Source organism: Vallitalea pronyensis, assembly GCF_018141445.1.
Lineage (GTDB): Bacteria > Bacillota > Clostridia > Lachnospirales > Vallitaleaceae > Vallitalea > Vallitalea pronyensis.
In genome coordinates this window covers 954,730-1,070,072 of the sequence record NZ_CP058649.1, presented here as the reverse complement: position 1 = coordinate 1,070,072, position 115,343 = coordinate 954,730, and the positions used below count along the sequence as shown (strand labels likewise).

The 115,343-nt window shown below is 35.9% G+C and carries 96 protein-coding genes and 2 pseudogenes (2 of these 98 only partly in view); 15 read left to right on the top strand and 83 right to left on the bottom strand.

What is annotated here, in order from left to right; all coding sequences use genetic code 11:
• The 3 genes from HZI73_RS04475 to HZI73_RS04465 all read right to left on the bottom strand — a co-directional run.
• Positions 1-1,250, bottom strand: the 5' portion of a protein-coding gene (locus HZI73_RS04475) for a DUF4179 domain-containing protein (RefSeq protein ID WP_212697063.1). Its footprint begins 67 nt before the window's first position; only the first 1,250 of its 1,317 coding nucleotides appear in the window; it begins with the start codon at positions 1,248-1,250; the stop codon falls past the left edge of the window.
• 189 nt (positions 1,251-1,439) lie between these two features.
• Entirely contained in the window at positions 1,440-2,297 is an 858-nt protein-coding gene (locus HZI73_RS04470; protein WP_212697062.1) for a hypothetical protein, read from the bottom strand.
• Between the two features lie 180 nt (positions 2,298-2,477).
• Entirely contained in the window at positions 2,478-3,599 is a 1,122-nt protein-coding gene (locus tag HZI73_RS04465) for a hypothetical protein (protein ID WP_212697061.1), read from the bottom strand.
• Between the two features lie 243 nt (positions 3,600-3,842).
• Between HZI73_RS04465 and HZI73_RS04460 the strand changes: the two genes are divergently transcribed.
• The 3 genes from HZI73_RS04460 (at position 3,843) to HZI73_RS04450 (ending at position 5,843) form a co-directional block, all read left to right on the top strand.
• Positions 3,843-4,460, top strand: coding sequence for a TetR/AcrR family transcriptional regulator (locus HZI73_RS04460; protein ID WP_212697060.1), 618 nt, complete (start codon positions 3,843-3,845; stop codon positions 4,458-4,460).
• A gap of 14 nt (positions 4,461-4,474) precedes the next feature.
• Entirely contained in the window at positions 4,475-5,230 is a 756-nt protein-coding gene (locus HZI73_RS04455; protein WP_212697059.1) for an alpha/beta fold hydrolase, read from the top strand.
• Positions 5,231-5,441: 211 nt separating this feature from the next.
• Positions 5,442-5,843: a hypothetical protein gene (locus tag HZI73_RS04450; RefSeq protein ID WP_212697058.1), complete on the top strand. Its 402-nt coding sequence runs from the start codon at positions 5,442-5,444 to the stop codon at positions 5,841-5,843.
• A 144-nt stretch (positions 5,844-5,987) separates the two neighbouring features.
• On the opposite strand, the gene HZI73_RS04445 is transcribed toward HZI73_RS04450, so the two are convergent.
• The 4 genes from HZI73_RS04445 to HZI73_RS04430 form a co-directional block, all read right to left on the bottom strand.
• Positions 5,988-7,205 carry a hypothetical protein gene (locus HZI73_RS04445; protein WP_212697057.1) on the bottom strand — a complete coding sequence of 406 codons (1,218 nt, stop codon included), beginning with the start codon at positions 7,203-7,205 and terminating at the stop codon, positions 5,988-5,990.
• A 242-nt stretch (positions 7,206-7,447) separates the two neighbouring features.
• Positions 7,448-10,864 carry a glycoside hydrolase family 38 N-terminal domain-containing protein gene (locus HZI73_RS04440; RefSeq protein ID WP_212697056.1) on the bottom strand — a complete coding sequence of 1,139 codons (3,417 nt, stop codon included), beginning with the start codon at positions 10,862-10,864 and terminating at the stop codon, positions 7,448-7,450.
• 96 nt (positions 10,865-10,960) lie between these two features.
• Complete coding sequence (locus HZI73_RS04435; protein ID WP_212697055.1) at positions 10,961-14,395, bottom strand: glycoside hydrolase family 38 N-terminal domain-containing protein; 3,435 nt, start codon at positions 14,393-14,395, stop codon at positions 10,961-10,963.
• Positions 14,396-14,612: 217 nt separating this feature from the next.
• Positions 14,613-15,452, bottom strand: coding sequence for a helix-turn-helix domain-containing protein (locus HZI73_RS04430; RefSeq protein WP_212697054.1), 840 nt, complete (start codon positions 15,450-15,452; stop codon positions 14,613-14,615).
• A 328-nt stretch (positions 15,453-15,780) separates the two neighbouring features.
• Here HZI73_RS04430 and HZI73_RS04425 point away from each other — a divergent pair, with 328 nt between their 5' ends.
• Entirely contained in the window at positions 15,781-16,287 is a 507-nt protein-coding gene (locus HZI73_RS04425; protein ID WP_212697053.1) for a ferritin family protein, read from the top strand.
• Positions 16,288-16,414: 127 nt separating this feature from the next.
• Here HZI73_RS04425 and HZI73_RS04420 read toward each other — a convergent pair whose 3' ends face one another.
• The 19 genes and pseudogenes from HZI73_RS04420 to HZI73_RS26635 form a co-directional block, all read right to left on the bottom strand.
• On the bottom strand, positions 16,415-17,296 hold the full coding sequence (locus tag HZI73_RS04420) for a PA5033 family protein (protein WP_212697052.1): 882 nt from the start codon (positions 17,294-17,296) through the stop codon (positions 16,415-16,417).
• A gap of 467 nt (positions 17,297-17,763) precedes the next feature.
• Positions 17,764-19,119, bottom strand: a complete 1,356-nt coding sequence (locus HZI73_RS04415) for an MATE family efflux transporter (protein WP_212697051.1) — start codon at positions 19,117-19,119, stop codon at positions 17,764-17,766.
• Positions 19,112-19,965 (bottom strand): annotated as a pseudogene (locus HZI73_RS04410) (helix-turn-helix transcriptional regulator). The gene HZI73_RS04415 and the pseudogene HZI73_RS04410 overlap by 8 nt, the downstream one beginning before the upstream one ends.
• Positions 19,966-20,282: 317 nt before the next feature.
• Complete coding sequence (locus HZI73_RS04405) at positions 20,283-21,128, bottom strand: hypothetical protein (protein WP_212697050.1); 846 nt, start codon at positions 21,126-21,128, stop codon at positions 20,283-20,285.
• 355 nt (positions 21,129-21,483) lie between these two features.
• Positions 21,484-21,798, bottom strand: a complete 315-nt coding sequence (locus tag HZI73_RS04400) for a hypothetical protein (protein ID WP_212697049.1) — start codon at positions 21,796-21,798, stop codon at positions 21,484-21,486.
• A 576-nt stretch (positions 21,799-22,374) separates the two neighbouring features.
• Positions 22,375-24,207, bottom strand: a complete 1,833-nt coding sequence (gene glmS / locus HZI73_RS04395; protein WP_212697048.1) for a glutamine--fructose-6-phosphate transaminase (isomerizing) — start codon at positions 24,205-24,207, stop codon at positions 22,375-22,377.
• A gap of 2 nt (positions 24,208-24,209) precedes the next feature.
• Positions 24,210-25,568 (bottom strand): phosphoglucosamine mutase, encoded by a 1,359-nt coding sequence (glmM, locus tag HZI73_RS04390; protein WP_212698693.1) that lies wholly within the window; start codon positions 25,566-25,568, stop codon positions 24,210-24,212.
• A 349-nt stretch (positions 25,569-25,917) separates the two neighbouring features.
• Positions 25,918-27,249, bottom strand: coding sequence for a CdaR family protein (locus HZI73_RS04385; RefSeq protein WP_212697047.1), 1,332 nt, complete (start codon positions 27,247-27,249; stop codon positions 25,918-25,920).
• Positions 27,242-28,102, bottom strand: coding sequence for a diadenylate cyclase CdaA (cdaA, locus tag HZI73_RS04380; protein WP_212697046.1), 861 nt, complete (start codon positions 28,100-28,102; stop codon positions 27,242-27,244). Before cdaA ends, HZI73_RS04385 begins: the two co-directional genes overlap by 8 nt.
• 392 nt (positions 28,103-28,494) lie before the next feature.
• On the bottom strand, positions 28,495-29,436 hold the full coding sequence (locus HZI73_RS04375) for a hypothetical protein (protein WP_212697045.1): 942 nt from the start codon (positions 29,434-29,436) through the stop codon (positions 28,495-28,497).
• A 62-nt stretch (positions 29,437-29,498) separates the two neighbouring features.
• On the bottom strand, positions 29,499-29,876 hold the full coding sequence (locus HZI73_RS04370; protein ID WP_212697044.1) for a hypothetical protein: 378 nt from the start codon (positions 29,874-29,876) through the stop codon (positions 29,499-29,501).
• A gap of 30 nt (positions 29,877-29,906) precedes the next feature.
• Positions 29,907-31,169, bottom strand: a complete 1,263-nt coding sequence (locus tag HZI73_RS04365; protein WP_212697043.1) for a putative glycoside hydrolase — start codon at positions 31,167-31,169, stop codon at positions 29,907-29,909.
• Positions 31,170-31,746: 577 nt separating this feature from the next.
• Positions 31,747-32,748, bottom strand: a complete 1,002-nt coding sequence (locus HZI73_RS04360; protein ID WP_246552357.1) for a radical SAM protein — start codon at positions 32,746-32,748, stop codon at positions 31,747-31,749.
• A gap of 105 nt (positions 32,749-32,853) precedes the next feature.
• Positions 32,854-33,711 carry a UbiA prenyltransferase family protein gene (locus HZI73_RS04355; protein ID WP_212697042.1) on the bottom strand — a complete coding sequence of 286 codons (858 nt, stop codon included), beginning with the start codon at positions 33,709-33,711 and terminating at the stop codon, positions 32,854-32,856.
• Positions 33,708-35,264 carry a glycosyltransferase family 39 protein gene (locus HZI73_RS04350; RefSeq protein ID WP_212697041.1) on the bottom strand — a complete coding sequence of 519 codons (1,557 nt, stop codon included), beginning with the start codon at positions 35,262-35,264 and terminating at the stop codon, positions 33,708-33,710. The genes HZI73_RS04355 and HZI73_RS04350 overlap by 4 nt, the downstream gene beginning before the upstream one ends.
• A gap of 709 nt (positions 35,265-35,973) precedes the next feature.
• A complete protein-coding gene (locus HZI73_RS04345) occupies positions 35,974-36,372 on the bottom strand; it encodes a hypothetical protein (RefSeq protein ID WP_212697040.1) in 399 nt (132 codons plus the stop codon).
• Between the two features lie 8 nt (positions 36,373-36,380).
• Positions 36,381-36,680: a hypothetical protein gene (locus tag HZI73_RS04340; RefSeq protein ID WP_212697039.1), complete on the bottom strand. Its 300-nt coding sequence runs from the start codon at positions 36,678-36,680 to the stop codon at positions 36,381-36,383.
• 7 nt (positions 36,681-36,687) lie between these two features.
• Entirely contained in the window at positions 36,688-37,137 is a 450-nt protein-coding gene (locus tag HZI73_RS04335; protein ID WP_212697038.1) for a hypothetical protein, read from the bottom strand.
• 186 nt (positions 37,138-37,323) lie between these two features.
• The gene (locus tag HZI73_RS26635) at positions 37,324-37,458 is read right to left on the bottom strand and encodes a hypothetical protein (protein ID WP_281418861.1); all 135 of its coding nucleotides are present in this window, start codon (positions 37,456-37,458) and stop codon (positions 37,324-37,326) included.
• 349 nt (positions 37,459-37,807) lie between these two features.
• On the opposite strand from HZI73_RS26635, the gene HZI73_RS04330 reads away from it, so the two are divergent.
• Entirely contained in the window at positions 37,808-38,425 is a 618-nt protein-coding gene (locus tag HZI73_RS04330; RefSeq protein WP_212697037.1) for a hypothetical protein, read from the top strand.
• A 430-nt stretch (positions 38,426-38,855) separates the two neighbouring features.
• Here HZI73_RS04330 and tnpA read toward each other — a convergent pair.
• The 14 genes and pseudogenes from tnpA to HZI73_RS04260 all read right to left on the bottom strand — a co-directional run bounded on the left by tnpA (position 38,856) and on the right by HZI73_RS04260 (position 53,907).
• A pseudogene (gene tnpA, locus HZI73_RS04325) lies at positions 38,856-39,312 on the bottom strand (IS200/IS605 family transposase).
• Between the two features lie 910 nt (positions 39,313-40,222).
• Positions 40,223-40,363: a hypothetical protein gene (locus tag HZI73_RS04320; protein ID WP_212697036.1), complete on the bottom strand. Its 141-nt coding sequence runs from the start codon at positions 40,361-40,363 to the stop codon at positions 40,223-40,225.
• Positions 40,360-43,116 (bottom strand): DEAD/DEAH box helicase, encoded by a 2,757-nt coding sequence (locus HZI73_RS04315; RefSeq protein WP_212697035.1) that lies wholly within the window; start codon positions 43,114-43,116, stop codon positions 40,360-40,362. Before HZI73_RS04315 ends, HZI73_RS04320 begins: the two co-directional genes overlap by 4 nt.
• A complete protein-coding gene (locus HZI73_RS04310) occupies positions 43,116-45,227 on the bottom strand; it encodes a DNA methyltransferase (protein ID WP_212697034.1) in 2,112 nt (703 codons plus the stop codon). The genes HZI73_RS04315 and HZI73_RS04310 overlap by 1 nt, the downstream gene beginning before the upstream one ends.
• A 101-nt stretch (positions 45,228-45,328) precedes the next feature.
• The gene (locus HZI73_RS26505; RefSeq protein WP_246552355.1) at positions 45,329-45,538 is read right to left on the bottom strand and encodes a hypothetical protein; all 210 of its coding nucleotides are present in this window, start codon (positions 45,536-45,538) and stop codon (positions 45,329-45,331) included.
• A 55-nt stretch (positions 45,539-45,593) separates the two neighbouring features.
• On the bottom strand, positions 45,594-47,090 hold the full coding sequence (gene lysS / locus HZI73_RS04300; protein ID WP_212697033.1) for a lysine--tRNA ligase: 1,497 nt from the start codon (positions 47,088-47,090) through the stop codon (positions 45,594-45,596).
• Between the two features lie 327 nt (positions 47,091-47,417).
• A complete protein-coding gene (gene greA, locus HZI73_RS04295) occupies positions 47,418-47,894 on the bottom strand; it encodes a transcription elongation factor GreA (RefSeq protein ID WP_212697032.1) in 477 nt (158 codons plus the stop codon).
• Between the two features lie 296 nt (positions 47,895-48,190).
• Positions 48,191-49,132 (bottom strand): hypothetical protein, encoded by a 942-nt coding sequence (locus tag HZI73_RS04290; RefSeq protein WP_212697031.1) that lies wholly within the window; start codon positions 49,130-49,132, stop codon positions 48,191-48,193.
• Positions 49,133-49,184: 52 nt separating this feature from the next.
• Positions 49,185-50,153 (bottom strand): tRNA dihydrouridine synthase DusB, encoded by a 969-nt coding sequence (gene dusB, locus HZI73_RS04285; protein ID WP_212697030.1) that lies wholly within the window; start codon positions 50,151-50,153, stop codon positions 49,185-49,187.
• Between the two features lie 8 nt (positions 50,154-50,161).
• Positions 50,162-50,932 carry a type III pantothenate kinase gene (locus HZI73_RS04280; protein ID WP_212697029.1) on the bottom strand — a complete coding sequence of 257 codons (771 nt, stop codon included), beginning with the start codon at positions 50,930-50,932 and terminating at the stop codon, positions 50,162-50,164.
• 256 nt (positions 50,933-51,188) lie between these two features.
• The gene (locus HZI73_RS04275) at positions 51,189-51,779 is read right to left on the bottom strand and encodes an ECF transporter S component (protein ID WP_212697028.1); all 591 of its coding nucleotides are present in this window, start codon (positions 51,777-51,779) and stop codon (positions 51,189-51,191) included.
• Positions 51,780-51,951: 172 nt separating this feature from the next.
• Positions 51,952-52,257: a Dabb family protein gene (locus tag HZI73_RS04270; RefSeq protein ID WP_212697027.1), complete on the bottom strand. Its 306-nt coding sequence runs from the start codon at positions 52,255-52,257 to the stop codon at positions 51,952-51,954.
• A 321-nt stretch (positions 52,258-52,578) separates the two neighbouring features.
• Positions 52,579-52,905 (bottom strand): DUF6145 family protein, encoded by a 327-nt coding sequence (locus tag HZI73_RS04265; protein ID WP_212697026.1) that lies wholly within the window; start codon positions 52,903-52,905, stop codon positions 52,579-52,581.
• A 21-nt stretch (positions 52,906-52,926) separates the two neighbouring features.
• A complete protein-coding gene (locus HZI73_RS04260; protein WP_212697025.1) occupies positions 52,927-53,907 on the bottom strand; it encodes a biotin--[acetyl-CoA-carboxylase] ligase in 981 nt (326 codons plus the stop codon).
• Positions 53,908-54,174: 267 nt separating this feature from the next.
• Here HZI73_RS04260 and HZI73_RS04255 point away from each other — a divergent pair, with 267 nt between their 5' ends.
• The 3 genes from HZI73_RS04255 (at position 54,175) to HZI73_RS04245 (ending at position 57,020) form a co-directional block, all read left to right on the top strand.
• Positions 54,175-54,876 carry an ABC transporter ATP-binding protein gene (locus HZI73_RS04255; RefSeq protein WP_212697024.1) on the top strand — a complete coding sequence of 234 codons (702 nt, stop codon included), beginning with the start codon at positions 54,175-54,177 and terminating at the stop codon, positions 54,874-54,876.
• Positions 54,873-56,435 (top strand): putative ABC exporter domain-containing protein, encoded by a 1,563-nt coding sequence (locus HZI73_RS04250; RefSeq protein ID WP_212697023.1) that lies wholly within the window; start codon positions 54,873-54,875, stop codon positions 56,433-56,435. The genes HZI73_RS04255 and HZI73_RS04250 overlap by 4 nt, the downstream gene beginning before the upstream one ends.
• A 138-nt stretch (positions 56,436-56,573) precedes the next feature.
• A complete protein-coding gene (locus tag HZI73_RS04245; RefSeq protein WP_212697022.1) occupies positions 56,574-57,020 on the top strand; it encodes a hypothetical protein in 447 nt (148 codons plus the stop codon).
• A gap of 250 nt (positions 57,021-57,270) precedes the next feature.
• Here HZI73_RS04245 and HZI73_RS04240 read toward each other — a convergent pair whose 3' ends face one another.
• Positions 57,271-57,675: a hypothetical protein gene (locus HZI73_RS04240; RefSeq protein WP_212697021.1), complete on the bottom strand. Its 405-nt coding sequence runs from the start codon at positions 57,673-57,675 to the stop codon at positions 57,271-57,273.
• A gap of 212 nt (positions 57,676-57,887) precedes the next feature.
• Here HZI73_RS04240 and HZI73_RS04235 point away from each other — a divergent pair, with 212 nt between their 5' ends.
• Positions 57,888-58,187 (top strand): hypothetical protein, encoded by a 300-nt coding sequence (locus tag HZI73_RS04235; RefSeq protein WP_212697020.1) that lies wholly within the window; start codon positions 57,888-57,890, stop codon positions 58,185-58,187.
• 379 nt (positions 58,188-58,566) lie between these two features.
• Here the strand turns inward: HZI73_RS04235 and HZI73_RS04230 are convergent, their stop codons facing one another.
• Positions 58,567-60,672 carry an RNA degradosome polyphosphate kinase gene (locus HZI73_RS04230; protein WP_212697019.1) on the bottom strand — a complete coding sequence of 702 codons (2,106 nt, stop codon included), beginning with the start codon at positions 60,670-60,672 and terminating at the stop codon, positions 58,567-58,569.
• 350 nt (positions 60,673-61,022) lie between these two features.
• On the opposite strand from HZI73_RS04230, the gene HZI73_RS04225 reads away from it, so the two are divergent.
• The gene (locus HZI73_RS04225; RefSeq protein ID WP_212697018.1) at positions 61,023-62,879 is read left to right on the top strand and encodes a sensor domain-containing diguanylate cyclase/phosphohydrolase; all 1,857 of its coding nucleotides are present in this window, start codon (positions 61,023-61,025) and stop codon (positions 62,877-62,879) included.
• Positions 62,880-62,889: 10 nt separating this feature from the next.
• Here the strand turns inward: HZI73_RS04225 and HZI73_RS04220 are convergent, their stop codons facing one another.
• From HZI73_RS04220 to HZI73_RS04180, 9 genes are all read right to left on the bottom strand, one after another.
• Positions 62,890-64,065, bottom strand: coding sequence for a patatin-like phospholipase family protein (locus tag HZI73_RS04220; RefSeq protein WP_212697017.1), 1,176 nt, complete (start codon positions 64,063-64,065; stop codon positions 62,890-62,892).
• 103 nt (positions 64,066-64,168) lie between these two features.
• Positions 64,169-65,197, bottom strand: coding sequence for a lysylphosphatidylglycerol synthase transmembrane domain-containing protein (locus tag HZI73_RS04215; protein ID WP_212697016.1), 1,029 nt, complete (start codon positions 65,195-65,197; stop codon positions 64,169-64,171).
• A 91-nt stretch (positions 65,198-65,288) separates the two neighbouring features.
• Entirely contained in the window at positions 65,289-65,816 is a 528-nt protein-coding gene (locus HZI73_RS04210; protein ID WP_212697015.1) for a YkoP family protein, read from the bottom strand.
• On the bottom strand, positions 65,809-66,540 hold the full coding sequence (locus HZI73_RS04205) for a polysaccharide deacetylase family protein (RefSeq protein ID WP_212697014.1): 732 nt from the start codon (positions 66,538-66,540) through the stop codon (positions 65,809-65,811). Before HZI73_RS04205 ends, HZI73_RS04210 begins: the two co-directional genes overlap by 8 nt.
• Entirely contained in the window at positions 66,515-67,669 is a 1,155-nt protein-coding gene (locus HZI73_RS04200; protein ID WP_212697013.1) for an MGDG synthase family glycosyltransferase, read from the bottom strand. The genes HZI73_RS04205 and HZI73_RS04200 overlap by 26 nt, the downstream gene beginning before the upstream one ends.
• A complete protein-coding gene (locus HZI73_RS04195) occupies positions 67,662-68,789 on the bottom strand; it encodes an MGDG synthase family glycosyltransferase (RefSeq protein ID WP_212697012.1) in 1,128 nt (375 codons plus the stop codon). Before HZI73_RS04195 ends, HZI73_RS04200 begins: the two co-directional genes overlap by 8 nt.
• A 92-nt stretch (positions 68,790-68,881) precedes the next feature.
• Positions 68,882-70,720, bottom strand: coding sequence for an LTA synthase family protein (locus tag HZI73_RS04190; protein ID WP_212697011.1), 1,839 nt, complete (start codon positions 70,718-70,720; stop codon positions 68,882-68,884).
• A gap of 160 nt (positions 70,721-70,880) precedes the next feature.
• Positions 70,881-71,810, bottom strand: a complete 930-nt coding sequence (locus tag HZI73_RS04185; RefSeq protein WP_330619686.1) for an SPFH domain-containing protein — start codon at positions 71,808-71,810, stop codon at positions 70,881-70,883.
• 28 nt (positions 71,811-71,838) lie between these two features.
• The gene (locus HZI73_RS04180; RefSeq protein ID WP_212697009.1) at positions 71,839-72,291 is read right to left on the bottom strand and encodes an NfeD family protein; all 453 of its coding nucleotides are present in this window, start codon (positions 72,289-72,291) and stop codon (positions 71,839-71,841) included.
• Between the two features lie 556 nt (positions 72,292-72,847).
• On the opposite strand from HZI73_RS04180, the gene HZI73_RS04175 reads away from it, so the two are divergent.
• Positions 72,848-73,789 carry a tetratricopeptide repeat protein gene (locus HZI73_RS04175; RefSeq protein WP_212697008.1) on the top strand — a complete coding sequence of 314 codons (942 nt, stop codon included), beginning with the start codon at positions 72,848-72,850 and terminating at the stop codon, positions 73,787-73,789.
• Between the two features lie 444 nt (positions 73,790-74,233).
• On the opposite strand, the gene HZI73_RS04170 is transcribed toward HZI73_RS04175, so the two are convergent.
• The 3 genes from HZI73_RS04170 to HZI73_RS04160 are packed head-to-tail and all read right to left on the bottom strand — an operon-like array spanning position 74,234 to position 77,109.
• Positions 74,234-75,022 carry a TrmH family RNA methyltransferase gene (locus tag HZI73_RS04170; protein WP_212697007.1) on the bottom strand — a complete coding sequence of 263 codons (789 nt, stop codon included), beginning with the start codon at positions 75,020-75,022 and terminating at the stop codon, positions 74,234-74,236.
• A 9-nt stretch (positions 75,023-75,031) separates the two neighbouring features.
• Positions 75,032-75,694: a potassium channel family protein gene (locus HZI73_RS04165; RefSeq protein WP_246552352.1), complete on the bottom strand. Its 663-nt coding sequence runs from the start codon at positions 75,692-75,694 to the stop codon at positions 75,032-75,034.
• 29 nt (positions 75,695-75,723) lie between these two features.
• Complete coding sequence (locus tag HZI73_RS04160) at positions 75,724-77,109, bottom strand: TrkH family potassium uptake protein (protein ID WP_212697005.1); 1,386 nt, start codon at positions 77,107-77,109, stop codon at positions 75,724-75,726.
• Positions 77,110-78,436: 1,327 nt separating this feature from the next.
• Between HZI73_RS04160 and HZI73_RS04155 the strand changes: the two genes are divergently transcribed.
• The gene (locus tag HZI73_RS04155; protein WP_212697004.1) at positions 78,437-79,630 is read left to right on the top strand and encodes an FprA family A-type flavoprotein; all 1,194 of its coding nucleotides are present in this window, start codon (positions 78,437-78,439) and stop codon (positions 79,628-79,630) included.
• A 180-nt stretch (positions 79,631-79,810) separates the two neighbouring features.
• Here the strand turns inward: HZI73_RS04155 and HZI73_RS04150 are convergent, their stop codons facing one another.
• Complete coding sequence (locus HZI73_RS04150; RefSeq protein WP_212697003.1) at positions 79,811-80,443, bottom strand: CBS domain-containing protein; 633 nt, start codon at positions 80,441-80,443, stop codon at positions 79,811-79,813.
• Positions 80,444-80,667: 224 nt separating this feature from the next.
• Here HZI73_RS04150 and HZI73_RS04145 point away from each other — a divergent pair, with 224 nt between their 5' ends.
• The 3 genes from HZI73_RS04145 to HZI73_RS04135 are packed head-to-tail and all read left to right on the top strand — an operon-like array spanning position 80,668 to position 82,484.
• Positions 80,668-81,027, top strand: coding sequence for a GntR family transcriptional regulator (locus HZI73_RS04145; RefSeq protein ID WP_212697002.1), 360 nt, complete (start codon positions 80,668-80,670; stop codon positions 81,025-81,027).
• Entirely contained in the window at positions 81,028-81,717 is a 690-nt protein-coding gene (locus HZI73_RS04140; RefSeq protein WP_212697001.1) for an ABC transporter ATP-binding protein, read from the top strand.
• Positions 81,717-82,484: a hypothetical protein gene (locus HZI73_RS04135; RefSeq protein ID WP_212697000.1), complete on the top strand. Its 768-nt coding sequence runs from the start codon at positions 81,717-81,719 to the stop codon at positions 82,482-82,484. The genes HZI73_RS04140 and HZI73_RS04135 overlap by 1 nt, the downstream gene beginning before the upstream one ends.
• Positions 82,485-82,660: 176 nt before the next feature.
• Here HZI73_RS04135 and HZI73_RS04130 read toward each other — a convergent pair whose 3' ends face one another.
• The 28 genes from HZI73_RS04130 to rpmJ all read right to left on the bottom strand — a co-directional run.
• Positions 82,661-84,763 carry a methyl-accepting chemotaxis protein gene (locus HZI73_RS04130; RefSeq protein ID WP_212696999.1) on the bottom strand — a complete coding sequence of 701 codons (2,103 nt, stop codon included), beginning with the start codon at positions 84,761-84,763 and terminating at the stop codon, positions 82,661-82,663.
• A 77-nt stretch (positions 84,764-84,840) separates the two neighbouring features.
• On the bottom strand, positions 84,841-85,734 hold the full coding sequence (locus tag HZI73_RS04125) for a helix-turn-helix domain-containing protein (RefSeq protein WP_212696998.1): 894 nt from the start codon (positions 85,732-85,734) through the stop codon (positions 84,841-84,843).
• Between the two features lie 171 nt (positions 85,735-85,905).
• Positions 85,906-86,925, bottom strand: a complete 1,020-nt coding sequence (locus HZI73_RS04120) for a Gfo/Idh/MocA family protein (RefSeq protein WP_212696997.1) — start codon at positions 86,923-86,925, stop codon at positions 85,906-85,908.
• 42 nt (positions 86,926-86,967) lie between these two features.
• Positions 86,968-87,933: a sugar phosphate isomerase/epimerase family protein gene (locus tag HZI73_RS04115; protein WP_212696996.1), complete on the bottom strand. Its 966-nt coding sequence runs from the start codon at positions 87,931-87,933 to the stop codon at positions 86,968-86,970.
• Between the two features lie 39 nt (positions 87,934-87,972).
• Positions 87,973-89,052, bottom strand: coding sequence for a Gfo/Idh/MocA family protein (locus tag HZI73_RS04110; RefSeq protein WP_212696995.1), 1,080 nt, complete (start codon positions 89,050-89,052; stop codon positions 87,973-87,975).
• Between the two features lie 41 nt (positions 89,053-89,093).
• Entirely contained in the window at positions 89,094-90,089 is a 996-nt protein-coding gene (locus tag HZI73_RS04105; RefSeq protein ID WP_212696994.1) for a LacI family DNA-binding transcriptional regulator, read from the bottom strand.
• 337 nt (positions 90,090-90,426) lie between these two features.
• Positions 90,427-90,585, bottom strand: coding sequence for a rubredoxin (gene rd / locus HZI73_RS04100; protein ID WP_212696993.1), 159 nt, complete (start codon positions 90,583-90,585; stop codon positions 90,427-90,429).
• Between the two features lie 218 nt (positions 90,586-90,803).
• Entirely contained in the window at positions 90,804-91,781 is a 978-nt protein-coding gene (gene pfkA / locus HZI73_RS04095; RefSeq protein WP_212696992.1) for a 6-phosphofructokinase, read from the bottom strand.
• Between the two features lie 86 nt (positions 91,782-91,867).
• Complete coding sequence (locus HZI73_RS04090) at positions 91,868-95,359, bottom strand: DNA polymerase III subunit alpha (protein ID WP_212696991.1); 3,492 nt, start codon at positions 95,357-95,359, stop codon at positions 91,868-91,870.
• 575 nt (positions 95,360-95,934) lie between these two features.
• A complete protein-coding gene (locus HZI73_RS04085) occupies positions 95,935-98,112 on the bottom strand; it encodes a methyl-accepting chemotaxis protein (RefSeq protein ID WP_212696990.1) in 2,178 nt (725 codons plus the stop codon).
• Positions 98,113-98,363: 251 nt separating this feature from the next.
• Entirely contained in the window at positions 98,364-99,527 is a 1,164-nt protein-coding gene (locus tag HZI73_RS04080) for a DHHW family protein (RefSeq protein WP_212696989.1), read from the bottom strand.
• Positions 99,528-99,542: 15 nt separating this feature from the next.
• Positions 99,543-100,961 (bottom strand): MBOAT family O-acyltransferase, encoded by a 1,419-nt coding sequence (locus HZI73_RS04075; RefSeq protein WP_212696988.1) that lies wholly within the window; start codon positions 100,959-100,961, stop codon positions 99,543-99,545.
• Positions 100,951-102,048, bottom strand: coding sequence for a GDSL-type esterase/lipase family protein (locus HZI73_RS04070; RefSeq protein WP_212696987.1), 1,098 nt, complete (start codon positions 102,046-102,048; stop codon positions 100,951-100,953). Before HZI73_RS04070 ends, HZI73_RS04075 begins: the two co-directional genes overlap by 11 nt.
• A gap of 19 nt (positions 102,049-102,067) precedes the next feature.
• Positions 102,068-102,553, bottom strand: a complete 486-nt coding sequence (locus tag HZI73_RS04065) for a DUF4358 domain-containing protein (RefSeq protein WP_212696986.1) — start codon at positions 102,551-102,553, stop codon at positions 102,068-102,070.
• Positions 102,554-102,887: 334 nt separating this feature from the next.
• Complete coding sequence (locus tag HZI73_RS04060; RefSeq protein WP_212696985.1) at positions 102,888-104,897, bottom strand: hypothetical protein; 2,010 nt, start codon at positions 104,895-104,897, stop codon at positions 102,888-102,890.
• Positions 104,898-105,151: 254 nt separating this feature from the next.
• On the bottom strand, positions 105,152-105,544 hold the full coding sequence (gene rpsI, locus HZI73_RS04055) for a 30S ribosomal protein S9 (RefSeq protein ID WP_212696984.1): 393 nt from the start codon (positions 105,542-105,544) through the stop codon (positions 105,152-105,154).
• 27 nt (positions 105,545-105,571) lie between these two features.
• Positions 105,572-106,006, bottom strand: a complete 435-nt coding sequence (gene rplM, locus HZI73_RS04050; protein WP_212696983.1) for a 50S ribosomal protein L13 — start codon at positions 106,004-106,006, stop codon at positions 105,572-105,574.
• A gap of 258 nt (positions 106,007-106,264) precedes the next feature.
• The gene (locus HZI73_RS04045) at positions 106,265-107,401 is read right to left on the bottom strand and encodes a YibE/F family protein (RefSeq protein ID WP_212696982.1); all 1,137 of its coding nucleotides are present in this window, start codon (positions 107,399-107,401) and stop codon (positions 106,265-106,267) included.
• A gap of 129 nt (positions 107,402-107,530) precedes the next feature.
• The gene (gene truA / locus HZI73_RS04040; protein WP_212696981.1) at positions 107,531-108,268 is read right to left on the bottom strand and encodes a tRNA pseudouridine(38-40) synthase TruA; all 738 of its coding nucleotides are present in this window, start codon (positions 108,266-108,268) and stop codon (positions 107,531-107,533) included.
• 128 nt (positions 108,269-108,396) lie between these two features.
• Positions 108,397-109,188, bottom strand: coding sequence for an energy-coupling factor transporter transmembrane component T family protein (locus tag HZI73_RS04035; RefSeq protein WP_212696980.1), 792 nt, complete (start codon positions 109,186-109,188; stop codon positions 108,397-108,399).
• Positions 109,185-110,045: an energy-coupling factor transporter ATPase gene (locus HZI73_RS04030; protein ID WP_212696979.1), complete on the bottom strand. Its 861-nt coding sequence runs from the start codon at positions 110,043-110,045 to the stop codon at positions 109,185-109,187. Before HZI73_RS04030 ends, HZI73_RS04035 begins: the two co-directional genes overlap by 4 nt.
• Positions 110,030-110,881 carry an energy-coupling factor transporter ATPase gene (locus HZI73_RS04025; protein WP_212696978.1) on the bottom strand — a complete coding sequence of 284 codons (852 nt, stop codon included), beginning with the start codon at positions 110,879-110,881 and terminating at the stop codon, positions 110,030-110,032. The genes HZI73_RS04030 and HZI73_RS04025 overlap by 16 nt, the downstream gene beginning before the upstream one ends.
• Before the next feature lie 707 nt (positions 110,882-111,588).
• Complete coding sequence (locus HZI73_RS04020; protein ID WP_212696977.1) at positions 111,589-112,125, bottom strand: bL17 family ribosomal protein; 537 nt, start codon at positions 112,123-112,125, stop codon at positions 111,589-111,591.
• A gap of 116 nt (positions 112,126-112,241) precedes the next feature.
• Positions 112,242-113,201 carry a DNA-directed RNA polymerase subunit alpha gene (locus tag HZI73_RS04015; protein ID WP_212696976.1) on the bottom strand — a complete coding sequence of 320 codons (960 nt, stop codon included), beginning with the start codon at positions 113,199-113,201 and terminating at the stop codon, positions 112,242-112,244.
• A 196-nt stretch (positions 113,202-113,397) separates the two neighbouring features.
• Positions 113,398-114,024: a 30S ribosomal protein S4 gene (gene rpsD, locus HZI73_RS04010; RefSeq protein WP_212696975.1), complete on the bottom strand. Its 627-nt coding sequence runs from the start codon at positions 114,022-114,024 to the stop codon at positions 113,398-113,400.
• 23 nt (positions 114,025-114,047) lie between these two features.
• On the bottom strand, positions 114,048-114,443 hold the full coding sequence (rpsK, locus tag HZI73_RS04005; RefSeq protein WP_212696974.1) for a 30S ribosomal protein S11: 396 nt from the start codon (positions 114,441-114,443) through the stop codon (positions 114,048-114,050).
• 21 nt (positions 114,444-114,464) lie between these two features.
• The gene (rpsM, locus tag HZI73_RS04000; RefSeq protein WP_212696973.1) at positions 114,465-114,833 is read right to left on the bottom strand and encodes a 30S ribosomal protein S13; all 369 of its coding nucleotides are present in this window, start codon (positions 114,831-114,833) and stop codon (positions 114,465-114,467) included.
• Between the two features lie 477 nt (positions 114,834-115,310).
• Positions 115,311-115,343: the 3' end of a 50S ribosomal protein L36 gene (rpmJ, locus tag HZI73_RS03995; RefSeq protein WP_212696972.1), read on the bottom strand. Its footprint extends 81 nt past the window's final position; 33 of the gene's 114 nt are visible here — the last part of the coding sequence; the start codon falls outside the window, past its right edge; its stop codon occupies positions 115,311-115,313.

Sequence of the window (115,343 nt, the reverse complement as noted above, 5' to 3'; positions counted from 1 at the left end):
AGTGGACTCATGAGTTTTTTATTTTTTGGAAGATAAAAAAGGTTAGAATAGCCTTCACTATCCGTGCTATAACCTTGTGAATTTGTTTGATGCATATTACCTTCGCCATCCATAAACTTCATATCAAATTGCAGCCCATCAATCTTATGTCTTAATGTTATATAGTTGCTATTGATATCATCTAGTGTAAGCTGATTATTAGGAGATTGTATAACTTTTTTATTGTCTATATCTACAATGACTTTTAACTTATCTTTATCAAGAGCTCGAATACCTGTTCCAGTTAAAGATAACTTCTTATTATCCGTCTCAAAATAATTACTCTCAAAATACATGTTCAGATTATGATCACTTCCTGCACTTAATAACCCATCTACACCTCTAGTAAAGGCTTTGCTTCCATCCATTATTTTAAAATCAACTAATTCAAAAATTTTTTTAGTATTCTGGGGATCGTAACGCATACTAACAACTGCAATTGTGGGATAAATGGTTAAACCATCAATATGTATTTTTTGATTGTTTATCATGCAGCTTTTCTGTAAATCGTAGACAATTTTTTTATCTTGAAAAGGTTTGTGATCAACAGGAATGGATACATGCCATTCGTAAGAGTTATCGGTTTTATCCTCTTTCATACTATCTTCAGGCTCTGTAACTGTATCAGACTCTGAAGTTTGTAAATTTAAATCTAACTGTATGCGTTCTGGTATTTTTGATTCATTGAACACAAAACTTAAATGATCTTGATATGTTTTATGCTTGCTTAAGTCCATGTTTAGCAAAGGATATGATTGACTCAACGGCAACCGTTTTCCTTCTCCATCACTTATTTCATAGTATATATTATTTAAAAACCCTTTTTTTCGATTGCTTTTAATGGTATAGAGTATCATTAATCTTTTTTCATCCACAATAATATGATCTACAGTAAAAGTTAATCCTTTATATTCATGGGATACACCTATCTCTTGTATAAAATCTGATCTAATGGCTTGTATTGCTCCAGAATCATTAATCTGATAACGTTCGTGCAGACTTTTAGGCGTTAATAATCCTTGATTAGCAAGATAACCTAATACCCCTACACATGTTATGAACAAAATGCTACTGATGGTTACTATCTTTTTATACGATTTCTTAGGTATATTGGGTTCTATTTTTTCTATGTTATCCCCTATACTATCAACAATTTGCTCTTCTAGCTTAACTTCTTCCACACTTAATTCTTGATTACTTTCCTTACGCATCTTATACACCCTTTACTTTCGATCTTTTATATTCCCCAGATTATTATATACTAAAAATAGCTTAGGTGTAAATATATATGGCATAATTTATCTATAACCAATATATCAACCTAAGCTTTCATATTTTTATATCATGATTTTTATGTAACAAAGATGTACAACATAACTTAGAGAACATTCTTTTTTTAATCAGTTTGCTTGTGCGTTTTTTACATTGTTAGGTATTTCTTCGATGTACAAGGCGTAGTTCTTGTTCTTATTTTCCAATACTTTCTTTCTCTTTTCACATTCAGCTTTTGAACTGTAAATACCTTCTTCTACGAGATAATTCTTATTGTTTTGGTAGATAATCCTAACATTTTTACTATTTTCAGCATTCAAGTCTTGTTCAACAAATGATACAATTTCCACATCATCATAAGGTCCCGAACGAAGTGCATACACCATCTCTGGTAAGCCATCTTTCGCCATGTTAATATCTTCTTTAATATCCATGACAATTCGAGCTGGATTCTGCATTTCGAACACGTTCATGGTTACAGGTTTTTTGAACACAACACCTAATCGGTGGGTACTTTCATCAAATGTTGCCACTGGATAAACACTTTCAATTAAATTGGATTTATCGATTTCTGGTGTGTTCGCTACAAACTGGCCTGTGCCCTCCATATGAAGGATAGCAGAATCTGGACATCTGTAATAACTCGCTTTGTACTTAGGTATTGTTTCATGGTTAAACTCAATAACGATACGTTCAAATCCATTGTGTTTACCCATGCGTACACTTTGAACACTACCGCCTTCTGTTAAGATACCACCTTCTAATATGGGACCATAGACAAAAGAATCTACAAGAGATGCTAATTCCAGATTAGCGGTCTCAGCTGTTGGACTTATATCAATAGGTTCCTGTACATTTTCAGGTATTTCTTCAGGCACTTCTTCTACTTCTTCGTTTGCTTTTCTGAAACTGCAACTAGCAAGTAATAAGCATGTCAGAGTGATTGAAAGTAATATGGGTAGATGGTACTTTCTTAGTTTTGACATTTTGCTCCTCCCGCTTTATTTTTCTCCTACAAGCTACCTCTTATTATAGTCTATTGCCAAAATGTCATTTCAATCACTTTTATTCTATATTTATTACATTTTTAATGAATATGCTGGGGTGCTGATACTTTTTTTCCAAGTTTCAATTACCCTAGCCAATCTGCTTCATGGTATCATTATTTAAAAACTATCGTTGATTGGTTCCCTTGAGCCCTCTAAATTTATCGCATCAATTCGCCATCTTCCCTCTTCTTTCACGAGATGACATATATAGGTTATTGTTTCCTTTAGTTCACTAACGCAGGTTGCCGTCGCATCACCTGTCTCCTCATTAATCGTAAACTGTATAGCTTCGTCTAGCCCTAAAATAGTATTAAGCAGGGCTGAATGAAGATAATTATACGGTATTTCAATGGTATTTGCCTGTTTGTCTGTACATAATTCATTCAAACGACTACTGAGTTCTGGTGATTGACCGATGTCTAGTAAGCGTAAGGATAAGTATTGTACAAGAACATCTTTTATTGTATCTGGGTATGGGGGTAAGTTAATGGACATACCACTTAACACAAATTCCTCATTTTCTAATGTGTATGCATAAGTTATTTCATAATAAAGCACATCATAGCTTGACCGAATTTTCTCATAGCCATCATATAGACCATCCTTATCACTATCCACTAGTTTATCGACACCTGACCCTACAGCTGATGAACAATGAAGAACGATTTCAACATCTTCTTTATCTAATCCATATAGATTGAAGCCTCCTAAATTAGCACCATTGGACAATCTGCAATACAAGTAGGTTTTATTCGGCGTATGCTGCAACTTAACCGTTCGAATATTATAGACAGCATACCCACCACTGGCGAGATTATCACTTAATTGCTGAATGTTATCATCCTTTAATCTTACAATATAAATATGAGAAATATCCGATTCATAAGGGTCTTTATCTAAGTGACCTGTGGCTACAATGGACTCTAATTGCCCATCCCCGTCCATGTCAACTTCTTCATAATAGGCAATATGATGTTGGTCATCGATTACATGCATATGGTCAATAATTTCTTGTGGAACGATGGTTTCATTTAGATGGGTTGATTCATCGGTATTCTTTAGTTCCTCCCATGTCTGTTGGTAATCTTTAGCTCTACTTTGGTCTGATGCATCTTCAGCTGTATTTGTACCTTCTTCTTCTACATCATTGCTTGATACAGCCATTTCTTTAGAACTGCATGCTGTTAACATGGTCATAATTATAATCGTTGCACATAACATAATATGTCGTTTTTTCATGGATTTCCTCCCTCTTTATCGATACTGACCCCTCTTCATCCTATTATAACTTAATAGAAATACATGTACAATGAATTTAATGAGTTTATGTTTTCTTTTCAAAACGAATAACGCAATTAAATCTTGTGTTGCAATTGATCATAAATAGGGGTACTCCTACTATGAAAATGTATTTAAAAGGGGTTGTTTTTTTTAGTCATCGTGTAATAATTAGAATTAACCTATTTAGTAAAGGAGTGCGTTATGGAACATCGTTTTAAACAATTAGATTTGCATAAGCAAAATAAAATCATTAATGCGGCTCTTCACGTTTTTTCTGTAAAAGATTATAAACATGCTTTGACAGATGATATCGCAGGTAAAGCCCAAATATCCAAAGGTTCCTTGTTTCAATATTTTAAAAACAAGCAATCCTTATACATCTATTTATATAAATTCTCTTTGAAGCAACTTAGCCAGCACGTTAACAAGACGTTTAACTTTGAAGAAAGGGATTTTTTTGAGTCGTATTATCAACGTCTGCAACTAAAAGTCAACCTTTATAAAACCTATCCATACCTGAACCAATTTGTCATTCGAGCAAATGACGAAATGAATCCTGATATAAAAAGCGCTATTGCAGACATAAATAAGCATGCCAAGAGACATTATGTGAATAAGCTTCATGAACATATGGATTATAGCAAATTTAAAGAAGAGATTGATACCCAACAGCTGGTCAAAATGATTAACTGGTGCAGTGAAGGTATCTGGAAGGAAGGTATAACCCTGCATCAATCTGTGGATGAAATGTATGAGGAAACTATAAAAATGCTCAATTTTTACAAGAAAGTTGTCTATAAATGTGATGATTTAGAATAGCAAGGGGAGATATAATGCGATTCTTAGAATTTGGCAATAAGCAGAACAGGGCAATAATCCTTATCCATGGATTTCTATCCTCATGGAAAATGTGGCTGCCCCAAATCGATTTTTTTAGTAAAGACTATTATGTTATCGTTCCTGTTTTAGATGGGCATGACCCGGAGGATAGTCCTTCTACATTTACAACCATTGAAAAGGCTTCTCATGATATTATAGACCATGTGATACACTTATATGGTACCCATATCTTTGCATTATGTGGCGCTTCTCTTGGGGCTACCATTGGGGTCAATCTACTCGCTCAGAACAAGCTAAAAGTTGATAAAGCCATTATTGATTGTGGGCCTGTGGTGCCCATGAATAAGTTTCTATTAAACTTCTTTATTCGAATAAGGCTTCATCAAATACAGCAAATGAAAAAAGGAAGTCATCGGTTTTATAAAACTTTAAGTGCTAGTTATTTACCTGCTGAACTTGTAGATGAAACCTTCAAGATTGGAGCTCATATGACCAATGCGACCTGTCGTAATGTGCATGAATCGGTTTATAACTATTCACTGCCCACCTCTATAGCCACCTGTCAAACCGATATCACCTACTGGTATGGTTCCAAGGAGTCCATGTTTGGTAAAAAGTATGCAAAAGCACTTTTAGATAGACTGCCTCATGCTAAAATAAAGGTTTTTGAAGGATGTCAGCATGGAGAACTGTGTATTGGTAAGCCTCAGCAATATATAAAAGAAGCTGTTAAATTTTTGGGTACATAGCACAGTACTTGTACACAAAATCAAACTTAAACGTTAACCCATATGTATAAAACCATTTCTGGCAATAAAGCTAGGGTGGTTTTTATTTACGTTTGATACAAGCTCAGTTCATTATATAAAAAATATAAATATACGATATTGACATTAATGAACATTTATCGTATAATATTTTTGTAATCGTTTATTAGATTAAATATCGAGGAGGTACGTTATGAAAATGAATATTACAACCCGCATAGGTAGAATCGTATCCATGTATTACCTGGTAACAGGCCTTGGTTTTTTAATTTCAAGTGACTTTTTTTCAAAAATGATAACCCATACGGGTTCTGACCCTGTATTGATTAATTTATCAGGCATGGTACACTTCTTCATTGGGATGACCATTCTTGTCCACCATTTTAAGTGGAGAAAGCCCATTCAAGTAGCTGTATCTTTATCAGGAATATTTTTCCTATTAAAAGGTGCATTCCTGATTGCTTTACCTGAGCTAACCTTACAAACAGGTAATAATCCAGCCCAAACACCTTGGGCTATGGCTATTGGGTTTATTGGTGTAGGCTTGTTAATTGGTTATTCCGCATACTTTAAGAAGCATCAAGAAGAAAAGTAGAAAATGTAGGGTAAGACATTAAAAGTGTAACGTTTTTTTGTTTAGATAATTATTGTAGATGCAAAAAAGAGTTGGGTTTATGGTACATCCCAACTCTTGTTTTGCTCCTCTTTTTATGCATTCTTATAACCAAGTGTTATAGGTTTACTCTAGGCTAACGCCTTCTTCATTAAGATTATACTTAATTGCTCCTATATCATCCCCTGAGGTGTACTTAATATAACCATCATCCCAAGATATGAGTTCAATGGGCTGTTCTTTCATATCAATGTTTGTATTCTCTTGCCTATGGCAATCATAGATACCCATTATATAGCGTCTGATACCAGTCATTTCATCTTGAGGTACTTCTTCTCTTACATATAGAAGGTATTCATCACCTATCCATTCATAAGCACATATGTCATGCAGCTCTTTGTAGAATACCTTACCATCTGGACTGTATAATCGAATGAAGTTACCTGAATGTAGAGAAAACAGCTCAAGCAACTTGACTTTCCCATAAGGTGAATAGTGACCTTCGTATTTAACCCGATGTTGGTAGACCTCCTCATCTACTAACCGACAGATTTCCTGTGAAAAAATAGGGTCTTTTTCCATAACTTGAATCTCTGGATAAGCTGTAAGATCAATGTCGTAAGCTTCTATTCCTTTATAAAGAGTGACCTTAACCGTCTCTTTCTTTCCCTCATTAATATCAATTGTAAAGCCTTGACTTAAACAACTTAAATGTGAATAGGAAGATTCGCCGCTCATATAATCATACGCCCAAGGTACATCATCAAAGAAAATATTGACGTCCTCTGTTTCATGATATTTGTCTAAAACGGATTTCATCCCATACCAATCAAAATCTGTTACAGGATAGATGGTAAGGCTATCTAAAGCTTGTATCCCTCTGGCAAATATGTAATAACCCTTCAGGTGATAACCAATGAGATGTCTTGTTTCATCATGAAAATCAGGCGGACCATAACGGTCTTCTAGCTGCTTGATGGTGGTGCTCATATCGATGTTATCCATAATTATACCCTGATAATGGTTCTGAAATGTTATGCTAACAATGCGGTTATCATCTACGGAGTCATTGCTATAGCTTACCAGCAAACCAATAAGATACACTTCATCATGCTGCTTACTGGCTCCTAGTTGTAATTCTGATGCCCTTATAAGAAAATCATCACTTTCACCAAGAAGATGAATGAGACTTTTTCTCGTGAAGTCACCTTTAGCCAGTTGTTCAATTAGAGTTTCTTCTTGTTGTTGCATTTGATGATGATCTTTACGATATGTTTCTTGTTGTAATCCACTATGTTCTCGTCCTGAACAAGCTGTACAGCTCATTAGAACAACTATTAACACGATACGCCACCTTATCATACACTTACTTCCCATCTCTACACTTTTTCCTCATCACTAGTAGCTTAAGAAAGCTACACACACATTCTATTCTGACTATTATTTTAACACAAGTATCGATTCATGTGTTTATTATTTTAAAATAAAGAACCCTTATCCTATAAGAGTTCCTTATTTTTTCAATCTATTCCATTGTAGGGTATTATTTCTTTAATGAAGCTTTACGCATTGAAGGCTATTTTTACTTATTGATAGGTAAACACGACTTTTGCCAGCCCAAATACATTTCTCTTGGCACCCTTGTCTGCTTCTATCTCTTCAAAGTAGCCATAGTTTCCAATGCCTACTTCATGGCTGACGACAAACTTTACATATTTAGCCCTTACCCCTTCCAAATTAATGGGTTCATTTGTATTTTGCAGGTTGGATGCTGGCATTTTGTCCTTATTGATCGCCACTTCCGTTGATTTTGCAAAAGTATAAACCCCATCCTTTGACTGAGCTTCATTGGATAATTGCGTGTAGTGTTCACCGTCTAATGAATGGTAGATACGGACTTCTCTAAATCCTGGGTTTGCACCTGTAGGATTATCTGTGGTTACTTTTTCTTGAAAGTTCCAGATGTATAATTTATCTAAATCATACACTTTGTCAAACTGGAAAGAAACAAATACATCTTGTTTAGGATTATCTTTGGTTAAGTAGCTGTCCATCCAGTTGATGCGCGTATCGTATAAACCATCACTTGCGTATTTTGTCATACCAACATCTGTCACTAAGCATTGGGAGAAGTTAATCATTTTATTGTCCGTACCTTGTGTCAGAATTTGTTTAATCACATGATCTAATGCAACCTCTAATTCGACAGAATCAAAGGAGGTATAATCATCGTAAACTGCTGCTACTTTAAAATAATGGTGTCCATTCTCTAATCGAAGGGTAAACACCTTGGATGTGGTTCTTCCAATGATTGACCAGTTAACATTGTCTTGTGAGCGCTTAATGATGTATTCTTTTGCTTGGTCTTTATTTTGCCATGTTAATGTGATGTCATTGTTGCTTTTCTTATCGGTGACCATTAAGTGCTTAGGTGTCGAACCTGTTTGCTTCATACCTTTTACATCAAGCATTAACGTATCGATAGTATATCCATTTACGTGTTGCGATAAACGATTGTTGTTTATTGCTAATTCATGTAATAGTCTCTCATCCGTGCTTGCTTTATATGCTTTTGCTACATCAAAATTGAATGTAAAGTTCGCGTCTATAGAAGAGCCAAATCCTTCATAATACCTTATGACTATTTTATCCTCAGCTTCTGCCTTCTTTACAGCTGTAACATAAATAGGATCACCTTCAACACCCATGAAAGCACTATTCTCTGCAAATGCTGCATGGTCATCCTTAGGAATGTTGACCACATGAAGAGGTGAATTGCTTCCAACAGCCTGCTTATACCCATTTACTTGATCTGTTGCTTCTTCTGAAACAATACTGAAATGATAGCTTGTATCGCCTGTTGTAAGCCAGTATGGGCATTGCCAGTGACAAGGTTTTGAGTTGGAAAATAAAATCGGTTGTAATACAGGCGTTCTTCTTGGCATGGTACTTGCATCCTGATAATCCCAAGGCACATTATAGGAACTGATGATGGTTCTCACCTTTTTATCACCAAAATCTATCATACTGGCTATATAATTTTGTACCTCTCTTGGTCTTACAGCACTATTATATAGATGATTGATATCATTATGGTTTCCTGTGTTTTTATTATAATCTGCAAACTGAGGCAACACATCGTCCTTACGTACATGTACTTGACCAAAGGGTACTTCATAAAGTACATCTGTTTTAGGATGACTGGTAAAAAAGTCTGTTCCATGAATTGGAAAGGCTAACCTTGCTTGGTATTTCTCAGGTGCCTGATTGTCCAGAATGTTCACATCAAAGTCAATTTTTTTCATTTGGTTATAGACGATAACATCCAAGACAAATTTTCCATAGGTTAGTGGTGTGGTCATTTCAAAAACGACCCTTATGTCATTGGCTTCTTTTATTCGCCATTGGGAAGGAATATCTTTTGATCGTTCAATGATGTTGGGATCAGGCTGCCAAATATTAATGTGTTCACCTGCACCCATACCTTCGTATTGGAAGGTTAATAATTCTCCAATGAGGAACTTAGTGGTATCAAACAATGGGGTCTTTGTCTCTTTGTCAACTATTGATTGTAGACCACCATTTGATAATTCAATGGCATAGTAATCATTTTCATAACGGTCTAGAGAAATCTCTTCCATCTGGCTGATGGCTCCTGTACCCTCCGTCAGATAATAGGTTTGATAGCCAAACCCTTGGATATCTTTTGCTAAGAAGATCACTTGTCCATCGGCTGTTTTACTTGATGGTACAACCTGTCCATGGGCATCTTTAACAAGGATATCATCACTTTGTATATCACAATGGACGATTACGTGTTCACTTCTTGAATCATTGAGACTGTTATACACCATGATGGGTTGACCTTCTGATTGTGTTTTAATCTGGCTTGCTAGCCACTGAAGCCCCTCTGTTTGTAGAGCCAATGCACTGTCATATGCTTCTTGGTACCACTGACGAAATTGCTCAATACCTTCTTCTGCTGCATAGCCATGACAAGCGTTCATCACCAAACGCCATGCTTTTTCAAAGCGAGTCACATCATAATGGTTAAAATGACCTTCAGATACTGCCTGCCATGTGGCTAATAGCTCTGCTGTAACAAGCATTTTTTCAGCATCTCTTTGATTCTTAAAAGAGGGATAATCGGACCCTGAATTTTCATACACCCACTTATTGGGCCACTCACCTTTAAATGTATTATCCAATTCTTCTATACCATTAAAGGCATCTTCAAGACCCTGGGTCATGTTTGAATACTGCATGGCAGGGTATCCTTTTTCCCTAGCATAATCATTCCATGTGTTGACCATGTTGTCTAAGTTAAGGGGTATTAAGCAGTCCTGTCCACAGAGTAGAAGCGGTTTGTCCACATTGCCCCGGTTTTCTAACCATTCTGTTTCAATGAAGGCAATAAGCTCTTCTTCATCAAATTGCTTATAGTATAAATCTGCATAATGTCGCATGATGAGTGTCTTCATCTTGGTGCCATCTGGGGATTCCCAAGTGGCATAGCTATTTTCTTTCATATCTGGAAATTGCCAAGGGCGGCACATGAACATATAATCAATGCCTCCCTTTTTGAATAACTGTGGAATCTGTAAATTAAGGGATGGTACATCTGTATTAAAAAACACCTTTGTTTCTACCCCAGGAAAAACATCTTCTAACCACTTTTTACCATAAATCAACTGTCGTGCTAAGATTTCATTGGTGACAAAGGACGTATAAGGAGACGTATAAGTGGCTCCTAAGTCCATGTTACCTGCTAATAGTTCTTCTTTTATTTCCTCATATTGTTCTCCGTGTTTTCTTAGAAACTCATAGATAAAAATGGCATATTCGTTTGTCCATTTTAGAGGATGACCTTTCCTTGTAAAATGGATGGCTTCTCGTAATTCTGTATTGGCAAATGCTGATTCTGCACGAAAGTAATTTTTGTGCCAACCTAAATCGTGGTGGGACGATTGGGCTAGATTGATGATGGGTTTATTTTCTTTCATAGCTGACTCCTTTCTCATAAAACCCCATAACTAACCTATTGTTATGATGGTGTTTTATTGGACATTCCGGTCATGGTATTCTTCTCTTGCTTCGTATTACTTTTTATAAGTGAATAACACTTGTGCTAATCCAAAGACATTGCGGTCGCCGCCTTTGTCTTCTTCACGTTCTTCAAAAATGCCATAATTACCTACACCTGCTTCATGACTGACTACAAATTTAATGAATTTTGCTTTGATACCATCTAAATTCACAGGCTCATTGGTACCTTGTAAGTTAGATGCTGGCATCCTGTCTTTATTGATGGCTACTTCTGTAGCCTTAGCAAAGGTATAGACTCCATTCTTTGACTGGCTGTCATGGGCAAGTTGGGTGTAATGTTTACCGTCTAAGGAATGGTAAATACGCACTTCTTTAAATCCTGGGTTAGCACCATTTGGCTTGTCTTTGGTTACCTTCTCTTGGAAGTTCCAAATATATAATTCATCCAAGTCATATACCCGATCAAACTCGAAAGAAACAAACACATCTTCCTCTGGATTATCCTTGGTTAAGTAACTGTGCATAAAATGCCCGATGGTATCGTGTAAACCATTTTCAGTATAGGTTGTAATCCCAACATCCGTCACTAAGTACTGGTGACAGCATATGAACTCATAATCTGTTCCTTCTGTATGAATTTGTCTAATGATATGATCGACGTTGGTTTCCACTTCAACAGAATCAAAAGACGTCCCATCATCATAAACAGCAGCTACTTTAAAGAAGTGATGTCCATCTTTGACCACGGTCTTATAGGTCTTCGTTGAACACTTACCAATCACGGTCCAATTTATGTTATCTTGTGAGTGTTTGATGATGTATGCCTTTGCTTCATCTTTGTTTTGCCATGTTAAGGTGATTTGGTTATTGAGTTTCTTCTCTGTTACCATCAAATGCTTTGGTGTACTGTATGTTTTAGCCATATCTTTCACATCTATCATTAACGTGTTAATTTCATGATGATGAACCTTATGGGTTAAGGTGTTATTAGCGATAGGCATTTCTTCCATGATTCTCTCATCCGTACTTGCTCGATAAGCTTTATCTACATCAAAGTTGAATGTCAAGTTGTTGTCTAATGATTGACCAAAGCCTTCATGATATCTTATAACCACTTTATCTTCGGCTTCAGCTTTTTTAACAGCGGTGATATAGATGCTATCACCTGTTATATCCATAAAGGACTTATGCTGAGCCAGTTGTCCCTCCCCATTGTTGGGTATGTTTACCACATGAAGTGGTGTGTTACTACCTACTGCTTTTTTATAGGTACCCACTTGATCCGTGGCTTCTTCTGAGAAGAGACTAAAATGATAACTGAGATCACCTAATGAACGCCAGTGTGAGCATAACCAGTGACAAGGTTTTGAGTTGGAGAATAATACCGGTTGTAACACAGGTGTTCGCCTTGGCAGGGTTGTAGCATCTTGATAATCCCATGGTACATTATAGGAACTTATGATTGTTTTAATCTTCTTATCCCCATGGTCTACAAGGGTAGAAATGTAGTTTTGCACCTCTCTTGGGCGAATAGCATTGTTATAAATATGGTTGGTATTCGTCTGTAAGCCTAAACCTAGATTTCTATTGTATTGTGAAAACTGAGGTAACACGTCGTCCTTGCGAACATGTACCTGACCAAAAGGCACTTCATATAAAACATCCGTTTTGGAGTTCCTTCTAAAAAAGTCCGTACCGTTGATTGGGAATGCTAACCGTACTTGATATTTTTCCGGTGCTTGATTATTTTTCAATTGTACATCAAAGTCAATCTTTTTCTCATCCTTATATAACACAACATCTAAAATGAAGGTCCCAAAGGATAAATCCGTTGTCATTTCAAAAACAACTCTTACATCACTGGCTTCTTTGATAGACCAGACAGAGTGGATGTCTTTTGTTCTATTGATGACTTCTGGGTCTGGCTGCCAAATATTGATATGCTCACCTGCTCCATGCCCTTCATAATTAAAGATTAATAGTTCACCAATTAAGAACTTCTCCGTGTCAAATAAGGGTGTCTCTGTCTCTTTATCATAAACGGATTTTAAGCCCCCATTGGCTAACTCAATGGTATAGTAGTCATTTTCATAACGGTCCAAAGTGACCTCTTTCATTTGGCTCATATCCCCTACACCTTCTGTCAAATAATAGGTTTGATAGCCAAATCCTTGGATATCTTTCGCCAAGAAAATAACTTTTCCATCTGCTGTTGTACTTGATGGTATAAGCTGCCCATCCTCATCGTGAACCATGATGTTATCACTTTGAATGGTACAGTCAACGGTTACGTATTCACTTCTTTGGTAACTTAAGCTGTTATAGACCATTATAGGCTGGCCTGACCCCTCTGTCTTGATTTGCTTGGCTAACCAAGTAAGACCTTCTGTTTGTAATGCAAGGGCTCTATCGTAAGCCTCTTTATACCAAGCACGGTACTCGTCAATTCCCTCTTTTGGAGCATAACCATGGCAGGCTTTCATGACTAAACGCCATGCTTTTTCAAAGCGTGTTACATCATAATCCTTAAAATGACCTTCAAGTACAGCTCGCCAAGTAAATAATCCTTCTGCTGTCACCAACATTTTTTCTGCATCTCTTTGATTTTTAAAGGTTTGATAATCTGCACTGCTATTTTCATAAACCCAGCTATTGGGCCATTCACCTTTAAATGTGTTGTCCAAGGCTTTTACGTTATCAAAAGCACGGTCAAGGCCATCAATCATTGTAGAGTACTCAATTTCAGGGTAGCCTTTTTCTTGTGCATACTTATGCCATGTAGCCACTTGTTTATCGAGATTCAAAGGCAATAAGCAGTCCATACCAAATACTAAAAGCGGGTCTTTAACATTGTCTTTGTTTTCTAACCACTCATTTTCAATGTATGAAATAAAGTCTTCATCCTTAAAGTGTTTAAAATATAAATCACCATAATGCCGCATAAACAAGGTATTGATTGCTGTACCATCTGGAGATTCCCAGGTTGAATAGGCATTTTGTTTAATATTCGGGAACTGCCAAGAACGACTCATGAAGATATAGTCTAAGCCAGCTTTCTTAAATAACTGTGGTATTTGTAAGTTAAGGGAGGGTACATCCGTATTGTAAAAGACTCTCGCTTCTAGTCCAGGGAAAATATCCTCCAGCCACTTTTTACCATATATCACTTGTCTTGCTAAAATTTCATTGGTTACAAAGGAGGTGTAAGGGGAGGTATAGGTGGCACCTAAGTCAATATTCCCTTCCACAATTTCCTTTTTTAAGTCTTCATATTGCTCACCATGTTTTCTCAAGAATTCATATAAAAAGATTGCCGCTTCATTGGTCCACTTTAATGGATAACCTTCTTTTGCGAAATGGATCGCTTCATGTAGTTCTGTATTTGCAAAAGCTGTCTCCGCACGGTAAAAATGCTTTGACCATACCAAATCATGGTGGGAACACTGGGCTAAATGCATCACAGAAGTGTTTTGTTTTTCCATCGTCATCAAAGTCCTTCCTAATTGTTTTAAGATAGTTTTATTATATCAAAGCCTGTGCCATTCCAGTAATTGTGTGGTGACCTAACTAATACTATTTTGACTTATAATCTTTCTTTTAAACCCATTAAACTGACGACTTCATTAATCCTTTCCTATCATAGGCATATTTTTCAATATCTGGTTAACAAAAAAACACTAACCACTATGGATATGGCTAGTGTTTCTATTCATCGATTAACATGTGTTCAAAATTAATAAAGCGATTGCTTTTGCTACGATATTCTCTTGGTGTTAAGCTGTATTTATTCTTGAAAACACGATTAAAATAAGATAAGTTGTTATAGCCGCAATCATAAGCAATATCTTCTATTAACTGATCTGTAGTAACTAACCGCTTAATAGCGGCTTTTAACCGTATATCATTAATATAATCTGTTGGTGTTTGCTGATAAAATGTATTCATTTGCCTGGATAGATATGCTTGTGTTTTCCCCGATAGTTCAACGAACCTGTTTAACCCAGCAACATAGTTTTTCTGTTCTTTCATACGCTCACAGGCATCTTCTAACCAATAAGGCACTTCACGTGAATTGGCTTTATAACTCATAGCCTCTATTAATAAATCTATGACGATATGTTCCACCATTTTAGCTTTGGAAATGGTATGATTATACATCAAGATTTCTGTTTTCTTCATATAGTCCTTAAATTTACTACCAGATAGTTTAAAGTGGGAAAAAATACCATCTATGGCATTGGGTTTTAATGATGCGATAATACGTTCAAATAAGTTAGCTTCAATGGCAATATTTCTTAAAGCACTACTCTCTTTAATGGACTTTAGCTCATGGGTATCGGAATATCTAACAAATCTAAAATCCCCTTCATGAATCGTATATTTTTCTCCATTACAAACTTCTTCAAATTTACCTTGAATACACACATACACTTCATAATGATCATGTGTGTGCTCATGAAAAAGCAAGTTCTTGGAGGCATAAAAGTCTCCAATATAGAAATTATCCTTTTCAGAAAAAAAGTCTTTTCCTTTTGATATAAACATAAGCCCTCCAAATAAATATCTATAAACCTAACTATCTTGATTATGCATCTGTTTTTTATCCATTATTCCACAAGGGTAATTCTTAATATATTTACAACTTCTTTCACAGCATCTTAAAGTAACTATAAAGATACCTCATGTGCCGTAAATGATTATCTATCGTCATACTCTGTATGTGTGAAAATTATAATATAGTATTATAACATTAGGGATTCGTATCTGCAACTATTGATAAAACCCTTGTAAATAACTAATAATTATTTTTTGTTGATATTAATTATTAAATATGATATGATTATTGTAATATACTTGAAAGGAGTTAGGCACTATGGAAAAAATAAAGAAAATATTACAATTTGCAATGAATATGGAAAGACAAGGTCAAGTTTTTTATGGGTTTTATTCTGAGCAAGTAAAGGATGAACATATCAAGAAATTATTCTCAGATTTAGAAAAGGTAGAAAAAGAGCATTACTATGTACTAAAAGAGACGTATGATGATCTATTAGGAGGCAAAACATTACAAGATATTTCTTGGGTGGTAGATGATAATTCAAAAGTTAAAAGCCCAGATATCTTCACAGCTAATCTAGATACGTTTACATTAGATCAAAATCTTTCAGATATCACTGTTCTCAGAATGGCTTACTTAATTGAACATGATTTTGCAGAGTTTTATAAAAAAGCTGCTGATAGCATAGATGAGCCATCTGTTAAAGCGTTCTTATCTTCTATGGCTGCTTGGGAAGAAGAACATCGGGATTTCTTTTATGATAAATACCAAAACCTCAAGCTACATAAATGGGATGAATTAGTTAATTTTATACTAGAGTAAAAGCCCACTTCATTTGCTTGTTCTATTGGAAACTTTTTACACTAAGTCTTTACAGTTGAATGATAGTATAAAAATAAAGATTGCCTTTATAAATAACTTTTTATAAGGGCAATCTTATTAAGTCCATCTATCCTATCTTACGCTTTGTACCTGTTGCATCAAATATTGCAAATGTACCACTGCTGTATCGATATATAATTTCATTGCCAGGGTTACCATCATAGTTATAAATACCAACTAGAGACCAATTTCCGCTGGTTGTGGTGTATGTTTTTGATGTACTTTTTGCGTCACGGATTACTTTTATATAAGAACCGCAATTAATAACGATTTCATTACCTGCATGCCCATCCGTATCGGTTATACCGCCACTCAATAAAGCCCAATTCCCACTGGTTACTGTGTATGTTTTTGACGTACTTTTTGCGTCACGGATTATTTTTATATAAGAACCGCAATTAATAACAATTTCATTACCTGGATAGCCATCCGTATCGGTTATACCACCTTGTAATAAAGCCCAATTTCCACTGGTTACTGTGTATGTTTTTGTCGTACTTTTTGCGTCACGGATTATTTTTATATAAGAACCGCAATTAATAACAATTTCATTGCCAGGGTTACCATCTGTATTGGTTATACCACCTTGTAATAAAGCCCAATTCCCACTGGTTACCGAGTATGTTTTTGTTGTACCTTTTGCGTCACGGATTATTTTAATATATGAACCGCAATTAATCACCATTTCATTGCCTGGAAGACCATCTGTATCGGTAACACCTCCTTTTAATAATGCCCAACTTCCACTGGTTATGGAATATGACTTAAACCCTCCTGTAGGTTGTTCAACCTGGATATATGAACCTCGATTATAAACACTTTGTAATTGACCATTACCGTTTAAATCCCAACTTCCCATATATACTCTAGTTGCTGCTTGAGCTTGAGAACTCCAAAATAGTGACATGACTAACGATAAAACACACACAATAGATACTCTTTTCTTCATATTATAGACCTCCTGAAAAATGATTTATTATTTTCGTAAAATGGTTAAAATGGTATTATTTAAATTAGCTTTTATCATCTCCTTTCAATATCTACTTTTCAATATTATTTACTTATATATAGTTAATACAAATTTATACTAACTATATATAATATAATTATTATATTATTAAAATATTATAACTATAAATTGACCCAACGATAGACGTCAGTATGGAGAGAGGATAAAGTTTGTGATATGTAAATTGTGAAAATATGACTAAAAGGTAATATGTTTCTGTCATGTGTTAAACAATATGCACCATGTTAGTACAAAGAAAAAAGACCAGTTAATGAAATATAAATTCAAAAACTGATCTTTTTTAGGATAAGATTGTTAAAAATACTGATTTTACCACAACCCTTTGAAATAAGTCATGTACTCTAGACTTTTTCATCCAAAAACTACATGACTTTATCACACCATTCTTATCTTTCGCACGAGTTTATTTTGTTGGAACACTTACTTCTATATTTCATGATAAATATAACCGAAATAATTAGTGTAAGTAGTTCAGCAAATGGTACAGCAATCCATACCCCCAGAACATTTAACATTGTTGGTAATATAGAAAGTCCAACTGCAATAAATACAAATGTTCTTAGAAATGAAATGATAGCAGAGATTTTTCCATCGGATAAGGCAGTAAACATAGCAGAAGTAAAAATATTAAAACCACATAACAAAAATGAATATTTAAAGATGGAAAAGCCATTATTTGTTATGTTAAACACCTCTGTATTTTGTGGACTAAAAATATGAATCAATAAAAAACCACCAAATAATGATCCTAGCCAAACTAAAATAGACATTATACATATAAACAACATACTATTATTAAATATCTTTTTTAACCTTTGATAATTCTTCGCTCCATAGTTATAACTAATTATTGGCGCAACCCCCATAGAAAAACCTATATAGAGAGCAGTTAGCATAAACTGTGTATAGATAATAATAGTAATCGCAGCAACACCATTCTCTCCCAGCAAATTCATCATAATCAAGTTGAACAAAAATGTTGTCATTGCTGTTGACATCTGACTAACCATTTCTGAAAAACCATTGCAGCAACTTTCAATTAATACACCTATGTCTAAAATTGGTCTTACAAATTTCAATGTACCCTTACCTCTAAGAAAAATTATGATTCCAACTACAGTTGGAACTACATAGCCAATACCCGTACCTAGAGCAGAACCAGTAATCCCCATTTTAAATGGAACAATGAAGATATAATCAAATATAATATTGATGACACCTGCTCCAACTGATAATATCAATCCTAGCATTGGCTTTCCTGCTGTTATAATCAAATTTTGAAAAAGAACTTGCAAGATGCTGGCAGGGGTAAAAATCAATATAACTAATAAATAGCTTTTACAATATGGATATAATATTTTATTTGAGCCAAATTCCCATATAATTTTATCGATAAACACAACTCCCAAAATTGTTATAAGCAAACCCAGTAAAACTCCGAAAATAATCAATAATGTAAAGTCTTGATTTGCCCTTTTTCTTTCATTCGCTCCCATTTTTTTTGCAACAATAGCATTTCCACCAGTAGCAATCATAGACGCTAAACCAATAATAATATTTATTACAGGGCATACAATATTTATCGCTGACAGTGCATTGGTATTCACCAGTCTTGATACAAATATGGTATCAACGATAGTATATAGTCCCATAAAGATCATCATTACAATAGACGGGAAAGCAAATCTTAATAAAGAAAGTAAAGTGAAATCTTGTGACAAAGGGTTATCAGATTTATTCATTGCTTTTTCCTTTCTCAGAAGATAACACAAGCTTCTGTGTAGGGTATCCAAATTCTATTAATAGTTCTGCTTCTGCAAAACCTAACTGTTTTAGCATTTTTCTTTGTCCTGTATCTGCTTTATCTCCCTCACGAAAAGTAGTGATTGAAACAGCAGTATTTATCAAAAAGTCATTCATAACTTTCTCAAGAAATGCTTGTGCTATTTCAGAATGACGATATTGGGGATGTATCCCAAAAAAGTCAATCTTCCTGTGTCTTGATTAAATATCATATTTCCAATAGCAATATTATCAAATTTGAATATTAAAGCTCTTTTTTCAACAATACACTGTTTCAGCTGAAGTATATATTCTTCCTCCTGCAAATTAGGGAAACCGTCTATGACTAATCTTACTAAGTCCATCCATAATGGAATATCCCATAAGGTTGCAAGTGTAATTTCTTGTTGTAATTTCTGAATATTCCCTAAACCTATGTTCTTTTTCTTCAAAACAAATCTTAGCTGCAAAGGATAAAATTCCTGATCTCTCCGAAATTGATTAGGAGATTTCTTATACATCGCTTTAAAAATAGAAGTAAATGCTTGTTGACTTTCATATCCAGCTACCAATGCAATTTCAATGATAGGCCTATTTGAAAATACCAGCAATTTTGCAGCTTCCGTCAACTTTCTTCGTTGTATGTAATCATGTATTGTTAAACCAACGGAAGTTGTAAATATTCGGTGTACATAATATTTTGAATAGTGAACAGCACTTGCTACTATATCTAAATCCAGCTTCTCAGATAAATGCTCCTCTATATAGTCAATAGTATCTATAACATGCATTACTTTACAAAACATTGCAGCTTCCTCCTTTCATACAGGATTATAACAAATTCCTATTAAGCATATTTAATGATTCTTGCTATTTTCTAACCTCTTAATCTATCCCCATCAAACCCTCTCTCCTTTTGCTTCCAAACCCACGTTTCTTATTTTAGGGCATAAAAAAGCACCTTTTTGGCTTCCCGTTAAGGATTAAAAAAAGTACTCGTATTTTCTCATCTGCTATAAGCTTATGCCTTATATATAATAGTTCTGAAACCATTCTCTTTTCTAAGTGGAGTCATGCTCATACCTCTTACTTTGTTCTCAAATAAACCTTCAACACATAAAAACTATATGTTATTATCTTTAATATCAACAGATAAAAATTTATACTCACCATGTACAAACTTTATTACAAAAGTCGTCTCATAAGAAAGACTTTCATTTTCCTCTATCTCATTCGTTAGTATACACTTAAATTTTACGATCTCATCATCAACTATTACTTCATCAACGGATATATCGTAATGAAATGATCCCATAAACGGCTCATAAGTATAGGTGTGGCTGTTTTCATCATATTCTTTAACTTGTGAGTAGTCTATTTTTGTATTAAACTTGCTCAATATATATTCATCCACAATTTCTGATGGTACTGTAAGTGTCCATGTATCTTTGTTAAAATACCCATGAAGCTCTGGTCTCACGGTCCAAAAGGAACTCTCAACTATATAAGTATCATCAACTACAGTAAGTCCGGCAAACTGTGAAGATTTTATTTTTTCCTCTAATATAAGCTTATCAACAAGTTCGACAGGAATGGTATACTGATCTGATTTTGAATCATAATACTTCTCAAATATCTTCCAGTATTCAAAAGGCTCTATTGGATATGTCCCCGCACTCCTCATATATTGATAGGCTCTTTCATAATCCACAAAATCATCCTCATTAAAAGACATATCAAAATCAAAAACAAGAAAATAGCTCTGTACAATTTCTTTGAGGAGAGCATTATTTAATTCATGTATATTATCATTTATTTCAGCATATAAAGAATCTGATTTTTGTTCTGAACTTGAGCTACTTAGATTATCTGATGTTTCTTGTTCATTATGTTTATGTGGGGTTTGAACAAATTTCATACAACCTGAAAGGCATAATACAAGCAATAGTAGTAAAAGTAATCTTTTCATAAATTAACCCCTCCAAGATAATTTAGTATATGATAAAGTTCATTAACAAACTCTCACTAAAGGATGTAATAGGTGTCGAACTTTATCTTATCAAATAACAAGCTGATTAACAAGTTTTTTCAGGAGACAAACTTAGATTTTTATTATGAGATATGGATTTGTTAATGGAATTTGTGCCTTTATTTGAGACGAATAAGAGTTATGTTGTGCAACCATTAATTTCTTTATTTAACCATAAGAATAGACACCACTTCAAGTATCATTTTATCATTGCTCTTGAAGTGATGTCATTACTTTTTTATGTACTTCAGCTTTAATCTCATATTAAAATAAAACTTTGTTTTAATATTCAAAATTAATACATTGGCACCCAGTCACTATATGTTACACCTTCTTCTATACTTCTAAACTCGCTACACACCCTACAAGTTTTATGAGTATAATGAGTATACTTTTCTCGATAGTATTTTATACCCACTTCAAATTTAAACTCAGGATCTATAGTTGTTACTTTACTAATACGCCAGGAATGATTTCCCTCTGAACAACTTCTACTTGAACTATAACTCACATGTTGTTTTTCTGAACTAACACTTGCCATAGCAGGCATGGACGTTGTGAAGATTGCCATAGATAACGCCACTATTAATAATTTTCTAATTATTTTCATGTAAATCCCTCCTAAATAATATTTTTTATCTTATAGACTTACTCTAACATATTAACACACATTTTTGTGCATGTCCATTTATTATTTTGTATTATTTTAAATTATTGTATTTAAGTAGTTAATATAAAAATAAATACAATATAACGCTTCTAATCAGTATAAATAATGTTTATTATAATCATTATATGTTATATATTGTCATATTCTGAAAATTTACCTTTGTTTTCACAGGTCAAAAAGTTTTTCATACGAATTGTTCAACTAGAAACATAAGAAGTATCAACAAAATCACCTATGCTTAAGGCATTTTTAGAGGTACCAGATATATTAGTGATGGAAACGGATGGGAAAAGCAATCATTGTCACGCACCGATGGCAATAGTGTATGGCAGATTGTCATTACATTTAAGTAAGGATTAGCATTACATAAAAAGAAAAGATTGCCTATTCTTTTTTTCATTAGAATAGACAATCTTTATTATTATTTGGCAATCTTTTTTCTATCTAGGCAAACTATTTTATCGTTTGGCAAACATTTTTCTTTTGCTACAGCTGACTATAATATTCATAAGCCACCTACTCCACCGTCACACTCTTAGCTAAATTCCTAGGCTTATCAACATCATGCCCAAGCCCAACAGAAATATAATAAGCAAAGATCTGCTGTGGAATATTTGCAAGGAGTGATGTGAACATCCAGTGAGTTCTTGGAACATAAATCACATCATCGGCTATTTTACTGATATCTTTATTATCTTCTAATGCAATGGCCAATACATTAGCTCCTCTTGCCTTAACTTCTTTGATATTACTTACTGTCTTATCATATAACTCTTCGTGGGCTGTAAGTCCAACAAGTAGTGAATTATCTTCAATAAGGGCTATTGGGCCGTGTTTTAATTCACCTGCGGCATAAGGCTCAGCGTGTAGGTAAGCTATCTCCTTGAGCTTAAGAGCCCCTTCCATGGATACTGCAAAATCAAGACCTCTACCAATGTAAAAGACGTTCTTAGAGTTAATGTATTTGTCTGCTAATGCTTTAATATCGTCTACTTGACTTAGAACCTGAGATACCTTTTCTGGCAATAAATAGAGTTCTTTACGTAGTTCAATGAATGCATCCTTGGATAGTTTACCAAGTTCCATAGCAATCTTAATGGATAACAGATACATGGCACACAATTGTGCAGAATAAGCCTTCGTTGATGCAACGGCTATTTCTGGACCAGCCAGGGTATAGAGCACGTCATCTGCATCTCTGGATATGGTGGAACCAACCACGTTAACAATACCAATGACATGAGCTCCTGCTTGTTTAGCCAATCGTAATGCTGCCAATGTATCAGCAGTTTCCCCTGATTGTGACACCACGATCATTAGCGTATTTTCATCCATAATGGGGTCACGGTAACGGAATTCTGATGCCACTTCTGCAACAACAGGTATTCTAGCCACTCTTTCAATCAAATATTTACCTACTAAGCCCGTGTATGAAGCTGTACCACAGGCAACAATATAAATTTTGTTAATCTTTTCAAGGACTTCCTTTGTAAGGGTAATGTTATCAAGAACAATATCGTCTTGGTCCATTGGAAGTCTTGGCGCTAATGTATCTTTCACTACCTTTGGTTGTTCGAATATTTCTTTTAACATGTAGTGGTCATAGCCATCTTTCTGAGCGGCTTTTATATCCCAAGTCACATTGAAGACATCCCGTTGAATAACTTGCTTAGTCGTATCCATGATGGTAATATCTTCCTTGGTTACAATGGCAACCTCTTTATCTTCCAAGAGGTAAATGTCTCTCGTATGTTCTAAGATAGCTGGAATATCCGATGCAATAAAATTCTCACCTTTACCCACACCGATAACAAGAGGGCTGTCTTTTCTTACTGCTATTAATTTATCTGGCTCTTCATGGCACATCACACCAAATGCGTAGGAACCATCAATACGATCAACTGCTTGTAAAACAGCATCTAATAAATCATGTGATTCTCTATAATAGTAATCAATTAACTGAACAGCAACTTCTGTATCCGTTTCGGATAAAAATGCTTGCCCCATGGCTTCTAATTCTTCCTTTAGGTTCATATAATTCTCAATAATCCCATTATGCACCAAGGATATGGTACATGAACCATTCAAGTGAGGATGGGAGTTTACATCTGATGGCTCCCCATGAGTTGCCCAACGAGTATGACCTATACCAATGGTGCCTTGTAGTGGTTCCTCTGTTAACCGCTCTTCCAGCCTTTTCAATCGTCCCTTTGTTTTAATGGACATAATTGCTTCATTATGGATAGAGACACCAGCTGAATCGTAGCCCCTATATTCTAAACTTTTTAAACCATCTATTAAGATAGGCGTTGCTTCTCTATCACCTATATAACCTACTATACCACACATTCCTATTCCTCCTCATTCAATCTACTTTCTATTAATACCGCTAACTGCTTCGCTTCTTTGGTTAGGGCTTCTTGATCTTTTCCTTCAATCATCACACGCACTAAAGGTTCTGTTCCTGATGGTCTAATCAATACACGACCTTCACCATGGAATTTTTCTTCTAGCTGGTCAATAACCTTCTTAATCTCTGGGTCTTCTAAGTACTTCATTTTATGTTCATTCTTTACTTTTGCATTCACTAAAATCTGTGGCAGTACATCCATTACCTTAGCAAGTTCTGACAAGGTTTTGTCGGAATGCTTTAACGCTTCTAAAAGGTGTAGAGCTGTTAATAATCCATCACCTGTTGTATTTTCATCTAAGAAAATAATATGACCTGACTGTTCTCCACCCAGATTATAATCTTCTTCCATCATCTTCTCAAGTACATAACGATCGCCAACTGTTGTCTGCTCAATCTGAATACCTTTTTCTTTTCCCATCATAAATAAGCCAAGGTTACTCATAACAGTTGCCACAATGGTATCTTTTTTCAGAGTACCTTGCATTTTCATGTAATTACCGCAGATGGCCATAATCTGGTCGCCATCTACCATCTGTCCGCATTCATCTACTGCTAAACAACGGTCTGCATCGCCATCAAAGGCAAGACCAATGTCCGCACCAATCTGTTTCACAAAATGCTTTAAATCGTCCATGTGGGTTGACCCGCATTTTTTATTGATGTTGGTGCCATCTGGTTCATTATGAATGATGAACACTTCTGCACCTAATTGACGTAAAGTCTCTGGGGCAGATACATAAGAGGCACCATTCGCACAATCTATAACAATCTTCATGCCTTTTAGGTCCATATCTATGCGTGTTTTCACGTAATCGATATATGCATGTATACTTTCTGTTTTATGTGTTACTCTTCCAATATCGGTTCCTATACTTAATTGAATCTCATCCATATTATGTAAGATAATGTCTTCTATTTCTTCTTCCAGCGCATCCGATAACTTATGTCCCTTATTATTAAAGAATTTAATGCCGTTGTATTCTACTGGATTATGGGATGCGGATATGACCACACCTGCATCTGCGTTGTATAGCCTTGTTAAGTGTGCAACAGCTGGTGTGGGTACGATGCCTAAGCTGACGGCATTAGCGCCTACGGAACAAATACCTGCTATAATTGCTGCTGATAACATTTCTCCTGAAATCCTTGTATCTCTTCCAATTAAAATGGTTGGTTTATGCTTATTTTCTTTTGTTAAGACATAGGCGCCTGCCTGCCCTAACTTAAATGCTAGATCAATGGTAAGTTCCTGATTTGCTACGCCACGAACACCATCTGTCCCAAATAATTTTCCCATCATCTTTTTCCTTTCATGTCCCTTATAGTATCTTTAATTATCAAGGCCTTTGATATTTTACGTTTTCAATTATAGCACTAGTAAATTCTCCCTTCAATTAAAATCGCCTTAAAACCTGTTCAATTTCATTTCTGGTATATACCACTTAAGTGATTGGTCTATATTATAGTAATATGTTTTTAGCTTAATCAATGTTACAAAAATGTTATTGACTTGTGCTGTACACAAACTATGCTTTACATGGTTTATGTAGCAACATCTATATGATACTAGTAGGATGCAATCCCATTGTATGCATAAAAACAATGCATCCCCTTAATCAAGAAAATGCATTGCTATATGTTTACTATTAATTATTATCGTTCTCTGTAGATCCATCACCATCAGTTGCTGGGTCTGTATTATCCGTTGATGGCTCATCATCTGGGTTATCACCGGTTGTATCTTCTACTTCTTTTGTTAGCTCAACGGTAATCTTAGGCAAGTCTGATTCCAATTCAACAGTGTTAGGATAAGCAAGTACTAACGACACTTCATGTGTCCCTTCCGATAGATTACTTAAATCAATACTAGGAACTAGAGATCTTGCTGTAACCCTATTTAACTCCTGTTGAATGCCACTAAATACGAGTTTAATATCCTCTTCATCTAAAATGGATAATTTTAGTCCATTTGGTGGTAATTTAGCAATGATATCGTTAGGTGCAATGGTCACTTCCTTGTCCACAATCTTATCAACTTTTACATCGATGGTGGCTTGTTCATTGGACTGGGTACTAACAGTCACACCATCTGGAAGATAATCGTTAATATTCTTAGTGATTTTCGTATCTTCTGTAAGTCCTTCAAGGGACACGGGTAGAGTAACAATATTGACTTTGTTAACAGCTTCTTCTGTACCGATTATCTCAACTTTTTTAGGTGTAACAGAGCTGCCTGTAAATGTATGGCCATTAGCAACTTTGCCACTTGGATTCACATTAAGGGTTACCGTTTTATACTTCCTAACTTTCACCAATACATCTACTTTATCAATGTTTTTATCCAAAAGTACTTCATCATTATTTTTTTGATATAACCGAATTGTACCTGATGTGGATACATCTTTGGATTCACCTTCTACTTGAATGTCTACATATACCTTATCCACTGAGTCGACGGTGGATTCTGCCCCCGTTATCTCAACGGTGTTAGGTGTCATAACCGTATCAATAATGCGATAAGAATCTTTAACCGTGCCTATATGTCTATAATTAATGGACTTAATTGCTGTTTTACTATTTTCCAAGCTTACATACATGTGCGAAGGTTCAATGTTCACCACATTGAATTCTTCACCCTCTATCTTAACCTCAATAGCACCAAAAGGGGATAGTTCCTGAATATTGGCTGTTGCCTTAATATCACCATTCCTTAATTTTTCAAGAACTGATCTTTTAGCCGATACACGAACATTGACGTATTCACCTTTATCAATGGTAATATATTGTTTTTTCTTATTAACGGTAATGACATTGGTATCACCGATAGGAATGTTTCCATTTAGTACCTGTACGGGTATAGGCGCATAGTCATCTTCATCAATAGGATCTTCTATTCTAATCACAGCAAACCAGATGAAAAAAGCCAATACGATTGATACAATTTTCCAACCTACATTTCTTGTGAATATATTACCCATCCTTCTGTCTACCTTTCCATAATTTAAATTTCTTAATGTCGGCTGTTTTCTTCTGATACGCTAATTTATTTCTTAAGTAATCACTGTCCACATTACGAATGATATTACCACCCATAGCCATGGAAATCTTACCTGTTTCTTCAGATATAATAATGACCACACTATCCGATACTTCTGTGATACCCACAGCAGCACGATGCCTTGTCCCAAGTTCTTTGCTCAGGCTCATATTATCGGAGAGAGGTAAGTAACATGTGGCTGCAACAATCTGATTATGTCGAATGATGACAGCACCATCATGTAAAGGGGTATTATGCTCAAATATATTAATCAGCAGCTCACTTGAAATATCCGCATGAATAGGTATACCAGTTCTTTCATACTCACCAAGTCCCACTTCTCTTTCAATAACAATGAGAGCCCCTGTTTTATACTTGGACATCTGATTAATGGCTTTAATCAGTTCCTCAATGGACTGTAATGTAATACGCTCTTTATTATCATCATCAAATATCATGAACGTGGATACAAAATCACGTCTTCCTAACTGCTCCAGGGCACTTCTAAGTTCAGGTTGAAAAACAATAACAAGAGCAATAATACCCACGTTAATGGTATTTCTAAATACCCATAAAATGGTATGCAGTTTTAATACACTTGCTAGGAAAAATACAATAAATATGATGATCATACCTTTGAATAATGTCCATGCCCTTGTACCTCTTATCCACTTTAATAGTTGATAAATGGCAAAAGCAATCAGACACATCTCGATGACATCTTTTATGCGAATCATAGGTAAATCAAATTTTGTAAAGCTTTCCCATATCATATCAAAACTAAATTGCTGCATTTTTACACCCTCTTCAACCTCTTAGAACGCAATCAACATGATGTTTATCGTTATCTGTATTTATATATAATAATCGATAAGGTTTACATCCTATATATCGTCATTTTTTCTTTATTAAATAAGCTCTACCGCTTTCCACGATAGCACTATTCGTGTCTCATTTTTTATATGAAATACCCATTGTCCCTTATAGCTTTTCTATCCCATGGGGCAACCTACATAAGTCTAATATTATTATAGCATTATTTTGATTGAAGAAACATAGATTTTCAAAAATATTTCGTTAAAACCACATATCTTTTGAAACATGGCATTATAGCTATATTTTAAGGGCTGTTACAAGATGCATTTTGCAACAGCCCATTTTGGCTTTTTAAACATTGATGACCTATTTATTTAGGTATACTGTTAATACGCTTAATCTTCTTTATCTGTTTTGCGATTTTTATTTTAGGTATCGCTCTTACATAATAAATATAATCGTCGTCTTCAAACTGTACTTTCTCAGCTCTTGAATAATCCACGGAGACTTTCATAAACTGACAAGCTGCTACCACAGCTATTGCAAGGATGGAACCCAAAACCACACCAACAAGGGATATATCCGTTTTTAAAATAATGTTGCCCACTGTAAAACCAAGCATGTTGGTGACGCCACCTGCAATGATAGCAAAATACCAAATATAATCAAATTCTAATCGACTTATAAAATATGTAATTAAGATAACAGCTATAAAGATAATAATGGTAAGCAACATGGCTTTATCATCCAGCAAAGAATCCATGATTGTTTTATACATACTCATAAGCGAATCTGGAATATTCGTTAAGTCTGTGGACTTGATGGCCACAATGGACGGAATGTACCCTCCAAAGAAATAGATGACTATACCGATACCAATAGGAATAATAGCCAACGGTCCTATAAACAGCCCTGCAAATACAGGTAAAACATAAGGAATACCTAATGAAAAGAGTAATGGTGTTGCAATCACAAGGTAAGCCATTTTCGGTACTAGACGCAAATACAGCAAGTATATGACTAACATGATAATAAAGATGATAGCTACCGCTTCAATGGACACATATGCCAAGTGGCTGCTAATCACCACAATCAACAATAAAATAATCCAGTTACCAGGTATAAAACTTGCCATAGCAGCTAAGCCAACATCGATGATGGGTTTATTGAGTACCTTAGCGTAATTAAGAAATCCGTTTAGCTTAGAAAATACCATCAATGCAAATATGAATTTCAGCACAGGCAAAACCCATTTCTCGTATCGTTTATAAAGTGTTATGAGCACTTCTCTTATCTCATATAGCTTTGTCATGTTCAAAATATCCTCCTCAAAAAATCCTTATTGGGTTAAGTCATCTTTATTCATGAATAACCCTATTTAAACTGATCTAATTTGCCAAGTAACTTCTTGTATTTTCCAATCCGAATCTCAGCACTTTTATATCGCTTCCTATATATCATGGTGGATATAATGGTATACACGGTTAATACAACAGCCAGTATAATTAGATACTTAATACCTATACCAATAAAATCAAACTCTGTTATTTTATTTAAGTCTTTCGTTACCTTCTGAATTAAATCAATACCAAAAAATATGCACAAGGCAATGGCTACACTTAGCCGGGTTTTAAAATTTTGATAGGACACATAGTTGGATTTGAAGAAATTGTTAACAGCAAAATCCTCTTGACCTATATTTTTTTCATAGATTGCCAAATGTGTCATGATCTTTACTTTCTCTTTATTCATATGTTCCTCCGTTCACCACATTACATCAACTTATTCCTTAGGCATTAAACCGTCTTTTTTATATTTGGCTCCAGCATGCCATAAAATCCATTCTTCAAGACCCGCATCGTATACTGCTTGTATCTGCGCTCTTATGGCTTCACCGTCATATACACGATAATTAGGTTTTCTAAGATAAGAAGCTGTAAAAGCTTGTAACCAAGGTCTGACAATGGCTGCTTCTTTATCCTCAAGTTTCTCGTATTCTTCATTAGAGTCTTCCATAGCACCAAAAATGGTTTCATATGGATATAGATCAGAGTGTTTATCTTTTGGTATACCAAAGAAGCCTTTACCATAGTGTGATGGGTATACCATTGGACATATAACATCTAGTTTTTCAGCCATTTTTAAATAATCTTGACCAATGACTTTTGCATCCACCTTACTATTAATAATAATACCAAATACATCTGCCGAAACTTTGACGCCATATGGTCTTAGCTCATTTGTAGCATATTCTACAAAGTCAGCAATGATTTCCATTCTGGTTTTTTCTTCAGAGCCAGGTCCAAAATCAACCTTCTCTAATTGTTTGGTTGCTTCAAATCGTATATAGTCAAACTGGATTTCCTTAAATCCTGCTTCTGCTGCTTTTTTAGCAATATTTACGACATAAACCCAAACATCCTTATTATAAGGGTTTAGCCAAGGCACTTTATCATAAAACCATAGAGAACCGTCCTTATTTTTAATCGCATAATCTGTTTTTCTTCTAGGTAAATAAGGATCCTTAAAAGCCACAATACGTGCTATAGGGTATATCTCATGGTCATATAGCTTATTCATAAAACTATCGATATTTTTAATATAGCGATATTCTGCTTCAACTTCGTCTACCTCTGGAATATCCATCTCAAACGTAACACGGCCATTATCGTCTTTTACATCAACAACAAATGCATTAATCTCTGTGGTGTCGGCAAGTTCAATTAACGTATCAAGCCTCTCTTTACTACTGGCAGCAGGTGCATTCACATAGACACCTTTCACAGCAGGTGCTTTTTGATATAAGTCATAACTTACCGTTGGTGCATGAAGATAGTCATTATAACCTACTTCAAGTGCAACCACTTCTTTGTCTTTGTTTGGATTTATAATTTTTTCGATAATACTCTCGTTATCTGCCGAATCGCTATCGCCATTCATGTAAAACTTGTAGTAACCAAATCCTCCTACACTAAGAACAATTAATAAAATCAATATTAACCATGTGTAATTTTTTTTCTGTCGACGTTTATATGGATGAGCCATTAACAATTTCTCCTATCTTTTTTAGTGATAACCCTCGATATTAGTTTCATTATAGCATATAAATTTTTTAATATCGACACTTTTTTAGCCAGCTTACTTTTGGTTTAGTTTCTAGAATACGACTTGGTTATCTTACCCAAATACCCTATTTATAACTGCTTCTAAGCATATTAAGAGAGCATCGTATCATCATTCGAAGTCGTTTTTGTAATGAAAATTTAATGGTCTATGTTCATTTTATATTATTGCACTTATTACATTTCTTAATCAAAATTTGTCGACTATTTGCTAAAGGTATTCCCCCTATTTTGTTTTATGTAGCAATGCCAGTTATTCAATAGTCCTCTATATACATACATGATAAAAGTATGATGAAAAGACCTCAATCAGTATAACATATTTTTCGTCATAAAGAAATAATGGAATCATAACGCAGCAAGGCAAAAAAACACCATAGAAGTACCCCCTCCCATGGTGTTCGTTTAGTAATTCTATCATGTTGTTGATGACTATGCCATGACATCTTCCTTAATGGTCATAATTGATTGGCTATAAGTTTATTAGGCTATTAGCTGCTTTAGAAAAAATTCCCATACCTAATCATTTGCCTAGCTACTTTAAAACCATTGAAGAGAATACGCCATTTTTTTCTCATCATTACGCCTATTTCTCTTGCACAATTATAGTAGCAAGGTGTTTTGTCATTACATGTAGTAATCATCCTGTTATAGGCTTTCTTATCTTCTTTGAGTGTGTCTATGTCTATGGCTTTATGTGCAAACTCAATGCATGGCGCATACGTACCATCTTCCAGCATCACAATAGAATACGTCATGGCATCACATGTTGGCATGGTTTCACCTTTGATATATTTTATATGTTCTTCATAGATTAAGCTTGCTAGATAATTATTCTTTCTTGCTCGATTTAGCATGTAGCGAAATATAGGTTCGATATCGTCATATGCGTAAATAAGGTCATTATTTTTTCTCCCCGCTATACCATTTACATACACATATGGCCTAATGGCATACATAAACCCTAATGACTCAGCTAAATGCTCTATGGCTTTCACATCATCCAGCCGGGTTAACTTAGAAACAGTGGTTGTAAGGGTCCAATTCCCTTGACGTTTGATGGGTGCTATGGTTTTAATATTGGCCATGACCTGCTCGTACGCATCTAGACCTCTATATTTTTTGTATTTCTCTGCACCCAGTATGTCCAAACTGATGGATAGATTACACTTTCTCTTGGCTATCTCACTTGCTAACGCCTTGTTCATTAAAATACCGTTGGTAATGACTGTAGGCTTAATCTTATGGGCTATAAACACATCAATGATTGCAATGAGATCAGTCCTAAGGGTTGGCTCTCCCCCTTGTATAAACACATAGCCAATCCCAAATTTTCTCAGTTTCTTAGCCTTTTCCATAATATGATGTAATGGCATATCCTGACTTTTTTCTTTCCATATATTGCACATGGGACAACGTTCATTGCAGAGCTTGGTCACATCGTACACAACCAATATGGGTTTTCTTCTTATTATATTGTTCAATACCTTTAACATATCCATCACTATTCCTTATTAATTATTTACATTTCCAATATGTATACTTATCCCTCATCATACGTTTCACCCAATCCCCTCAATAAACCATTATCCCAATACCAACCAATTTTATGGTATAAAAGCCAATATACCTATTGTCACCAACCCATAACAAGCAATAGCCATAACAAGTGGTTGATCTTCTATAATCAGTTCTTCTGGCATCTTACTTCCATCACTGTTAAACAGAAGAAATATATAGCGAATGACTCCATAAAAAACAAACAAAATGGTGATTAAGAACAGTTGACTTTGTTGTTCCAAAATAGAATACAGACTATAGGTCATGATGGTACATGCAACACATATGAGTAGCATATAATCCAATACTTGAATGGAATACAACTGTAGGTTTTTGCGATGTGCATTGGCCTTTTCTTCTAAACAGATGATTTCGCTTCGTCTTTTGCCTAGTGCCATAAGCATAGCCATAAAAAATGTACAGATAAGTATCCAAGAAGATACATGCTCATGAATAGCTAGAGCTCCTACAACAACCCTTAACAAAAACCCCATAGCAATGATGATGGCATCTATAATCACATAATGCTTGAATATAAGACTGTAACCGATGTTATTTATCATATAGATTAGGATAATCCCATTCACTAATGGTTCAAAAAATAAACTTACCATCATCGCAATGATTCCCAGAACCACCAGAAAAATAATCGCTTGTTTTTTGGTCAGTGCACCACAAGCTAAGGGACGATACTTCTTTTTCGGATGATACCGATCCTTGTCTACATCTACCATATCATTAAACACATAGATTATTGAAGAGATGATGATGAAATATCCCGTTAATAATACGATGGTCCATATCTTATGCCCTATTAAAAAGTTTTTGGAAAACAAGAGGGATGCAAGAACAAAAACATTCTTAATCCATTGCTTTGGTCGCATTAACGCTATATAATTTTTCATCTTCCTTTCAACCTATTTTGCTCTAGTCTATTCATGGTTAAATGTGTTTTATCTATTTTATAGATACTTCCCTCATGAAACGTTTTAACAGCTTTAATGGTGTGATAATGCTTTAGTTCATCTACTGTATAGAATGTTGCATGATCAGGTTTACCAAACCATGCGATGTAGACTTGTTTTCCATGAATAGAGCCCATGATAGCAGGATATTCATATAACGCAATACTCCTCCTCTTAGGTGTCCATCGACAATCAATGGACGTATTGAATGTGAGAAGAGCTGGATTATTTGTCATAATGACATCATCTTTACCCAGCCCCATATCTTGGATATAAGGAATCATGGCACTTTCCTCTCCATAGAATCTGTATCCTTCCTTTGCTTCATGGAACTCATCCTTGTGCTTTATATAGTGTGTCATTTGATACACATTGATAAAAATCGTCACCACCATACTTAACGTCACACACCATGAACCTAGTCGTCCAACGGATAACATGGCATCATGATCGAATAGCTGATCCACCACAATAAGCAGTAACCATATGACAGGCATATAAATAGGTACCCACATCCGGTCGTTAAGTGGGTCCATGGCATAATGAGATGCTATAAATAGTAGTATAGCGCTGTATAAGCCAATAAATAGGATTAGCATAGCACCCATACTTGAATGACTCTTGTGACCATTTCGCCAACACCTTTTTACACAAAATGCAACGGCTATGGTTATGACGATGATAAGTAAGACCACCCATCCATTAGCAGAATCTCCAGGGGCAAACCAAACATATAGGATATGTAGACTCTTGCGTATATTCGTCAACAGGGGTATCTTATGGATACCTCTTGACCCTGTAAACGTATGAGAAATAAATAGATTTCTCATAACCCATATGACCATAGGCATCGAGGCAATGGTGCCATATAAGAAAACATGGCCCACTTTTTTCCTAATAGGCTGTTCAAGACATAACATATAGATGGTGCATGTCATAAGCAATGTAACACCCATATACCTGGTTAGCCAACATAATGCCGATAGAATAGCTGCTATCATTAACCATTTCAGTTGATGACCTACCACGTAGTTGTGAAAACATACACATGCCATCACAAATAGTACAATAAAAACAGGTTCTGTCCATATAAATCGCATCACATGGAGCATCGGTATTGAAAAGGTTACCAGTACGACCCCCACATAAACCATCCATTTATGGTGCATATGCTTACATAACCACTTGGCTAATACGATTACAAGTAGGACATGTAGTAGAGGGTTCATTAATCTTACAAATAAAGCTGGTTCCATACCTAACCGAATAGGAATGGTCATCCATAAAATGTAGAGGGGTGGCCACTGGATGATGGGTGTTTTATAACCAAAGTATAGCATTCCTTTTCCTTCTAGCCATGTTTTAGCTCCATACGTATAAGCTATTGAGTCATGGGTGTAGATAGCACCTGTACTTGGTATAATGGCATATACAATGGTATACACCATAGGTATTATGAAAACTATCGTTATTAGCATGTGATATTTCTTCATGTCCGATCTCCATTATTACTTTATCCCTTAGTAATGCTTAATTTATATTGACATATAGCTGCATGAATGGTTATGAACTGCTGTAAAAAGTGTGTCTAACTGCTCATCATCCACTATCCAAATAAAGTGCATCTACATTGCTATTAGTCTATCAAGAAGGATTGAAGAACCACCTATTATTTTTCTTAAGATATTCTTAATGTCCATTGGTATGCTTTTATTGCTTGTTTATACTCATAAACTCAGGTAAATGATTGAAGATACGTTCGGTTAATACATTATTTTTAATTAAAAAACGCCTATGAACATCTGTTCATAAGCGTTTTTATCTACTATAATGGGACTTTCTCATATGAGAAAGCCCCTATCATCTACTCTTTGCTTTTCATGGTTGGGAAATTATACCGATTTTTTTATAACTCTTTATATCTCTGTATATCACTACTTCTGTACATTCAATTTTTTAGACTATTTTACAACTCTATATAGTTCTTTATAAATGGTCGTAAATCTGTCGTAAAGTGGTCGTAAGCTAGATTATTCCAGTGTGAGCTTACTTTGTTACAATTACCATGTAACTAAAATACCCTTTAAATATAAGCATCAAAGCTATTTGTTACAGATACATAAGTGAGCTGGTAATACTAGCAGCTCATATTGTCAAAGCAACTGGCTTGTGGCTATGCCACCGCCAGCAGCTTTGACAGAATCATTGGAAATCCTCATGTAATAGTTTCAATATTTTCTTCTTTGAAACCTTTGGAATAATTAAGCCCTTTATCGATTGCCCATCAATAAGTACGATTCCTTTACCTTGCCCAAATTTTATATCTTGTTCATCTACTAAACGTTCGCCCGCAAATAACCCTTTTCTACCTTCTGCAGTAAGATTTCCCAATCCAGCACATACATGAAAATTATCTGCACTACCACTTGACGCAGGAAAGATTGATGCAGTATATCTTTGCATGGATAGCCACAAAAAACATCTTCTTGACCTTCCTAGCATCAAAATAGAACTCATTATCTGCCTAATCTCATCTGCTTTTTTCTTTCCATCTTTAGTCACAGAATAATGTGATAGTAACCCTGCAATCTCATCTATCAAAAGAATCTTTATTCCTCCCTCTCCCCCTCTGGTGTGGCTAAGAACTCCTCATAATACTTCTTTATCATTACATAAGATTCCTCAAACTCCGCAAAATTCATTGTTATCCCAGTAAATTCACGACTTGCCTTAAAATCAACAATATATAGTAAAAAACCATATTTTTTTATCTTATATAACCAGTACAGAATAGCAGTACTCTTCCCAGAACCCGAACCACCTACAATAACAAAGTGGCTATCCAATGGAGCATACAAGGGAATTATTAACCCTTGTATGCTATATAACTGATAATCATATCCGATCATTATAGAATCACCCATCTAAATCCTCTGCTTCTGTATGATCTTTGACCACTTTATTGCGTGTTATAATTCTTTCGCGGTCGTTTTCTAACCCGATATCAAGTATACGTTTTTCTTCTCGGATTCTTGCATATCTGATTAGAAGATAAGGCATTCTCAAATCATGTCTGGTCTTCCAATTTACAAGAATGTGTGTATTAAATCCATAAATCTTCAAATAGCCCCTAACCAGATTCGATAGAACATTTTCTAGTACACGTTTTTCATGCTCATCTTCGTAATACACCGATATCGCAATATATGGTAACCCACTATTCACTCCAAAGCATAGCAGAGGTGTGTTTATTGCTGTCTTTGATAGATTTATAAGCTGTTTAAAACGCTTTTCACCTACAATATTCTTAACGTTCTCCCATACATCATTATCAAATCCTACATCATTGGAAAAAGAATACTGCATCTTTCATGCATAAAATTATGTAACTTTGTAACTGCTTCATCATTATCATAACCAGTCCCCAACCTAATAACATAGGTTACAACATAAAACCCACCTATACCAACAGCAAGTAGGCCTAATACTAACATTAGTATTTCCATAGTTAGTGTCCTTTCTACAGAGGGCATAAAGCCCGCTGATTTAATCCTATTTACTTATAACATCAATACGCTTTATTGTCTGAAATGTGCCCTTAGCTGTAGTAATGGCTTTATCATAAAGAATATCAATATCCATTCCAACTTTTAAAGCAGAACAATCATAATTACCAATTACCAACATATACAGAGTCAGCTTTCATTCCTATGCAACCTCTACCAGCTTCGCTATTTGTATAGTAAGCATTAAATTCTTCGGCTACGTGAAGCGTAGTAGCCTTCTAACAATGTGCATTTCTCGAAAAATTCATTCCTAAAATCTTCATAGAAATTACCTCCTTTCTAAGAAAAGCCAGCGCTTGCTTTCCTTTATTGGTGGCGTCCCACCTTGTACTTACCGGCTGTAATTATATTAAACCACATTATTTTCAATCAATAGAGCATTATTATCATAAAGCAATGTCTTACTCCTTTTCATATATGTCCACATAGTTTTTTATATGTCCTTTAATTTTTAGTCTAATTATTGTATAATGAAACTAAAAACGAAAGGAGTTTTTATTTATAAATTAAATTTTAAAATATCATTAAATACATTCACTAAGCTTAATCGTTATGCTTCATCTTTAAATCTTCCCATTCAAACAATAGTCAGATTTATATTAACTGAACAATTACATTCATTTGAATCGGATAAGCAAACTTTTAAAAGCAAGTACGAAAAATGCAAATTCAAACAAACACTTGGTACTTTAGAAGCTTATGGTAAAGAAAAGAAACCAAAGAAATATTCCATGCAAGTTTCTGAATACATATATAATGGTATATATAAAATAAAGGAAACTTATGAAACCAAAACTAATATTGTTATAAACAATCTTCTTCATATTGGTATAAACGATAAGCTAGATTCATTTAATATAAATTATTCTTACAAATTTAATGACATATTACCTAATACGAAACAATACGCCATACCACTTTCACAACAATTCACATACAGATTAGAGGATATTTCAAAAATAACTGGCATAAAAACGAATCAACTAATATCTTTAATAATCGGCAATTATTTAATCGAACACTTTTCAGACTATGATGATAATATGTACATAAGCGATACCGGAAAACTTTATACTGGTATTTGGTAATATTAATATCGCAGTAATTTTCGGAATCAGTATAAGGAAATTTGAGAGCCACCTGTTATTTGAATCGTAAATTATTAATAACTTGACAGCAGGAACCCATTAATATGTTATTTCAGGCTTTACCACCTAGCCAGAAAGCGCGCTAGGTGCTAAAGCCTGAAGGCACTCTGTGCCAGCCTAACATATTAATCCCTACTATAAAGCAATGAACAACTGTAATTCAAATAACCAAATTGTGCTGTAGCTCACCTAATAACATAGTGTCCCAATTTGATTATCAGCAGAATCATGACCACCCGTAAAACGGGTGGTTTGTTCTACCCCTATAAGGGGTTGTTACCAGCCAGCGCCTAAAGACGCTGGCTTTCACATTGTTCAAGCTAGTGCCCTTACCACTTTTGCTCACCCCTAAAGGGGTTTTTAATACCGGCTACCCCTTGAAGGGGTCCGTATATTCTTTTACACTTAACTTATCCTTCATTATGTCATGCTTATCTTGCTCTTGGATATATTTCTTTATTGTTGCCTCATTAAGTCCTACTTGTACTTACATAATATCCCTCTGCCCAAAAATGTCTATTTCCAAACTTATATTTTAAGTTTGCATGTTTATCAAACATCATTAAGGCACTTTTTCCTTTTAAATAACCCATAAAGCTAGATACACTCATTTTGGGTGGAATACTTACTAGCATATGGACATGATCCGGCATCAGATGTCCTTCTATTATCTCTACACCTTTATACCTACATAACTGCCTTAATATATCCCTTACACTCGCTTTGTATTGATTGTATATTATTTTTCGTCTATACTTAGGAGTGAACACGATATGATATTTACACATCCATTTCGTGTGTGCTAAACTATGTGCTTTATTTGCCATTAAAATCACCTTTCCTTTGTTATAGTAGTAGCTTGAACACTTCTATTATAACGGTTAGGTGATTTTTTTGTATAACAATCGTTTCCGCACCCGCATAGCGGGTGGTTTAATGTTTCGCACGCTAGCGCGTACTCAACAGACTAAAGTCCATAACTAAAAAAAACTATCCACTACGAATTCTCGTAAGAGGATAGCTTTTTTATAATATTAGGTTTTACCTGGTGAAGATAAAAAAAGTCCAGACCTTTTTTTGTTAGTTAAATAAGTAATCTGCCAAGTTTCCGTATACTTCTAAAAAGTAAAGGCCGTATTATAATAAGCATAATCTCCACCTTTACTTTTTTAATTTTGTATGCTTTGTTATCTTTAGCAGATGGGACCCAAAAAAGTAAAGCACACTATTCCCATCTACTATACATTAGTTTAGCATACAAAACCGTATACTAGGCTATCATAATCAATGGGAAGCAACCTTTTCGCTCCCCAAAAAGTAATTTTAAAACCTTACCAAGAAAGAGACAATACACAAAAATATTTACATAACTTTTATTAATTATCAGTTGTTCTAACTACATATCTTTTAATATCCTTTTAATAAACATTTGAATTCATTAATATCAATTTTACGGTTCTCTTTTGTCATAGGGCATTTGAAGTTGCTGTGCTCTAATGATAGTGGTATAGCCAAAACACATCATCGAAATGTAAAATTCTAAGTTTATTGAAGCCAAAGAGGTCAGGCTCAAATTAGTCTAGGTTTAATATTAGATAATTCGGCATAAAAAAACTATCACATGCATTTTGATAGCAATGAGATAGCTTTATGCTTTTTGGTGATCATACAGGATGATTGGTTTTATATGTATTCAAATTATCGTCCATGCTTATTGTATAGTTCAATATTTGTATGTTACTTCAAAAACTCATATTTAAACAGTATAGGAACAATTTCTTCGTTATAATATTCTTTAACAAATAAAGTCTGTAAGTTACCATTCAACTCTGGATACACGGAAATTGTTTTTTTAGTTGTATCATCATTGAATGTCAATCCTCCTTAACTTTATACTCTTTACTCAAAGGACCATTAAACAAAACTTTTGCCGAACTACCTGTAAAGTTTTCAATAGCTGTCTGCACAGTAGGCATCATCAAATCAAGATATCTACAAACACCACCTTTTTTATCAGCAACAGCCTGAACCGAACCAAACATATATGGATGGTCTTTAATGTACATAACATAGCCTTTCAACTTTGCCACACTATCTCCAAGCCAATCTCCATGAGGATCTACAATGGTTCGTACAATGTCTCCATTTCCAAGCTGCTGGAAGAAAATAAAATCAGGATACATATTTTCCCATTCACCATTAATCATATATGGAATAGCAAGTGAAGCATTCAAGTTTCGAGACTGATTTCTATACCATGCCACATTCAACGATTTAGCTAATTCAGTTTGCAGAACTTTCTTCTCCAAATCATTCAACTTATGGTATGACCAACCTGATTCGTCACTAATAATATGCTTAGCATATGCATCATACTCTTTATTCTGACGTGTAATACTTGCCTGAACACTAAGATTGCGCTCAATATACGGCTTTGTATTACCTTCAATAGCGTCCCATCGTTCTTTATGTTCATCAGACACTGCATAACGATCAGGAGCATATACTCCCAATAATTTTTCAGTCTTATTCTCTGCCCATGCTTCCATTGCCTGAACAATTTCCATGCAATATCCAACAGCTGCAATACGACTAATTGCCTGAGTATCAGAATCATACTCATCTTCTTTACGTTTATTGATACAATACTTGATTAAATCTGAAGCACCTTTAAATACATCCACAGCATGTTTATAATAAAACACCAATCTATCAGCATCATTTTCAACAAGCTCTTCTTTATCTTCGTATTCTTCACCAGTCAGCGGGTCAACACGTTTCACTGTAACAGTCGTATTTTTAATACCACCAAGGGAACGCTTGAATTCTGCAGGATGCTTCTTTATTTCACCCTCAATATTGTTATAGAATTCCACCTGAATCTGATTTCCCAAATCAGATTCCAAATCAATATCAGAAGTAATGATATCAATACAATCCCATAAATCAAGAAAATGATTTGGCTTATCATGCCGAACCTGACGGGTAATGATTTCCTCAAAACTTTCTTTAATCACATCACTATCCACTTTAGGAATCCTTTCCAAAGCATCAGTCAATTCCTGCTCAGTTTCTTCAATATCATCAAAATCTACAACAAAATCATCGTCTGTATTTACGTAAAATTCTGTTCCCTCCACGACCTGTTCAGGAGTCTGCCCAGATGTTGAAGAAGAACCTGTACTACTAGTTGTTGTACCAACAGACTGAATCTTTGACAGTTTTTTCTCAACAGTTTTCTTTGTCTCACCAAAGAATTTTACATCTGCTGGATTCTTAATAATGGTTGTATCTGGCAAAGCCACATTATCTTCTTTTAATCTTTCAACAACACTTTCAACTGTACTTGAATCATACTCAGGAAGATAACAAGCTACAGTGTTTAATTCTTCCATAGTAGGCACACGTCTTGCTAATGGTGTACGAATCATACGACCAATCAACTGTGCAATATATGTTGAATCAGTACGTTTACGTCTTGAATAAATAACTTCTGCACGAGGACAATCCCAACCTGTGGAGATAGCATCTTTAGCAAAAAGTACTCGGATTTCTGTACGTTCAGCCACTTCCTCTGGTTTCACATATGGAATCTTGCCTGCTGTAGTTGTAATATCTTCATGCTCACCAAATACATTACCGAAACAATCTGAAATATCCAACCAAGGAAGAACCTTATGAATTTGAGTACACAAAGCAGTCAAGGTATCCTTTGTAACCTTATCTTCAACCTGTACAACCATTAATGGAATAACCACTGGCAGAACATTCTTATTTTTATCTGTACAGTAATCTTTCCATTTCTTTGATGATTCTGCTAATCTCACACATGCCTGAGTTAAATCCTGATGCTTTGTATTAGCAGCCTTTTTCGGAGTACGAAGTTCAATTGTATCCTTAATAAGACCAGAGCTTCTCACTGCCGATACTGGAACATCAACCGATGCTTTCATATCACGGTTCTTACGACCTTGCATAGCATTATTAAATCGTTCTGGAGTAGCTGAAATACCAACCACGCAAGGCATTGGTTTATTCACTCCATCCTGACCATCAATGATAATGCTGTAAATAGTCTTATTAGCACTATCTGAAGTTCCTTTATTATTTCCTGACCCAAGACCTCTATGTGCTTCATCAATGAACAGATACAAATGAATATCAGAATCATCAATTGTATCGCTCAATACATCATAAAATGAACGTCCACCCTCAGCTTCATTTGACAATTTCTTGCCTTTGCCAAGTAACTGTCTATTCAAGAAATAAATGTGTCCAGGCATCAATTTACTATGATTCTTTGCAAAATCTGGACCAATAGCTTCCATAGCATTTACCCCATTAAGCAAATCAGTTGCTGCATCAAATCTCTTCATAGTCTGTTCATTCAAGCTCGGACTATCAGACAGCCATAAGATTACAGCTCTATCATCGCCCGCATATGTTTCATTACCATAAAATAATCCCTCTGCAACAGCAGCCGAAACAACCGTTTTGCCTGCACCAGTCGGAGCAGTCAAAGCTACAGCAGAAAGTGAACCATCTGCTTCATAGCTACGTTGCATGGATTCCATCTTTTTTAAAAGAGATGCCACTGCATCCTTCTGAAAATCAACCAACCCATATTTCATCAGTCTAACCCTCCTTCACCACAAATCTCAAATGTTCTCAAGAATGTCTCATACAACCTATGTACTTCCACTCCTGGTAGACGTTTACACATATTTGAATAACGTCTCTGGTCATCTGTAACCACAAACACTGTTGTAATTGATTGTGTTTTCTTCACTTTCTCACAGAACTTTGATGCCTGACCGTAGTCAAAAAGTACTCCGTAGAAATCTGTGGTTAAATAGCTCTTACCAATACGCTTAATAATCGGTCCCTGGCATCCTGCCTGCATCCAAAGAATAGGCGCAATGGCATCAAATGCTCGGTCAAGTCGTATAGGCCATGCTGACTCGTAGGTCAACTCGCAGAACACGGCATTCGCTTTGAAACCATCGGATTTTTTTAATTTAAATCCTAAATCTAAACCTTTTGAGGGTTTTCCATAATCTCCATCCAATGGATTCCCATCAACATCAACGCCATTTATACTACATTTTGTCCTTACCCATGTTACATAATTTGCTATGCCATATTTTTCCCAATCCATATCATATGGACGAAGACCGTCTTTTATAAATTTCTTTTGTTCATCAGCCGATACTTCGTTATTTGTCACACATATACAACGTCTTCTACCATCATCAACGGCATTAAGCAAACTCACTGCGTGAAGCGTTGTACCAGAACCAGCAAAGAAATCGATAATTAACGCATCTGGTTTTTCTGACACAAAATTTTTCAAAGCGTCATAAACCGAATATAATGATTTTGGGAATGAAAATCTATCATCTTTTACAATACTCTTTAATATAGTTGTACCATACGTTTTAGCATCATATTGTTTGCTAGACCATACTGTTGTTGTTCGTGTCAGTTTCCCTCCAGTTTCTACGACAATTTTTGAACCATCTTCTCTATATCCTCTGACAGCCCAACGCCCTTCATCGATTTTTTCCTTATAATTCTCACTCAAATACTTAATTGTATATGGTTGATTCTGTGATCTTGTATTCTTAACAACTTGAACTACCTGCTCATCAATAAGTCTCTGAAGTGTTTCCCCAGTAACGCCCCAGTTCATTTCCATACCATCATCTTTTACAGGAAATACTGCAGTTGTTCCATCTATTTGAGGTACAGAATATCTATCAACATCTGATGTAATTGGTTCACCTATTTTAACAATATTTAAAGTAGCATCATCCACATAAATAGGATAAAACTGAGCTACACCACCCTTTACAGTACCTCTACGTGACGCATATTCTAGTCGTCTCAAATACCACCAACGTACTTCTGTTTCATCACCAAATCCTTTTACTTGATTCACATGGGCATCCCCTATTAAAACAATAAACATGTATTCATCGGAACGAGCAAAAAGATTTTTACGTACTGCACCAGATGGATTTATCGTAATGCTTACCATTTGAATAGTTGCTTCAGGAAAATTCTGTTCCAATAGCAATGACAATCTTGCATACTCACGTTCATCAATTGTAACTAACAAAACTGAATCCTTGGGATTTAAAAGCTGCTTTGCTAACTTTAATCGTCTTTCCATAAATGCAAGCCATTTACTATGACGATATTGGTCATCTACGACTACATAATCATTATTATATTTCCAATCTTTTGCACCAGAATTGTATGGTGGGTCAATATAAATACAATCTACCTTACCTGCATATGCATATGTTAGTGCTTCCAAAGCATGATAATTTTCAGAATTAATAACCATATGATACGGGTCATCAGGATTTCCTTGTTCCACACGGTCAATCTCTTTAAGTCCTGGATAAATCACATCCCGATAACTTATAAGAACCACAATATCTTCAACTGGAACATCTTTTGTTTCACCATCATGTTCCAAAGATGCCACACCATCCTTGATAGATTTTACTACCCAAGAAACCTTATTTTCATCTTTTTCTTCCTCGCCACGTACAGGAAGAATATTTACTATATCACCAGCAATTGGTTCTTTTTTATATAGTCTGATTGCTTCTGGTAAATTACGCTCAAAAACCAGACCGTATGAATGGTCCTTTACATATTTCTGAATCTGACGTGCAAGTTCCGGATTTAACTTTGCCACTTCAGAAATGGTTTCATTAATATTAGCCATATTTCTTATTCCTCCTTATCCATATCTTCCACAATAACCCTTGTAGCCTCTTTTAGAGCGGTTCTGCGCACGAAATCACTATATGAAGCATATTCTTCTAACTATGCCGCTTTTTTTAGCTTTTCAAGTTCTTCTTCGCTCACACGAATACTCATAGATATTGTTTTATTCATATAGATTTCCTCCTGTGTGTAATTATACTCACAATGTGCTACATTATCAATACATATCTCCACATTAATGTCAAAAAAAGAACTCCTAATCTTTCTTAGAAGTTCTTTTTTAAGCATGTTCTCTTTATTTGGTCGCAAATCAGTCGTAATTTCCGACTTCACATATCAGAAATCCTTTATTTAACAGAGTTTCTTAGTCTCTATGTTTCATTGTTGGGAATAATAATACATCTCTGATGGAGTAAGAATCCGTTAATAACATAACCAAACGGTCAATACCAATACCAAGCCCACCTGTTGGAGGCATACCATATTCAAGAGCTGTAATAAAGTCTTCATCAATCATGCTGGCTTCTTCATCCCCTGCTGCACGAAGTTCTTCTTGTCTTTCAAATCTTGAACGTTGATCAATAGGGTCATTAAGCTCTGAGAACGCATTGGCAAATTCACGCTTGGTGATGAACAGCTCAAAACGCTCTGTATAATCTGGTTTCTCCGGCTTTCTTTTAGCCAGAGGTGATATTTCAACGGGATGATCGGTAATAAATGTGGGTTGTACAAGGTGTTCTTCCACGTATTCTTCAAAGAATAAGTTCAGGATATCACCTTTCTTATAGTGTTTCTCTATGTCAATATGGTGTTCTTTTGCTAATGCTTTTGCTGCTTCGTCTCCTTCAACGGTATCAAAGTCAATGTTGGCATATTGCTTGACAGCATCCACCATGGATAATCTTGCAAATGGTTTACCAAGATCAATCTCTTCTCCATCGTACGTAACGGTGGTTTTACCAAGTACCTTCATGGCTACTGTTCGAATAATCTCTTCTGTGATATCCATCATACCGTGATAGTCTGTATAGGCTTCATACAATTCTAATAATGTGAACTCCGGATTATGCCGTACAGATAATCCTTCATTTCTAAATACCCGCCCAATTTCGTAAACACGTTCAAAACCTCCAACAATGAGACGTTTAAGGGGTAGTTCAAGGGCTATACGCATATACATTTCCATATCCAGTGCATTGTGATGGGTGATAAATGGTTTTGCGGATGCGCCTCCAGATAAAGTGTTCAGTACTGGGGTTTCAACCTCAAGGTATCCTTTGTTATCAAGTACATGTCTAATTTCTTTGATAATCTTTGTTCTTGCAAAGAATGCTTCTTTTACTTCTGGGTTCACAATAAGGTCAAGATAACGTTGGCGATATCTTGTATCCGTATCTTTCAAGCCATGATATTTCTCTGGCAGTATCTGTAAACTCTTGGAAAGCAGTGTTACTTCTTTTGCTTTAACGGATATTTCACCTTTCTGAGTCTTGAATACTTCGCCTTTTATACCGATAATATCTCCAAGGTCATAGTGTTTAAAATCGCTGTAATCTTCTTCACCAATGGCGTCTTTTCTCACGTAGGTTTGAATCTGTCCATTTCTATCTGCTATATGGCAAAATGAAGCTTTACCCATGAGACGCTTGGTCATAATTCTTCCTGCTATGGATACAGTTTGTCCTTCAAGGGTATCGAAATTATCAATGATTTCATCACCATGATGACTCACATCAAATTTTGTTAATTGAAAAGGGTCTTTCCCTTTGCTTTGTAATGCAGCTAATTTATCTCTTCTTATTTTTAAGAGTTCATTAAGGTCCTGTTCTTTGTCCACACTGTTATTAGGATTATCTGACATCTACAAGCCCTCCTTGTACATTTATAGTTTTTGGTATTTGCATTTCATTATATCACTCATTAGCAATCACATCAAATATTTAACACGATTTTTATATACACCGAAAATTATCTTCATAAAAAACCTATTTTCTAGATTTGTTTATGAAGATAACCCTCGCTTTTTCATATATAAACTTAGCAATATTCTTATTCTACTACTTATAGAACAAAAGAGGCTACGCCTCGTTCCGCAAAGCGGATTTGTCCGTTAGGAAAGATCCATTAGCACTACCTATATAAAATAAATAGCTCTTAATCATGACCTTTCTCGGTACGATTTATCTCCTTAACGATGAATATCTAATACTTTTAGTTTAACAACACCATTGGGCGTTTCTGCCATGACCTCATCGTCAACCTTTGCACCAATTAAGGCTTCACCAACAGGTGATTCATTGGATATTTTATAATTCAATGGATCGGCTTCCATTGAACCAACAATTGCATAGTCTACTTCTTCATCAAATTCAAAGTCAAATATACGAACTTTACAACCCACATTGATTGTATCCAGTGATACTTCTTCTTCATCAACTACTTCTGCTTTTTTAAGTATGTTTTCAATCTCTACGATTCTTGTTTCAATTTCTCCTTGTTCTTCTTTTGCTGCGTCGTATTCGGCATTCTCCGATAAGTCACCTTGTGCTCTGGCTTCTTTGATTTTCTCGGCTACGTCTTTTCTCCTTACTACCTTTAAATGCTGTAATTCATCTTCTAATTCTCTCAGTCCATTATATGTTAGAATTATTTTTTTGTCAGGCATCTTGCTACACCCTTCCTCTAATATTAATAATATTGCTGTAACACGTCTAACAAATCGTAAAAGTCCCCCAATACTTTTTGTTTGTGTATTACAAATACAAGTTGAATTACATGGCTTTATTATATCCGTATAATTTCTGTGTAATTCAACTTACAAAGTTAGGTAATTACGTTGAATGAATCCCTTTGATAAAATGACTTATTCAACCTTGTAGATATAATAAAGCATTCATATTCAAGGTATTATAACTTAATATATACAAGTTGTCAAGAAAATCGAAATGTTTTGATGTTGCCTTATATAATTGTTTCCCCCCTCTGATATAGTTTACCAATTTCCACTTGATACTTGCCTAGTATTTGACTTACTTTCTCGAACATTGTGCTCTTATATCCATACATATACATACTCCTTAGTATTCTGTTTTCATTAAGCAAAATACCATGGAATAATTCCTTATTCATAAGACGACTCTCTACAAGCATATCCACTTCTGTCACAAGATGAATATCACTTCTTTTTATTAATATGTTCTTAATTTTATCATCGTCGGATATAAAATCAATCATATATGAACCTTCATCAAAACAATAAAACACTTTATTTGAATGTTGGCTACAGTTAATAATAATATCGCTGGGGATTCTTTGGGTAATGTTATAATTGGTTATCCATACAGCCAGACCTGTTTCTTCATAAATGGCTTCGATGCTTTTTTCGAAGTGTTCTGGTTGAGATGTAATGATGGTTAAATTGTTAATATGGTCATATATCTGGTTCATAATGTATGTTGTTCTACTATTATCTCCATCTATAAGAACAAAATTCATATCTTTTAATTCTTTATGACTTCTTTTAATGATTTCTTCAATAACGGCATCCATGTACAAGAACTGAATATGGTTTTTATCAGCAATCAGCCCATTAAACGTATCACGAAATGGCCTTAATTCCTTTGATAAAACCGTGGCATTAATATTATACAGCATGGCTTTTTGATTCCACTCTGAAATAACGTCCTTCACATATTGCTCATGACATAACTCTTCTTCCATAATGGGTAAGGTAATATCAAGACCTGTAAGATCAAGGTGGTTTACTTCCGAAGCGAATGCGGGTAATCTTTTCAAAATATGACCACGACGCATTTTTTTTGGCATATAACGCATGAGGGGATTTCTAAGGGGTAAATCATGGATATCACTTGCACATCGCAGTACTGCATATTTTTTATACATTTACATCACTTCATATTGTGTTTTAATATAACCTATTATGAAACGAACTGTTTTATGTCATATTTTTTAGTTCTTCTAATTTATCCTCGATGGCCTCAAAGCACTCCAGTTGATTAATGGAACGACGAAGATTCGCCGAGCCTGGCAAACCTTTTGTATACCAGGATATGTGCTTACGCATTTCTCGAATGGCAGTATACTCGCCTTTATATGCACATAACATGGCCATGTGTCTTTGAATCATCTCCACAATTTCTTGTAGAGTAGGTAAAGGTAATAAATCACCTGACTCAAGGTAATGAATAATTCGCTTAAACAGCCATGGATTTCCCTGAGCACCTCTTCCAATGAGTATGCCATCGCACCCTGTTTCATGAAGCATTGCCTTTGCATCTTCTGGCGTAAATACATCCCCATTCCCCAATACAGGTATAGTGATTGCTTCTTTTACCTGGCGGATAATATCCCAATCGGCTTTCCCACTATAGTATTGTTCCCTTGTGCGGCCGTGAACACCTACAGCTGCTGCACCATTAGCTTCTGCTATCTTGGCAATTTCAACTGCATTAATAAGGTTATCATCAAAACCCTTTCTTATCTTAATGGTTAGCGGTATAGGAATGGCTCTTGAGACCTTCTTAACGATTTCACCTACTAATCCTGGTTGTTTCATCAGTCCTGAACCTTCACCATTATTCACCACTTTAGGTACTGGACAACCCATGTTAATATCTATGATGTCAATTTGTGAATGTTCGTCCACTATCTTCTTAGCCATCTCCGCCATCAAATCAGGGTCACAACCAAATAGCTGCATGGCTACTGGTCGCTCCTTCTCATCAATTTGCATCAGGAGATTCGTGTTTTTATTATTAAAATAGACTGCTTTGGCACTAATCATCTCTGTATAAACCAAACCACACCCCTGCTCTTTACATAACAATCGGTATGGTAAATCTGTTACACCAGCCATAGGTGCTAAACATACATTGTTTTCTAATTGAACATTTCCGATTTTCATCTTATCACTCAACTTCTATTTTTGTCATAGATAATTTTTAGTCCTTTTAAGGTTAACATGGGATCGTACACATCAATGACATCTGTCTCTGAATAAATAATCTTCGCTAATCCTCCCGTGGCAATGACTTTCATGTCTGGTCGCTTCATTTCTTCTTTCACTTTCTTAACAATGTATTCCACTTGTCCTATATAACCATATACAAGTCCTGCCTGCATACTCGTCACGGTGTTCTTAGCTAAAATACTATCAGGTTTCTTGATTTCTATTTCTGGCAGCTTTGCCGCTTTTTGCCATAATGCATTCGCAGCAATCTTAATACCCGGTGATGTAATGGCCGCATTAAAAATACCATCCTCTGTGACCACATCATAGGTAGTAGCTGTCCCAAAATCAATGACAATAGCTGGTCCTCCATAAGTATCATAGGCACTTACTGTGTTCACAATACGATCAGCGCCAACCTCTTTTGGATTATCTGTACGAATATCAATACCCGTCTTTACACCAGGTCCAACAATAATGGGTGTTGTATCAAAATATTTAATAATACCACTCACTAAAGAGTACATGATATTAGGTACAACAGAGGCTATAATCACATCTTTTATCTCATCTTTATCAATGCCTTTACTCAGCAGCAAATTATACATAAATAACCCATATTCATCTGACGTACGTGGTGTCTTGGTGGTCATACGCCAACTGACAACAAGGTCATCACCTTTAAATGCGCCAAGTACGATATTCGTATTACCGATATCAATGACAAATAACATATCCATCACATCCTTATCTTTTTTATCATTTAGTCTCTCATACTAACTTCTTGTTATAACTGTGTTCATCTATTATACAACGAGCTTATACCTTAACAGCATTGAAGGAAGATATACACTATTAGAGGGTTGCTCTCATATTAAGCGACTTAGCCTTAATCAATATGAGACCCATGGACAGGTATATCTTCCAACCACTTATTGCTTATTGAACGTATCATCTTAAAACACCTATGCTGCCTATATCTAGATGACTCTATTTATTACCTCTATAATATACTTTTTTTAAGGCCAATACCACCGCTAATGTTGCAACAGCTGCTACCACTGCTTCACCAACACCGGAGGTCGTGGCTACTGCTATAACAAATTTCTGAGCATTCATACTAAATTTCTCTACAATAACATCATCATACAACACATAAATCATCCCAAGGACACCAATGGTATTGATAAAACTTCCCACAATGGCACCAGCAGTGACAGCAATGGTCTCGCCCGCTTTTAACTTGCCTAACAGGTTTTTTAGAAGTGCATACACATAGTAAGCACCTACACCAATTAAAGCTCTTGGCAAGACTGAGATCAATGGATTCATAAACAATGGGTCTAGCACCATGGTAGGCATGGTAAATGCTTTAACCAACGTGGTTAACCCAAATCCCAAACCAACAATAAGCCCCATAATGGGTCCTTCCAATATAGCAATAATAATCGTCGGGATATGTAAGATTGTAGGATTAATGGGTGGAATAGGCAGTAAGCCCAAAGGTGTGTAAGCTAAAATAATCGTAATAGCTACCATCACAGAAGCCAAGACAAGCTTCCTTGTCGACATTTGTTTCATTTTAATAACCTCCTGTTCTCGTTCCTTATGGATACAAGACATATATAATATGAATCATATTATAACACAAAATGATTAAAAGACAACAAGCGATTGATACAATCCATTATCATCCCCAGCACACCTACCAATTATTCACCAACCACCCTATGACACCCTCCTTATACCCTACCTAAATAGCATAATCCACACAAGCTCGCCCACACACAACCTGCTTAATAAAACCACCAACCATCTTATGGTCTGGATTTATCTGATAAGCCTCTAGATCATCTATAGTCTCTACATCCACCGTTAACACCAAATCATAATTCTCATCATCTGCCTCCTCATGATTAAGCCCCACATGCAGCCACTTGATCTCAGGCACCTTACCCACAAGCCCCTCCAACAAAGCCTTCGCCTTTAACAGATTCTCCAATCGACCAGATCCTCCTGCCTCTTCCAAAAACTTAAACATCACTACATGACGTATCATAATATCTTCCTCCTAATCACTATTCTGTTACTAAAATAGTATCATAATCCTTATCATTTACACCAACTACCCACGTAGCCCAGTAGGGTATTTATGCTATAAAAACAGTGACTTTTAAATAGCTATTCGTAAATCTTAGTAAACGAAAGGTGATTTACCCGTTAAAAACCTTAATTGTCTGACCGCAGGGAGTTTTAAGGTTTAGGGTAAATCACCTGCAGTGCACTTAGTTTTACGCATAGCTATTTAACTAAACTTTTTTATAGCATAAATACCCTACGCCATCTTGCACTAACCTAAATCCCATACCTATCAGCCTCTTTATTCCTCCCCCAAGTAAAACACCCTAAAATAAGTCTCCAAAGCCTCCCACAACTCCTGCTTCTCCTGCTGCATCTGCTTAATTTTCAATCCACTACCAATATCATCAAACAACAAATCATTCTCATCTACCTCTACTTCAAGAAATAAATCACCATTCTCCTCAAACCCAATGGTAAAAATCCCACCAATATCCTCTGTATATAGAACCGATGTGATTTTTATTTCATCCTTCACCTGCTGAGGCAAACCCTCAAAATCTTCATTTAAATAATACTTCTTATTATAACCATTGGAAACCGCTAATATAACTCTTTCTTCTTCCATAACATTACTCCTCTCTATCCTTTATACATAACCATAAATACCGCGAACGGATACCTCACCTGAATGGATAAGTCTTTCATCACCTTTGTCGTCTATCACAATTAACTCACCTTTATCTGAGACCTTCTTGACAGTCCCAATCAGCACTTCATTCTTCCGAGAAACACGAACTTCTCGTCCAATGTTCACACAATGCTCTTGATATGCGTCAATCATATGGCTCAAATCTTCCGTTTCCAAATACAGCTTATAGTATTTTTCAAACCGTTCTAAAATACGTTTGACCAACACTTTTCTTTCATAGGTTTGCCCGCCTTCTAACAAGAGGGATGTGGCTATTCCTTTAAGCTCGTCTGGAAACTCAGCCACATTCACATTAATACCTATACCTATAACAACAAAATTAATATAATCAATCTCTGAATTCATCTCTGTTAGTAGCCCACATATTTTTTTGCCATTCAACACAATATCATTGGGCCATTTAATTTCAGCTTCTAATCCTGTTACTTCACGTATCACTTCACAAACAGCTAGACCTGCTACCAATGTGACCATGGAAGCATGCTGCGGCTGTATATCTGGTCGCAATAACAGCGTCATCCAGATACCCGTACCAGGGGGCGATACCCATGAGCGACCTCTTCGGCCTTTCCCAGCGGTTTGCTCATTGGCGATAACAACCGTACCATCACGAAGCCCTTCAAGTGCCAATTTTTTAGCTTCTTGATTGGTTGACCCAAGGGTTTCATAGGTGTGTATTTCTTGCCCAATGAAATCTGTATGAAGATCGTAATGCAATTCTTCCTTATTTAATAAATCTGGCGCATTAATAAGCTTGTACCCTTTTCGTGTCACGGACTCAATCTCATAGCCTTGACTCTTAAGCTGGTTGATCACTTTCCAGATAGCTGTACGGGACACCCCTAACGTATGGCTCATTTCTTCTCCAGATATATACGCCTCTGCGTCATATAGTAATTGTAATATTTTTTCCTTCATGAATATGCCTACTTTCGGTTAAGAGACTTACATGTAATCTCCTTGTTCATAACTGTTTTTGATACAATCATTATACCTTTAATTATTCCCAGCTTCAAGATGATTATGGGCTGTTTTACGGGCTATTTTGCTAAATGTCATTGACGAACTCACCTTTTATTGTTTATACTGTAAATATCATACATATACAATTATAGTAGGATGAAGCATGATTCGTATGATTATCCATCAGATGAGAGGAATATATAATATAAGAGAGGTGACCCTATGTTAAAAGTGAATCAACTTACAAAAACCTATGATAAGATTAAGGCTGTCGATAACATCAGTTTTCATGTAAAGGACGGCGAAATAGCTGTATTACTTGGACCCAATGGTGCAGGAAAAAGTACTACCATAAAATCCATTGCTGGTTTATTGCGTTATGATGGCGATATTATCATCAACGACATGCCTAATAAAAGCATTGAAGCTAAGCGTATCTTTGGGTATGTTCCTGAAGCACCTGCTGTTTTTGATATGTTAACCATTGAAGAACATATTAAATATATTGCCAGTGCTTATAAAATGAAAAACTACAAGGCAAAAGCTAAGACGCTTTTAGAAGCCTTTGACCTATGGGATAAAAAAGATAAATTAGGTACCAGCTTATCCAAAGGAATGAAGCAAAAAGTCAGTATTTGTTGCGCTCTATTATTTGAACCAAGAGTTATTCTATTTGACGAACCCATGATTGGTCTTGACCCAAAGGCCATTAAAACCTTAAAAGATGCTTTTCTTAAATTAAGAAATAGTGGCTGCACGATTCTCATCAGCACACACATCATTGATAGTGTGGAGGAAGTATGGGATAGAGCCCTTATTATGAAAGATGGGAAAATTGTTTTATCACGAACACGTGAAGAACTTGCCAACAATAACGAGTCCTTAGAAGACATCTTCTTCCATGTTACGGAGGGTTCGTTATGAGACCATTATTCTATATTATGAGGCGAACGTTTATTAACCGTTTAAAGGCGATTGTTAAAAAACCTGGAACGCTTATACTCTACTTGTTTATAGCGATATTCTTTTTGGGATTTATTGTGATCAGTTTTACCATGCCAAATGAGAATCTATCAACTACCCCTATGATTCCTTTTGACGTCATTTCACTGCTTTTTGTACTCATTCTTACGTTTATTCAATTGCAACAGGGCGTGGAGAAAGGCAGTAGTTTTTTTCGACAAGCGGATGTAAACTTTGCTTTTGCTGCACCAATATCCCCTAAACGCGTCCTTATTTATGGCTTTATTAAGCAGATGATGATGTCTTTTTGGTTGATGTTTGTCTTATTTTTTCAGATACCTAACCTTAAGAATCATTATCCCATCACAACAACAGGCATTCTAATTTTTGTCTTTGGTGTGTTTACGTTGTATTTTACCTTATCCCTTTTATCCTTAATCATCTATTCCATCACATCACGGAAGCAAAGTCATCGGACATTAGCTTCTAGAATTATCTATAGTGTTTATGGTGGGATAGCAATATGGTTCCTTATCATCCTTAGTCGAGTGGGCAATATTGTGGAAGCTGTCACTGAAATATCCAGTCATAAAGCTTTTGGTATGGTACCTATTATTGGATGGTTTAATAAGGTTTTTGGGTATGTGGTTCATCCGATTAACCAGCAGTTTATATTTAATGCTGTCGTTATTGTGCTGACCATTGTTTTATTAATTGCTCTTTTATACTATGTGAATACAGATTATTATGAGGATGTTCTGTCCGCTACAGAGAGACGTGAAACACAGCTTGCAGCTAAGAAGGCTGGGAGAGCTGTTCGGGATATTAATGTTGATAAGGTGAAAAAGGTAAAACAGAACTTTGGCTCAGGTGGTGCAAAAGCTATTTTTTACAAGCACTTAATTGAATACCGTAAAAATGGATTTTTCTTTGTGGGTAAAGAAACCATCGGTGTTGTGTTTGTGGGTATTTTAGCCAAGTTTATTACGAATGACGCCAGTATGCGTACGGTACTTTACTTTAGTGTCTATATGTTATTGTTTATATCCATGCAAGGAAAGTGGATGGAAGAAATCAGAGTACATTATATTTACCTTATACCCGCAGATTCTATAGAAAAAGTATTTTATGGGACATTGGCTAATCATATAAAGAATCTTGTGGATGGCTTGATCTTGTTTAGCGTTGCAGGCCTTCTGGTGAAAGCTGACCCTATAGATATTGTGTTAAGCGCCATCACTTATATGACTTTTGGTGCCCTCTATATCTATTTGAATTTATTAGGCAGACGTCTATTAGGTGCATATAATAAGACCATAAAAACGATATTAAGACTCTTATTAACCGTCCTCTTAATATTACCTGGTATTGTGTTATCCATCTTAGCTGAAATATTTGTTTTCAGAGGTACCCTGTTATCAGCTTATGGACATTACTTTGTGCTTATGGGATACAATGTTGTGATATCCTTTATCATGTTATTATCAAGTAGGAAATTGTTTGAGGTCATGGAGTTGTAGATGGGAAAAAGCGCATTCATGGAGAGTGCGCTTTTTTTATGTTGATAATATGACAAACAAACTTCCCATAGTCAGGTAAAATTTTACAACACATAATATTTGTGTTATAATTATGAAAATAATAAAAGAGGTGGTTTTATGTTCAATAAATCTTTAATATTTAGGTTATTAACATTATTTGTATTTATTTTTACATTTATGGGACAAGTTTCGTTTGCCTGCTCAGATTGTGATAAAAATCTCGTATTAGAGTTGCAAAAAGTTAATGTACCTATTTTTCAAGAATTTTCTACAGATACTTTCACTATTAACTCTGGTCAGTGTCGACCATTATTATCGTTAAACATTGGCGGTTCAGAGGTTAAAGCAAGGTTTATCATCAAGCTTTATAATGCTGATACTAATCAACTCGTTGAAGAACGTACTGAAATAATACAAGTAGGACAAATTGGTTTAAATGGCAGAAGTGTATTTAGTGTACCAAGTCAGGGTAATTATAAATTTGTCTATGAATGGCTGTCCAATAAGCCCCTTCCAAATTTCTCAGTAAGGGTATATGATCAAACAGAAAAACCTTGTTGGTAATACTTATGATATTTAAAAGTAGTAGCCAAACCTGAAAAATAGCCGATTAAGCCGTAAATGCATTTAGTATTCATGCATTTACGGCTTGTTTTATTAGGACCAAGTCTTACAGCGATTAATTACATGACAAACGAAAGTCCTCTTGTCTCCCTTGATATTATTGAGCAGGAGATTGTTTTGAGGTTATGAGTTGTAGATGGAAAAAGCGCATTCATGAAGAGTGCGCTTTTTTCAATATTGTATTGCTATATTAAAAATAACCTTTTGCTTTAAGATAGAATAATCCTCCTATCGTAACAGTAGCAAATATAATCAAACCTATCATAAAAAACAGGAATAGATTAAATAATTTTCTTTTTTGAGGATCCATTTTAGAATTTTGCCAACCTGCAATCCCAATAAAAATAATATTAAAAACAAAAAGTATACCGCCAATTACGACCAGTATGCTAACATATTCTTCATATTCCATAAAAAATTCCTGTATAATTTTTGCTAATGCAACCAACAAACTTATTATAAAAGATAAAATTAATGGCATACTTTGTAATATTTTTCCTGCTTTATAATACTTTATGAAATAGATAAGCAATACAATTGAAACACATAATACCATCGTTATATATATGGGTGTAGGCAGAAATCCAAAACTCAACTTAACTCCTCCTAGTTTATACTGCTTGTATTGATAATCATAACTGCTATATACATTTAACCTAAGTACTAATTTCTTTCATGTTTATGATGAATATCTAGCTAAGCAATGTAACCACAAACCTATAATAGTAACTTCTTCCATAAGCTAATAAAAAATAATTTTACTCTTATATTATGCTATAATTCTTTTATAGTATAGGAGGTATTAACATGGTAATTTACCTAATCTTCCAAATAGCTTTTTTAGTCATTATTACTGTATTGCTTTTTAAGGCAGATATACAAAAAACTATCTATAAATATGCTTTTATTGTGCCTATACAGCTTATCATGCTAACATTAAACCTTTTGAATATACGTAAAGAAGTACGTGTAGTAATCATTACAATAGCTCTAGGTGTAGATTTTATAGCTGTATTAATCTTTATAAAGCGAAAAAAGTTTTCAAATAAGATCCTACAAAATAAATCATCTCATGATAAGATACTTAAAAAAAATATTGATCTATAATTTTAACCCTATTAACATCACCATAGAAACGAACTTAAGCAAAATAAAAATATATCGATTTTTTAATTTCATAGTAAATACCATATAATAGAACCTCATAGTACATTATTGGCATAATCAATAAAAAGATATACTCTTTTTTAGTTAATATAAATAAACCGTTATTTTTTAATTATGATCAGAGCACATGACAAATAAAACATCCCTTTGTCATTGTTACAAGCGATTAATTACATGACAAACGAAATGTCCCTTGTCTTTCTTGATATTATTGAGAAAGAGATTGTTTTGAGGTTATGAGTTAAAGATGAGAAAAAGCGCATTCATGGCGAGTGCGCTTTTTTGATGATAACAACATGACAAACGAAACGTCCCCTTGTCATATTCTGATTGGGATGAATGCTTCTGTTTCTGAGTCTGCGGCGTAGCTTTTGACGGATTTTTTGGCTAGGTTTAAGAAGTAGTCTTGTGAGTCCATGGTGTGATTGCCGCTCTGTTCAATTTTGATATAATCACCATTATGGGTCTTTAACTTGGCTTTTACGTTGTCTTGGAGTAATATGATCAGGATATGTTTCAGCCGTTCTTTAATACGTTCATCTTCAATGGGAAAAAAGAGCTCTACTCGCCGATTGAAGTTTCTTGGCATCCAATCAGCGCTTGATAAATAGATATCTTCATGACCATCGTTATAAAAATAGAATATACGGCTATGTTCCAGATAACGCCCTACAATGCTGCGTATGGTGATACTTTCACTAATGTCCTTGATATCTGGCTTTATGCCGCAGATACCTCGAATTATAAGCTCCATTTCTACGCCAGCAGAAGCAGCTTTGTATAGGGCTTTCATGATTTCTGGGTCGCATAGCGAATTCATCTTTGCAACGATTTTAGCCTTTTTACCCTGTAAGGCGTGTTTTTCTTCCTGTTCAATGAGCTCCATACATTTTTTACGCAGTCCATTTGGTGCCATAATGAGTTTATTCAGCTTTGGTGGTTCTGAATAGCCAGATAGGGTGTTAAACACAGCTGAGGCATCTGCTCCCACTTTTTCATTACATGTTAAAATACCCATATCGGTATAATGCTTCGCCGTCATATCATTATAATTTCCTGTTCCAAGATGGATATAGCGCCTTATCCCGTTATTTTCCATACGAACGATAAGGGTTACCTTGGCATGTGTTTTTAAACCAACAAGACCATAGATTACATGACACCCTGATTTTTCTAATCGTCGTGCCCATTGAATATTATTTTCTTCATCAAAGCGTGCCTTTAATTCCACCAACACGGTGACCTGTTTACCGGATTCAGCAGCTTCCGCTAGTGCTTTGATAATGGGCGATTGTCCACTGACACGATAGAGGGTCTGTTTAATGGCTAATACCCGGCTATCTTTTGCCGCTTTCTTAATCAACGATACCACAGGGCTAAATGATTCATAGGGATGGTGCATGAAAATATCTCTTCTACGAATCCGGTCAAAAATATTTTCCTCACCCAGTAAATCTCTTGGCGTACTTGGTGTATATGCCTCGTATTTCAACTTCATAAAACCTTTTAGGTCATATAATTTCATTAAGAAGGTCAAATCGAGTGGTCCATGGATATGATAGATATCCATATCATGTATGGCCAGAGATGATTGTAGAATCCCTAGCAATCGTCCATCCATGGTGGTATCGATTTCCAGACGAATGGCTTCACCCCATTTACGTTTCTTTACGGATTTTTCTACTTCAATGAGTAAATCGTCTGCATCCTGCTCATCAATGCTTAAATCCGCATTACGAGTAATACGGTAAGGGTATGCACATAACGCCGTGTATCCTACAAAAAGCCGTTGCATAAAATGCCGTATCACGTCTTCTAACATGACGAATACTTTGAACTTCTCACCTTGATTGGGAATTTCAATGGTTCGTGGTAGAACCGATGGTACCTGAACCGTAGCAAACACTTCTTCTCCTGTTCGTTCTAATAAAATAGCCACATTCAAGCTTTTATTGAGTATTAATGGAAATGGTCTGCTGGAGTCTACTGCAAGAGGCGTTAATACAGGATAGATAACTTCATTAAAGTAATCTTCCAAATAGTCTTCTTGCTCATTTGTTAATGCATCAATATGTATAAGATGAATATTTTTTTTCTTAAACATGGGCACAATCTCATGTTGGTAATGGTTATATTGCTCTTCCACAAGTTCATGGGTACGTTTAGCAATCATATCCAGTTGTTTTTTTGGGGTTAATCCAGCTATATCTTTTTTTTCATAACCCACATTAACCTGTTCTTTCAACGATGCAACACGCACCATAATAAATTCATCCAAGTTGGAACTCACAATGGATAAAAATTTAATACGCTCGAATAGAGGGTTTTGGTTATTCATCGCTTCATCCAATACCCTCTGATTAAATTCCAACCAGCTTAATTCACGGTTATCGAAATAACTTGGGTCATCATACTTCTTATACATTAATACAAAATCCTTTCATGCTTAGAGAATGGTTATCCTCTTATTGTTTATTTAACTTCTTAACTGGGTATTGGGTTGCCTTTCATTAATTACCTGTCTAATTTATCTTATGATTATTATACCACATGTTGTCTAATTTATTTTCCATATCCTGTAAATTTTTCCACTTCACCCTTATAACTTTTATAGATATCCACCTTAGGACTGATAAAGAGTAAGTGTATCCATAAGTCAAAATGACGGTTACCAGATAATATCATTTATTCATTCAACTGATATAATTTCTATGGTATAATAAATAAGAGTATCTACCAGTTCAAAATATTATAACTATTAAAGGAGTCCACAAAATGAATGTCATGAACCACAAGGATTTTAATACCCTTATACAGACATATATTGAACAATTAAGTCACTCTGATAAAAGCTCCTTTAAGTTTACAAAATCGGAAGATACCATGTTTAAATCCTCTTCCATGCTGGTAGAAGCCTTTGAACATGTGCATCATGGGATCATTATTCTGAATCATAAAGGCCGTATCCGCCTGATGAATAAACCTGCTAAAAAAGCCCTTCATTGCCATGATGATACGATTTCTGGTCAAACATACACCTGTTTATTTCAACCAAAAAACATACCTTTAATTCATAAAATAGATGATGAACAATTTGCTTTTACCTACAGCAACAATCAAACGTCTACTTTTAACCTAACCTTCAAATATCTAAGTGGCCATAAATATGTCATGATTACCTTAAGAGATCTGACGGATATGAATCACTTACATCAGCAACTGGCTGAAACAAATTTCCGATTTGATAAGCTCATGCAACACACATCAGATGTTTTACTTCGCCTAACCAAAAAGGGGACCATTACGTATTATCATTGTGGTGAAATGATGTCCCTCAAATTAAATGCACGTCAATATTTACATAAAAATGTATTTGAACTCTTGCCAGTTGATTTAGCTAAACAAGTCATTTCTACGGCAAAAAAAGTACTGGCAAGTAACCAATTACAAACCTTCAAAGCCCATCTTGACATCAAGCAAAAAAAATATTATTTTCTTGTGCGCATGTTCAAGGATGTGGACGACCAAGTCATGTGCCTAGCTCGAGATATCTCTGAAAAAATTTCCATAGAAAATAAATTGGAATATTATAATATATATGATTCCCTTACAGGTCTTTATAACCGTACGTATTTTGAGGACCGTTTGGATTATTATGATGACCCTGCTTTTTTACCTATGGGTCTGGTTATCTGTGACCTAAATGGACTAAAATTAGTTAATGATACCCTTGGTCATTCTATGGGCGATAGCATCATCAAAGAATCATCCCGTATTATCAAGTCTGCTCTTAGCAATTATGAAGAAGCCTGTCGTATTGGCGGTGATGAATTTGCTGTCTTCTTTCCTAATTGTAATCGAGCGCTCTTAGAAAAATATAAAACCACCATTATGAATGGGCTAGATACGTACAACACATCACATCCTAAATTACCTCTAAGCCTATCCATTGGCTATAGCTTAAAAGAAACCATGGATACGGATATGGAATCTGTGTTTGTAGCTGCTGATAACAACATGTATCATGAGAAACTACTCATGGGTATAAAGAACCGTAATACCATGATGGAAGGACTGATACAATCCGTAACACACAAGGAATACAAAACAGAAGCTCAGAAAAAAGCCCTTAATGATTATGTAGTGAAACTTGCAAAAGCTATTCATTATCCGCATCAAAACATGGATAACCTGAAACTGTTCGTTGATTTTCATGATATTGGGGAAGTCAGTATCCCAGACTATATACTCTATAAAAAAGAACCTCTTACGGTAGAAGAAATTGAATGGATTAAACGCCATAGCGAAGTTGGTTACAAAATTTCACTCTCCATCCCTCATTTGTTTCATATTGCTGATTGGATTCTCAAACACCATGAGTGGTGGAATGGAGAAGGGTATCCCCTCAATATAAAGGGAAGTGATATTCCACTAGAGTGCCGTCTTTTTGCCATTGTTGAAGGTTACATGGCTATGATTAGTGAAAAGCCTTACAAAAAAGCTCTCTCCAAAGAGGAAGCCATCGAGGAGCTCCGTTCTTGCGCAGGCGAACAATTTGATCCTTTTATCGTGGAGCAATTTATTAAACTCCTTAAAAAACAGGACACCCTTACAGGCAATGATGATGTCTAATGTATTATCTTTAGAATCGCTGTATGAAAGAAGCTAATAATTTGGTAAAATTATCTTCTCGGATCATGTCACTCTCTTTGTGAATGCTCTTTTTAACCAATCTAAGAAAATTATCAAAGTTATACACATGAAACCGTTCAATTCCCAATGTTTTCCCCAAGTGTTCTAGTACACCGATGATAAAGTCACTATAATCCCATTGATTTTTCATGCCAAGTTTTCTTGCAAGCTTCGGTATACCCTCTTCCAACATGCCTCGGTTAGGTGCTTTGCTATTGACACGTAGATAGGCACACAATTTCTTTTTATAACCCCAATGCATATTAATTAAGCGTTTTAATACATACCGTTCGGACTTATCCATTTGCAGATAGTAATACTTGCCCCTTAACCCATTGATCTTACGGACCGTATCATAATACCCCAATTTAATGTTGCCATTCACTTTATCTTTATCAAATTCTAGTAGCCCACCTAAGTCTTCAGAAGGAGCTATTTCAAAGATATTAATATGCTTCATGGAAGGCTTTTTATCAAAGCCAAACCCTTGTATTTTAATGACAATGATGTTTTTATAACCTTCTTTAACCAACATGTTGGTAGGTGAATTATTATAAAATCCCCCGTCAATATAACGCTTGCCATGGAGCTTTTCTGTTTTAAACACAGGTAAATACGAGCTGGCTAATAGAAAATCATGTAATCTGCCTTCCTCGATATCTTCAATAAAAAGTTCTAAAGGCTTTCGATCCGATAAGGATACGGTGACAAGCCCAAAACGAATACCCGATTGCCTTACTTTATCTTCATCGACCATCCTGGCAATTAGTGTCTTAAGCGGTGTAATATCAACCCCTCTATCCATAACCACTTGAAACATCTTATTAAACACTTTTTTCAAATCTAGCCCTTTAAAATCAAAATGAGCCAGTTTTTCCATGACAGCATCTTCCCCTTTAATCACATGAGAATACTTAATATGCTGCCACAATCCTATGGCTTTATCTATATCGTTTTGTGCCACTAATACGCCATTTAACGCCCCAACAGATGTGCCAACAATAGCCGTTATGTTTACATCTAACGATTTGAGGGCAGCTAATGCCCCAGCTTGATAGGCACCACGTGCACCACCGCCTTCAAGGACAACACCATATTCTTTTTTGGGATCCAGTTGTTTACGCATGCTACCACCTCCTATACACTTATGTTTGCCTATTCCTGCTATCGTCTACTATTTATTCTATAGATAACGTAAAGGAGTCTAATCTCCTATAAGCCTGTTGGACTTAGGAAACAGCTCCTCTTCTTTTGATGTAATCAATAATCTTCACAGTAAGCAAGATCGTACCGCTTAGAATCATGTTACCATAATAGGTAATCAATCGCCATAAAGCCATGGCGTATAATAAAACATCTTTGGCGATAAAAGCCTTAAACAGAACATAAAAGCTTCCTTCTGATGCGCCTGCACCACCTGGTGTTGGTATAAAGCTTACCACCACGTAGACAATGGTCTGTATGGCCAATATATCCATATAGCTTGCACCTTTTCCACCTAAAGCTAGATAAACAAAGTACGTAATGGAAAAATAGGCTGTTAATTGGATAAATGTGAGTACCACTAGGCTGATCATGGTTGCTTTATGATTCTTAATATCATCGATCTTGTCTACATAATCCTCAATATGCTCAATAATTTCATCTCTGTGAATAAATTTTGATACATGCAGTTTGTTAGCTATAGCAATGATAATATCCAGTAATTTAATCACTAAACTTTTGGAATAAGATAGTAGTATAATCAGGATGCCACCAAATAAATTAACCAACAGTCCTATGATAATAAACATGATGATACCAGCATATTTGTTCAATATAAAATCAATTTTTGTTAGAAACATAACCACCGCATATAGCGATACAACCACTTGAAAGATAATAAATTTCTTAACGGTAATGGTTGTGCCAACAGAAATGGGCATGTTGAACTTTGTTTTCATAGCATATATCTGAGCTGGCTGGCCACCACTTGCAAAGGGTGTGATTAAGCTATAATATTGCCCCACTAGGGATAAGTACATAGAGCGTTTAAAAGTGACTTCTTTGGATATTTTTTTACCAGCGGTATAGATAATGGTAGCGTTAATGACGATGTAAAATAACATCAAACCAACAGCAATATAAACATAACCCCAATGTAAACGTTTGATGAGCTGTGGAAAATCTGCGATTTCTTCACTCTTTCTAAATATATGAAAGGTAATAATCATAAATGCAACAATAATGATTATACCAATGACTTTCTTCTTTTTCATTATTTGTCTCCCATAATATGTTAGGTCACGATTTCATGCAACATACTTCCTCTATTCTATTAGCTAATAAGGTAACACATGAAGTGCCTTCTTATTTAGCTTTACTTGTTTTTTTAATCAGTGCATCTCTTGATATCCAAACTTCCTTTGGTTCTCTTAGTATAGTTTTTCCCTTCTTAGGTTCAGAAAATGCAATCTTTATGAGATTATCCCAATATTTAATGAAGAGCTTTAACCCTATGCTTCTTATTTCATGGACTTCAAAACCCAGTCGTTTATTAATGGGATAGAGCAGTGTCCGCCCAAATATACCTTTTAAATCAGCATACTCTTCCATACTTGCAAGGGCTTTTCCCATGGCATTAAACTCGGCGTTTAACATGCCAAATACCTTTCTTACATCTGTGTCTTTCATCTCTTTGTTATTAATATGTACTTCAGCTACAAGGTCACCTTTATGAATAACGGTACCATCGTTTAGTGTGATAGCCTTACCTTTATGCTTCATCATGTCTAAGTAAACACAATTATATTCTGAGTTTGGTACGAAGCGCCACTGATTTTTTTCAATGGATCTCTTTTCCATATAGTTAAAAAAACGCATCATTAGTTTATGCATTATCGTCTCCTCTTTCTGCTAAACTTTCATCAACGGTGACAAAATGAAAGCCCTTTTTTAATAATTTAGGAATGGTTGTTTCAAGAGCTTGTAAGGTATTCTCCGGTGCACCTATGGCACCACCACTATCATGTAATACAATAATATCTTGATCCTGTGTACGCCTTAGCAGTATTTCCTCAATCTGGGAAGGGCTATTATCCTTTCGCCAATCAAAAGCTTCAACGGTCCATAGTATAACCTTCAACTTATGTTTTAAAGCACCTGGTAAGGTAAGCGCGTTAAACGTTCCCCAAGGAGGACGGAAATACGTGATATGTAAACCCAAGTCAGAAAAAATGGCCAATGATTTAGAAAACTCGTTGATGGTCTCATGGGGAAGACTTAACCAAGCTGGTTTGTGGTACAAAGAATGCATACCGATGCCATGGCCTTCTACTTTCATCCGTTGAACTATGCCGCTATTTTTTCTTGCTTTATCGGCCACTAAGAAAAATGTGGCCTTGATATCATGCTCTTTTAATATATCCAGTAATCGATTGGTATACATAGGGTCTGGCCCATCATCAAATGTAAGGGCTATGCTTTTCTTGGTCTGGTTCTTAATGGTACGTATCACATCTGGTGTTTTATGCCTAACCATGTAATTAGGTATGACCATATACCCTAAAAAGACGATTAACAGGATAGATAATATGCTAATGACCAACATTTTTTTCACCACGATTCTCAGCTGCTACGTCTAATATATCTAAGATATATTGAACCATAGCTTCCATATCAATTTGATGCCTCTCTTTTTCAATATGCCTTAGCACATCTTGGCGCATACGTTCATCTTCCATGAACTGGGTAATAGCTGATTTTAATGCTGTTTCACTCTGGACAATCATACCCAACTTTTTATCCGCAATGTACTTACCATTCTCGCATTCTTGCCCTAATATGGGCTTATATATAATGAACGGCAAATGACTGGATAGAGCTTCAAATAAGGTAATACCACCTGGTTTTGTAATGAGTAAATCCGCATATGCCATCATGTCTGCTATCTGATCTGTATAGGCTAATACATGGATATTACGACCATTATTGTATGGTTCTATTTTTTTATAGAGTTCTTCATTATGACCTGTGATAATATATAAACGAATGGAAGTATGTTCTTCAATCCATTGATAAAAATCTTCTGTATCTGGTATAAGACCGAGCCCTCCACCCATCATCAATATGACAAATTCATCAGCTGCAATGCCTTGAACCTGTCTTAATGTCAAAGCATCTTTAGGTTGTAAAAATTCTGGTCGAATGGGGATGCCTGCTGTGAGAACCTGTTGGCTCTTGATCCCTTTTTGAACGAGGCTATCTTCAACATCATGGGTAGCTACCACATAGTACTGGTTGTCCCCATGATTGACCCATTCATTTCCCTTTACCACATCTGTGATGCATGTAATTAACGGAATATCGTTATCATACTGTTTCTTATAGGCTGTAATATAAGAGGAACACGTAGGGAATGTGGATATAATAAGGGAAGGTTGCACTTCCTGTAAATATTCTGCCAACCTTTTTAAGCTTGATTTACAAGTGTGCAACTTATTATAGCCTTCACTGTTATTTTTTTTATAATAATCATAATTATATACGGGTACAGCATATTTTATTAAGAATTGGAAACCCTTATACATCCATGTATGAAGAACAGGTCTTATGACTTCATACATGTCTACTATATGCACTTTAATACGGTTATCTTTATCCTGTATATAGCCTTCAATGGCTTTTGAGACGGATAGATGCCCACTACCAAAATGAGCAGTTAATATTAATATATCACATGTATTATGCATTTTTAATCTCCATGGTCATATGATTATTGATGAGTTTAATACACAGGTCAATGGTACTATCAATGGAATGGTCCTTAGACATTGTACCCATGTTTTGCTTTAACCACATGATTTTACTGGGGTCTTTCATAAGGATTTCAACCACTTCGTCTAATTCTTTAACACTGTCTACCTTAATGGCTGCCCCTGCATTTACCAATACTTCCGCATTCTCTTCTTCTTGACCGGGAATAAAATAGGGAATAATCATAGGAATATTCTTAGCTAATGATTCCGTTACGGTTAAGCCGCCTGGTTTGGTAATAATCACATCAGACAGTTCCATGAGCTCTGGAATTTTATCGGTAAACCCAAGTATTTCAATATGCTTATTAGGTATATATTCACCATATTTTTCTTCTAATGACAACCGAAGTGTATCATTATTACCGCAGACAACGATGATTTTCAGTTCTTCTTCAATATTAAGTAGATTCTTTAATGCTTTTTTTATGGCGCTGACACCCATACTACCACCCATGAGCAGAATGGTGAATACGCTGTCTTTTTTCTTCACCACATTATTTTCTGTAAAGATACGTCGGATAGGAATACCATATACATGTACCTTGTCTGGTGATATACCTCTTGCTACAAAACCATTTTTCGTATAAGTGCTTCCTACCACATAGGCATCCACATAATCATTAATGTAACTCTGATGAGGCAAGAAATCTGTCACCACAGATAAAAACGGTACATTAATGATATGATCCCGCTTAAGTGTTAAGATGACGTCAACAATTAAAGGATGGGTGCTGATGATAAGGCCTGCATCTTCTGTCTTAACCAGTTCTTCAATCTTGTCTCTTAGAGCAGATAGAAAAATTTTAGCGACTGGTTTGTTCATGGTTTCGTTGTTACTGATTTTATAGATTGTACCATACATCTTAGGCATTAATGTGGCTAAAATCTTGTACCCATCGGATACCAATATATCTAATGACTTACTCACTTCTTTTAGTGGTTCAACAACAAGGGCGTCATACCCTTTTTCGCTTAATTCTAACTTGAGTGCATCGGCAACTTGATTATGTCCATGGCCTGTTGATGCCGATACAATGATTATTTTCTTTTTCATCACTATCCCCCTAAATTAATACATTAAAAAGCTTCATCATCCTGTGACCTGCTTTCTTTCATAATTTAGTAGTATATCTTTCTTTATACTATCTATTGCTGTCTTTTTATTAAGTTATTATCCAAGATATACTTGGATGCGTCCACCAATTGTAGGGCACGCTTATATTCATGTGACAAGTCTTTGTCTTCAATCTCTTCGCCTGTCTCAATATCTTTTGCTTTACTTGTTTCAAATAATGCTTCTCTGGACATTTCAAAAATAATGCCATCCGTAACAAATGATCCTCTTAACATATATGTGATGGATGCTACAAAACCTTTTTCTGCATTCACAATATCCTGTCCAAGCACATATGGATTGGTGATGGGTTCACCTAGTAAATTAGCCACAGTTGGCAAAAAATCCACTTGCCCACCAACAGTCGATATGGTTTCTTTTACACCTGAACCGGGTATATGAATGATAAGCGGTATATTCAGCATCTCATTATAGTCGTATTCTTTGCCAAGATACTCTGTCATATAGTCATAATTACTGTCATCTTTGCAATTCAACCCGTGGTGGTCACCGTATATGGCTATCATGGTATCCTCATATAATCCTTTTTCTTTCAAGGATTCAATAAATTTACCAATAGCCCTATCCGAATAAGCTACTCCCTGCATATAGTTACCAAATACCGAACCTTTATCCTCCTCTTTAACATCAATAATCTGATGTTCTTCTGGCATGGTATAGGGGTGATGGCAAGATAATGTGATGATAAAACTATAGAAAGGTTTCTCCATGTTATCAATGTATTCAACAGTTTGTGAAAACAAGGCCTCATCGGATAAACCAAAGGAAATCTTTTCTGTTAATTCCAGATCTTCTAAGCTGATATAATCTTCCCATCCTTGGTTAGGATAAGCTGCTTCCCTGTTCCAAAAATCACCTTCATAGCCATGAAATACAGCCGTTTGATAACCATTTTCCCGCATAATCCAAGGTAATCCATAAAATGTATTATCTTGATATAAACGATAAGACTCACCTTCTATAACCGGATACAAAGAGTTCTGTGTAGAAAATTCTGCATCGGAGGTGTTGCCTTTTCCAATGCTCTGATAATAATTATCAAAGTATAGTGAATCTTTTCCTATGAGCTTATTCAGATTGGGTGTTAGTACCTGATCGTTATAGGATGCGCCAATAGGAAAATTCTGAAGCGATTCCACTTGAATAACGATTAGATTTTTACCTTGAGCAATACCTTGTAATGCCTTATGATTCGGTTTTATAACGTTCATGGTTTCCAGTGTTTCTTGAACATCTTCTGTGGATTCTACTTGTATGTCATCATATCCAAAAATCTTCGTGTATATATCATTTATATGATAGGTTAAGAACTCTGTATGACTAACCGCTTTCACTGCATCCACATTCATTGGATTCCATGCCATTAACAGCAAGCCACCGAACAATAAAGAAATCAGTGCTTTCTTGTAAGGTTTAAACCAAATGGCATGCTCGCCAGTTATACGTTCCCGCTTCTTCTTTAAATAGAAATAATATATTGGTATATCTAAGAATAACAATATACTAATAGGTGGTGTGGTAAATGCGATACTTTCATCCACAACAATGAGATTATTCATCTGTGCAACTTGGCTAACGGATGGTAATTGGTTGAAATAACTGTAATAAACACAGTCTGCAAACATTAAAAATGTAAGGAATGTATACACCAATAAAAACCATTTGTTGCTGTGCTTGCCATCACTAAACAAAAACAAACTAAAGATAGCAATGAAAAAGATGAAGGTCATGCCACCTAAAATGATACTAGGCTTATTGAATCCAATTAATAAATAAAAACATGCAATTTTAATCACTAATATCATAACCATGATGATATCTTTGTAAGATATTTTTTTTAATGTACTCATCTCAATTTTCTCCCTTATTATAACTCCAAAAAACGTCTTAGATCTACAATAAGATATTGTCCTAGGGGTCACTTAAATATAGGCTAGCTCGACTTTCTTATAATCATTTATGTCTAAGCTAGCCTATCCATTTATTTATTTCGCCTAACGACCATATATCTTACTGCTCTTGGTCATCCTTAACAACTTCTACGACAGATCTAGCTAAGCCTGCTAGACCTTGAATCTCCGATGGAATAATAATCTTTGTAGCTTTTCCATCTGCTGCTTTTACAAAAGCTTCGAGACTCCTAATGGATATAACTTCTTTTGAAGGATGTGATTCGTTAATCTTACGAATACCTTCTGCAGTTGCTGTCTGTACCTTCAAGATAGCTTCTGCCTCACCTTCTGCTTCTCGAATAGCAGCTTCTTTTTTGGCTTCTGCACGAAGGATTGCTGCTGCTTTTTGTGCTTCCGCTTCGAGAATGGCGGATTCCTTTTTACCTTCTGCTACTAAGATAGCCGATTTCTTTTCTCCTTCTGCTCGAAGGATTGCTTCTCTTCGACCTCTCTCTGCCTTCATCTGACGCTCCATAGCATCTTGAATTTCTGAAGGCGGAATAATATTCTTAAGTTCCACACGATTCACCTTGATACCCCAAGGGTCTGTGGCTTCATCTAGAATGCTTCTCATTTTTGTATTAATTAATTCTCTAGACGTTAAGGTTTCATCTAACTCTAAGTCACCAATAATGTTACGAAGTGTTGTTGCCGTAAGATTCTCAATGGCTGATAATGGATTCACAATACCATAAGCATAAGCTTTTGGGTCTGTAATCTGATAATACACAACCGTATCAATTCTCATGGTAACGTTATCCTTGGTGATAACAGGCTGTGGTGGAAAATCTAACACTTGCTCCTTGAGGGATACACGTCTTGCAACTTTATCAATAAGTGGTATTTTAATATGAAGTCCAACAGACCATGCTGTTTGGAAAGCACCTAAACGCTCAATAACATATGCATGAGCTTGTGGTACTACCTTAATGCTCGATACAATCAATAGAATGACAATAACAATGATACCTATTCCTACATATTCCATATTTATTCCTCCCATGGGATCATTTTAGTTATGGGTTTACACGCTCTACTATAAGCTTAACCCCTTTCACATTTCTAACGATAACTCTCATGTCTGTATCAATGGTGTCACCTGTAAGTGAACGACAACTCCACATCTGTCCTTCTACCTTAGCTTGACCTTTTCCTTCTAAATTATCAATTTTCTGAGTGACAATACCTACTTTACCAATAATGGATTCATAGTTGGTTTTCGCATGACCAATTTTTAAGACTTTCAAAGCAATTGGTCTTGTAAAGTATAAGAGTCCTCCTGATACAATTAAGAACACAAATACTTGAATAGGTACATTAACACCCATGATTGATAATAGTAAAGAAATAAATGCACCAAATGCAAACCATATGGTGGTCAGCCCTAAAGTTGCTGCTTCTATGACTAAACAAACAATAAAAACGCCTAGCCAAATAACGTACGCTTGTTCAGCTATTTCGATTGGCATAGTCTCGACCTCCTTTTCTAAAGAGTTGGATATGCAACAAATAGTAATAAGTTTAACAAAGGAAAACTTTATTCTCCTTTTATAAGCTATACTCTATTTTACAAAAAAATACCATATAATGCAACTTTATTATTTTGGTAATAGTGGAACGCTCTACTAAAATGGTTTGTAGGGAGATTGTTTCATTTGTATTTTACTTTTAAGAATCCCATGGATTACGCCCCTTTTATTTTTTCACAATAGGATAACGTCAATCCCTATAGCATCAAACATATTGCGCTTTAAAATTACAAATGATATGTCTATGATTCTCTTTACTTAATACATTTATCATAAAGTAACAAGATTAATATTGTATTAAAATCCCTTAAATTTCTCATTAGGTTCGCAAAATATGGTTAAACCTCTCTATTATTTATCCCATTCTATTGCTTCATTATTCCATGAGTGGCTAGTTAATCGTTGAAATGGTTGTTGTATTGTAGTATGATGGTAGAAATAGGACGTGCTCATTGATTGGAGAACGTACCTTCTATAAACAGGGAGAGATGAATACATGAAATTTTTAGGTAAAAAGTGGAAATTTGTGGCGATGGCCTATTTTATTGTTGCTTATATTGTAATTATGGTTATTATGAACCAGCCTGTAAGCAGTTTATTACTCAGCTATGCAGGATTCATTCTATTAACCAATATCTTGTTCTTAGGTAGTTCTATTGGTGTTATTGGGCTTATGCTTCAATTTATTGTTAAGAAAGATGATGCTGCTGCACCTTTTTATCGTATTGGTTATCAACTGGGTTCTAATCATATTAATGTCCTCACGTCTTATGGTTTGATCTTATTAAAAGAAAATCAAATTGAGAAGGCTCTAGAGGTGTTTAATAAGACCATTGATCTTAAGCCTTATTTCTTGATTGATAAAATTGTTAAATGTAACATTGCCATCTGTTATTGGAAATTAGGTAATGTGGATGAAGCCATTCGTGTGTATGAGAAAGTTTTTGAAGATTATGCCCTTCCTGTGGACGAAGAAGAAGCGGATACTGATGGTGAGAATGCTTTGGTAGAAGTGGAAGAGGATAGCGAGAAGCCTGAGTATGAGATTACGACGAATACTTATATTTATGCGCAGGATTATACGACACTTGGTTTTTTATATCTTTTGAAAGATAATGTGGAAAAGGCTATTATGAATAGCAAGAAGGCGCTTATTCTGAATGGGAAGTATGCGCCTGCGTTGGATAATCTGGGTCAGATTTATTATCGATTGGAAGATTATAGTGCTTCCTTTGATTATTTAAAACAGGCATTGGAAATTAACCCTAAGATGGCGGATAGTAATTTTTATATGGGATTGGTTATGGAGAAAAAGGGGGATATGGAGGAAGCTAAGAAGTATTATGAGCTTGCTGCTTCTTGTCGTGTGAATGCGCTTAATACGGTGACGAGTGAGGAGATTGATAGGAAGGTGAAGCAGTTTAGGATTGGGATGTGACTTTAGGTTGAGGGATTAGGTGGTTGTAGGGGATTATTGTGGTTATTAGTGGTTATTAGTGATTATTGGTGGTTGAGGTTAGTTGATTGGTTGTTGGATGTGTTAGAATCGGCAACGGATGTTTAGTGGAAGGATATCCTGTGTTAATGCACTCTCGTTGCGGTTGTTGTTGGATTGGTTTATAAGGAAGACAACAAGCCGCAAAAGTCGTTTATTAACACAGGATATCCTTCTTTAAGGTGTGCCAAGTCGAAGGGAGTGAAACCGCTTCGTGGGCAGGTGGTTTGTGTTTGTTGTTGACTTGGTAGGGTTGATTGGTTTTGATTTGATTGTTCTTGAGTTTTATAGAGGGTAATCCATATAGCATAGGAAAAGATAGCGTTGTCGGGTAGACTGGCTATCTTATATATTTGCGTATTCTTTTATTGAAGTCGTTTTGTTTTCTTATGTTGAGAACTTTCTTTGTCTGAGGGTTTCGTAGATGATGATGCTGGTGGCGATTCCGGCGTTGAGGGATTCTGCGTTACCGATCATGGGGATGAGGATGCATTGATTGGCTAGTGCTGTGGTTTGGTCTGTTAGTCCGTTGCCTTCGTTGCCGACGAGGATGCCAAGTCCTTTGGTGAGGTCACAGGTGTAGATGTTTTGGCTGCCTTGGAGGTGGGTGGCTAGGATGTGGATGTCTTGAGATTGGAGGTAGGTGATGTCGTTGGCTATGTTTCGGTCTTTGAGGATAGGTACGCGAAAGAGGGAACCCATGGTGGAGCGGACTACTTTGGGATTGTAGAGGTCTACGCAGCCTGTGGATAATAGGATGCCGCTTGCTCCTGCGGCGTCAGCCGTCCGAATAATGGTACCTAGGTTGCCTGGGTCTTGGATATTTTCTAAGATAATGATTAAAGGGTTATCTGTTAGGAGTTTGTCCAAGGTTGTTGACGTCATTTTTACTAGGCCGATAATCCCTTGGGGGGTGACAGCATCCGTTAAGTGTTTGATGATGCTGTCGGTAACTATTTCAAGGGAGATTTGCTTTTCTTTTGCTTGCTGTATATACGTTTCTTCTTTAGCTAAGAAGCTTTCGGATATAAGGATTTCCTTTAGTTGGTCTGCTGGTATCTCGTTGACCATTTTTTTGCCTTCTACCACGAAGAGACCTTCTTTTTTTCTTGCTTTGGATTGTTTTAATAGTTGTGCAATTTTCTTCACTTTTGGGTTTTGTATACTTGTAATCATATGATTTACCTAATCTTTTACAATATTAATTTTCTTAAGGTCTGTATTGCTGCCGATAACCACTAAGACATCACCTTCTTTTAGGGTAACATTCCCTGGTGTGATGGTGATACTATCGTCTTGTTGGCGAATGGCCATAACGTTGATACCATATTTCACACGCATATCAATGTCTTTTAAGCTCTTGCCTATCCATTCATCGAGGATGGATACTTCTACGATGCTGTAGTCTTCCGATAGTTCAATGTAATCCACAAAGTTATCAGAAATGAGATTGTTGGCAATCCGTACACCTATTTCTCGTTCTGGGAAGACGACTTTGTCTGCGCCTACTTTTTCCAATACTTTTTTATGAATATCATTGGATGCTTTTGCGAGAATAAATGGTATGCCCAATTCTTTTACTAGGATGGTTGCCATAATACTGGATTGCATATCGTTAGATATGGCTATAATGGCTGCATCAAAGTTTCGAACACCAAGGGCTATCAAAGCGTCCATATCTGTTACATCTGCTTGTACAGCATGGGTTACTGAGGCTGCTATATCTTGTATTGTTTCTTCATTTTTATCAATAGCTAAAACGTCACACCCATTCATACTTAATGTTTGGGCCACACTTCGACCAAATTTTCCTAAACCAAATACTACAAAATCTCTTCTTCTTGCCATGTTCATACCCTTCCTTTCACAATCTTTATCTATCCAACCATTACTTTTTCTTCTGGTTTTTTTATACTTGTTTTTGATTTGCCTCTCATGGAGAAAGCAAGTGCCATGGTGACAGGTCCTAATCGACCAATAAACATGGTAATACAGATAATGATTTTACCTATTGTTGTTAAGCTGCCTGTGATACCTAATGTAAGACCAACGGTGGCAAAGGCTGATACGGATTCAAAGAAAATATTCATGAAGCTTGTTCCTATTTCTGTTACCGACAAAATCATGGTTACAGAAATGACAACAGCTATACCAATGGTTACAACAGCTAGAGCTCTTTTTATAATGTTCTCTGGTATAGAGCGGTCATAAGCTTCTGTTTGCTCTTTACCACGAATGACCGATAGAACAGATAGGATGATAACACCTACAGTAACCGTCTTAACACCACCTGCTGTACCAGCTGGTGATCCTCCAACAAACATAAAGAGGATGGTTAAAAACTTGGAAGCATGATTCATCTGATCTAATGGCATGGTATTAAAACCTGCTGTACGAGGTGTGATGGACTGGAACAACGACCCTAACACCTTGTCCTTTATGGATAGGGGTCCAAGGGTATTGGGATTGCCAGATTCCAATAAGAAAAATAATACAAAACCGATGACAATAAAAGAAAATGTCAGGACCATAACAATTTTCGTATGGAGGGTAAATTTCTTAAATGTACGTTTCCAGCCATACTTATTGGCAAATTTGTCTTTCATCACACGGAGCACATCGATCCATACGGTAAAACCAAGGCCGCCTAAGACAATTAATAGGATAACGGTTATATTGATAATGACATCGCCAACATAAGGGGTTAAACTACTGTCCCCAACAATGTCAAAGCCCGCATTACAAAATGCTGAAATAGAATGGAATATGGCCATAAAAACACCTTCCAGTCCATGTTGAGGTACAAAGCGTATGGCTAATAAAATAGCTCCTATTCCTTCAATAAGGAGTGTGCCAAGGACCACATTCTTGGTTAGACGTACCATACCAGATAAAGTATATTGATTAAGCGCTTCTTGAATAATTAAGCGTTCTTTTAATCGTATTTTTCGTCCCATCATGATAAAAAACATGGTTGCAAAAGTCATAAAACCTAATCCACCTATTTGAATGAGTATGAGTATGACGACTTTTCCAAATGGACTCCAAAAGTCCAGTGTATTGACCACAACTAGTCCTGTAACACATACTGCGGAAGTTGCAGTAAATAATGCATCGATTAATCCAATGCTTTTATGTTCATTGGTTGCAATAGGCAGATTTAATAATATGGTACCTAATATGATAAGAAACAAAAACCCTAAAACAAGTATCTGAGTGGGTTTTAGATGAAATCTTATTGTCCACTTCCCTTTCTCATTCATTCCCTCATCCTCCGTAACATCGTTTCGTCAACTGTATATTCGTGCTTATTTTTCTATACGCTAGATTATGTATGTCTTTTGTGTTGCATATAGTTGATGATGATTAGAACACAATCTCTTATAACATGGTGCCAGTGGACTAGCTTATATAGAATTATCTTTCCCAATTATTGTAAACAATAGGCATTATTTTAAGGGCTTTCTCGTAGTAAGCTCTTAATTTAATCCATTATACCATAATATTAGATGGGGACAAAGATATTTTTGTGTGTAATGGTGTCAATTGGTTAGAACTGTGTTAAAGTAGTTTTTTGTCAGTGAGTGATGGTTAAGGTCTTAGCATAGGGTTGGGATGATTTTTATTATGTTGTTTGGTTTGTTTGTGGGTTGTTAGCAAGACATCCGTATCTGGATGGGTCTTAAAAATCCGTTCTGGTTAAATCATCCTAAGAAAAACTAAGGGAATGGAAACATGATATCCTAAAACTTAAAACTCCCTACGGTCAAACACTTAAGTTTTTTAACGGATATCATGCTTCCATTCCCTAAGATTTTCTATGGATGATTTAAAAGTCACGGATTTTTAAGACCCATCCAGATACTGGGCTAATTGTTGAGGCAAGTGGTGTGATCATGAGACTAAAGGTTGTAAGAAAGCAAATATCAAGCTCTATTTGCTAGAATATTGACATTATATGTGCTGTTCGTTTTAAATGATGTAGATTTTTTGTATAGTCTATTAGTATTTATTCAAATGGTTTAATACCATACATATACCTTATGTGCTTGCCTTCATAATGTACAAGATTATTCTCAGCACTTAAAAACCTATAATGCTAAATTTCCCCAAGAGAGTAGTAAATACTAACACTCTAATATTAACGTCAATATGGCGTAAGGTCTTATAGGTAATACGATGAGCGCAGCCACGGACGGCGGAGCGCCTTTCCTTTAAACAGGACGTTTAACGGAAAGGAATAGTATTACCTATAAGACCTTACCAAACCTCTAGCCACCAACAACTATTAGAGCGTTAGTATTTACGGACCCACCCACATTAACATTCTCAACTACCCTACATATTACTACCAACCCCTCCCCACCCATATTGACTTTCTAAACAACCTATGATAACCTCTTGATAATGATATTAATTATCAATTTATTTATGTTATACACAAAATAGTCATAGGATAGATAATGCAGTATGGTATTTTTACTTTTTCAAAATATATAACCATATTATATGCTTACCTATAACTTTTGGATATAATACTAAAAATACATGGTTTAATAAAGCTACATAAGATGAAAGGAGTTAAAAGATATGACAAAAGCGAAAGAAGTTAAGAAAGGAATTTATTGGGTTGGCGCCCTTGATTATGATATTCGTGTTTTTGATGTGGTGATGTATACGGATTATGGTACCACGTATAATGCTTATTTTGTTAAAGGGTCAGAGAAAAATGTGTTATTTGAGACGGTAAAAGATCGTTTTTTTGATGAGTTTTTAGAGCGTCTTCATGAAGTTGGCAGTGTAGATGATATTGACTATTTGGTTGTGAATCATACGGAACCTGATCATGTTGGGTCTGTGGCAAGATTATTAGAACTTAATCCGGATATAACCGTGGTTGGAACAGGGACTGCCATCAAGTTTTTGAAGGATATCATCAATGGACCTTTTAAATCCATGGTTGCTAAAGCAGGTTGTTCTTTGGACTTAGGGGATAAAAGGGTACAGTTTATCATGGCGCCGTTTCTTCATTGGCCAGATACCATGTACTCTTATATTAAAGAAGATGCTGCGCTGATTACATGTGATTCCTTTGGTTGTCATTACTGTGATGATAAAGTGTTCAACGATAGGATTGAAGGGGATTTCATTGATAGTTATAAGTATTACTTTGATATGATCATGGGTCCATTTAAACCTTATGTTTTGGAAGCACTCGACAAAATCAAAGGGTTGAATTTTGATACCATTTGTCCAGGTCATGGACCAGTACTTCGTGAAGATATTGATCGTTATATTGGTCTTTATAAAACATGGGCTACTGAAGTAAAACGTGAAAAGCCAAGTGTTGTTATTGCATATGTCTCTGCTTATGGCTATACTAAGAAAATAGCTGAACGTATTGCAGAAGGTGTTGGTGTTCATGAGGGTATTGATGTGATTCTCTTTGACTTAGTAGAAAGTGATAAGGCAGACGTCATGAAAGAGATTTCTCTTGCTAAAGGACTGCTCCTAGGTTCACCAACCATCGTATCCGATGTATTACCACCTATCTGGGATATTCTCACCTCACTTAATGCTGTGATTCATAAAGGTAAGATAGCTGGTGCTTTCGGTTCCTATGGTTGGAGCGGTGAAGCTGTTGGTAATATAGAAGGTCGTCTTAAGCAATTGCGTCTTAAGATGCCCGTAGAAGGTCTAAAGATACGCTTTAATCCATCTGAAGAAGATTTTCAGGATGCTTTTGCATATGGAGAAAAGTTTGGTAAAGCTATTCTTTGCTAAGTGGTTCAAAATAGCATCATTTTAGTTGTACAAATTTCAGGGGGCTGTCTCATAAGACAGTCCCCTTATATATGCTAAGATTATTCTAATTTCAACGTATATATATCTCATCTTTACTAAATCTACCTGTTGGAGAAGATATAATTACTTTATAGATGCATCATGCTTACTTGCGTTTCATTATACGTCACTAAATTCTCTTACATCAAAACCGTGACTATTCAAGCTCTTAACAACCTTTTTAATATCGTTGGATTGTATCCGCATGGTTATTTCTTGTAAACCGAGTACTTCTGTATCTGCTTGAACGATGTTTTTAATATTGCCTCCAGCTCGAGCAATGATATCTGTAATCTTGGCTAGCTTACCTTTGAAATCATAGATATAGATGACTAACCTTGGCTCATGCATACCGTATATTGCCTGAAATCGATTGATAATCGCTTTCTTCGTCACAATACCGATGAATTCCTCTTGCTCATTAACAACGGGTATAAACCGTAATTTATTATGTTCAAAAAACATGGAAGCAGCTTCTTCCACTAGCAGATCATCATGGACAGAGGGTACGGTGGTTCGCATAAATTCGCGGACTTGTCGATTGAGAAATACTTCTTTAGAGCCCCCATCTTCTTTGAAATAGGATTCGTATACAAATTGTCTGGATAATATGCCAATGAACGTTCTTTTCTCAACAACCGGTAACGATAATAATCCTTTGTCTTCGATAATAGAAAGCGCATGCCCCACTGTATCATCCACGGATATGGTATGTAAATCGTCTACTTTCTGTAAAATTGTGTTAATACGCATATAGTCACCTTCTTTTCTTTTATTTATATGCTATGATACAAAATATCTTCATAGTATAGTATTCTTGTTTAAGTGTCATAAACCTTTTTTTATAAACCTTTTTCCTCCAATTCTTTCCTAAAAAAATAATGGTATAAATTTTAAATTTTTACTTGACAACACAATAGCATTAGTGTACTATTTAACTAGTTCACTAATTCATGCATTTATTTGGAGGTGAATATGTGGAATTTGATAACAGCGTTCCGATCTATATTCAAATTATACAATTGATTAAGAAAGACATCATTACGGGTAAACTTAAACCAGGAGAAAAATTACCTTCTACACGAGAATTAGCACTAAAATATAGTATAAATCCTAATACTTCTGGAAGAATCTATAAGGAAATGGAAAGAGAAGGTATCACGTATAGTAAAAGAGGTTTAGGAACTTTTGTTACTAAGTCTACTGAGAAGATTCAAGTCATTCGTAATGAAATCGCTGATGAACTTATTCATCATTTTATTGAAGGCATGACCGAATTAGGTTACACTAAGGCTATGCTCATTGATATTATTTTAAAGGAAAGTGAGGGGCAATAAATGTTACTTGAAGCAAAAAAACTATGTAAAGGTTACTTATCAAAAAAAGCAATAAAGGATGTTTCCATGGCACTTGAAACAGGAAAAATATACGGTTTTCTAGGTCCTAATGGAAGTGGTAAAACAACATTTATGAAAATGGCTGCTGGGCTATTACATCCAACTTCTGGTGAACTTCGCATTGATGGTCAGCTTATTGGCATTGAAACGAAGAAATTAGCTGCCTACATGTCCACTGATAATTTTATCTATCCCTATATGAAGATTAAAACTGTTCGCGCTTATTTTACCGATTTCTTTGAGGATTTTGATGGAAATCGATTTGATGAATTGCTGAAGTATATGCAATTGGAACCACACCTTAAAGTATCATCACTCTCATCTGGTATGGCTGCTAAGTTAAAAATCGCTGTAACACTTGCTAGAAAAGCCAAGCTGTTTATGTTAGATGAACCGCTTAATGGTATTGATTTGGTTGCTAGGGAGAAGATTCTTAATGCCATTGTACAATGTGCTAATGAGGGTAACACCATCCTTATTTCAAGTCATCTTGTGGATGAAATGGAAAAAATCTTAGACAATGTTATTCTTCTAAAAGATGGCGAAATTGTTCTCACAGGTGAGGCCGAAAAAGTTCGAGAAGAGCAAGGCAAATCCATTGTGGAACTGTATAAGGAGGTATATGCATAATGTTTAAACTAATCAAATATGAATTACTTAAAAAAGTGAATCTGATGTTCATTGCCCTTATCGTTGCCGTAGCCGTAGAGCTTGTTATCGTTTATACCATCTATAGAGGTGGTGCCGCACTTGGTTTTTCCGTATTTTTAATCTTTTTATTAGGTTTTGGTGGTTTAATCATGCTATTTGTCGATAGTATTATTATGTATTCATCTGACCTGTATAAAAAACCAGGTTATATGCTGTTCTTAACACCTAATAATGCTTTTAAAATTATTGGCTCTAAGCTATTAGTGAGTTTAATTGAAGCAGCCGTTGCTGTAGGTTTTTTTATTGGCCTAATGTATATTAATTACCATTTAGTCTATACCCTCTATCTCAATGACTTATCTGGGGAAGCCAAAATGCTTCTTGATTTATTCATAGCATTTACTAAATTGCCTTCTGTTGGTGATATGGTTATGATTATTGTATCCCTTACGGTTAGCTGGTTTACGTTAATCGTTACGGCGTACTTAGCCATTACCATTAGAAAGACACTATTAGCTAATATTAAATTTGGAGGTATTGTCAGCTTTATCTTCTACAGTATTATCCAATTTATTTTGATTTATATTCAAATACAAATTCTTGGTAATGTGGATGCATGGCAAACATCAAATAATGTTGGTATTACCAGTACCGTATCTTTTGCATCCCTTATCTATAGTTGTGTTACAGGTGCAATCCTATACATTAGTTCATCCATGCTATTATCCAAAGGTGTGGATCTATAGATATTAGACAATGAAGGGTTAATACTTGCCTCTTAAAGGAAGTTTTGGCCATCAATAGAATCTATTGGTTGGTGCTCAATTATGAACGATTATATATGTAAAAAGGCTATTTTCAAATGGTTGAAAATAGCTCTTTTTTATGTGTATGACCTCGTTCATTTACATACATATCCCATCTATTTGATTTTAAATTTAGATATGGCTTCTTGCAGAGATTGAGCTTGTTGAGATAAATAATCACTAGCATCAGCTATTTGTTGAATGGTAGCAGATTGCTCTTGGGTTGATGCAGATGCTTCTTCGGACCCTGCCGCATTTTCTTCTGCTATGGCTGATAGGGACTGTATAATATCAAGGATATTGGATTTTTTTAATTCCATATCTGCTACAGAGGTATTCATTATACCAATGGCATGCTCTGCATGTTTGATGGATTTAGCTATATCACGGTATTTATTATCTGTAACGTCTACACTTTCTACTTGTTTCTGTACAATCTCGCTAACTTCTTTCATGCGCATGACCGCATGATTTGAGTTGGTTTTTAGTTCTGTAACCACATCATCAATATCTTTTGTGGAGCTGGTTGATTGCTCCGCTAACAGTCTAATTTCATCAGCTACCACAGCGAATCCTTTTCCTGCTTCTCCTGCACGTGCCGCTTCTATGGCTGCATTTAAAGCCAAAAGATTGGTTTGCTCGGCAATAGAAGCAATGACTTGACTGGCTTGCCCTATTTTAGCTGAACTTTCATCTGTTTTCTTAATCATGGCAAAGATATCTTTTGCTGCCTCGCCGCTATCTTTTGTTTTTGCCGTTAGGTCTTCAATGACCAGTAGACCTTCATCTATTAGCTTAATGGCATCATTGGTTGTATCGTTAACGTTTTTCATCTGTTCTTGATTATCTTTGATGAGTTCTCCTAATTCACCAATCTTACCGGAACCAATTTCAGTCTCTCTGGCTTGGTCCATAGCGCCACTGGCTAGTTCTGTAATGGTTCTTGCCACTTCTTCTGAACTATTGGCAGCCTGTTGGGTTGTGGCGTTTAATTGTTGTGATGAAGCAGATACTTGACCGATGACATCTTGTACATGTTTTATAAGATTAATAAAATTATTCTGCATGGTGACAGTCGCTTTCGTCATTTGACCAATCTCGTCACGGTGTCCCCCTAATTTCTTAATCTTTTTATTGTCATCCGTTGTTAAATCATATGTAGATAATTTTACAATCATATTGGATAAGGTGACAACTGCCGATACAGCATATCGACTATTATAATATAAACTGATGCCTATGAGCAAAGTACCTATTATGGCAATGATAACTAATATAACGAATAAACGGTTTGTTTTCGCCATAAGCTCATTGACAGGTACGATGATGGTGTATGTCCATTTTAGTGAACTGTTTTCAAACTGGATAGGTGTAAAGAATTTATAAGCATCTTTTCCTAAACTCTCTGACCAAGCAATTTCTTCAAACTGCTGTCCTTTTTCAATACGTTCAAGATAATTAACACGTTGATCATTTTTAATTTCACTGCCCATCTTATTCACGCGTGTTTCGTCTTGGTGGGCTAGTACAATGCCCTTGTTATTGACTAAACGGCCAAAACCATTATCAAATAAATGGACACTTTTGTTGATATCTGTAAGCTTCTTAAGGGATATATCCACCCCTGCTACACCATAGAATTTATCATCAATAATAATGGGTTCACAAAAGGTAATGGTTGTAACCTCTTCCCCATTTAATTCATAGGTTGCAGGTTCAGTTATGTAGCTGCTCTTTAACGCTTTAGGTTCCTTATAATACACTTGTTCTTCCACATCAGGTAATGGTTCAAGGATAAGCTCATTCCCACTTCTTCCCCATGCTGGTAAAAATCTTCCTGTCCCATCACTACCAGGTTTATTTCGAGAGCTGGCATCTTGTCCATCAAAAGCGTTAGGTTCAAAAACCACCCATGTGTAGAGATAATTCTCATTTTCTTCTAATGCCTCTTTTAAAATCGTATTCACCATCTGACGATCAGTTGCTCCACCACGTTTCATGTTTTTTAATAAGTCAGCGATACCTTTAGCATCATGAGTAGCATCGTCCAGAATAGCTTCCATTTCATTAGCAATGTTGGCTGTCTGCAAGCGAATGTTGTTTTTATTTTTCTCTTGGACATCGGAATAAGTGTTAACCAATAAAATACTGATAATAATCCCTATTATGAGTGTTGTTATACCTAAGTTCAAAAAAATCAAACGTGTCTTAAGTTTCAATTATAAATCTCTCCTTTAGCCTTCATCTTCATGCAATATTGATTAGCTGCTTTTACGTTGTCATCTTATGCCCCTCATTATTCCTTTTTGATATAATGTGCATGTAGTGGGTATTCTTCATAATGAATGCACCTATTTTTACCTTTGCCGTAAGTTCGGCGAAATGCTGATGGGGTGCATTGATAGTATTCTTTAAAGTATTTTATTAGGTATTTAGGATCAGAAAAACCAGTGACATAACCTATATGGGTTATTGTATAATCCGTCGTCATTAACAGTTTTACTGCACTTTCCATCATGGCATTAAATTTTAGAGCCTTATAGCCACAACCATAACGTTCAATGACATCTTTTCTTAAATGCATATAACTGACATCGAAATGTTGTGCAATTTCTTTTAGGGATAGTTTTTTTTGAGGTGAATCCCCTAGGAAAACATCTCTATAAATCATTCGATTACGTTTAATAATCCGTTCGCTGAACTTCTTAGGGTGTATACCCATACTAATAAAATCAAAATAATCAACAAGATATTCCAGCAAACGTATGATACACACATGGATTTCTTTATTGATATCATTGTTGGATCGTGCCATATGATATAAGAGTTCATCAATATACATATTGACTTTTTCATATTTAGATGGAAATTGATCTCTGTATTTCGCAGAATTGCATTGAATGAGAATCACATCACAATCATGAATAACCTGTTGACAATAGGAGGCATCCATAGACGTAACTGAAACCAGATTTGGTTTTGAAACAGCTTCAATATGATGCACTTCACCGATATTAATAATGACAAAATCTTCTTTGACTAATCTATATTCTTTCCCCCTTATTTTAATACGGATGATACCTTTTAGCACTTTTATGATTGTTATGGCCTCGTCCCAATGATAAGCGTGTCGTTCTATGTTTCTTATGACGGATCGAACTGGTTTCCCTAAAGATTCTATATATGCCATGCTTATTCACCACCAAGCACTATTATGTTACTATATTAAACCATTTATTTCAAAATTACTTTGACAATTGTTGGGTTTATTGACATTTTTTAGTTGAAAAAAGCAAAAAAAGACTATTTCATTGGGTTGAAATAGTCTTTTTCATGCTGTCATATAAACGTGTATGCTATCCTAAAAAACAATACGTTCTTTGGATTTTCCACCATCATAGATGGCACAGATCATTTTTTGTGTCTTATAGGCTTCTTCACCGGTGATATCCGGTTGTTTACCTTTTCTAAGACTGTCATAATAATTTTCTATTTGTTTAACATGGCTTACACCCCAATAGGATTTTACATCACCATAATTAAATACTTCGTGGGGATCAGCATCTGCTGTGATGGTTTTACCATTTTTAAATGTCACAATACCTTTATCTGCAACCATCTTCGCAATACCCTTTTCGCAATAAAGTTCTATCTCAACGGGTGCATCATAACCATAATAATTGATGGCATAGAAACCTGCTACCACACCATTCTTATATTTAATTACACCCTCAGCTGAGTCTTCCACTTCAATGATTTCATGAGCTCTATTGCTAATATTAGCATCCACATATTCGATTTCACTGTCTATGAACCAGCGCATAAGATCCATGGTATGAATGGCTTGATCAATGACAACTCCGCCACCTTCTTTTTCCCATGTGCCTTTCCAGTCACTTCTGGTATAGTACTCATCGGACCGGTCCCAAGTAACGGATAGCTTACCAGAGATAATTTTGCCCAGTTGACCGGATTCTAAGGTTTCTTTAATGAGCTTAGAACCTTGATTATATCTGTTCTGAAAGATGACACCTAATGTGACATGATTAGCTTTTGCCACATCGATCATTTCTTTGGCATCTTCTAATTTGATTGACATGGGTTTTTCTGTGAGTACATGCGCTTTATTTTTGGCTGCATAGATCGCTACAGGTGCGTGCATATAGTGAGGTGTACATATATGAACCACATCTAAATTCTCTTGGTCAATCATTTCTTCGTAATCGGTATAATAACCGCATCCTAGTTCTTCTGCACGTTTCTTTGCTCTATCTTCTTTGATATCACAGACTGCAACCAGCTCTGTATCTTGTAATTTATCCACAGGATAACCGTGCATTGGAAAAATATTTCCACAGCCTACAATCCCAACTCTTAACATTGTCTATTCATCTCCATCTCTAATGTCATAGGATATACTGAGCTACGCCCAAAACATATCGCCACTTTCTTCAAATATCATCACTTCTTTTAGGAAGTTGACCGCCTTGGTTAAGCCTTCATTAACAGACATGAGTGAGTCCTCATGTTCAATGCTTACCACATAATCATAGTCAATCATACGTAATGTACTGATAATCTCTTTCCATGTCTCATAGTCATTTCCATACCCAACGGTTCTGAATACCCATGAACGTTCAAGCTCGTTATCATAATGCCTCACATCTAATACGCCATTAACCCCACAATTAAGTCCGTCAATTTTGGTATCTTTTGCATGGAAGTGGAATATGGCATCTTTTAATTCTCGAATAGCTGCTACTGGATTAATCCCTTGCCAAATAAGGTGACTTGGATCAAAATTGGCTCCAATTTCTGGACCAACGGCGTCACGAAGCTTTAATAAGGTATAGGGATTATACACACAGAAGCCTGGATGCATTTCTAATGCTATCTTATCCACACCATGGGCTTTTGCAAAGGTAGTAGCCTTTTTCCAATAAGGTATGAGCACTTCTGTCCATTGATATTCCAAGACATGTGTATAGTCTTCTGGCCATGGGCAAGTGACCCAGTTGGGTGTTTTATCATCTTTTGATCCACCTGGACATCCTGAAAAAGTATTAATCTGATGGATGCCTAACTTCTCAGCTAATAAGACCGTTTTCTCAAAAGCTTGGTGGAACGCTTCTGCTACTTCTTTATCAGGATGTACAGCATTACCATGACAACTTAATGCACTGATACCCATGTTATATGTGTTTAATGTCTGTTTAAATTTACTAAGTTGTTGGTCATCATGTAAGAGTATATCTGGATTGGCATGGGCATGACCTGGATACCCGCCTGCACCTAATTCTACCATGGTAACACCTAAATCACTTAATAAAGCTAAGGCTTCGTCTAAAGGTTTATCGCTTAATAATGGTGTAAAGACGCCTAATTTCATCGTTATGAACTCCCTTTCATATATGTTGCAAGTATGCTTTTATAATGTAACTTCTTTTCCTAATTCTGCGGACTTATAAATAGCTTCTAATATTTGGGTGACCACTAGGGCTTCTTCTGGTTTTACCACAGGTTCTGTATCGTTTAATATGCAATCAATAAAACTTTTTGCTTCAATGTCAGCAGCACTCATGGTTTCACCATCATAGAAAGCAACACCACCTGCACCTAATTCAGGTTTCTTTGTGTATAGTTTATTAAATTCCACACCATTTATACGGAGACCGTCTTTCATATCCGCACCAGCTTGTGTACCACATAAGGTTGTCTTCGCTTCGTCAACGTCTAATGAGTTAAGTGCCCAGCTGGATTCTAAGACAATAGACGCACCATTGTCCATGGTTATGAATCCAAATGCAGAATCTTCAACGGTAAATTCATCTTGATTCCAATCACCCCATGCATTACCTGTTTCCCTTTGCTCACCTAATTTTTTGTAGGAAGCGCCAACGACACGAACGGGTTTATAATTATTCATACACCATAACGTTAAGTCAAGGGCATGTGTACCGATATCAATTAATGGTCCGCCACCTTGCTCTTCTTCATTAAGGAAAACACCCCAAGTTGGTACGGCTCTTCTTCTAATAGCATGTGCTTTTGCGTAGTATACCTCACCAAGGTCACCTCGTTCACATGCTCTTTTTAGGTAAGTGGAGTCTGCTCTAAAACGATTTTGGTAACCTATGGTTAATTTCTTCCCTGTTCTTTTTGCAGCCTCAATCATAGCTTCCCCTTCTGCAGCAGTTTTAGCCATTGGTTTTTCACACATAACATGGCAACCAGCTTCAAGAGCATCAATGGTAATAAAGCTGTGTGATTTATTTGGTGTACACACATAAACTACATCTAAGTTATGATTGGCTAACATTTTCTTATAGTCTGTATAGACCTTGGATGTCTCAGCCCCATATTGTTCAGAAGCTTCCACTGCACGCTCTTCAACTAAATCACAGAACGCTACCATTTCCACATGGTCTACTTTAGCTACACTTGGCATATGTTTACCGTTAGCTATTCCTCCACAACCAATAATACCTGCTTTTAATTTTTCGCTCATTTGTAAAATCCTCCTATGCATTTATTTAATTATGTACTTTATTAACGGGAAGGCAATGTTGAATGACGAATAATCAATTCATGTTCCATCGTTGTAATGGCATGCTGATCGCCTACCCCTTGAATCCGCTGCAACATAACTTCCATTGCTTTTCTGCCGATATCGTATCGAGGCTGAGCAATGGTTGTAATGGATGGTTCGTACATGGGTGCGATACTGTTATTGTCAAAGCCGATAACAGCTACATCCTGTGGTACACTTAATCCTTTACGCTTTAACTCCTTAATGGCGCCAACTGCTATAATATCGGATATACAGAACACTGCTGTTGGAGGTTCTTGCAAATCAAATAAACATTTGATACCTCGCATACCGCCTTTATAAGAAAATGTCTGATTGACAATGTATGCTTCATTAACTTCAAGGCCTGCCTCCGTTAGAGCACATTTATAACCTTGAATACGAGCATTGGATGAACCTACTGCATTGACCGATATCATACCTATCTTCTTATGTCCTAATCTAATTAAGTGATTGGCTGCTTCATATCCTGCTGCCTCATTATCAATGGTAATAACAGGGGCTTCAATGCCTGGCTTATACTCATTACATAACACAACAGGGTAGCGCTTAGCCAGTTGATTAAATGCATCTTTATCCATGGCAGGTGATGTGAAAATAACACCATCCACCAATTTATTTTTTAAGAAATCCAAGTATACATTTTCTAACAAGACATCTGTATTTGTATTACATATTAATACATGATAATCATGATCATGTGCCACATCTTCCATTCCTTTCACTACTTTGGAATAAAAAGAGTTGGCTATATTCTGTAGTAATACAAGAATCATTCTTGTTTCTGACCGTCTCAGATTTCGACCTAATAGATTGGGTTGATAGTTTAATTGGTTAATAACAGCTTGCACCTTATCCCTTGTAGCACTGGATACTGCCTCACTATGATTGAGGACTCTTGATACCGTTGCTACGGATACACCTGCCATCTTAGCCACTTCCTGAATCGTTGGCATACGAACCTCCTTATGGTTGTAATTGTTTACATTTTAGATAGTTAATTACTATCTTTATCATGGTTTAGTCATCATGTAATCCGTTACATTAAATGTACAACAATTGGCCTTATATGTCAATATATTTTTCCTATAAATTCTTGATAATTCATGTACTATTTTTACTTCTTATACCCTATTGCCTACACCCTTTTCACTTTTTGATAAAGCATCCTTATGAAATATGAATAAGCCCAGTATCTAATACATAATCTTCATTACCCGTCTACTGTTGTGCCTACAAGAGAACAAAAAGGCTATCTCATTTTTTATAAAACGAGATAGCCCAATAACAGCTTTATTCTTCTTCAAATTGGTCTTTTCCTACGCCACATAAAGGGCATACCCATGTATCTGGAATATCCTCAAATGCTGTTCCTGGTTCTACACCATTTTCTGGGTCTCCTTCTTCTGGCACATAGACATAACCACAAACCATACATACCCAACTGTTCATCTTCATCTCTCCTTTGCTTTTTCATTATTGTTTAAGAGAATTCTATGCTATCATCAATCATTCCCATACATATCATTATTCTATGCATGATTTATTTTTTTGATGTTAACAGTTGATCAATTAAGCGCCATCTATTGGATTAACATATACACTGGTTATAGTATTTGCTATGGATTCATAATTATTCTGAAATGAATAGCAATGTTTCGTTAATCGGATTAGATGGATAAAACACGACTTACTTCATAGCGTAAATCACTCATTGATTTTTTCATATCCAATGCTTCATTAATATCATAATCCACATACTGTCCGTCTTTATAGGCTACAACCCGGTTACTTTTACCTTCAGCAAGTAAATCAACTGCAAAAGCGCCCATCATGGATGCATGCATACGGTCCACTGCTGTTGGACTGCCACCTCTTTGTAAATGGCCAAGGATAGTGGCTCTTGTTGATATACCTGTTACTTCTTCTATTTTCTTAGCCAGTTTAACAGAATCTAGATTGGAACCTTCTGCGTTAATAATCAGGTTATGACGTTTTCCTTTGTTTCTATTTTCAATAATCATACGGATTAATGCTTCCGTGGACATGTTTTCTTTTTCTGGTAAGAGTACCGCCTCAGCACCGTTAGCTATGCCTGTCCATAAAGCAATGTAACCGGCATCTCTACCCATGACCTCTACAATGGAACATCTTTCATGGGATGTGGATGTATCTCTGATTTTATCAATGGCTTCCATTGCTGTATTAACAGCTGTATCAAAACCAATGGTATAATCTGTGCAAGCAATATCAAGATCAATGGTTCCTGGTAAACCAATGGTGTTGATGCCAAGGTTAGCTAATTTTTCTGCACCTTTAAATGATCCGTCACCACCAATGACAACCAGTCCATCAATGCCAAACACTTTGCACATATCTGCACCACGTTGTTGTCCTTGTGGCTCCATGAACTCTAAACAACGTGCTGTATGCAGGATTGTTCCACCTCTTTGAATAATATCGGATACACTCTTTGAGGTCATTTCATGAATATCACCTGATATCAAACCATTGTATCCTCTATTAATGCCTACGACTTTCATCCCTTTTGCCAAAGCAGCTCTTACAACGGAGCGAATAGCTGCATTCATTCCTGGTGCATCGCCACCACTGGTTAGTACGCCAATTGTATTAATCTCTTTTGTCATTTCTTTACCTCCATGTAACATGTATTTGAGTTTTCATTATTTTATATGGTCATTTACAATGGTCCTATCGACGTATGTGTTCATTTCTATCTTTGTTTATGTCCTAATGTTCTTTTAACCTTAACACATTCTTCACCTAAAATCAATTTTAATTCATCCAATAGAACCTTCTCTATAAGGACACCAGATGTGATATCCCATTGTTTTGCTGTTTTTTCTTTTTCTAAGTATATGATAACTTGATTTGAGCCTTTATATGCATCAAGTTGTTTTACCAGCTTGCTTTCTAACATTTGATAGGTTTCAAAGTCTTTTACTTTTAGATAAAGGCTCTGGTTAATTCTATCAAAGGGTATGAGTTTCTGTAGAATAATCTTTGAGTCTTGTTCTTCCACAAGGCTCACTCTACCTTTTATAAAAATCTTAGCATCTTCTGTAAGAACGTCCTTGTTTCTTTCATAATCATTAGGAAATATAATGATTTCTACCACACCGTATAAGTCTTCCAATGATATAAAAGCCATCATCTTATTGTTACGGGTTGTTTTAATCGTCTTGGTGGTAATCATACCTCCAATGGTTACATCTTGACCATCATACAACTTATTGGGCGAACTCTCGTCCTCATCATAAATAAAATCAAGGCTCCTCACATTGGTTAATTCTTCTATGGCTTCTTTGTGTTTATCAAGAGGATGTCCACTTAAGTAGATACCCAATACCTCTTTTTCATGGGTGAGCAAGGCTTCCTCAGGAAACTCGCCTACATCGGGTAGTTGTTCTTCAAAGGAGGTATGGTCTTCACCTTCTGATGATGCAAAGTCAAAAAGATTAATCTGGCCTTCAATGCTTCGCTTTTTAGTCTGCATGATGCTGTCCATAATGGCTTTATAAGCATGCATGTACTGTTTACGTGAGCCATTTAATGAATCAAAAGCTCCTGCTTTAATTAAACTCTCTAACATACGCTTATTGATTTCACTGCCCAGACGTTCACAAAAATCTGTTATACTCTCAAAGGGTCCATTGGCTTTACGTTCTGCTACCAGACCTTTAATGGCGCCTCTTCCAACATTCTTAATGGCTGCTAAACCATAACGTATTTTCCCGTCTGATACGGAGAAATTAGCGTAACCTTCATTAACATCCGGTGGCAATAAAGCAATGTCCATATGCCTACAGGTACCTATATATTCGGATACTTTTGATCCGTGATACATGACGGATGTGAGGAGCGCCGCCATGAATTCAACGGGATAATATTTTTTGAGCCAAGCAGTCTGATAAGCCACTACCGCATAGCAAGCCGCGTGGGATTTGTTAAAGGCATACTTAGCAAAATCGATCATTTCATCGTAGATTTGGTTGGCAACTTTCTCACTAATACCATTGTTAATACATCCGATAACCTGCTCTTCTTCATTGCCATAGATGAAATTCTTTCTTTCTTTTTCCATGACCTTGGCTTTTTTCTTAGACATGGCACGACGTAATATATCACTTCGCCCCAAGGTATAGCCTGCTAGGTCCCGAACAATCTGCATCACTTGTTCCTGATAGACAATACACCCATAAGTAGGCTGCAAAATAGGCTCAAGCTCTGGGCAAGTGTATTCAATGTTGCCCTGACTATGCCTGCCTTTAATGTATTTTGGAATGAAATCCATAGGTCCTGGTCGATATAAGGATACCCCTGCAATGATGTCTTCTAAAGAATTGGGTTTCAACTCTTTCATGAAATTCTTCATGCCTGCACTCTCAAGTTGGAATATACCTTCTGTTTTACCGGAACCAATCAGCTCATATACAGCTGCATCATGATAATCCATGTGGTCGATATCAATCTCAATGCCTCTATGTTTAATGAGTTTTACTGCATTTTGAATGACAGTTAGGGTTCTAAGGCCTAAGAAATCCATTTTTAGAAGCCCTAATTCTTCTAGGGTAGTCATGGTAAATTGGGTGGTGATAGCACCATCGTTAGCATTAAGAGGTACATATTCCATAACAGGTTCTTGACAGATTACAACCCCTGCTGCATGGGTAGAACTATGCCTTGGAAGACCCTCCAAACGCATGGACATGTCCAATAAGTATTTTGTTTCCTCGTCTTCGTTATAGATGTCGGCCAGTTCACGATTAATCTTAAGGGCCTTTCCAATGGTGATGCCCAACTCAAAAGGTATCATCTTCGCTACCTTATCCACTTGAGCATAAGGTAAGTCAAGGGCTCTACCTACATCCCTTATAACGGCTCTTGCTGCCATTGTTCCAAAGGTAATAATCTGAGCTACTTTTTCCTCACCGTATTTTTCTACCACATAGTCAATGACTTCTTGACGCCGTTCATAGCAAAAGTCAATATCGATATCTGGCATGCTGACACGATCTGGGTTTAAGAATCGCTCAAAAATCAAGTTGTATTTAATCGGGTCAATATCTGTAATCCGTAGTGCATAGGCTACAATACTTCCTGCGGCTGAACCTCTTCCTGGGCCAACCATAATATCATGGTCCTTGGCATATTTTATAAAATCCCAGACAATGAGAAAATAATCCACATAGCCCATTTCTTCAATAACAGACAGTTCATATTCCAGGCGTTCTTTTATGTCGTCTGTTGGGTCTGAATAACGGGCATGCAATCCTTCTGTACAGAGTTTTCTAAGATAAGAACTGGCATCATAGCCTTCAGGTATATCATATTTGGGTAATTTGGTTACACCAAATTCAAAATCCACGTGACAACGTTGTGCTATATCATATGTATTCTTAAGAGCGTCCTTAGCGTAAGGGAACAGCTCGTACATTTCATCTGGTGATTTAAGATAGAATTGTCCGCCTTTATAGCGCATACGGTCTTCGTCATTGACCTTTTTATTGGTTTGAATACACAAGAGAATATCATGTGCTGCTTGGTCTTCTTTATAGGTATAATGAATATCATTGGTTGCCACTAGTGGAATACCTGTTTCCTTGCTCATACGCACAAGTTCTTGATTGACTTGCTTTTGCTCTTTATAGCCATGATCTTGCAGCTCTAAGAAAAAGTTGCCTTCGCCCATAATACGCTGGTAATTGAGAGCTACTTCTTTGGCTTTATCATAAGAGACTGTCAATATCTTATTTTGTACATGACCACCTAGGCATGCGCTTAAAGCAATGATACCTTCATTATATTGTTCCAATAGTTCCAGGTCGATTCTTGGTTTATAATAAAAGCCTTCTACAAAGCCTATGGATACTAGCTTCATTAAGTTTTGGTAGCCCGTATTGTTTTCTGCTAGTAAGACCAAATGATAGGATGATGCGTCCAGTTGGGGGTCCTTGTCTGTTCGTTTCCTGGCTGCAACGTAGACTTCACAACCTATAATGGGTTTAATATCATTGGCAATTGCTTCTCTATAAAAATCAATGACACCATACATGACGCCATGGTCTGTAATGGCAATGCTATCCATGCCCAAGTCTTTTGTCATAGCAATTAATTCTTTTATTTTGCTTGATCCGTCTAGGAGACTGTATTCAGTATGTACGTGTAAGTGTGTAAAGGGTAATTGCTGTTGTGTGTGGGTCATTTTGAATCACCTCGCTTTGTGGTGTTGGGGGGATTTGTAATTTATGTAAAAGTAACATGATTAATCTTTTTTATCTTTCATATTTTATCATATTTTTGGAGGGTTAGGCAATGGAGAAGAACATAAAACATAATATTTTGTTTTAATTTGGGTGTGGTGCAAGACATTCGTAGGTGAAGGGGTATCAAAAATCTGTTCAGGTTAAATAATTGAAGAAAATCTATATCCCCTGGAAAAATAGCTTCCTAAAACTTAAAACTCCCTTCGGTCAAACATGTTAAGTTTTTTAACGGAAGCTATTTTTCCATGGGATAAGGTTTTCTAACAATTATTTAAATATCACGGATTTGTGATACCCCTTCACCTACTTGGCTAGTTTGAGTGGGCGGGGGATAGTGCCTGCACTTCACAACTCTTGTTTTAAGTAAAACAAGAAGCTACGTCTCAAGTACCATGTATAGTTTCTGGAAAGGTAATTTTCCTTTACATTAACATGATAGTTGAGGGTAGCTTCTCTTGTTTTGTCGTTAACTTTTAAATGATAGATGTTATTGTTTTATGTATATGTAGACTGATTATTTGATTTTAAATCCTTCTAGGCTTTTGTTCATATCTTGAATAACGCCTGTTAGTTCGTTGGACATCTGTACTAATTGTTCTGCTGATGATGTTTGCTCTTCGCCAGTGGCTAAGACTTCTTCGATGGCTGCGGCTGATTCTTGAGCAATGGATGCGATGCTGGTTATGGAGTCAATGGCTTCGTTCTGGGTTTCTTCTAATCCAGATAACATGGCGAATACTTGTTCAACTTTTTCTTTTATAGCATCCATGTTATAGACAATAAGGTTAAATGCATCATCTGTTTTACGAACTGCTTGTTGTTGTCTTGTGTAGATGTCGCTGCCATCTTCTATCATTTGGGCTGTTTTATTGGTTGCTTGATGCACTTTTTTTACGATGGTTGATATATCTCTAGCGGCGTCTTTTGATTGTACGGCAAGTTTTCTTACTTCATCGGCAACAACAGCAAAGCCTCTTCCTGCTTCCCCTGCTTGTGCTGCTTCTATGGCGGCATTGAGGGCTAATAGATTAGATTGCTCACTGATACCATCGATTAATCCAATGATCTTCAGTATTTCTTGGAACTTATCCACTAGTTCACTGATATCTGATTTGATATGCCCTGATAACTCACTGGATTCTGCTGTACTCTCATTTAACTCCGTGATAATACTTGCTGCTTCAACACTAATTTCTTTGGTATTGTTGGTTGCTTCCACAACATTGTTGAAGTAATTTTCAGTATCGTTTACTTTGCCTACTAATGCTTGGACAACACTCGCAGCTCTCTCTGCATCTGTTGCTTGTTCCATGGCACCTTGTGATACAGATTCTACGGCTACCATGACTTCTCTGGAGCCTGCCGCTGAATGTTGAGCAATGCTGGATACTTCTGATGAATTTGTTGCGACTACTTGTGTTAAACCTTGGGTGTTAAGGATTAATTTCTTGGTACTGTCTAACATGGCATTATAACTCTTGGAGAGTTGTCCCATATCGTGTTTACCTTTTATATTGGATACTGCTGTTAAATCGCCTTCTTCTACTAGCTTCATTTTCTTTTGAATGTAGCGAATAGGATAAGAAATATTCATGGATACAATAAAGGCGATGATAGCTGCTAAAACACAAATAAGGACACATAACCATACAATAACCCCTGTTATGGATTGGATGAGACCTAAGAACTTGTTTGTCGGTACTTGTTCAACGAAATACCAATTGTTCTTACTCATGGCATAAGCTGTCATCTTACCTTTTTGCATAAAGTCTCCAACCTTACTATCTTCGGTTATTCTACTTGTAATTTCTGAAAAGTCGGCGAACTTCTCACCAATGTTTTCATTATGGCTGTGATCAATAATCAATCCTTGGTCACAGAGTAAGTAACCATCCACTTCATCATCTAACAGATTAAATGCTTCCGCGATATAGGATTTCTTGACTTCAATAACTAATATACCAATTTCTTCAGCTGTTGACATCCGAGATAGCTTTCGCATGATGTAGACACTGTCTTTATTTTGACCAAAGTTACTAAACCATACTGCTCTGCCCTTTGCTGCATTGACTTGTTCATAGGCTTCGCTTTCAAAAAATCCTTCTTCTATTTGATCTTTGGCTGATTTTGAAGAAATGGTTTCATTTCTCTTGAGAATTAAAATGTTTTCAATGTTGTAGTTGGAATAATGAACAGAGAAAAGTTTTTCGTTAATGAGACTTTCCCGTTCTTTTATCATATCAAACAAGTTTTCATAATCCGCTTCTGTCTTACTAACTGCTTTCATTAAGGAGTCATCGCCCATGATCACCATGGATATATTCTCCATTTCGTCCAGTTTCATATTAATATTCATGCTAATGCTGGTTACCAGCTTTTCATTTTGGCTACCCACTTGATTGGTTACGCCTTTTCTTACTTGTGATAAGATCACCAATGCTACGATGAGTATCGGTAAGATAGCCATGATAGTATGGGACAGCATGAGTTTCACCTTTAGAGGTAATCTTTCCTGAATAGCTTTATCATAGTTTGTAACATCCTTCATATCCCGTGTGCGTTTCTCTTTTTTCTCTTTTACTTTTTTCATTGTTTTTTTAGAAGATTTAGTGATTTTCTTTACTTTTGGCTCTTTCACTTTTTTTGTTTTTTTCGCGAACTTTAGCTTTGGCGGCTTACGTTTCTGCTTCACTTAAAAACACCTACCCTCTCATAGAAATTTCCATAATTTACATTTTACTACATTATACTATCTTATGCATGTTTATGCAAATATATTGTTTCTTTTGAGACTTTTATCCCATAATTTGTTATTAGATGTAAATTATCTCTATACTATATCGGCATATTGGTATTTTTATATAACACTTTGGTAATCAATTACCATTATTTTATTTAAATTGCATCCATCTTTCTACCCTACATTACGACATAAATTGCAGGTTACTCATCACCCATTTTTGCAGATTTATACATGTACGTTAGTTTTGAAGTGTTCTTGGTATTTAGAATCACATCAATACTGTACATAAATAGGATGTCATTGTAGTCTGATAACTGTAAATCACTTAAGATATCTGAATTTACATAACGCATATCAATGAGGGTAATCTTATCATAAGTATAGGTTAAGAACGGCACGAGACAATGAGCATAGGAGTCTTTAAATATAAGTAACTGTCTATCAGAAGGTGTTTTGGTTTTGATGGTAACTTTAGGCTGGTTTATACCTAAGAAATAGGTATATTTATCTTTTTTTGTAAGATACGCTTCAAAATATATACCTTCATGGGTTTGTTTATTCTCTCCATTGTATACGATAAATTCATCAATGTTATCATGGTCAATGGCCTTCATTACATCGGATTGAACATGATCAAAACCACTCTTGGTATGCAGTGACCCTTTAAAATCCTTTGACACTGTTTTTACATCCAAATCTTCATAAGGAACTGGTGTGAAATCCATGACCTGAGCCATTCTCTTATATGCAATATAAGCGCCATCCATTGTCCAGTGGTGGTCTGTTTGATAATAAATATAGTCATGTTTATAGGACAGTAAATCATCGTATATACCTATATTGTTCATGTAAGGCTCTGTCTGACCATATGTTTGTTGTATAAATGCCCATTGATTAAAGGTATGTGCATTGGGAGGCACTTTATAGGATTGTATGGCAGAAGCTGATGGAATCAACATAAAATAAACAGCCGATGACTCAGGCACATTCTTAGAGAATTGAATCATCTGGTGTATGTTGTCGTCACTGTAGTATTTGCCTTTATCCTTAACATTTTCAACCAAATATTTTGTGGATAGATAGATACCGTTATGTTCTTTGCGCCCCATAAGATAATCTGTCGTGACCTTCAACCTCACCCATTGATACCGATGGATAAAATGATCATTCAGATAGGTATCATATGCCCTTGTCAAGTTATTATGTACGAATTGGTCATAGGTTAATTGTGGCAATGGTTTCAAAAACCTGTTTTCTTCTTCTGAGAAAAGCTTCTTGTCACTTAGCAGGGTAGCTAGGGATAAACTGAAAATGATTGTAATAAACATGATGCTGACTATCCAATTGCTTATAGCTTGCTTCATATAGACCTCCTTTCGTTAGAACCTAAAGTACAGAAATGGGTTATAAGATGCATTGACAATATTGGCAATGGATAGTATAAACATCATTCCCAAGCCTATTGGTTCCACCAAAACACAGCATATGGAACTGCGGGTATGAAAAAACAGCTGCTGAACCACACGTCTAGGATAGCTTGTGGATGCCATGCACAATACAGCTATCAACTTGTTATACGATGCCATGTAATAGATAAAATCATGATCCACAATGCCATGATGGTGCATACCAAACATCCCTTGCAGATATTGACTCAATACCCGCCAGTCATCGAAGGCAAAAATAGCCCAACCCAGTATGACAAACAACATGGTGTATAGATGTGAACATACCTTTGGTAATCGACGAAGTACACCTAATAACCATCGTTTTTCAATGATTAACAAGATGGCATAATAGATTCCCCAGATAATAAAATTCCAAGAAGCACCATGCCAAATGCCTGTTAACATCCACACAATGACCATGTTTCTCATTTGAATTCTGAATCCCTTTCTATTGCCCCCAAGAGGAATATACACATATTCACGAAACCATGAGCTAAGGGATATATGCCATCTTGTCCAGAATTCGGTTATACTTCTAGACACATAGGGGTAATTGAAATTCTCATTAAAATGAAAACCGAACATCTTCCCAAGGCCAATAGCCATATCCGAGTAACCTGAAAAGTCAAAGTATATTTGAAAGGTATAAGCTATCATTCCAAGCCAAGCCGTTGCTACAGATAATTCTTGTAAGTGACTATTGGGGATGGTATCAAACAGATACCCAATGTTATTAGCTAAGAGAACTTTTTTAGCGAGACCGATAATAAAGCGCCTAACCCCGTCAGAAAATGTTTCAATGGTCACCTTTCGATCAACCATTTGTTTCGCAATACTGCTATAGGTAACAATAGGGCCGGCGATTAACTGAGGGAAGAGGGTCACGTAAGTGCCGAAGGCAATGATATTTTTTTGTACGGGTACTTTTCTTCTATACACATCAATGGTATAGGACATGGTTTGAAATGTGTAGAAAGATATCCCAATGGGTAATGCAACATCTAGAGCATGTAGGGATAAATCAAAAATAGTATTCATATTATGTATCAAAAAGTTTCCATATTTAAATACGCCTAGTAATCCGATATTGATGACCATGGATAGAGCTAAGAATAACTTCCCTCTTGTTTGTTGATTTCTTTGTAATGCCCTATCAATGACTATGCCATTGGTATAGTCGACCATGGTAGAAAACAACATGATGAGAATATATTTGGGTTCACCCCAAGCATAAAAAAATAAGCTCACCATAAACAAGATAAGGTTACGCATTTTTTTAGGTACCATAACATATAACATCAGTACCACAGGTAAAAAGTAAAAGATAAACGTAATACTGCTAAATACCATGCTTCATTCTGTCCTTCATTTTAATTGATGTTTCTTGGATTGTATGCCTTCTAATATAATCAAGCCATATTTCTGTATAGGTCTTATTTAGATGAATGCCATCTGTTGATGCCTCATCTGGTAAGACCCCTTTATCGTTAGCGACGCTTGCCCATGTATCCAGATAATGTATGTTCTCCTCCTTACACATGGTCATTATTTTCTCATTGAATCTCACAATATTATCATTGGTATATATGGTCGTTGATTCTGATTTCTTTTCCGATACAGGTAAAATAGCTTGTACATAAATGGTGGCATCTTCATTGTGTTGTTGTACGGTGTCTATGATATCTTGGTAGTAGTTTATGAATGTATCCAGAGATACCCAACCCAGTTCATTGGTGCCAAACATCAGATACACCTTGTCAAATGACTGTTTACTAAGAGCCTCTGGTATAGATATTTTTAACTGGTTGTCCTTCTGCTTAATAAATGTTTTGGTCAAAGCATTATTCACCAATAATCCCTCATGGGCATAAAAGGTAGCCCCTTTTGGTGCAGAAGCCAGATAAAGACCCTTGGTTCTTGAATTACCTATGAATAATGTCTTTTGAAAAAAATTGTCATCTATAGACTGATTTTCTTTAACAGTCATATCATTGGTCTTAACCTCTTGATTCAGAGCATCTGTTGGACTATCTGTAAAGGTGCTACTGGTCAGTTCCTTATGTTGTGTTGCCATATCATGCATAAACAGATTGTAAGGTTTATCTACTCCTATCTGTATACCATATTCCTTTTTCTTCATATCCATGGGCTTATCATTGTGGCTATCTTCATGAGCACTTACAGATGGTACACTGTTCTCTTTATGCATACCAAAAAAAACATTACCTGACATGTAATAAACCATGGCACAACTCAATACTAGGATACCTATACCGATGAACATTGCTTGTTTGTTATGTGGGCACCGCCTTCTTTTCAATCTAATAATAGAACAAATAAGATAATCTACCAGGATACAAGGCAACAGTAAAATCCACTTAAGTATGTATAGGATGTTTTTTATTATTTTATTTTGTCTTCTTTTTTTATACGTCATGTCATCTTCCCCTCTATGTCTACCCAATGACATTATCAATAACGTCTAATGCTTTATCTGGATTATTAGAGATACATAAGATCACATATTGCCCACGTTGCTCAATCCGTTTATTTTCTAAGCGTGTTAATTCTTCTGGCCGATATGTAGCAAAAGACTCTTCTTGGTCTGCGATTCTGGTTTGAATGGATGCCATCATATCTTCAACCTTGTCCTTTTCACGAGCTTTAAATATGGCTATTTCCTCCGTGGTGGCACCAGAACTGACATACACCAAGTAAGCATCCACATCCTCTTTTTCCAGAGGATATAAATCAAATACAACGGCCTCTTCTGCTTTTATTAATGCCTCGAATCCTAGTTCCTCCTGTAATTGGTCTGCAAGCTTTTGCATATCAAAATCTTTTACGTCATCCTCTTTTTTTGAGGAACACCCAGCTGCTATGCTTAGCAATAGCATGAATAGCAGACCAATCCTTACTCTTTTTTTATAACCCATCATCATTCATCCTCCCATGTTTCTTATTATAAATTAATGTCTATTAGTTAGATAACATGAACAGGCTAAAAGTTTCATCAGACGACAATATTTATGAAATAACTTGAAATTAATAGGGTATATCTGGATATGATGTATCTAATTATATTTTTTAGCGCTATAATATTCGTCTAATCTGTTCTTAACAAAGCGACTAATCTCGTCTTGCTAAGCAAGTTGCTTCGTATAGAAAGTCCTTGACGCATATGGAAACACTTCAATTTCACACGCAACATCAAGGATTTTCATATAAAACAAAAAAAGCCCCTCAACCACGAATGATTGAGGGACACATCTTCTCTTACCAGTCAATACATGAACTCTTTGTCATGCTATCTGTATTGGTTACAAGCCTAATTGTTGTTTCATCAACAATTTCTAAAATAGCAGCTCTTTCATAAGGCAGCTCAACATATTTACTCGTCAATGATTCCATCTCCATGATAAGCATTTTATTTGTATCACCTACATGCAAGTAAAAATATTGATCATGCCAAAAATCATAGTACTGATATAATGGAATTGTAAAATCTTTTTTTACCGTTATTTCTGCTATAACTTCATGCTTGATATTTCTAACTTTCAGTGTATTGGATTTTAAGTCTGAAAAAATCATATATTGATAATGAGGTGAAATGGATACTATCTTTTCATTTGTTATAACATTTATCTGCTTACCTGATTTTATATTATAGATATAGGTATTGATGGCATGTTTTTCTCCACCTGCAATAGCTACATGTTCATCATCAACCCAATATAATTCGTAGTAAGCTAGAAACCCAATTAATGGTTTATACTTAATAGCTATCTCACTTATAGTATTTAAGTTTTCATCTATCAACATAAGATAAGACGACTCTTTATCGTAATTATAACGTAACCCAATTAACTGATTTGTATGTTCATTATACTTAATCACGTCTATATCCAATGTGTTATTATCTACCTTGCTAACAACCTCCAATGTTTCCATGTCTATTTTCATCAGATTTGATTCTAGTAAGATATACGCGTATTTGTCTCTTTTTCTTACATCTTCATAGTTAAAGACATATAAAGCGTCTTCACTCATCAATTGATGATGCACATAATCATAAATAAAGGTATAATACCCCCATTCACCTTGTATACCCACTATCAATTTATTAGATGCCTTCCATATTTGACCAATACTAAAACAATAATGTTTAATCATTCCAATTTGTTCTTCTTGTAAGGTATTAAGGTTAAAATCAATAATGCTCTGTTTGGGCAACTTATGAAATCCATATATTTCAGGATAAGTATAATGATACAAACCATCAAATCCTTGGTAATGATGAATAACCTCATAGTAAATGGCACCATTTAATTGGATAAACCCATTAAAATTAATAGCGTAATCTATTCCTTCAGCCATATTGGTTATATACATGTTTAATATGTATTGATCTTGCCATGTAAATTGAACGTCTGGCAACTGGCTTTCACTTTCTAATCCAACTAAATTATCCAATAGTGCAGCTTCAATTGCTTCTTGATTCTGAGCTTCTTCAAATATAATATCCACATTCAGATAATCATCTACTATATCACCCGTATAAAATAATTCTTGGGTATGTTCTTTGTTATATCGTATAATATCATATTTCATTTTACTATAACCAGATTCTATTAAGACGTCTTCTACTAATGAGTACCCAACGATATTCAAATCTTCACTTTTAAACTCAAATGCATCGTCTATGGGAACTAACATTTGAAGTGTATTGTTTTCAATTACGCAGTTGGCATACATATACAAATCATCTAATGTATTTAAAAGTTCTTTAGATAGTTCAACATTGTTCTTTGGGGTAATTTCTACTAGTAGTTTATCAGACCAATGTGAACCCGTTATTTTACATGTATTGGGCAATTGTATATTGCTGTTTTCATTCTGAGTGTTTAGGTGAATCTTAACCTGAAGTGGCTCCAATTCTTTTTTATTTGATGCTTCATCTTTATTTAAACCCTTATCCTGTATTGGAACGTCACTATTGTCTTTTTCACCTTTCATACCATCTATTATTGGGGTTTCCTCTACTGTTTTTTCAGCATTAAAGGCCACTTCAGCATCTTCATTTTCTGAAGCTAATTGATTGTTAAGCTCAACATCATGATTATTATTATCTAAATGGTCTTCTGCGGATGAAAGCTCATTCATCTCTTTTTCAATGCTATGTGTATTTCCTTCATCATCAGGATTACTTTTATGCTGTTCTTTACTATATGTACACCCACAAAGACTTATTATAATGATCACTAATAGTATCAATTGTTTATTCATCTATTCCCTCCACCCTACTCTCAAAAATAACGCTTACCTTAAAAGAGTTTACTCATTTACCTTTACTTACGATAACATCTCTACTTTATTCCCGATAGCTACAACCCTATATTACTACTCTTGTGTTTGCTTGTCTAGCATGATAGAAATTGATCTTTCTTATAAACTGGTTTTTATTCCTATTATTTGTTTATTTTTATTCATGTAAAAATCCCTCAAACATGACTGTCTGAGGGATTGTAATTTGAAATAAATTATCTCTTTGAGAACTGAGGTGCACGTCTTGCAGCCTTGAGTCCGTATTTCTTTCTTTCCTTCATTCTTGGGTCTCTTGTTAAGAAACCTGCTTTTTTAAGAGCTGGACGGAATTCATCATCTGCTTGTAATAATGCTCTTGAGATACCATGACGAATAGCACCTGCTTGACCTGTGAATCCACCACCGTGCACGTTAACAAGCACATCAAACTTATCTGCTGTATGTGTTAATGCTAAAGGCTGGCGAATGGTTACTTTTAATGTTTCATAACCACAGTAATCATCTATATCTCTTTTATTAATCGTAATTTTACCTGTTCCAGGAACTAAGTAAACTCTTGCTACACTATGCTTTCTACGACCTGTACCGTAATATTTTAATTCAGCCAATTCTATTCCTCCTTTCAGTATGGAACACTAGTATTTAATTTCTAATACTTCAGGTTTTTGAGCTGCATGGTTATGCTCAGTACCTCTATATACACGTAACTTCTTAAGCATTTTGCTACCTAATTTGTTCTTTGGAAGCATACCTTTTACTGCATGCATAACAACTTCTTCAGGTTTGTTTTTCATCATTTCTTTATATGGAACCTCTTTTAATCCACCTGGATGTCCAGTGTGCCATCTATATAATTTCTGCTCTAATTTCTTACCAGTTAACACAACTTTATCTGCATTAATGATAATAACGTGATCGCCAGTATCAACATGTGGTGTATAGACAGGCTTATGCTTTCCGATTAATACTTTCGCTACTTCTGATGTTAAACGTCCTAATGTGTGACCTTCAGCATCAACGATATACCATTTTCTCTCAACTGTTTCAGCTTTTGCCATAAAAGTTTTCATCGAGTTCCCTCCTTATTCAGTTCATTTTCTCATGTATTTTAAAACCCGGGGCTATTGGATTTCAATTTACAACTCACGCTACAATATTATAGTACAACCAGCCAGGTGTGTCAAGTGATTTTTAATAAATTCCTTTAATTATAGCCTATTCAATAGGTTATCTTGAATGGCAGATAGATATTTCTCCATAAAACCATTATAATCATGTAAATAATGGCAGCAGAACCCCATCATCAATGCCTTAAAAGAGACATATTGTTACATGGCATCATAGTCTGTTTTAGCAAGTAATGCTGATACAATTGCCGTAATAGGTATGGATATAATCAGTCCGATGGTTCCTGCCATGGCTCTTACAATTTCTGTGGATATTTGATCCATATTGATAATATGTGCAAAAGACATGTCATTCACCATAAATAACAACATGAGACATAAGGACGTACCAGCATAAGCTAATATAAGTGTATTGGACATGGTGCCCATCACATCTTTTCCAATGTTCATACCTGATTTGAATAATTGACCAACGGACATGAGAGGATTATTTGATTTTAATTCTGTAATGGATGAGGATATGGACATACAAACATCCATTACCGCACCAAGTGTCCCTAATAAAATACTGGCAAATAAGATGCCTTTAAAATCCAATTGCAACGTATCTGTGGCAAATAACAGCATCTGGGCTTCTGTTGTCCCAAGACCTGATAAACTACCATAATAGCCAACGATTAATGCAATGATTCCTGCAATAAGGACCCCTGATAATGTGCCTATTATAGCCGATATAGCCTTACGGTTAAAACCACCAATAATAAACATGGTGATGATGGTTACCACAAGTGATACAAGGATTGATATAAGGATTGGATCTTGCCCATTAATAATGCCCCGTAACATATAGTAGACACCTACAATGGTAATACCCAGTGTAATCAAGGTTTTAAGTCCTTGTAGACGACCAATCCCTAATGTGAGTAGAATAAATATCACAACCAGCAAAATAAGATACCGGTCCCGTTTTACCTTATCAATATAGCCACGTACTATATTGCCTTTTTCATCTCTTTCAATCCGGCAATACAATTCGTCTCCCACTTTTGCATCTAAACTGGTTCCCATGATACCATCTGTGGTATTGTATACTTCGATTAACTGACCCTTATCTGGTCCTTTTAAAAGTTTTACTTTAAGGACCTGTATTTTTTGTATGTAATCGCCACCAGATGTTTCTAATACTTCTTGTTCATCTCTTAGTATGGCTAGTACTTTTCCCGGTATAATCTCATCTGTTTCTTCATATTGATCATTGGGTGAAGCCCCATATACATCTTGTGTCAAAAACCCTAAACTTAACAGTGCCACGAAAAAAAACATTATTTTATATCGCACACTAATCGCCTCCTTAACAATCCCTTCAACGTTGTTATGTTTGTTAATAACCCTCTTATTGCTTCATCTTTTTATTTAGTTTCTTTATTTTCTTCATCATCTTATTCATAGCTTCTCTTATGTTATCCATTATGCATATTGAATGGCAGCTAATGTTAACCCTTTGGCTGGAGCTGTCACACCTGCTTGCTCACGATTTAGTGACGCTATAATCGATTGCATGCTGTCTGGTTCTCTTTTACCCAGTCCAATATCTAATAGTGTCCCAACAATGATGCGAACCATGTTATATAGAAAGCCATTACCCTTGATGGTTATATGAATACACCCATTATAAGTGGCAACATCACATTGATAGATTTCACGAACTGTTGACTTCACGCTGCTTCCTGCTGAACAAAAAGCTTTGAAATCATGTCTACCAATGAGGTACTGAGCACCTGTCTGCATCTTATCTACATGTAATGACTTAGGGTAAAAATACGCATATCGGGTATATTGAGGCACTGGAAATGGTCCATTATAGATTTTATACACATAGGTTTTATCTATTGCTTGATACCTTGGGTGAAAATCCTCTGGTACTTCCTGAGCATGGGTGATAACGATATCATTCGGTAAATAAGCGTTCAGTGCATAAGGTATACGATCATCTGGTATGGTGGTATCCACTTCTATGACAGCAACTTGTCCTAAAGCATGAACACCTGTGTCCGTTCGACTTGCTCCTACACATTTTATTTCCCGGGAAAACAATTTATGACAGGCTTCTTGAATTTTCTGTTGTACGGTCACAGCATTATTTTGAATCTGCCAACCACAGTAATTGCTTCCATCATATGCCATTGTTAACTTAATCTTTTTCATCCAATCACCAGTCTTTACTGTGAATACCTTTTTAAAATCTTGTTTATCACAATATCCATAACTACTAGTACATGCACTCATTTTCATTATAGACACAATTCCTCATTTGTAATTATGTCAACTTATGTTTATAAAATAATCATAACAACAATGTACGTTACCATTAAGGTTATAGCTACTGCATCATACTTGGAATACTGTAATTGTTTCATCCTGGTTCGCCCTTCACCACCACGATAACATCTCGCTTCCATGGCAAGTGCCAAATCATCTGCACGTCTAAAGGCAGATATAAATAACGGCACGAGTAAAGGTATTAGACTCTTTGCCCTTTTGAGAATGCCACCGGATTCAAAATCTGCTCCTCTTGCCATCTGAGCTTTCATAATTTTATCTGTCTCCTCTAAGAGTATGGGAATAAATCTTAGAGCAATGGTCATCATCATGGCTATCTCATGAGCTGGTATCTTAATCTTCTTTAGAGGATTTAAAGCATGCTCTATCCCATCAGTTAATTGAATAGGAGACGTTGTTAAAGTCAAAATGGATGACCCAATAATCAGGAAAATCAATCTGGCTGCCATAAAAGCGGCATAAATTAACCCTTCTTGATATATTTTAACCCGCCCAAGCTCAAGCACCAAATGTTCACCCCTAGTGAAAAACACATTTAGTACCACGGTGAGTATAATAATGATAAATATAGATCGCAGGCCTTTTAACATAAATTTTAATGGCACTTTAGAAATACGTATCACGAGGGTTAAAAAAACAAAAGCTGTTAAATATCCCCAAAAGCTATTGGTTAAAAATAAGGATATAATAAATCCCAACGTACACAGTAACTTCATACGTGGGTCCAATCGATGAATATAGGAATCAACAGGATAATACTGACCAATTGTTATGTCTCTTATCATAAGTTCACACCCTTACCTAGCATCTTCATAAGTTCGTCATATGCCTCTTTAATCGTTGTGACTTCAGGAGAGACATGATAACCTTTATCTGTCAGTTCCCGCATCAGGTAGGTCACTTGAGGCACACCTAGCCCCATTTTTTCCAATGACTCAATGTGCTGAAAAACTTTTTTTGGTGCATCATCATACTTGATGTGACCTCTGTCCATAACAATGATACGATCCACATATTTACCAATATCTTCCATGCTGTGGGACACAAGAATAACCGTAATCCCTAATTCATCATGGAGCTTCTTAATTTCTTCTAGAATTTCATCCCGACCTCTAGGATCTAACCCTGCAGTAGGTTCATCCAATATCAAGACATCAGGCTTCATGGCTAAAACTCCTGCTATAGCTACCCGCCGCTTCTGACCTCCAGACAGCTCAAAAGGAGACTTCTCATAAACCTCTTCCGATAACCCAACAATATGAAGGGCTTCTTTCACACGACTATCCACTTCTGAAGCATTAAGCCCCATGTTTACAGGCCCAAAGGATACATCCTTGTATACTGTCATTTCAAACAGCTGATGCTCTGGATACTGAAACACAAGCCCCACTTTCTGTCTGATATCACTTAGTTTCACGTCTTCTCCATGTATATCCTCACCCTGCACATACACATTGCCTTCAGAAGGTTTAAAAAGCCCGTTAAAGTGCTGAATCAGCGTAGATTTACCTGAACCTGTATGACCAATAAGCCCAACAAATTCTCCATTATCTATCTCTAAGGTAACCCCATCAAGTGCTTTCTTTTCAAATGGCGTTCCTTCACTGTATACATAACTCAAGTTCTCTATTTTAATTGACATAAGGCATCAACCATTTCCTTTACATTAAGTATATTAGCAGGAATCTCAAATCCCTGTTTCCTTAGCATATACGTCAGCTCTGTTACTTGAGGCACATCCAATCCAAGTGCCTTCATCTTATCCACGCGTACAAAAACATCTTCCGGTTTCCCTTGCATGGCAATCTTTCCTTCATCCATCACATAAATACGATCCGCCTCTATAGCTTCTTCCATATAATGGGTAATGAGAATAATCGTTATACCCTCTTCTTTATTCAATCGCTTAACCGTATCAATGACTTCCTTCCTACCAGAAGGATCCAACATAGCCGTAGGCTCATCCAATATAATACACTCAGGCCGCATGGCAAGCACACCTGCTATAGCAATACGCTGTTTCTGACCACCCGATAGCTTATTAGGCGAATGCGTCCGATACATCTTCATATCTACCGTATCTAACGCCTCATCTACCCTCTTCCTAATCTTAACAGGCGGAGTCCCAATATTCTCAGGCCCAAAAGCCACATCTTCCTCAACCACCGTAGCAATAATCTGATTATCCGGATTCTGAAACACCATCCCCGCAGCCTGCCTAATATGCCAAACATCCTCCGGATTACTCGTATCCATCCCCTTCACCCACAAAGTCCCCTCTGTAGGTAACAACAAAGCATTCAAATGCTTCGCCATGGTCGACTTCCCCGAACCATTATGCCCAAGAATCACCACAAACTCACCCTCATTAATCTCCATATCCACCTGGTCAAGAGCCTTCTTCTTAAAAGCCAACTCACCAAGATCATCATGGGTATGGTACTCATAAACCAAACCCCTAGAACGTATCATTTCCATCTTATCAAACACCACCTAACGCAGTATGTTCATCCATTTATTATAATTATCTATTCTACTATACATCGGTACAATAAAAGATACAATCATTATTTAATTTAGTCCATTAAGTATAATCCCTTAGCAATAAGCAATAAAAGCCCCTACCACTCACATCATTACCACTTAATTTTCCTTTTATTAAACTTAAATACCTACATCATTATCATTCACATATCCCCAAATCCTCAAATCCAAATAACAATTTAACATTATTTATAAATCACCCATTATGTTCTACAATGACCAAATCAATTTCAATGTAACCCATTAAAACCACATAACTCATTAAGCCACTTTTACATAACGTAGCCCAGTAGCTGACTAACTATATACAAAAAAAGTGATGTTTAAATATTTCTTAGAAAATCTTAGTGAATGAAGATATATTTTACGTTAAGAACCTTAATTGTCTGACCGAAGGGAGTTTTAAGGTTTAGTAAAATCTATCGAAATGAACTTAGTTTTTCTTGAAATATTTAACATGAACTGTTTTGTATATAGTTAGTTAGCTACGAACGTCTTGCACTCCCCTAAAACTCATCTCACCAATCCTATCTATCCCCACACTAACAAACAAAACACCATTCTATCCCCAAACGACAATCTAAAATAAGGGATTAAGCCACTACTGCCTTAATCCCTATCCTAATTAGCTAAATATAAATCTACACTAATTCAATAATTACTTCCTCAGCACCGTCACCTCTACGAGGTCCCATCTTAATGATTCTTGTATAACCACCATTACGGTCTGCATACTTAGGAGCAATTTCATCAAATAACTTATCCACTAAATTCACTTGCTTTGTGTTTGCTTTTTTACCAGCATTCTTTGCAGGCACTTCTTTTACTGGATATAATACCTTAAGTATTTGTCTACGTGCATGTAATCTTGTTGCACTATCTTTTTTAACTGTCTTCTCAACGTTCTCAAATTGAGTCACTTTCTTACCATCAACGACTTCTTTTACACGCTTACCATCAGCAGTCTTTTTAGGTACTTTTTGAGTAACAGTTACTGTTTCATAATTATCTCTTTCCTTAACGGATAGAGCTATAAGTTTTTCAGCAATTTTACGAACTTCTTTCGCTTTACTTACAGTTGTTGTAATTTTACCATGATAAATCAAGTTAGTCACTTGGTTTCTCAGTAAAGCTTTTCTTTGTGAAGAAGTTCTGCCAAGCTTTCTGTATCCTGCCATCTTTGCTTAACCTCCTTTTCCCAGATGCTACTACCATAAGTCATTCCAAACCTTAAGGGCTATAGCAACTTATTAAAGATATCACTACGATCGATATATTTAAAAATATACGTTATTTACTCATCACTAGGTTTTAATGCTAAACCTAATTCTTTTAATTTCGCTAGTACTTCCTCTAATGATTTACGACCGAGATTACGCACTTTCATCATATCTTCCGATGTTCTATTTGTAAGCTCTTCAACGGTGTTAATACCTGCACGCTTTAAACAATTATAAGAACGAACAGATAATTCCAGTTCATCAATGCTCATTTCAAGCACTTTTTCTTTTTCATCATCTTCTTTTTCAACCATAACTTCAGCGTTCTTAGCATTCTCAGATAAATCAATGAATAGATTTAAATGTTCACTAAGTACCTTTGCTGCTAAACTTACAGCTTCATCAGGAGATAACGTACCATTAGTCCATACTTCAAGGGTTAATTTATCATAGTCTGTGATTTGCCCTACACGGGTATTCTCAACAATGATATTAACTCTCTCTACTGGTGTATAAATGGAATCCACTGGAATGACACCAATTGGTTGATCCTCTGATTTATTCTTGTCAGCACTAATGTAACCTCTGCCCTTCGTAATGGTAAGCTCCATAAAGAGTTTACTGTCTGCACCACCACTAAGCGTAGCAATTGGCAAGTCAGGATTAACGATTTCAATATCAGGATCTGCTTGTATGTCAGCAGCAGTTACGATACCTTCACCTTCAAACTCAATATACGCTACCTTTGGCTCTGGGCTATCACTATTATTCTTAATAGATAAGTTTTTGAGATTCATAATCACTTCTGCTACATCTTCTTTGACACCTGGAATTGAAGAAAATTCGTGTAACACACCTTCAATTTTAACACTACTAATGGCAGCACCAGGTAAAGATGATAACATAATACGACGTAGGGAATTCCCTAGAGTTGTTCCATAACCTCTTTCAAGAGGTTCTATCACAAAACGTCCATATCGATTATCTTCAGCTATCTCAACAATATCTATTTTAGGTTTTTCAAAATCAAACATTCAATGACCCTCCTTGTTTTCATTGTATTACCATAGGAATTTATACCTGTATAAATACCTTTCCTATGTAGACTCTAGCGCTTGATGCGCGATGTCCTTGCTTCTGAGGGTAGTAAACATCAAGTCAAATAATCGTGCACTTTTCCTTGACTGTTATACACGTCGTATAGAGAATCTAGCTTATGCTAGAAACCTATTATTTTGAATATAACTCGACGATTAGTGTCTCTTCGATATTTGAATCAATTTGCTCTCTTGTTGGAAGAGATACTATTTTGATTACCTTGTTCTCGATATCTACATCTAACCATTCTGGAACAATTCTTGAGCCTGTAGTCTCAACAATATCTTTAAATCTTTGAATACTTAAAGATTTCTCTTTTACTTCTATTACATCGCCTGGCTTTACTAAGTAAGATGGAATGTTCACTTTCTTACCATTAACTGTAATATGATTATGACGAACCACTTGTCTAGCCTCTGTTCTTGAACGTCCAAGACCAGCTCTATATACGGCATTGTCCAAACGTGACTCTAATAATATCAGTAAGTTTTCACCTGTAATGCCTTTTTTTCTATCTGCTTCAGCAAAGTAGTTTCTAAATTGTGTTTCTAAAACACCATAGATTCTTTTTGCTTTTTGCTTTTGTCTCAACTGCAAACCATATTCAGAAACCTTAGAACGTCTCTTACCGTGGTCTCCAGGAGCATAAGGTCTACGGTCTATAGCACATTTTCCTGTATAACATCTTTCACCTTTTAAGAAAAGTTTTTCACCTTCTCTACGGCAAAGTCTACACACTGCACCTCTATATCTTGCCATTTAATATTACACCTCCTAGCCAATTATACTCTTCTACGTTTTGGTGGACGACATCCATTATGTGGCACTGGTGTTACGTCTTTAATGCTTGTTACGTCTAAACCAGCAGCTTGAAGCGCTCGAATAGCAGCTTCTCTACCTGAACCAGGTCCTTTTACCAAAACTTCTACTGTTTTCAAACCGTGAATCATTGCTGCTTTCGCAGCTGTATCTGCAGCCATCTGAGCCGCAAAAGGAGTTGATTTTCTAGATCCTCTGAAACCAAGTCCTCCAGCACTTGCCCATGAAATGGCATTTCCTTGTGCATCAGTCAACGTAACAATGGTATTGTTAAATGTTGATTTGATATGCGCTTGTCCACGCTCTATATGCTTCTTCACGCGTCTTTTGGTCCCTTTTCTGGACACTTTCTTTGCCATCAATCAAACCTCCCTTATGGGTTATTTTTTCTTATTAGCTACTGTTCTCTTAGGTCCTTTTCTTGTACGAGCATTTGTTTTCGTTTTCTGACCTCGACAAGGCAGACCTCTTCTATGACGGATACCACGATAACATCCGATTTCCATTAAACGCTTAATGTTTAATGCTCTTTCTCTTCTAAGATCACCTTCAACCATTTGAGAGTTATCGATAATCTCACGAATCTTAGCTGTCTCTTCGTCTGTTAAATCTCTTACCCTTGTATCTGGATTAATACCCGCTTCTTTTAATATACGATTAGAACTTGCTCTACCAATACCATAGATATAAGTAAGACCAATCTCTACACGCTTTTCTCTTGGTAAGTCAACACCAGCAATACGAGCCATGTGTACATTACACCTCCAATTTAAAGATAGAAATAAATAAAGACTTGCAGCGGTGAAATATGCCAGGTTCTATTTATTCCATTATTGATAGATAATATTAAATGATTTAGTGAGAATCATTTAATGGATTTTCTTCATCAATTAGTGACCCCTTGAACAACACATCCAGGTGAGTCATTAATCAGCCGCTATATCTTACTTCTCAAGATGAAATGAGGGTTAAATCTTGAGAATGTAATTCAAATTAAGTGTTATGACTTATATTCTTATCAGAATAAAGTCACAACAAGCGTGTGAAACCGTATTTCACACGTTATATAGGAAGCTTAGACCACATTAATTTTAGCTAAACTACCTCAATATGGTGCATAATATCACAATTAACAATTATATACTATAATCATTACGGATGCAACACTTTTTTAGATTTTTAACAAAAGTTATAGACTTCATACATAAATATGGATTTTTTATCCATTAGCCTTGCTTTTGCTTGTGCTTAGGATTTTC

Excerpts from the sequence above, each read along its gene's own strand:
- HZI73_RS04470 (WP_212697062.1), bottom strand. The coding sequence starts at position 2,297 with ATGTCAAAACTAAGAAAGTACCATCTACCCATATTACTTTCAATCACT.
- HZI73_RS04465 (WP_212697061.1), bottom strand. The coding sequence starts at position 3,599 with ATGAAAAAACGACATATTATGTTATGTGCAACGATTATAATTATGACC.
- HZI73_RS04460 (WP_212697060.1), top strand. The coding sequence starts at position 3,843 with ATGGAACATCGTTTTAAACAATTAGATTTGCATAAGCAAAATAAAATC.
- HZI73_RS04455 (WP_212697059.1), top strand. The coding sequence starts at position 4,475 with ATGCGATTCTTAGAATTTGGCAATAAGCAGAACAGGGCAATAATCCTT.
- HZI73_RS04450 (WP_212697058.1), top strand. The coding sequence starts at position 5,442 with ATGAAAATGAATATTACAACCCGCATAGGTAGAATCGTATCCATGTAT.
- HZI73_RS04440 (WP_212697056.1), bottom strand. The coding sequence starts at position 10,864 with ATGAAAGAAAATAAACCCATCATCAATCTAGCCCAATCGTCCCACCAC.
- HZI73_RS04435 (WP_212697055.1), bottom strand. The coding sequence starts at position 14,395 with ATGACGATGGAAAAACAAAACACTTCTGTGATGCATTTAGCCCAGTGT.
- HZI73_RS04430 (WP_212697054.1), bottom strand. The coding sequence starts at position 15,452 with ATGTTTATATCAAAAGGAAAAGACTTTTTTTCTGAAAAGGATAATTTC.
- HZI73_RS04425 (WP_212697053.1), top strand. The coding sequence starts at position 15,781 with ATGGAAAAAATAAAGAAAATATTACAATTTGCAATGAATATGGAAAGA.
- HZI73_RS04420 (WP_212697052.1), bottom strand. The coding sequence starts at position 17,296 with ATGAAGAAAAGAGTATCTATTGTGTGTGTTTTATCGTTAGTCATGTCA.
- HZI73_RS04415 (WP_212697051.1), bottom strand. The coding sequence starts at position 19,119 with ATGAATAAATCTGATAACCCTTTGTCACAAGATTTCACTTTACTTTCT.
- HZI73_RS04405 (WP_212697050.1), bottom strand. The coding sequence starts at position 21,128 with ATGAAAAGATTACTTTTACTACTATTGCTTGTATTATGCCTTTCAGGT.
- HZI73_RS04400 (WP_212697049.1), bottom strand. The coding sequence starts at position 21,798 with ATGAAAATAATTAGAAAATTATTAATAGTGGCGTTATCTATGGCAATC.
- glmS (WP_212697048.1), bottom strand. The coding sequence starts at position 24,207 with ATGTGTGGTATAGTAGGTTATATAGGTGATAGAGAAGCAACGCCTATC.
- glmM (WP_212698693.1), bottom strand. The coding sequence starts at position 25,568 with ATGGGAAAATTATTTGGGACAGATGGTGTTCGTGGCGTAGCAAATCAG.
- HZI73_RS04385 (WP_212697047.1), bottom strand. The coding sequence starts at position 27,249 with ATGGGTAATATATTCACAAGAAATGTAGGTTGGAAAATTGTATCAATC.
- cdaA (WP_212697046.1), bottom strand. The coding sequence starts at position 28,102 with ATGCAGCAATTTAGTTTTGATATGATATGGGAAAGCTTTACAAAATTT.
- HZI73_RS04375 (WP_212697045.1), bottom strand. The coding sequence starts at position 29,436 with ATGACAAAGCTATATGAGATAAGAGAAGTGCTCATAACACTTTATAAA.
- HZI73_RS04370 (WP_212697044.1), bottom strand. The coding sequence starts at position 29,876 with ATGAATAAAGAGAAAGTAAAGATCATGACACATTTGGCAATCTATGAA.
- HZI73_RS04365 (WP_212697043.1), bottom strand. The coding sequence starts at position 31,169 with ATGGCTCATCCATATAAACGTCGACAGAAAAAAAATTACACATGGTTA.
- HZI73_RS04360 (WP_246552357.1), bottom strand. The coding sequence starts at position 32,748 with ATGGATATGTTAAAGGTATTGAACAATATAATAAGAAGAAAACCCATA.
- HZI73_RS04355 (WP_212697042.1), bottom strand. The coding sequence starts at position 33,711 with ATGAAAAATTATATAGCGTTAATGCGACCAAAGCAATGGATTAAGAAT.
- HZI73_RS04350 (WP_212697041.1), bottom strand. The coding sequence starts at position 35,264 with ATGAAGAAATATCACATGCTAATAACGATAGTTTTCATAATACCTATG.
- HZI73_RS04340 (WP_212697039.1), bottom strand. The coding sequence starts at position 36,680 with ATGATCGGATATGATTATCAGTTATATAGCATACAAGGGTTAATAATT.
- HZI73_RS04335 (WP_212697038.1), bottom strand. The coding sequence starts at position 37,137 with ATGCAGTATTCTTTTTCCAATGATGTAGGATTTGATAATGATGTATGG.
- HZI73_RS26635 (WP_281418861.1), bottom strand. The coding sequence starts at position 37,458 with ATGTTGGTAATTGGTAATTATGATTGTTCTGCTTTAAAAGTTGGAATG.
- HZI73_RS04330 (WP_212697037.1), top strand. The coding sequence starts at position 37,808 with ATGAAACTAAAAACGAAAGGAGTTTTTATTTATAAATTAAATTTTAAA.
- HZI73_RS04315 (WP_212697035.1), bottom strand. The coding sequence starts at position 43,116 with ATGAAATATGGGTTGGTTGATTTTCAGAAGGATGCAGTGGCATCTCTT.
- HZI73_RS04310 (WP_212697034.1), bottom strand. The coding sequence starts at position 45,227 with ATGGCTAATATTAATGAAACCATTTCTGAAGTGGCAAAGTTAAATCCG.
- lysS (WP_212697033.1), bottom strand. The coding sequence starts at position 47,090 with ATGTCAGATAATCCTAATAACAGTGTGGACAAAGAACAGGACCTTAAT.
- greA (WP_212697032.1), bottom strand. The coding sequence starts at position 47,894 with ATGCCTGACAAAAAAATAATTCTAACATATAATGGACTGAGAGAATTA.
- HZI73_RS04290 (WP_212697031.1), bottom strand. The coding sequence starts at position 49,132 with ATGTATAAAAAATATGCAGTACTGCGATGTGCAAGTGATATCCATGAT.
- dusB (WP_212697030.1), bottom strand. The coding sequence starts at position 50,153 with ATGAAAATCGGAAATGTTCAATTAGAAAACAATGTATGTTTAGCACCT.
- HZI73_RS04280 (WP_212697029.1), bottom strand. The coding sequence starts at position 50,932 with ATGTTATTTGTCATTGATATCGGTAATACGAATATCGTACTTGGCGCA.
- HZI73_RS04275 (WP_212697028.1), bottom strand. The coding sequence starts at position 51,779 with ATGAAACAAATGTCGACAAGGAAGCTTGTCTTGGCTTCTGTGATGGTA.
- HZI73_RS04270 (WP_212697027.1), bottom strand. The coding sequence starts at position 52,257 with ATGATACGTCATGTAGTGATGTTTAAGTTTTTGGAAGAGGCAGGAGGA.
- HZI73_RS04265 (WP_212697026.1), bottom strand. The coding sequence starts at position 52,905 with ATGGAAGAAGAAAGAGTTATATTAGCGGTTTCCAATGGTTATAATAAG.
- HZI73_RS04260 (WP_212697025.1), bottom strand. The coding sequence starts at position 53,907 with ATGAAGGAAAAAATATTACAATTACTATATGACGCAGAGGCGTATATA.
- HZI73_RS04255 (WP_212697024.1), top strand. The coding sequence starts at position 54,175 with ATGTTAAAAGTGAATCAACTTACAAAAACCTATGATAAGATTAAGGCT.
- HZI73_RS04250 (WP_212697023.1), top strand. The coding sequence starts at position 54,873 with ATGAGACCATTATTCTATATTATGAGGCGAACGTTTATTAACCGTTTA.
- HZI73_RS04245 (WP_212697022.1), top strand. The coding sequence starts at position 56,574 with ATGTTCAATAAATCTTTAATATTTAGGTTATTAACATTATTTGTATTT.
- HZI73_RS04235 (WP_212697020.1), top strand. The coding sequence starts at position 57,888 with ATGGTAATTTACCTAATCTTCCAAATAGCTTTTTTAGTCATTATTACT.
- HZI73_RS04230 (WP_212697019.1), bottom strand. The coding sequence starts at position 60,672 with ATGTATAAGAAGTATGATGACCCAAGTTATTTCGATAACCGTGAATTA.
- HZI73_RS04225 (WP_212697018.1), top strand. The coding sequence starts at position 61,023 with ATGAATGTCATGAACCACAAGGATTTTAATACCCTTATACAGACATAT.
- HZI73_RS04220 (WP_212697017.1), bottom strand. The coding sequence starts at position 64,065 with ATGCGTAAACAACTGGATCCCAAAAAAGAATATGGTGTTGTCCTTGAA.
- HZI73_RS04215 (WP_212697016.1), bottom strand. The coding sequence starts at position 65,197 with ATGAAAAAGAAGAAAGTCATTGGTATAATCATTATTGTTGCATTTATG.
- HZI73_RS04210 (WP_212697015.1), bottom strand. The coding sequence starts at position 65,816 with ATGCATAAACTAATGATGCGTTTTTTTAACTATATGGAAAAGAGATCC.
- HZI73_RS04200 (WP_212697013.1), bottom strand. The coding sequence starts at position 67,669 with ATGCATAATACATGTGATATATTAATATTAACTGCTCATTTTGGTAGT.
- HZI73_RS04195 (WP_212697012.1), bottom strand. The coding sequence starts at position 68,789 with ATGAAAAAGAAAATAATCATTGTATCGGCATCAACAGGCCATGGACAT.
- HZI73_RS04190 (WP_212697011.1), bottom strand. The coding sequence starts at position 70,720 with ATGAGTACATTAAAAAAAATATCTTACAAAGATATCATCATGGTTATG.
- HZI73_RS04185 (WP_330619686.1), bottom strand. The coding sequence starts at position 71,810 with ATGGAATATGTAGGAATAGGTATCATTGTTATTGTCATTCTATTGATT.
- HZI73_RS04180 (WP_212697009.1), bottom strand. The coding sequence starts at position 72,291 with ATGCCAATCGAAATAGCTGAACAAGCGTACGTTATTTGGCTAGGCGTT.
- HZI73_RS04175 (WP_212697008.1), top strand. The coding sequence starts at position 72,848 with ATGAAATTTTTAGGTAAAAAGTGGAAATTTGTGGCGATGGCCTATTTT.
- HZI73_RS04170 (WP_212697007.1), bottom strand. The coding sequence starts at position 75,022 with ATGATTACAAGTATACAAAACCCAAAAGTGAAGAAAATTGCACAACTA.
- HZI73_RS04165 (WP_246552352.1), bottom strand. The coding sequence starts at position 75,694 with ATGGCAAGAAGAAGAGATTTTGTAGTATTTGGTTTAGGAAAATTTGGT.
- HZI73_RS04160 (WP_212697005.1), bottom strand. The coding sequence starts at position 77,109 with ATGAATGAGAAAGGGAAGTGGACAATAAGATTTCATCTAAAACCCACT.
- HZI73_RS04155 (WP_212697004.1), top strand. The coding sequence starts at position 78,437 with ATGACAAAAGCGAAAGAAGTTAAGAAAGGAATTTATTGGGTTGGCGCC.
- HZI73_RS04150 (WP_212697003.1), bottom strand. The coding sequence starts at position 80,443 with ATGCGTATTAACACAATTTTACAGAAAGTAGACGATTTACATACCATA.
- HZI73_RS04140 (WP_212697001.1), top strand. The coding sequence starts at position 81,028 with ATGTTACTTGAAGCAAAAAAACTATGTAAAGGTTACTTATCAAAAAAA.
- HZI73_RS04135 (WP_212697000.1), top strand. The coding sequence starts at position 81,717 with ATGTTTAAACTAATCAAATATGAATTACTTAAAAAAGTGAATCTGATG.
- HZI73_RS04125 (WP_212696998.1), bottom strand. The coding sequence starts at position 85,734 with ATGGCATATATAGAATCTTTAGGGAAACCAGTTCGATCCGTCATAAGA.
- HZI73_RS04120 (WP_212696997.1), bottom strand. The coding sequence starts at position 86,925 with ATGTTAAGAGTTGGGATTGTAGGCTGTGGAAATATTTTTCCAATGCAC.
- HZI73_RS04115 (WP_212696996.1), bottom strand. The coding sequence starts at position 87,933 with ATGAAATTAGGCGTCTTTACACCATTATTAAGCGATAAACCTTTAGAC.
- HZI73_RS04110 (WP_212696995.1), bottom strand. The coding sequence starts at position 89,052 with ATGAGCGAAAAATTAAAAGCAGGTATTATTGGTTGTGGAGGAATAGCT.
- HZI73_RS04105 (WP_212696994.1), bottom strand. The coding sequence starts at position 90,089 with ATGCCAACGATTCAGGAAGTGGCTAAGATGGCAGGTGTATCCGTAGCA.
- rd (WP_212696993.1), bottom strand. The coding sequence starts at position 90,585 with ATGAACAGTTGGGTATGTATGGTTTGTGGTTATGTCTATGTGCCAGAA.
- pfkA (WP_212696992.1), bottom strand. The coding sequence starts at position 91,781 with ATGACAAAAGAGATTAATACAATTGGCGTACTAACCAGTGGTGGCGAT.
- HZI73_RS04090 (WP_212696991.1), bottom strand. The coding sequence starts at position 95,359 with ATGACCCACACACAACAGCAATTACCCTTTACACACTTACACGTACAT.
- HZI73_RS04080 (WP_212696989.1), bottom strand. The coding sequence starts at position 99,527 with ATGAAGCAAGCTATAAGCAATTGGATAGTCAGCATCATGTTTATTACA.
- HZI73_RS04075 (WP_212696988.1), bottom strand. The coding sequence starts at position 100,961 with ATGGTATTTAGCAGTATTACGTTTATCTTTTACTTTTTACCTGTGGTA.
- HZI73_RS04070 (WP_212696987.1), bottom strand. The coding sequence starts at position 102,048 with ATGACGTATAAAAAAAGAAGACAAAATAAAATAATAAAAAACATCCTA.
- HZI73_RS04065 (WP_212696986.1), bottom strand. The coding sequence starts at position 102,553 with ATGATGATGGGTTATAAAAAAAGAGTAAGGATTGGTCTGCTATTCATG.
- HZI73_RS04060 (WP_212696985.1), bottom strand. The coding sequence starts at position 104,897 with ATGAATAAACAATTGATACTATTAGTGATCATTATAATAAGTCTTTGT.
- rplM (WP_212696983.1), bottom strand. The coding sequence starts at position 106,006 with ATGAAAACTTTTATGGCAAAAGCTGAAACAGTTGAGAGAAAATGGTAT.
- truA (WP_212696981.1), bottom strand. The coding sequence starts at position 108,268 with ATGAAAAAGATTAAGTTAACAATGGCATATGATGGAAGCAATTACTGT.
- HZI73_RS04035 (WP_212696980.1), bottom strand. The coding sequence starts at position 109,188 with ATGATAAGAGACATAACAATTGGTCAGTATTATCCTGTTGATTCCTAT.
- HZI73_RS04030 (WP_212696979.1), bottom strand. The coding sequence starts at position 110,045 with ATGTCAATTAAAATAGAGAACTTGAGTTATGTATACAGTGAAGGAACG.
- HZI73_RS04025 (WP_212696978.1), bottom strand. The coding sequence starts at position 110,881 with ATGGAAATGATACGTTCTAGGGGTTTGGTTTATGAGTACCATACCCAT.
- HZI73_RS04020 (WP_212696977.1), bottom strand. The coding sequence starts at position 112,125 with ATGGCAGGATACAGAAAGCTTGGCAGAACTTCTTCACAAAGAAAAGCT.
- HZI73_RS04015 (WP_212696976.1), bottom strand. The coding sequence starts at position 113,201 with ATGTTTGATTTTGAAAAACCTAAAATAGATATTGTTGAGATAGCTGAA.
- rpsD (WP_212696975.1), bottom strand. The coding sequence starts at position 114,024 with ATGGCAAGATATAGAGGTGCAGTGTGTAGACTTTGCCGTAGAGAAGGT.
- rpsK (WP_212696974.1), bottom strand. The coding sequence starts at position 114,443 with ATGGCAAAGAAAGTGTCCAGAAAAGGGACCAAAAGACGCGTGAAGAAG.
- rpsM (WP_212696973.1), bottom strand. The coding sequence starts at position 114,833 with ATGGCTCGTATTGCTGGTGTTGACTTACCAAGAGAAAAGCGTGTAGAG.